The 115,343-nt window shown below is 72.2% G+C and carries 89 protein-coding genes and 1 riboswitch (2 of these 90 running past the window's edge); of the genes, 35 read left to right on the top strand and 54 right to left on the bottom strand.

Features of this window, described 5'->3' with window-relative positions:
- From ilvC to DDW44_RS21620, 5 genes are all read right to left on the bottom strand, one after another.
- Nucleotides 1-593: the 5' portion of a ketol-acid reductoisomerase gene (ilvC, locus tag DDW44_RS21640; RefSeq protein WP_108907431.1), read on the bottom strand. The gene continues 409 nt to the left of window position 1, outside the view; 593 of the gene's 1,002 nt are visible here — the first part of the coding sequence; its start codon is at nucleotides 591-593; its stop codon lies beyond the left edge, outside the window.
- Nucleotides 594-709: 116 nt separating this feature from the next.
- Complete coding sequence (ilvN, locus tag DDW44_RS21635; protein ID WP_017946758.1) at nucleotides 710-1,234, bottom strand: acetolactate synthase small subunit; 525 nt, start codon at nucleotides 1,232-1,234, stop codon at nucleotides 710-712.
- Between the two features lie 23 nt (nucleotides 1,235-1,257).
- The gene (locus DDW44_RS21630; protein ID WP_108907430.1) at nucleotides 1,258-3,144 is read right to left on the bottom strand and encodes an acetolactate synthase large subunit; all 1,887 of its coding nucleotides are present in this window, start codon (nucleotides 3,142-3,144) and stop codon (nucleotides 1,258-1,260) included.
- A gap of 242 nt (nucleotides 3,145-3,386) precedes the next feature.
- On the bottom strand, nucleotides 3,387-6,239 hold the full coding sequence (locus DDW44_RS21625) for a putative bifunctional diguanylate cyclase/phosphodiesterase (RefSeq protein ID WP_108907429.1): 2,853 nt from the start codon (nucleotides 6,237-6,239) through the stop codon (nucleotides 3,387-3,389).
- 399 nt (nucleotides 6,240-6,638) lie between these two features.
- The gene (locus DDW44_RS21620) at nucleotides 6,639-7,589 is read right to left on the bottom strand and encodes a 2-hydroxyacid dehydrogenase (protein WP_199782105.1); all 951 of its coding nucleotides are present in this window, start codon (nucleotides 7,587-7,589) and stop codon (nucleotides 6,639-6,641) included.
- 89 nt (nucleotides 7,590-7,678) lie between these two features.
- Between DDW44_RS21620 and DDW44_RS21615 the strand changes: the two genes are divergently transcribed.
- Nucleotides 7,679-8,680, top strand: a complete 1,002-nt coding sequence (locus DDW44_RS21615) for an aldo/keto reductase (RefSeq protein WP_027735168.1) — start codon at nucleotides 7,679-7,681, stop codon at nucleotides 8,678-8,680.
- 155 nt (nucleotides 8,681-8,835) lie between these two features.
- A complete protein-coding gene (locus DDW44_RS21610) occupies nucleotides 8,836-9,966 on the top strand; it encodes a PQQ-dependent sugar dehydrogenase (protein ID WP_244224222.1) in 1,131 nt (376 codons plus the stop codon).
- A gap of 205 nt (nucleotides 9,967-10,171) precedes the next feature.
- On the opposite strand, the gene DDW44_RS21605 is transcribed toward DDW44_RS21610, so the two are convergent.
- The 3 genes from DDW44_RS21605 to DDW44_RS21595 all read right to left on the bottom strand — a co-directional run bounded on the left by DDW44_RS21605 (nucleotide 10,172) and on the right by DDW44_RS21595 (nucleotide 15,618).
- Entirely contained in the window at nucleotides 10,172-10,735 is a 564-nt protein-coding gene (locus tag DDW44_RS21605; protein WP_108907428.1) for a GNAT family N-acetyltransferase, read from the bottom strand.
- An 87-nt stretch (nucleotides 10,736-10,822) separates the two neighbouring features.
- Nucleotides 10,823-13,294, bottom strand: coding sequence for an MMPL family transporter (locus tag DDW44_RS21600; RefSeq protein ID WP_108907427.1), 2,472 nt, complete (start codon nucleotides 13,292-13,294; stop codon nucleotides 10,823-10,825).
- Between the two features lie 227 nt (nucleotides 13,295-13,521).
- Entirely contained in the window at nucleotides 13,522-15,618 is a 2,097-nt protein-coding gene (locus DDW44_RS21595; protein ID WP_108907426.1) for a phosphocholine-specific phospholipase C, read from the bottom strand.
- Nucleotides 15,619-15,817: 199 nt separating this feature from the next.
- Between DDW44_RS21595 and DDW44_RS21590 the strand changes: the two genes are divergently transcribed.
- Entirely contained in the window at nucleotides 15,818-16,735 is a 918-nt protein-coding gene (locus DDW44_RS21590) for a hypothetical protein (protein ID WP_027735164.1), read from the top strand.
- A gap of 262 nt (nucleotides 16,736-16,997) precedes the next feature.
- Here the strand turns inward: DDW44_RS21590 and gatB are convergent, their stop codons facing one another.
- From gatB to mnmA, 11 genes are all read right to left on the bottom strand, one after another.
- On the bottom strand, nucleotides 16,998-18,512 hold the full coding sequence (gene gatB, locus DDW44_RS21585; protein ID WP_018891298.1) for an Asp-tRNA(Asn)/Glu-tRNA(Gln) amidotransferase subunit GatB: 1,515 nt from the start codon (nucleotides 18,510-18,512) through the stop codon (nucleotides 16,998-17,000).
- 16 nt (nucleotides 18,513-18,528) lie between these two features.
- Nucleotides 18,529-18,768, bottom strand: a complete 240-nt coding sequence (locus tag DDW44_RS21580; RefSeq protein WP_026165109.1) for a hypothetical protein — start codon at nucleotides 18,766-18,768, stop codon at nucleotides 18,529-18,531.
- Nucleotides 18,765-20,264 carry an Asp-tRNA(Asn)/Glu-tRNA(Gln) amidotransferase subunit GatA gene (gene gatA / locus DDW44_RS21575; protein WP_108907425.1) on the bottom strand — a complete coding sequence of 500 codons (1,500 nt, stop codon included), beginning with the start codon at nucleotides 20,262-20,264 and terminating at the stop codon, nucleotides 18,765-18,767. The genes DDW44_RS21580 and gatA overlap by 4 nt, the downstream gene beginning before the upstream one ends.
- Nucleotides 20,265-20,270: 6 nt before the next feature.
- Entirely contained in the window at nucleotides 20,271-20,567 is a 297-nt protein-coding gene (gatC, locus tag DDW44_RS21570; protein WP_017946771.1) for an Asp-tRNA(Asn)/Glu-tRNA(Gln) amidotransferase subunit GatC, read from the bottom strand.
- 361 nt (nucleotides 20,568-20,928) lie between these two features.
- On the bottom strand, nucleotides 20,929-23,055 hold the full coding sequence (locus DDW44_RS21565; protein ID WP_108907424.1) for a putative bifunctional diguanylate cyclase/phosphodiesterase: 2,127 nt from the start codon (nucleotides 23,053-23,055) through the stop codon (nucleotides 20,929-20,931).
- A gap of 239 nt (nucleotides 23,056-23,294) precedes the next feature.
- The gene (gene ligA / locus DDW44_RS21560; RefSeq protein ID WP_017946773.1) at nucleotides 23,295-25,478 is read right to left on the bottom strand and encodes an NAD-dependent DNA ligase LigA; all 2,184 of its coding nucleotides are present in this window, start codon (nucleotides 25,476-25,478) and stop codon (nucleotides 23,295-23,297) included.
- A gap of 35 nt (nucleotides 25,479-25,513) precedes the next feature.
- Complete coding sequence (locus tag DDW44_RS21555) at nucleotides 25,514-26,509, bottom strand: methionine synthase (protein ID WP_108907423.1); 996 nt, start codon at nucleotides 26,507-26,509, stop codon at nucleotides 25,514-25,516.
- Entirely contained in the window at nucleotides 26,506-27,204 is a 699-nt protein-coding gene (locus DDW44_RS21550; protein WP_017946775.1) for an SDR family oxidoreductase, read from the bottom strand. The genes DDW44_RS21555 and DDW44_RS21550 overlap by 4 nt, the downstream gene beginning before the upstream one ends.
- 230 nt (nucleotides 27,205-27,434) lie before the next feature.
- The gene (locus DDW44_RS21545) at nucleotides 27,435-28,259 is read right to left on the bottom strand and encodes an RloB family protein (protein ID WP_146207038.1); all 825 of its coding nucleotides are present in this window, start codon (nucleotides 28,257-28,259) and stop codon (nucleotides 27,435-27,437) included.
- Nucleotides 28,256-29,539, bottom strand: coding sequence for an AAA family ATPase (locus DDW44_RS21540; protein ID WP_108907421.1), 1,284 nt, complete (start codon nucleotides 29,537-29,539; stop codon nucleotides 28,256-28,258). The genes DDW44_RS21545 and DDW44_RS21540 overlap by 4 nt, the downstream gene beginning before the upstream one ends.
- Nucleotides 29,540-29,757: 218 nt before the next feature.
- Complete coding sequence (mnmA, locus tag DDW44_RS21535; protein ID WP_108907420.1) at nucleotides 29,758-30,885, bottom strand: tRNA 2-thiouridine(34) synthase MnmA; 1,128 nt, start codon at nucleotides 30,883-30,885, stop codon at nucleotides 29,758-29,760.
- Between the two features lie 84 nt (nucleotides 30,886-30,969).
- Between mnmA and DDW44_RS21530 the strand changes: the two genes are divergently transcribed.
- The gene (locus DDW44_RS21530) at nucleotides 30,970-31,641 is read left to right on the top strand and encodes an N-acetylmuramoyl-L-alanine amidase (protein WP_018891305.1); all 672 of its coding nucleotides are present in this window, start codon (nucleotides 30,970-30,972) and stop codon (nucleotides 31,639-31,641) included.
- 84 nt (nucleotides 31,642-31,725) lie between these two features.
- Here the strand turns inward: DDW44_RS21530 and DDW44_RS21525 are convergent, their stop codons facing one another.
- From DDW44_RS21525 to DDW44_RS32140, 3 genes are read right to left on the bottom strand one after another with little or no spacing between them, the layout of a single operon-like run.
- Nucleotides 31,726-32,889 (bottom strand): cysteine desulfurase family protein, encoded by a 1,164-nt coding sequence (locus DDW44_RS21525; RefSeq protein ID WP_026281885.1) that lies wholly within the window; start codon nucleotides 32,887-32,889, stop codon nucleotides 31,726-31,728.
- Nucleotides 32,890-32,948: 59 nt separating this feature from the next.
- Entirely contained in the window at nucleotides 32,949-33,221 is a 273-nt protein-coding gene (locus tag DDW44_RS21520) for a DUF4190 domain-containing protein (RefSeq protein ID WP_108907419.1), read from the bottom strand.
- 17 nt (nucleotides 33,222-33,238) lie between these two features.
- A complete protein-coding gene (locus tag DDW44_RS32140; protein WP_167455519.1) occupies nucleotides 33,239-33,397 on the bottom strand; it encodes a hypothetical protein in 159 nt (52 codons plus the stop codon).
- Between the two features lie 136 nt (nucleotides 33,398-33,533).
- On the opposite strand from DDW44_RS32140, the gene DDW44_RS21515 reads away from it, so the two are divergent.
- Nucleotides 33,534-34,199 carry a TetR family transcriptional regulator gene (locus DDW44_RS21515; RefSeq protein ID WP_108907418.1) on the top strand — a complete coding sequence of 222 codons (666 nt, stop codon included), beginning with the start codon at nucleotides 33,534-33,536 and terminating at the stop codon, nucleotides 34,197-34,199.
- A gap of 116 nt (nucleotides 34,200-34,315) precedes the next feature.
- Here the strand turns inward: DDW44_RS21515 and DDW44_RS21510 are convergent, their stop codons facing one another.
- From DDW44_RS21510 to DDW44_RS21460, 11 genes are all read right to left on the bottom strand, one after another.
- Nucleotides 34,316-34,810: a hypothetical protein gene (locus tag DDW44_RS21510; RefSeq protein ID WP_018891310.1), complete on the bottom strand. Its 495-nt coding sequence runs from the start codon at nucleotides 34,808-34,810 to the stop codon at nucleotides 34,316-34,318.
- Nucleotides 34,811-35,164: 354 nt separating this feature from the next.
- The gene (locus DDW44_RS21505) at nucleotides 35,165-36,025 is read right to left on the bottom strand and encodes a thioesterase family protein (RefSeq protein ID WP_167455518.1); all 861 of its coding nucleotides are present in this window, start codon (nucleotides 36,023-36,025) and stop codon (nucleotides 35,165-35,167) included.
- A 25-nt stretch (nucleotides 36,026-36,050) separates the two neighbouring features.
- Complete coding sequence (locus DDW44_RS21500) at nucleotides 36,051-36,737, bottom strand: trimeric intracellular cation channel family protein (protein ID WP_018891312.1); 687 nt, start codon at nucleotides 36,735-36,737, stop codon at nucleotides 36,051-36,053.
- 87 nt (nucleotides 36,738-36,824) lie between these two features.
- Nucleotides 36,825-38,240: an ABC transporter ATP-binding protein gene (locus DDW44_RS21495; protein WP_108907416.1), complete on the bottom strand. Its 1,416-nt coding sequence runs from the start codon at nucleotides 38,238-38,240 to the stop codon at nucleotides 36,825-36,827.
- The gene (locus tag DDW44_RS21490) at nucleotides 38,237-39,340 is read right to left on the bottom strand and encodes an ABC transporter ATP-binding protein (RefSeq protein WP_108907415.1); all 1,104 of its coding nucleotides are present in this window, start codon (nucleotides 39,338-39,340) and stop codon (nucleotides 38,237-38,239) included. Before DDW44_RS21490 ends, DDW44_RS21495 begins: the two co-directional genes overlap by 4 nt.
- 4 nt (nucleotides 39,341-39,344) lie before the next feature.
- Nucleotides 39,345-40,307 (bottom strand): ABC transporter permease, encoded by a 963-nt coding sequence (locus tag DDW44_RS21485; RefSeq protein ID WP_027735150.1) that lies wholly within the window; start codon nucleotides 40,305-40,307, stop codon nucleotides 39,345-39,347.
- Nucleotides 40,307-41,311, bottom strand: a complete 1,005-nt coding sequence (locus tag DDW44_RS21480; RefSeq protein WP_026281886.1) for an ABC transporter permease — start codon at nucleotides 41,309-41,311, stop codon at nucleotides 40,307-40,309. Before DDW44_RS21480 ends, DDW44_RS21485 begins: the two co-directional genes overlap by 1 nt.
- A gap of 105 nt (nucleotides 41,312-41,416) precedes the next feature.
- Nucleotides 41,417-43,087 carry an ABC transporter substrate-binding protein gene (locus tag DDW44_RS21475; protein ID WP_026281887.1) on the bottom strand — a complete coding sequence of 557 codons (1,671 nt, stop codon included), beginning with the start codon at nucleotides 43,085-43,087 and terminating at the stop codon, nucleotides 41,417-41,419.
- 300 nt (nucleotides 43,088-43,387) lie between these two features.
- On the bottom strand, nucleotides 43,388-44,167 hold the full coding sequence (locus DDW44_RS21470) for an enhanced serine sensitivity protein SseB C-terminal domain-containing protein (protein ID WP_108907414.1): 780 nt from the start codon (nucleotides 44,165-44,167) through the stop codon (nucleotides 43,388-43,390).
- Between the two features lie 114 nt (nucleotides 44,168-44,281).
- Nucleotides 44,282-45,055 (bottom strand): enhanced serine sensitivity protein SseB, encoded by a 774-nt coding sequence (locus tag DDW44_RS21465; protein ID WP_108907413.1) that lies wholly within the window; start codon nucleotides 45,053-45,055, stop codon nucleotides 44,282-44,284.
- 128 nt (nucleotides 45,056-45,183) lie between these two features.
- Entirely contained in the window at nucleotides 45,184-45,885 is a 702-nt protein-coding gene (locus tag DDW44_RS21460) for an AAA family ATPase (protein ID WP_017946792.1), read from the bottom strand.
- Nucleotides 45,886-46,016: 131 nt separating this feature from the next.
- Nucleotides 46,017-46,114: riboswitch (glycine riboswitch) on the top strand.
- A gap of 160 nt (nucleotides 46,115-46,274) precedes the next feature.
- Here DDW44_RS21460 and gcvT point away from each other — a divergent pair.
- The 6 genes from gcvT to DDW44_RS21430 all read left to right on the top strand — a co-directional run bounded on the left by gcvT (nucleotide 46,275) and on the right by DDW44_RS21430 (nucleotide 51,785).
- Nucleotides 46,275-47,390, top strand: a complete 1,116-nt coding sequence (gene gcvT / locus DDW44_RS21455; protein ID WP_108907412.1) for a glycine cleavage system aminomethyltransferase GcvT — start codon at nucleotides 46,275-46,277, stop codon at nucleotides 47,388-47,390.
- 55 nt (nucleotides 47,391-47,445) lie between these two features.
- The gene (gene gcvH / locus DDW44_RS21450; protein ID WP_108907411.1) at nucleotides 47,446-47,820 is read left to right on the top strand and encodes a glycine cleavage system protein GcvH; all 375 of its coding nucleotides are present in this window, start codon (nucleotides 47,446-47,448) and stop codon (nucleotides 47,818-47,820) included.
- 27 nt (nucleotides 47,821-47,847) lie between these two features.
- A complete protein-coding gene (gene glyA / locus DDW44_RS21445) occupies nucleotides 47,848-49,107 on the top strand; it encodes a serine hydroxymethyltransferase (protein ID WP_017946795.1) in 1,260 nt (419 codons plus the stop codon).
- A 193-nt stretch (nucleotides 49,108-49,300) separates the two neighbouring features.
- Nucleotides 49,301-50,671, top strand: a complete 1,371-nt coding sequence (locus DDW44_RS21440; RefSeq protein ID WP_017946796.1) for an L-serine ammonia-lyase — start codon at nucleotides 49,301-49,303, stop codon at nucleotides 50,669-50,671.
- Between the two features lie 452 nt (nucleotides 50,672-51,123).
- Nucleotides 51,124-51,396, top strand: coding sequence for a hypothetical protein (locus tag DDW44_RS21435; RefSeq protein ID WP_108907410.1), 273 nt, complete (start codon nucleotides 51,124-51,126; stop codon nucleotides 51,394-51,396).
- Complete coding sequence (locus DDW44_RS21430; RefSeq protein WP_108907409.1) at nucleotides 51,393-51,785, top strand: type II toxin-antitoxin system VapC family toxin; 393 nt, start codon at nucleotides 51,393-51,395, stop codon at nucleotides 51,783-51,785. Before DDW44_RS21435 ends, DDW44_RS21430 begins: the two co-directional genes overlap by 4 nt.
- A 216-nt stretch (nucleotides 51,786-52,001) precedes the next feature.
- Here the strand turns inward: DDW44_RS21430 and DDW44_RS21425 are convergent, their stop codons facing one another.
- The 5 genes from DDW44_RS21425 to DDW44_RS21405 form a co-directional block, all read right to left on the bottom strand.
- Nucleotides 52,002-53,174 carry a YncE family protein gene (locus DDW44_RS21425; protein ID WP_018891335.1) on the bottom strand — a complete coding sequence of 391 codons (1,173 nt, stop codon included), beginning with the start codon at nucleotides 53,172-53,174 and terminating at the stop codon, nucleotides 52,002-52,004.
- A 765-nt stretch (nucleotides 53,175-53,939) separates the two neighbouring features.
- Nucleotides 53,940-54,443 carry an ATP-binding protein gene (locus DDW44_RS21420; RefSeq protein ID WP_108907408.1) on the bottom strand — a complete coding sequence of 168 codons (504 nt, stop codon included), beginning with the start codon at nucleotides 54,441-54,443 and terminating at the stop codon, nucleotides 53,940-53,942.
- A 271-nt stretch (nucleotides 54,444-54,714) separates the two neighbouring features.
- Nucleotides 54,715-55,482: an enoyl-CoA hydratase/isomerase family protein gene (locus DDW44_RS21415; RefSeq protein WP_017946802.1), complete on the bottom strand. Its 768-nt coding sequence runs from the start codon at nucleotides 55,480-55,482 to the stop codon at nucleotides 54,715-54,717.
- Between the two features lie 98 nt (nucleotides 55,483-55,580).
- The gene (locus DDW44_RS21410) at nucleotides 55,581-56,825 is read right to left on the bottom strand and encodes a L,D-transpeptidase (protein ID WP_108907407.1); all 1,245 of its coding nucleotides are present in this window, start codon (nucleotides 56,823-56,825) and stop codon (nucleotides 55,581-55,583) included.
- Nucleotides 56,826-56,998: 173 nt separating this feature from the next.
- On the bottom strand, nucleotides 56,999-58,252 hold the full coding sequence (locus DDW44_RS21405) for a L,D-transpeptidase (RefSeq protein ID WP_108907406.1): 1,254 nt from the start codon (nucleotides 58,250-58,252) through the stop codon (nucleotides 56,999-57,001).
- Between the two features lie 342 nt (nucleotides 58,253-58,594).
- Between DDW44_RS21405 and glgX the strand changes: the two genes are divergently transcribed.
- The 6 genes from glgX (at nucleotide 58,595) to DDW44_RS21370 (ending at nucleotide 71,156) form a co-directional block, all read left to right on the top strand.
- Complete coding sequence (gene glgX / locus DDW44_RS21400) at nucleotides 58,595-60,868, top strand: glycogen debranching protein GlgX (protein ID WP_244224077.1); 2,274 nt, start codon at nucleotides 58,595-58,597, stop codon at nucleotides 60,866-60,868.
- 201 nt (nucleotides 60,869-61,069) lie between these two features.
- Nucleotides 61,070-62,905: an ABC transporter ATP-binding protein gene (locus DDW44_RS21395; RefSeq protein ID WP_108907404.1), complete on the top strand. Its 1,836-nt coding sequence runs from the start codon at nucleotides 61,070-61,072 to the stop codon at nucleotides 62,903-62,905.
- Nucleotides 62,902-64,884, top strand: coding sequence for an ABC transporter ATP-binding protein (locus DDW44_RS21390; RefSeq protein ID WP_108907403.1), 1,983 nt, complete (start codon nucleotides 62,902-62,904; stop codon nucleotides 64,882-64,884). The genes DDW44_RS21395 and DDW44_RS21390 overlap by 4 nt, the downstream gene beginning before the upstream one ends.
- 128 nt (nucleotides 64,885-65,012) lie before the next feature.
- Entirely contained in the window at nucleotides 65,013-66,575 is a 1,563-nt protein-coding gene (locus DDW44_RS21385) for a hypothetical protein (RefSeq protein WP_108907402.1), read from the top strand.
- Nucleotides 66,576-67,236: 661 nt separating this feature from the next.
- Entirely contained in the window at nucleotides 67,237-68,403 is a 1,167-nt protein-coding gene (locus DDW44_RS21375; protein WP_108907401.1) for a YVTN family beta-propeller repeat protein, read from the top strand.
- 725 nt (nucleotides 68,404-69,128) lie between these two features.
- Nucleotides 69,129-71,156: a M4 family metallopeptidase gene (locus tag DDW44_RS21370; RefSeq protein ID WP_108907400.1), complete on the top strand. Its 2,028-nt coding sequence runs from the start codon at nucleotides 69,129-69,131 to the stop codon at nucleotides 71,154-71,156.
- A gap of 178 nt (nucleotides 71,157-71,334) precedes the next feature.
- Here the strand turns inward: DDW44_RS21370 and glgP are convergent, their stop codons facing one another.
- Nucleotides 71,335-73,941 (bottom strand): alpha-glucan family phosphorylase, encoded by a 2,607-nt coding sequence (glgP, locus tag DDW44_RS21365; RefSeq protein ID WP_108907399.1) that lies wholly within the window; start codon nucleotides 73,939-73,941, stop codon nucleotides 71,335-71,337.
- 1,028 nt (nucleotides 73,942-74,969) lie between these two features.
- On the opposite strand from glgP, the gene DDW44_RS21360 reads away from it, so the two are divergent.
- The 4 genes from DDW44_RS21360 to glgB all read left to right on the top strand — a co-directional run bounded on the left by DDW44_RS21360 (nucleotide 74,970) and on the right by glgB (nucleotide 82,655).
- Nucleotides 74,970-76,955 carry an alpha-1,4-glucan--maltose-1-phosphate maltosyltransferase gene (locus DDW44_RS21360; protein ID WP_208648051.1) on the top strand — a complete coding sequence of 662 codons (1,986 nt, stop codon included), beginning with the start codon at nucleotides 74,970-74,972 and terminating at the stop codon, nucleotides 76,953-76,955.
- A complete protein-coding gene (gene treS, locus DDW44_RS21355; RefSeq protein ID WP_108907397.1) occupies nucleotides 76,952-78,727 on the top strand; it encodes a maltose alpha-D-glucosyltransferase in 1,776 nt (591 codons plus the stop codon). The genes DDW44_RS21360 and treS overlap by 4 nt, the downstream gene beginning before the upstream one ends.
- A gap of 225 nt (nucleotides 78,728-78,952) precedes the next feature.
- Nucleotides 78,953-80,365, top strand: coding sequence for a maltokinase N-terminal cap-like domain-containing protein (locus tag DDW44_RS21350; protein WP_018891347.1), 1,413 nt, complete (start codon nucleotides 78,953-78,955; stop codon nucleotides 80,363-80,365).
- Between the two features lie 79 nt (nucleotides 80,366-80,444).
- Complete coding sequence (glgB, locus tag DDW44_RS21345) at nucleotides 80,445-82,655, top strand: 1,4-alpha-glucan branching enzyme (RefSeq protein WP_108907396.1); 2,211 nt, start codon at nucleotides 80,445-80,447, stop codon at nucleotides 82,653-82,655.
- Here glgB and DDW44_RS21340 read toward each other — a convergent pair.
- Nucleotides 82,612-84,942 (bottom strand): UvrD-helicase domain-containing protein, encoded by a 2,331-nt coding sequence (locus DDW44_RS21340; protein WP_108907395.1) that lies wholly within the window; start codon nucleotides 84,940-84,942, stop codon nucleotides 82,612-82,614. The two genes, glgB and DDW44_RS21340, sit on opposite strands and share 44 nt — an antisense overlap.
- 736 nt (nucleotides 84,943-85,678) lie before the next feature.
- Between DDW44_RS21340 and DDW44_RS21330 the strand changes: the two genes are divergently transcribed.
- Nucleotides 85,679-87,139 carry a glycoside hydrolase family 16 protein gene (locus DDW44_RS21330; RefSeq protein ID WP_108907394.1) on the top strand — a complete coding sequence of 487 codons (1,461 nt, stop codon included), beginning with the start codon at nucleotides 85,679-85,681 and terminating at the stop codon, nucleotides 87,137-87,139.
- Nucleotides 87,140-87,301: 162 nt separating this feature from the next.
- On the opposite strand, the gene DDW44_RS21325 is transcribed toward DDW44_RS21330, so the two are convergent.
- Together DDW44_RS21325 and DDW44_RS21315 are read right to left on the bottom strand one after the other, a co-directional pair.
- Entirely contained in the window at nucleotides 87,302-87,622 is a 321-nt protein-coding gene (locus DDW44_RS21325; protein WP_108907393.1) for a GYD domain-containing protein, read from the bottom strand.
- 448 nt (nucleotides 87,623-88,070) lie between these two features.
- Entirely contained in the window at nucleotides 88,071-89,450 is a 1,380-nt protein-coding gene (locus DDW44_RS21315) for a cation:dicarboxylate symporter family transporter (RefSeq protein WP_108907392.1), read from the bottom strand.
- Nucleotides 89,451-89,578: 128 nt separating this feature from the next.
- Between DDW44_RS21315 and DDW44_RS21310 the strand changes: the two genes are divergently transcribed.
- From DDW44_RS21310 to DDW44_RS21295, 4 genes are all read left to right on the top strand, one after another.
- Nucleotides 89,579-91,396: a sensor histidine kinase gene (locus DDW44_RS21310; RefSeq protein WP_108907391.1), complete on the top strand. Its 1,818-nt coding sequence runs from the start codon at nucleotides 89,579-89,581 to the stop codon at nucleotides 91,394-91,396.
- 40 nt (nucleotides 91,397-91,436) lie between these two features.
- Entirely contained in the window at nucleotides 91,437-92,129 is a 693-nt protein-coding gene (locus tag DDW44_RS21305) for a response regulator (protein WP_108908899.1), read from the top strand.
- A 353-nt stretch (nucleotides 92,130-92,482) separates the two neighbouring features.
- The gene (locus tag DDW44_RS21300) at nucleotides 92,483-93,091 is read left to right on the top strand and encodes a helix-turn-helix domain-containing protein (protein WP_106430151.1); all 609 of its coding nucleotides are present in this window, start codon (nucleotides 92,483-92,485) and stop codon (nucleotides 93,089-93,091) included.
- Between the two features lie 179 nt (nucleotides 93,092-93,270).
- Nucleotides 93,271-94,062 carry an HAD family acid phosphatase gene (locus DDW44_RS21295; RefSeq protein WP_108907390.1) on the top strand — a complete coding sequence of 264 codons (792 nt, stop codon included), beginning with the start codon at nucleotides 93,271-93,273 and terminating at the stop codon, nucleotides 94,060-94,062.
- 146 nt (nucleotides 94,063-94,208) lie between these two features.
- On the opposite strand, the gene DDW44_RS21290 is transcribed toward DDW44_RS21295, so the two are convergent.
- Entirely contained in the window at nucleotides 94,209-95,234 is a 1,026-nt protein-coding gene (locus DDW44_RS21290) for an ATP-dependent 6-phosphofructokinase (RefSeq protein ID WP_017946828.1), read from the bottom strand.
- A 299-nt stretch (nucleotides 95,235-95,533) separates the two neighbouring features.
- Between DDW44_RS21290 and pta the strand changes: the two genes are divergently transcribed.
- From pta to pyk, 3 genes are all read left to right on the top strand, one after another.
- Nucleotides 95,534-97,615, top strand: a complete 2,082-nt coding sequence (pta, locus tag DDW44_RS21285) for a phosphate acetyltransferase (RefSeq protein WP_108907389.1) — start codon at nucleotides 95,534-95,536, stop codon at nucleotides 97,613-97,615.
- Complete coding sequence (locus DDW44_RS21280; protein WP_108907388.1) at nucleotides 97,612-98,856, top strand: acetate kinase; 1,245 nt, start codon at nucleotides 97,612-97,614, stop codon at nucleotides 98,854-98,856. Before pta ends, DDW44_RS21280 begins: the two co-directional genes overlap by 4 nt.
- Nucleotides 98,857-98,967: 111 nt before the next feature.
- Nucleotides 98,968-100,401, top strand: a complete 1,434-nt coding sequence (pyk, locus tag DDW44_RS21275; protein ID WP_017946831.1) for a pyruvate kinase — start codon at nucleotides 98,968-98,970, stop codon at nucleotides 100,399-100,401.
- A gap of 281 nt (nucleotides 100,402-100,682) precedes the next feature.
- Here the strand turns inward: pyk and DDW44_RS21270 are convergent, their stop codons facing one another.
- The 4 genes from DDW44_RS21270 to DDW44_RS21250 form a co-directional block, all read right to left on the bottom strand.
- Complete coding sequence (locus DDW44_RS21270; RefSeq protein WP_108907387.1) at nucleotides 100,683-102,014, bottom strand: hypothetical protein; 1,332 nt, start codon at nucleotides 102,012-102,014, stop codon at nucleotides 100,683-100,685.
- On the bottom strand, nucleotides 102,004-102,546 hold the full coding sequence (locus DDW44_RS21265) for a DUF6114 domain-containing protein (RefSeq protein ID WP_108907386.1): 543 nt from the start codon (nucleotides 102,544-102,546) through the stop codon (nucleotides 102,004-102,006). The genes DDW44_RS21270 and DDW44_RS21265 overlap by 11 nt, the downstream gene beginning before the upstream one ends.
- A gap of 98 nt (nucleotides 102,547-102,644) precedes the next feature.
- Nucleotides 102,645-103,274 carry a DUF6230 family protein gene (locus DDW44_RS21260; RefSeq protein WP_108907385.1) on the bottom strand — a complete coding sequence of 210 codons (630 nt, stop codon included), beginning with the start codon at nucleotides 103,272-103,274 and terminating at the stop codon, nucleotides 102,645-102,647.
- 642 nt (nucleotides 103,275-103,916) lie between these two features.
- Entirely contained in the window at nucleotides 103,917-104,891 is a 975-nt protein-coding gene (locus DDW44_RS21250; protein ID WP_208647992.1) for a tetratricopeptide repeat protein, read from the bottom strand.
- A 214-nt stretch (nucleotides 104,892-105,105) separates the two neighbouring features.
- On the opposite strand from DDW44_RS21250, the gene DDW44_RS21245 reads away from it, so the two are divergent.
- A complete protein-coding gene (locus DDW44_RS21245; RefSeq protein ID WP_018891371.1) occupies nucleotides 105,106-105,747 on the top strand; it encodes a TetR/AcrR family transcriptional regulator in 642 nt (213 codons plus the stop codon).
- A gap of 332 nt (nucleotides 105,748-106,079) precedes the next feature.
- On the opposite strand, the gene icmA is transcribed toward DDW44_RS21245, so the two are convergent.
- The 5 genes from icmA to DDW44_RS21220 all read right to left on the bottom strand — a co-directional run bounded on the left by icmA (nucleotide 106,080) and on the right by DDW44_RS21220 (nucleotide 109,677).
- Entirely contained in the window at nucleotides 106,080-107,780 is a 1,701-nt protein-coding gene (gene icmA, locus DDW44_RS21240; RefSeq protein ID WP_108907383.1) for a coenzyme B12-dependent isobutyryl-CoA mutase large subunit, read from the bottom strand.
- A gap of 73 nt (nucleotides 107,781-107,853) precedes the next feature.
- Nucleotides 107,854-108,186 carry a DUF3817 domain-containing protein gene (locus DDW44_RS21235; protein ID WP_027735108.1) on the bottom strand — a complete coding sequence of 111 codons (333 nt, stop codon included), beginning with the start codon at nucleotides 108,184-108,186 and terminating at the stop codon, nucleotides 107,854-107,856.
- Between the two features lie 100 nt (nucleotides 108,187-108,286).
- Nucleotides 108,287-108,796, bottom strand: coding sequence for a MarR family winged helix-turn-helix transcriptional regulator (locus DDW44_RS21230; protein WP_108908898.1), 510 nt, complete (start codon nucleotides 108,794-108,796; stop codon nucleotides 108,287-108,289).
- Nucleotides 108,797-109,042: 246 nt separating this feature from the next.
- Nucleotides 109,043-109,336 (bottom strand): MTH1187 family thiamine-binding protein, encoded by a 294-nt coding sequence (locus DDW44_RS21225; protein ID WP_108907382.1) that lies wholly within the window; start codon nucleotides 109,334-109,336, stop codon nucleotides 109,043-109,045.
- On the bottom strand, nucleotides 109,333-109,677 hold the full coding sequence (locus DDW44_RS21220) for a DUF3817 domain-containing protein (RefSeq protein WP_018891375.1): 345 nt from the start codon (nucleotides 109,675-109,677) through the stop codon (nucleotides 109,333-109,335). Before DDW44_RS21220 ends, DDW44_RS21225 begins: the two co-directional genes overlap by 4 nt.
- A gap of 185 nt (nucleotides 109,678-109,862) precedes the next feature.
- Between DDW44_RS21220 and DDW44_RS21215 the strand changes: the two genes are divergently transcribed.
- The 4 genes from DDW44_RS21215 (at nucleotide 109,863) to DDW44_RS21200 (ending at nucleotide 112,510) form a co-directional block, all read left to right on the top strand.
- Nucleotides 109,863-110,495, top strand: a complete 633-nt coding sequence (locus DDW44_RS21215; RefSeq protein ID WP_026165122.1) for an AIM24 family protein — start codon at nucleotides 109,863-109,865, stop codon at nucleotides 110,493-110,495.
- Complete coding sequence (locus tag DDW44_RS21210; RefSeq protein WP_017946852.1) at nucleotides 110,495-111,145, top strand: AIM24 family protein; 651 nt, start codon at nucleotides 110,495-110,497, stop codon at nucleotides 111,143-111,145. The genes DDW44_RS21215 and DDW44_RS21210 overlap by 1 nt, the downstream gene beginning before the upstream one ends.
- The gene (locus tag DDW44_RS21205) at nucleotides 111,142-111,915 is read left to right on the top strand and encodes an AIM24 family protein (protein WP_170812368.1); all 774 of its coding nucleotides are present in this window, start codon (nucleotides 111,142-111,144) and stop codon (nucleotides 111,913-111,915) included. The genes DDW44_RS21210 and DDW44_RS21205 overlap by 4 nt, the downstream gene beginning before the upstream one ends.
- Before the next feature lie 118 nt (nucleotides 111,916-112,033).
- Entirely contained in the window at nucleotides 112,034-112,510 is a 477-nt protein-coding gene (locus DDW44_RS21200) for a MarR family winged helix-turn-helix transcriptional regulator (RefSeq protein ID WP_027735104.1), read from the top strand.
- A gap of 175 nt (nucleotides 112,511-112,685) precedes the next feature.
- Here DDW44_RS21200 and DDW44_RS21195 read toward each other — a convergent pair whose 3' ends face one another.
- On the bottom strand, nucleotides 112,686-114,026 hold the full coding sequence (locus DDW44_RS21195; protein ID WP_108907381.1) for a sensor histidine kinase: 1,341 nt from the start codon (nucleotides 114,024-114,026) through the stop codon (nucleotides 112,686-112,688).
- The gene (locus DDW44_RS21190) at nucleotides 114,023-114,688 is read right to left on the bottom strand and encodes a response regulator transcription factor (RefSeq protein WP_026165123.1); all 666 of its coding nucleotides are present in this window, start codon (nucleotides 114,686-114,688) and stop codon (nucleotides 114,023-114,025) included. The genes DDW44_RS21195 and DDW44_RS21190 overlap by 4 nt, the downstream gene beginning before the upstream one ends.
- Nucleotides 114,689-114,806: 118 nt before the next feature.
- Between DDW44_RS21190 and DDW44_RS21185 the strand changes: the two genes are divergently transcribed.
- On the top strand, nucleotides 114,807-115,343 hold the 5' portion of the coding sequence (locus tag DDW44_RS21185; RefSeq protein WP_108907380.1) for a PepSY domain-containing protein. The gene runs 129 nt beyond the window's last position; 537 of the gene's 666 nt are visible here — the first part of the coding sequence; the start codon lies at nucleotides 114,807-114,809; its stop codon lies off the right edge, out of view.

The following is a 115,343-nucleotide window of genomic DNA, read 5'->3' as shown; positions in this document are numbered from 1 at the left end:
ACGGCCTGCTCACCGAACAGGTCGGTCTCGGTCTCCTCGGTGAAGGTGGTCTTGATGACGCCGGCACGGGTGCCGCCGATGCCCTTGGCGTACGAGAGCGCCAGCGCGAAGGCGTTGCCGGTCGCGTCCTGCTCGACACCGGCGATGCACGGGACGCCGCGGCCCTCCTCGTACTGGCGGCGCACCAGGTGGCCGGGGCCCTTGGGGGCGACGAGCGCGACGTCCACGCCGGCCGGGGGCTTGATGAAGCCGTACCGGATGTTGAGGCCGTGGCCGAAGAACAGCGCGTCGCCGTCCTTGAGGTTGTCCTTGACGGACTCCTCGTAGACCTGGGCCTGGATCGGGTCCGGGACCAGGATCATGATGACGTCGGCCTCGGCGGCGGCCTCCGACGGCGTCACCACGCGCAGGCCCTGCTCCTCGGCCTTGGCCTTGGACTTGGAGCCCTCGTGCAGACCGACGCGGACGTCCACACCGGAGTCACGCAGCGACAGCGCGTGGGCGTGGCCCTGGCTGCCGTAGCCGATGACCGCGACCTTGCGGCCCTGGATGATGGACAGGTCGGCGTCGTCGTCGTAGAACAGCTCGGCCACTGGGTTTCTCCTTGGGTGTTCCGGTGTTGCGTCCCACCGTACGGCGGGGAGCGGTGAGGGGGTCCGGGGGTCTCGCCATCCGGGCGGCCCGGCCTGGGACGGCCGGGCCGCCCGGCTCAGGCGCTGCGCTCCAGGGCGCGCAGGCTGCGGTCCGTGATGGACCGGGCGCCGCGCCCTATGGCGATCGTGCCGGACTGGACGAGTTCCTTGATGCCGAACTGCTCCAGCATCTTCAGCATGGCCTCCAGCTTGTCACTCGAACCGGTGGCCTCGATCGTGACGGCCTCGGGTGAGACGTCCACGGTCTTGGCGCGGAACAGCTGGACGATCTCGACGATCTGGGAGCGGGTCTCGTTGTCGGCGCGGACCTTGACCAGGACGAGTTCGCGCTGGATCGCGGCGCTGGGCTCCAGCTCGACGATCTTCAGCACGTTGACCAGCTTGTTCAGCTGCTTGGTCACCTGCTCCAGCGGCAGGTCGGCGACGTTGACCACGATGGTGATCCGGGAGATGTCGGGGTGCTCGGTGACTCCGACGGCGAGCGAGTCGATGTTGAAGCCGCGGCGGGAGAAGAGGGCGGCGATCCTGGCGAGGATGCCGGGGGTGTTCTCCACCAGGACGGAGAGCGTGTGCTTGGACATGGTCGTCGTGTCTCTCTCTTCGCTCAGTCGTCTTCGTTGTCGCCGAAGTCGGGGCGGACGCCGCGCGCGGCCATGACCTCGTCGTTGGAGGTGCCGGCGGCGACCATCGGCCACACCATGGCGTCCTCGTGGACGATGAAGTCGATCACGACGGGGCGGTCGTCGATGGCGTTGGCCTCGGCGATCACCTTGTCCAGCTCGGCCGGGTCCTCGCAGCGCAGGGCGACGCAGCCCATGGCCTCGGACAGCTTCACGAAGTCCGGGATGCGGGTGCCCTTGCGGGGGGTCTGGCTCGCGCCGACCTGGGAGCCGATGGTGTGGTGACCGGTCTCGTCCGAGTGCAGGACGGTGCTGGAGTAGCGCTCGTTGTAGAACAGGGTCTGCCACTGGCGGACCATGCCCAGCGCGCCGTTGTTGATGATCGCGACCTTGATCGGGATGCCGTTCAGGGCGCAGGTGACCAGCTCCTGGTTGGTCATCTGGAAGCAGCCGTCGCCGTCGATCGCCCACACGGCGCGGTCCGGCATCCCGGCCTTGGCGCCCATGGCGGCCGGGACGGCGTAGCCCATGGTCCCGGCACCGCCGGAGTTCAGCCAGGTGGCCGGCTTCTCGTAGTCGATGAAGTGCGCGGCCCACATCTGGTGCTGGCCGACGCCGGCCGCGAAGATCGTGTTCTCCGGCGCGAGCCGGCCGATCCGCTGGATGACCTGCTGCGGCGAGAGGCTGCCGTCCTCCGGCAGGTCGTAGCCGAGCGGGTAGGTCTCGCGCCAGCGGTCGAGGTCCTGCCACCAGGCGGTGTAGTCGCCCTTGTTGCCGTCGCTGTACTCCGCCTGGACGGCCTGGACCAGGTCGGCGATGACCTCGCGGGCGTCACCGACGATCGGGACGTCGGCGGCCCGGTTCTTGCCGATCTCCGCCGGGTCGATGTCGGCATGGACGATCTTCGCGAAGGGCGCGAAGCTGTCCAGCTTTCCGGTGACGCGGTCGTCGAAGCGTGCGCCGAGGGCGACGATCAGGTCGGCCTTCTGCAGCGCGGTGACGGCGGTGACCGAACCGTGCATGCCCGGCATCCCCACGTGCAGCGGGTGGCTGTCGGGGAAGGCGCCGAGCGCCATCAGGGTGGTGGTGACGGGCGCGTTGGTGAGCTCCGCGAGGACCTTCAGCTCGGCGGTGGCACGGGCCTTGAGGACGCCGCCGCCGACGTAGAGGACGGGGCGCTTGGCCTGGGTGATCAGCTTGGCGGCCTCGCGGATCTGCTTGGCGTGCGGCTTGGTGACCGGCCGGTAGCCCGGCAGTTCGGTCTGGGGCGGCCAGCTGAACGTGGTCCGCGCCTGGAGGGCGTCCTTGGCGATGTCGACCAGGACCGGGCCGGGGCGGCCGGTGGAGGCGATGTGGAAGGCCTCGGCGATCGTGCGCGGGATGTCCTCGGCCTTGGTGACCAGGAAGTTGTGCTTGGTGATCGGCATGGTGATGCCGACGATGTCCGCCTCCTGGAAGGCGTCCGTGCCGATGGCCTTGCTGGCCACCTGGCCGGTGATCGCGACCAGCGGGACGGAGTCCATGTGCGCGTCGGCGATCGGCGTGACCAGGTTCGTGGCACCCGGGCCGGAGGTGGCCATGCACACGCCGACCTTCCCGGTGGCCTGCGCGTAGCCCGTCGCCGCGTGCCCCGCGCCCTGCTCGTGCCGCACCAGGATGTGGCGCACCCGGGAGGAGTCCATCAGCGGGTCGTACGCCGGGAGGATGGCGCCGCCGGGAATGCCGAACACCGTCTCGGCCCCGACCTCCTCGAGAGAGCGGATGAGGGACTGCGCGCCCGTGACGTGCTCAACGGTGGCGGGGGTGTGCCCGCCGGTGCGGGCCCGCGGCTGCGGATGGTGGGCCCCGGTGGCCTGCTCGGTCATCGGCATTCTCTTCTCGAAGCTGAGGGTTTTAGCGGTTCTCGAAGCTGAGGGTGGTGCGGCGAAGGGTTTTGCGGGGTTTTGGTAGTACCAGTGCAACAAAAAACCCCTCGTGCCGGGAGGCAAGCGAGGGGAGCGCGCCGGTGCGGTCTGCAGAGCCCGTGCAGGGCCGTGCTTCAGCCGACGCGCTGTCCAAGTACGAGAATTCGGGTGCGCATGGCACTGACCCTCTCCCCGGCGCACCATGGCTGTCAAGTGGGTGGGACAGGCGTCTCATTATTTGAGCGCATCGGGGGTCGGCCGACGATCTCGGGGGTGACCGGGGAGCGCCGGGCGGGCAGTGTCCGGCCGGACAGGACCGGCAGATTGGACCCGCCGGGCACCGGGAACTCGCCGCGCGCCAGCACACGGCGGAGCCGGTGCTCGTCGAGAGGCCCGGAGAACGCCATCCCCTGACCGTGGGTGCATCCCATGGCGCGCAGGGCCAGCACCTGCTCCGGCCCGTCCACGCCGTCCGCCACGGACTGCATCCCGAGGTCCCGGGCGATCCGCAGCAGCCCCGCGGTGATCTTGTGCAGTCTGGCCGACTCCACCACTCCCTCGACCAGCCCGCGGTCGAGCTTGAGCACGTCGATCGGCAGTCTGCGCAGGGCGATGATCGCCGCGTATCCGCTGCCGAAACCGTCCAGGGCGATCCGCACGCCGAGTCTGCGCAGCGCCACCAGGCGGTGCTCCAGTTCGTCGAAGGAGATCCGCGGGTCGCTGTCGGCCAGTTCGATCACCAGGGAGCCCGAGGGCAGCCCATGGAGGGTGAGCAGGCTCTCGATGGAGCCGAGCGGCGTGGACCGGTCCAGCAGTCTGCGGGCGGGGATCCGTACCGACACGGGGATGCGGTGACCGAGCCGGACCCGCTCCGCCGCCTGCTCGACGGCCTCCTCCAGCAGCCGGTGCCCGAAGCCGGCGGTCGGGTCGCCGTCCTCGGCGACCCGGCGCAGTTCGTCGGGGGTGAACAGGATGCCCTGGGACGATCTCCAGCGCGCCTGCGCCGCCACGGCCGCGATCCGGCCGTCGGCGAGGCCGACCACGGGCTGGTGGAGCAGGGTGAACTCGCCGTCCCGGAGCGCGGGCCGGGCCCGGGCGGACCGGTCCGCGACCGCGGGGGCCCCGGTCTGCATCTGGGGCGCGTAGAGCTCGACCCGGTCCTTGCCTCCGGCCTTGGCCCGGTACATGGCCAGGTCGGCGTTGCGCAGCAGATCGCCGGCGCTGATGCCGGGCTCGGCGAAGGCGACGCCGATGGACGCGGCGACCCGCAGCTCATGGCCCTCCACCCGGTACGGCTGGGAGAGCATCAGCCGGAGCCGGTCGGCGATCTCCTGCACCTGGCGCTCCCGGGCCCCCTGGTCGCGTGAGCCGTCGCCGAGGATGAGCGCGGCGAACTCGTCACCCCCGAGCCGGGCCGCGGTGTCCCCGGCCCGCACGGACTCCTGGAGGCGGCGGGCGGCCTGGATCAGCAGTTCGTCGCCCGCCTGGTGGCCGTGGCGGTCGTTCACTCCCTTGAAGCCGTCCAGATCGATGAAGAGCACGGCCGTGCCGGCGTCCCCGGCCCGCCGGCCGGAAAGGGCCTGCCGCACCCGTTCGGTGAACAGGGCCCGGTTGGGCAGGTCGGTGAGCGGATCGTGCTCGGCGTTGTGCTGAAGCTGGGCCTGGAGGCGCACCCGTTCGGTGACGTCCCTGCTGTTGAAGATCAGGCCGCCCTGGTGGCGCTTGACCGTGGACTCGACGTTCAGCCACTGGCCGGTACCCGACCTGAAGCGGCACTCGATCCGGGTCGTGGGCTCGTCGGCGGGCGGCGCCGCGAGGAATCTGCGCACCTCGTGGACGACGCGTCCGAGGTCCTCCGGATGGATGAGCGACGACAGCTCGGAGCCGATGAGCTCGTCCGCGTCACGGCCGTAGACACCGGCGGCGGCCGGGCTGACGTAGCGGAGCACGCCGGTCGGGGCGGCAATCATGATCACGTCGCTGGAGCCCTGCACCAGCGAGCGGAAGTGGTTCTCCTTCTGGGCGAGTTCATGCGTCAGGGCGATGTTGTCGAGCAGCATGATGCCCTGCCGCACGACCAGGGCGAGGACGACCGTGCACCCGGTGAAGACCACCACCCGGTCCACCCGGCGGCCCTCGATGACGTTGTACAGGATGCCGAGCGTGCAGACGGCGGCGGCCAGATAGGGGGTCAGGGCGGCGAGCGATCCGGTGATGGGCCGGACCGCCGGACGCGGGCCGCGGACCGGCGCCGGGGGCGGCTCCGGCCGGCGCACCCCCCAGGGCGCGTAGGCGAGCAGCAGCGAGGCGGCGAACCAGCCCGCGTCCAGCAACTGGCCCGAGCGGTAGCTCTCCCGCAGCAGGGGGGAGGTGAACAGCGCGTCGCACAGCACGGTCAGGGCGAGTGCGGCGATCGCGGTGTTGATACCGGACCTGTTGGCGTGCGACCGCCGGAAGTGCAGGGCCAGCACCATGCTGACGAGAACGATGTCGAGCAGCGGGTACGCGAGGGACAGCGCCGCCTCGGACACGCTCTCGCCCTCGAAGTGCGCGGTGTGCGCGAGGGCGAGGCTCCAGGAGAGGGTGAGCAGCGAACCGCCGATGAGCCAGGCGTCCAGCCCCAGGCACACCCAGCCGGCCCGGGTGACGGGCCGTTTGGCGAGGACGAGCAGCCCGACGATGGCGGGCGGGGCGAAGCAGAGGAAGAACAGGTCGGCCGGGGACGGACTGGGCACCGGCCGGCCGAGGACCACCTCGTACCAGCCCCAGACCGCGTTCCCGCAGGCGGCCATGGCGGAGGAGACGGAGAACAGCATCCAGGCCGGCCGGAAGCGGCTGCCCCGCGCACGCGCGTAGAGGAAGCAGGAGACCGCGGCGAGTCCGGCGGCGCAGCTCAGCCCGAAGTCGCCCATGATCAGCGCGAGTTGCCCGGATCCCCAGCCGAACGCCGCGCCGATGGCGTAGCCACCGCTCGCGAGCACCAGCAGGACCTGGGGCAGCAGTCCCGTCCCGCCGTCTTCCCGCACCTGGCGGCGGGCGAGGAGCGCCGCGGGGGCGATCACCGTACGGCTCCTGACGGCGTCTTCATCCGGCTCCGTCCGCGGGGCCGCCCGTTCGGGCCGCCCCGGAAGCGCTTGCGGGGCACGTCCGGCGGGCCGGGGCGGGCCCGAAGAGCCGGCCCCGGCACCGGTCCGTGCGAGGGTGGTCGGCGGCGCTCCCGCCGCGTCGGATGGTTCGTCCACTGGCCGTGCATCGCCCGTCGACCCCCCTCGAAGTCTGGTCGCTCCGCAGCGCCGTTCTCGAACCCGACGCAGCCCCCAAGTCGGGACGATACACCAGAGTCGTCACTCAGGGACATAGGTCGTCTACGCTCCGTGACGGCAAGGCAGTTTGTCGACACTTGTCGGCACTGCGCGCATCCGTACGACTCCGCACGGTGTCCGGGCGTACCAGTGTGGCGTCTACGCGGTCGTGAGGACCACGTTTCGCAGCGGCTCGCCCGCCGCGTACCGGGTCAGCTGCCCGGCCAGCAGCCGCTTGGCGCGCGGCATGAACGCCGAGGTGGAGCCGCCGACATGAGGGCTGATGAGGACGCCGGGGGCGTGCCAGAGCGGGTGCCCGGCGGGCAGCGGCTCGGGGTCGGTGACGTCGAGCGCCGCGGTGATCCGGCCGGACTCGACCTCCTTGAGCAGCGCTTCGGTGTCGACGACCGGTCCGCGCGCCACGTTCACCAGCAGGGCGCCGTCCTTCATCCGGGAGAGGAATCCGGCGCCCGCGAGATGACGCGTCGCCGGCGTGAGCGGCGTGCAGAGGATCACCACGTCGGCTTCCGGGAGCAGAGCGGGCAGATCGGTGAGTGCGTGCACTTGGCCGCGCTCGGTAGTACGGGCGGAGCGCGCGACGCGCGCCACCCGCGCGCATTCAAACGGCACGAGCCGGTCCTCGATGGCCGCGCCGATCGAGCCGTAGCCGACGATGAGCACGGACTTGTCGGCGAGGGCCGGGTAGAAGCCCGCGTGCCACTCCTCCCGGCGCATGCCCTCCACGAAGCGGGGGATGCCGCGCAGGGAGGCGAGGACCAGGGCGAGGGTGAGCTCCGCCGTGCTCGCCTCGTGGACTCCCCTGGCGTTGCACAACCGCACTCCGGACGGCAGGGAGCCGAGGCCCGGCTCGACGTGGTCGATGCCCGCCGAGAGGGTCTGCACGACCCGCAGACGCGTCATGGCGGCGAGCGGACGCACGGCGACCTCCGTGCCCTTCATGTACGGGACGGCGTAGAAGGCGCAGTCCGCGGGGTCCGCGGGGAAGTGCTGTCCGCCGTCCCAGAAGCGGTAGTTCAGCCCCGCCTCCGCCGGAGCGGGGAGCCCTTCGATCTCGTCGGCCGGAATCGGGAGCCACACGTCAGCAGTCATGGTCAGGAGGCTAACCGCCGGAGGCTGGGCGCGGCGGGGCGGGAGCCGGACGTTAGTTTGGGGGGCGGCACGAGGAGGGGTACGGGCAGGTGGACCGCAGGACAATCGGTGCGGCGGCGCTCGGGGTGGGCGCGATCGGCCTCGGATGCATGCCGATGAGCTGGGGGTACACCGGCTCGCAGCAGCGCGGCGACCGGTCGCTCCGGGCGGTGCACGCGGCGCTGGACGCCGGTGTGACGCTGCTCGACACGGCCGACATGTACGGCCCCTTCACCAACGAGCTGCTGCTGGGCAGGGTGCTGAAGGACCGTCGGGCCGACGTCTTCGTCTCGACGAAGGTCGGACTCCTCGTCGGCGACCAGCACATCGTCGCCAACGGCCGGCCCGGGTACGTGCGGCGGGCCTGTGACGCGTCGCTGCGCCGGCTCGGGACCGACGTCATCGACCTGTACCAGCTCCACCGGGCGGACCCGGAGGTCCCCGTGGAGGAGACCTGGGGGGCCATGGCGGAGCTCGTGTCGGCCGGGAAGGTCCGGGCACTGGGACTGTGCGCGGTGGGGGCCCGCGCGTCGCGCAGACCCGGCGCGGGGCGCCACGACGAAACGATCCGGCAGCTGGAGCGGATGCAGCAGGTCTTCCCGGTGAGCGCGGTCCAGGCGGAGCTGTCGGTGTGGTCGCCCGAGGCGCTGGACTCACTGCTGCCCTGGTGCGAGGCGCGGGGTGTGGGCCTCATGGCCGCGATGCCGCTGGGCAGCGGCTTCCTCACCGGCACGCTGACGCCCGGAGAGGGCTTCGAGCCCGACGACCTGCGGGCCCGGCACCCGCGGTTCACCGCGGAGATGATGGCGGCGAACCAGCCGCTGGTGGCGGGGCTGCGCAGGATCGCCGAACGGCACGGCCCCGGCACGACCCCCGCCCAGGTGGCGCTGGCCTGGGTCCTGGGGCAGGGTCGCCATGTCGTACCGGTGCCGGGCGCCAAGCGGGAGCGGTGGGCGGTGGAGAACGCGGCCGCGGCGCGGCTGGAGCTGACGCCGCGGGACGCCGCCGAGATCGCGGCACTGCCGCCCGCCAGGGGATCCTGGGACCAGTAGGTTCGTGAACGACGGCAACCCCGGGCCGGGCCGCGGTGCGGGGGCCGGCGGGCGGGCGGCTCCCGCGGTCCGCGCGCCGCACCGTCGACCCGGCGAAGGGAACCAGGACAGTGCAACGTTCAGTGGTGACGGCCCTGCTGGCAGCTGCCGCGCTGATGCTCTCCACCGGATGCTCGTCCGACGGCGGGGCAGGGGCTTCGGCCGGCCGGGACGGCACTCCCTCCCGCCCGGCGCCACCGTCGGCCACGGCCGGCGGCCCCTCCGTGACGGCACCCCCGGCCAAGGGGTCGGTGAAGGTGGCGGTCACACTCACCCGGGATCTGAAGTCGCCCTGGGGCCTCGCGGCCCTTCCCGGCGGCGACCTGCTGGTGTCGTCACGCGACGAGGGCACGATCACCCGCGTCGACGCCGAGACCGGGAAGCAGACGGTGATCGGCTCGGTGCCGGGCGTGGCCCCGGCCGGCGAGGGCGGGCTGATGGGCCTCGCCGTCTCCCCCGACTTCGCCTCGGACCACCTGGTGTACGCGTACTTCACCACCGCGTCCGACAACCGCATCGCCCGCATGCTGTACGACGAGCGCAAGCCGGCGGGGCAGCAGCTCGGCGCGCCCGACACGATCCTGCGGGGCATCCCCAAGGGCCGTATCCACAACGGCGGGCGGATCGCCTTCGGCCCCGACGGGATGCTGTACGCGGGCACCGGCGAGGCCGGTGAGCCGGGGCTGGCCCAGGACAGGGAGTCCCTCGGCGGCAAGATCCTCCGAATGGCCCCCGACGGCCGCCCCGTCCACGGCAACCCGTCGGCCGACTCCGTGGTCTATTCGTACGGCCACCGCAATGTGCAGGGCCTCGCCTGGGACGCGCAGAAGCGGCTGTGGGCCTCCGAGTTCGGGCAGAACACCTGGGACGAGCTGAACCTCGTCGAGCCGGGGAGGAACTACGGCTGGCCCGACGCCGAGGGCAGGGCCGGGAAGGCCGGACTGGTGGACCCGGTGGCGCAGTGGCGCACGGAGGAGGCGTCACCGAGCGGGATCGCCTACGCCGCGGGGTCCATCTGGATGGCGGGGCTCAGGGGCGAGCGCCTCTGGCGGATCCCGCTCGCCGGCACCGAACCGTCCGCGGCCCCGCAGGCGTTCCTCGAGGGGGAGTACGGCCGGCTGCGCACGGTCCTGCCGGTCGCCGGGAGCGCGGGCGGACGCGACGTCTGGCTGGTCACCAGCGAGACGGACAACAGGGGCACGCCGGGGGCCGGGGACGACAGGATCCTGCGGCTGACGGTCGAGTGACCCCCGGCCCGCCACCCACGGCCGGACGGGTGCCGGGTTCGCCCGGGGGGTGGGTACGGGCGTCGGCTGACCGGGAGCCGTACGGGGGCGCGCACCCACCGGGCGGGGGCTGAGGCACGGGTGCGGGCGGGCCGACTCGCCTTCTCCCCCGCGCCTGCCGCCGCCCTCCCTCGGCTCCCGTGCCGCCCCTCCGCCCCTCGGCTGCTCAGCGGCGCCCGGCCTCGCGGCGCGCCCGCCACTCGGGCGCCAGGACGGACCAGACCTCCATGTCGTGGCGGACCCCCTGCCATGGGAAGCTCTCGCGCAGCACTCCGTCCCGGCTCATCCCGAGCCGCTTCGCCACGGCGATGGACCGGTGGTTGGCGGAGGAGGCGAGCCATTCGACGCGGTGCATCCCGCGCTCCTCGACGGCCCAGTCGACGAGCACCTCGACGGCCCTGCCGACCAGTCCCCGTCCGGCGGCGGCCGGCTCCAGCCAGACGCCGACCTCGCAGGTCTCGTTCGCGGTGTCGAAGACCCGGAAGAGCACCCCGCCGACGAGCGTGCCGTCGAGCCGGACGGCCCAGAGCCGGCCGGTGTCCGCGGCCTGCCTGTCGGCGAAGTCCTGGAGCAGGGCCCGGGCCGACTCGACGTCCGTCACCCTCACCATCAGCGGCACCCAGGGGCGGGCGTACTCCCGGGCGCGTTCGATGTGCTCCAGGAACTCCTGCGCCTGCCAGGGTTCGACGGGCCGCAGCTCGGCGCCGTCGCCCAGGGGTATCGCGAACATCCCGCTCCTCACACCCCGTGACGCGTCATGCGCGCCGGGGCCGCTCCGTGGTCCTCGTCCCGGTCGGCCGGTGGTCTTCGTACCGGTCTACCGCACGAGCGGGCCGTCCTCGCCCACCCGCACTCCGGTGATCCTCGCATGCGCGGCCGGAGGGCTCTCGGGGGTTTCGATGCTGATGCGCGGGAGCCTGCGGTCCAGCCAGCGCGGCAGCCACCAGTTGGCACCGCCCAGCATGTGCATGAGCGCCGGCACCAGCAGGGTGCGCAGGACGAAGGCGTCCAGGGCGACCGCGGCGGCGAGCCCGATGCCGAACATCGCGATGACCCGGTCGCCGCCGAGGACGAACGCGAGGAAGACGGAGATCATGATGATCGCCGCCGAGTTGATCACCCGGCTGGTCTCGGCGAGGCCCACCCGTACGGCACGCCGGTTGTCCCGCGTCTCCAGCCACTCCTCGTACATCCGGCTCACCAGGAACACCTGGTAGTCCATCGAGAGCCCGAAGAGCACCGACACCATGATCACCGGGAGGAAGGGCTCGATCGGCCCCGCGCCCCCGAGTCCCAGCAGCTCGGCGCCCCAGCCCCACTGGAAGACCGCGACGACGACGCCGAACGCGGAGGCGACCGCGGCCACGTTCATCAGCGCGGCCTTGAGCGGTATGCCGACCGAGCGGAACGCGAGCAGCAGCAGCACACAGCCCAGCGCGATGACGACCCCGACGAACGGCGGCAGTTTCCCGACGATCACCTCGGCGAAGTCGTCGTAGCTCGCGGTCACCCCGCCGACGTGGACCTCGAGAGAGGTCCCGCTCCCGGCGGCGGGCAGCACATCGGCGCGCAGCCGGTCGACGAGTTCGCTGGTCCGCTGCGACTGGGGCGCCGAGTCGGGGACCACGACGACCACGGCCGTGTCGGACCGGCTGTTGAACGTCACGGGACTGACGGAGGCGACGCCCTCGGTGGCCCGCAGGGCGGCGGGCAGCTGCTGCATCGCCAGCCGGTCGTCCGCACCGTCGAGGGCGGCGACGAGCGTGAGCGGTCCGTTGGCGCCCGGCCCGAAGCCCTCGGCGATCAGGTCGTACGCCTTGCGGGTGGTGCTGGAAGCGGGGTCGTTGCCCTGGTCGGAGGTACCGAGGTGGAGGGAGAACGCGGGCAGCGCGAGAACGGCCATCACGACGGTGGCGACCAGCCCCAGCGTCTTGGGGCGGCGCTCGACGAAGGCGGACCAGCGTGCGGACAACCCGGTCGGGAGCTCCGGCCGGGGGCCGCGCCGGGCGAGCCGCCTGCGTTCGGGGCGGCTCAGCGCGCGCATCCCGATGAAGGACAGCAACGCGGGCAGCAGGGTCACCGAGGCGGCGACGGTCAGCAGGACGGTCAGGCAGGCGGCGATCGCCACTCCGTTGAGGAAGGAGAGCCCCAGGACCAGCATGCCCAGCAGCGCGATGCAGACGGTGAGACCGGCGAAGACGACCGCGCGGCCCGTCGTCGCCACGGCGTTCTCGGCGGCCTCGGCCACCGGGAGCCCGCGCCGCAGGCCCTTGCGGTGCCGGGTGACGATGAACAGCGCGTAGTCGATCCCGACGCCGAGCCCGATCAACAGCCCGAGCACGGGCGCGAAGTCCGCCACGTCCATGGCATGGCCGAGGAGCACGATGCCCGCGTACGCGGCGCCGACGCTGACGAGCGCGGTGGCGAGGGGCAGCAGGCTGGCCGCCACCGACCCGAAGGCGAGGAAGAGGACCACGGCGGCCACCGCGACTCCGACGACCTCCGCGAGATGCGAGGTGGGCGTCTCGGTGAGCGCGGTGGCGCTGCCGCCGAGTTCGACCTGGAGACCGTCGCCGGCGGCCGCCTTGGCCGTTTCGACGACGGCACGCGCCTGGGCCTCGGGGACGTCCCCGGCCTTCCCCTCGAAGACGACGGTCGCATAGGCCGTACGCCCGTCCTCGCTGATCTGCGCGGCTCCGCCCGTCTCCTCGGAATCCGCGCCGGAGTCCTTCGCGGAGCCCGAGTCCTTCGCGGAGCCCGCCTCGGCGTCCTTCCCAACCGCCTTGTCGGCGCCATTCCCGGAGCCCTTGTCGGCGTCCTTCCTGAAGCCCTTGTCGGAGTCCTTCCCGGTGCCCTTCCCAACCGCCTTGTCGGCGCCCTTCTCGACGCCCTCGTCAGCGCCCTCGTCAGCGCTCTTGCCGACGCCCTTGTCAGCGCCCTTCTCGGACCCGGGCTCCGGGGACTCCCCGTACGGGCCGGTGACCGAGACGACGCCGTCCAGCCGCTCGACCTTCTCCAGCATCGCGGTCATCCGCTGCTCGACGGCGGCCGCCCGGACGCTGCCCCGAGCGCTGTGCCAGACGATGGTGTCCCCGCCGTCGAAGCCGCCCTGAAAGCCGTCCCGGAGGAGGTCGGCGGCCCGCCCCGACTCGGTGCCGGGCACGTCGTAGTCGTTCGAGTACGCAGTACCCGTGAACGCCGCGGCCACCGAGACGCCGCAGAGGGCCGACAGCCAGAGCAGGACGGCGACGAGTCGGTGCCTGATGCACCACCGGGCGATGGCGGACACGGACGAGCTCCCTGGTGGTTCGTGGATCTTCACTGGGAACTGCCCGCAAAGAACACATGACCTGCAGGGCAACACTCTCTCAGGAGAAAGTGATCGTTAGGGCCCCTTCGCCCGGTTCGTGGCCATACTCACAGCGGTGGGGGAATACGGGGCGGGGCCGCCGCCGAACTCCCCTGCCGGACGTACCGTCTGTCCGCGTTCCGCCGCCGTCCCGTCCGCCCGCGAACTCAACCGGAGACGCTGGGCCGCCCGTCCTCGATGTGCCCCATGAGACGACGGCGGAAGCCGCTCCCGTCGTCCGTCGTCACCTCCACGTCGTACCAGCCGTGGGCGTCGGCGGCAGAGTGGACGAGGCTGCGGCTGCGGCCGGGCTTCACCGTGATCTCGCGGGTCCAGTCCCCCAGGTCCTCCTCGTCGGCGTACCCGAGCGGGCGGAGGGTGAAGGTGACGGCACTCTTCCCGCCGTTGCGGAAGGTGAGATGCAGGTCGCGGTCGTGCCGGTCGATCCGCGAGGCGACCTCGGGGCCCGCGTCCGTGGCCGGTCCCTCGAACTCCCGGCGGAAGCCGTTCGGCCCGGTGATGGTGAAGCGGTAGGCGTCCCCGGCGACGGGCACGCTCCACCGCGCCGCGCCCTTCACGTCCCTGTGCTGCGGGACGGGGAACTCACCGGCGTACGGGTAGAGCGCGAAGTGCACGCTCTCCCGCCCGGTGTTGGCGAGCGCGACCGTCACCTCCTCCCCGCCGGCCCTCGCCCAGGCGTCGGGCTGGTACGGCAGCGGACGCGCCGGGCGGGTACCCGGCTCCTGCACGGGCATGCGCTGGACCTTCGGCGGCCGCGGCTGCCACCGGCCCGTGAACGGCGGGATCGGACCCGGCCGCGCCACCTCGGGCAGCCGCCGGCCGTGCCGGAAGTCGAACGCGGAGGTGAGGTCGCCTGCGACGGCGCGCCGCCATGGGGTGATGTTGGGCTCCGCGATCCCCGTCCACTTCTCCAGGAACCGGATCACCGAGGTGTGGTCGAAGGTCTCGGAGCAGACCCAGCCACCGACGGTCCACGGGGAGACCACGAGCAGCGGGACCCGGATGCCGAGGCCGGTGGGCCTGCCCTGCCAGCGCTCGCGGGTGTCGCCGGCGGGCGGGACCGGCGGCGGCACATGGTCGAAGAACCCGTCGTTCTCGTCGTAGTTGATCAGCACGACGGTGTGCCGCCAGACGTCGGGGTGGGAGCCGAGGGCGTCCAGCACCTTGTAGACGAGGGTCGCCGAGGCGATCGGCGAGGAGGAGCCGGGGTGCTCGGAGTCGATCGCGCTCGGCACCAGGTACGAGACCTCCGGGAGTTCCCCGCTCGCCACATCGGCACGGAACCGCTCGGCGAGGCTGCCGGTCTCACCGCGCCGCAGCCCACGTTCGAAGAGCGACCGCTCCGCCGGGTCCAGCGCCGCGACGCCCTCCTCCAGCGCGGCGAGCAGCCGCTCGCGCTCGGCCGGGTCCGCGCTGTCGCGGACCCTCGCGTAGAAGGCCTCCATGTAGGTGAAGCCGCCGGTCCGGGCGAGCGCCTTCCGGGCGATCCGCTTGAAGGTGGTGAAGAACTCGATGTTGTTGTCGGTGAAGTTCTCCCACTCCTGGTACGTCTTCCAGCTGCGGCCCGCCCGCTCCAGCCGCTCCGCGTACGTGGGCCACGGGTAGCCGGGGTGGGTGCCCTCGGCGTACGCGGCGTTCGTCACGGCACGGCTGCCGTCCGCCTCGTAACCGGTCCAGCCGCTCCAGAGGTGGTTGCGGTTGGGGCTCGTCGACGTGTGGATCGAGGAGTGGTAGGCGTCGCAGACGGTGAAGGTGTCGGCCAGCTCGTAGTGCAGGGGGATGTCGCGGCGGTCGTAGTAGGCCATGGTCGCGGCGGTCTTCGCGGGGATCCAGCCGTCCATCCAGCCGTCGCGCCACGCCCGCGCGCCGCCGTCCCAGGAGTGGTCGAGGTCGCCGATGTACTGCAGGTCCTTCGCCTGGGTCTCGGCGGCGCCCCGCACCGGGAACGGCAGCACGGGGCCGCCCAGCCCGGGCTGTTCGAAGACGGAGTTCCCCGAGGGGAGTTCGACGGCGTTGCGGTCGCCGAAGCCGCGCACCCCGCGCAGGGTGCCGAAGTAGTGGTCGAAGGACCGGTTCTCCTGCATCAGGACCACCACGTGCCGGATCGCGCGCAGACCGCCGGCGGGCGGCTCGGCGGCGAGCGCCGCCTGCAGGGAGGGCGGCAGCAGGGACCCGGCCGCGGCGGCGCCGAGTGCGCCCCCGCCGAGTGCGAACAGCCGTCGCCGTGAGATGTCGGTGGCCAAGTGATCCTCCTGAGTCCCTCGTTACCGCCCGGAAGCTAGTGAGGCAGGGTGGCGGAGGAAAGGCCCGTGGACGACCGCGGGATGAACGTCCGAAAGGGCACCCCGACCCGGGAGCCTCCGGGCGGGATCCCGCCAGTGGCCGACGGGCCGTCGGAGCCAATTCGGTGGCGCTGTCGCAGCGGACTGTCACCATGGGCTCATGACCAGTAGGGGGGAATCGCAGACCGTCATCACCACGGCGGCCACCACGGCCACCACGGCCGCCGAGATCGCCCGGCACCTGCACCGGTCGCCCGGGGACCATCTGGGCGGGCCGCCGGTCGCCATCGTGCGCCATCCGCCCGAGGCGACGCGGATGGAGCGGCGTGAGGCGTTCCGGCAGGTCTACGGGCCGATCGTCGCCGCGATCGGGGAGCCGACGCTGTACGGCGGATCCGCTTGGGGTCCCAGTGTCCGCTGGCGTGACGCGGACCGGCTGGTGCTGCTGTCGGGAGACCGGTTCCATGTCACGCTCTCGGTCCACCGGCCGGAGGAGCTGGAGCACGGTGAGCACAGCTGCTTCACCTGGGGCGGCGCCTGGTCGGCCGACGAGCCGCACGACTTCGACCTGCTGCCGTACAGCTGGCAGCTGTATCGCGGCGGGCCGGGCGAGTCGCCCGGGCGGCGCCCGGACCATCGGCTCGCGGGTGACTGGGAGCAGTTGGAGAGCGCCCTGGAGCTGCTGCTCGCCGCTTGGGCGGAGCAGCTTCCGGTGCAGGTACCGGGCGACTGGGCCGGGTTCACGGTGGTGGCCGACCGGGATCCCGGCCGAGATCTCGTCGTCTCGTACAGCCCGGACGAGGGGCTGGGGGTCGCGATAGACGACCGGGACGCGGAGCAGGGACCCGAGCGGGACTGGCTGATGCGGGAATGCGGCTGGCACGGCCACGACCGGGGCTGGTGGCATTCGGCGTTCCCGGAGGCCGCGGAGAGCTCCCCGACCGCGGCGGCGCGGCTGGCCGTCGCGGAACTCCGCTCGCGCGGCGCGAGCGGCCCGCAGGAGCTGTCCGCCCGGGAAGCCGGCGTCGACGGCCGCGGTGAGCTGTGGCTGCCGGGTCTGGGGATACGGACGTACTGAGGTCCACGCCGGGCCCCGGGTCGGGGCATACGCACGCACCGAGACCCACGCCGCGCCCCGGGTCAGGGCATACGCACGCACCGAGACCCACGCCGCGCCCCGGGATACGGACCTGCCGACGCCCGCCCCGGCACCGGCCCGCGGGGATACGGACCTGCCGACGCCCACGCGTACCGCCGCGGAACCCTTCCCGTACCGGAGAAGACGGTGCGGGGTGGGACACCGGCACGGCGTCCCACCCCTCGTGTCGAAGCGCCGGGGATCAGCCCTCGGTCACGCCGAGCTTCTGCAGGATCAGCTCCTTGACCCGGGCCGCGTCGGCCTGGCCGCGCGTGGCCTTCATGACGGCGCCGACCAGCGCGCCGACCGCGGCGACCTTGCCGCCCCGGATCTTGTCGGCGACGGCGGCGTTGCCGGCGATCGCCTCGTCGACGGCCGCGCCCAGCGCGCCCTCGTCGGAGACCACCTTCAGGCCCCGCTTCTCGACGACCGCGTCCGGGTCGCCCTCACCGGCCAGCACGCCCTCGATGACCTGGCGGGCCAGCTTGTCGTTGAGCGAGCCGTCCGCGACCAGTGCGGTCACCCGGGCGACCTGCTCCGGTGTGATCGGCAGCTCCTCGAGCGAGCGGCCGGACTCGTTGGCGTTGCGCGCCAGCTCGCCCATCCACCACTTGCGGGCGGAGACGGGGTCGGCGCCCGCCGCGATGGTGGCCACGATCGGGTCGAGCGCGCCCGCGTTCAGGATCGACTGCATGTCGTGCCCGGACACGCCCCACTCCTCGCGGAGGCGGTTGCGGCGCACCCGCGGCAGCTCGGGCAGCCCGGCGCGGAGCTCCTCGACCCACTCACGGGACGGGGCGACCGGGACGAGGTCGGGCTCCGGGAAGTACCGGTAGTCCTCGGCCTCCTCCTTGACCCGGCCGGACGTCGTGCTGCCGTCGTCCTCGTGGAAGTGACGGGTCTCCTGCACGATCGTGCCGCCGTCGCCCAGCACCGCGGCGTGACGCTGGATCTCGAAGCGGACGGCGCGCTCCACGCTGCGCAGCGAGTTGACGTTCTTGGTCTCGCTCCGGGTGCCGAACGTCTCCGAACCCTTCGGCATCAGCGAGAGGTTCACGTCGCAGCGCATCTGGCCCATCTCCATCCGGGCCTCGGACACGCCGAGGGCCCGGATGAGCTCGCGCAGTTCGGCGACGTACGCCTTGGCGACCTCGGGGGCGCGGTCACCGGCGCCCACGATGGGCTTGGTGACGATCTCGATGAGCGGGATGCCGGCCCGGTTGTAGTCGAGCAGGGAGTGGGACGCGCCGTGGATACGGCCGGTGGCGCCGCCGACGTGCGTCGACTTGCCCGTGTCCTCCTCCATGTGGGCCCGCTCGATCTCCACGCGGAAGATCTCGCCGTCCTCCAGCTGGACGTCCAGATAGCCGTCGAAGGCGATCGGCTCGTCGTACTGCGAGGTCTGGAAGTTCTTCGGCATGTCCGGATAGAAGTAGTTCTTCCGGGCGAAGCGGCACCATTCGGCGATCTCGCAGTGCAGCGCGAGGCCGATCTTGACGGCGGACTCGACGCCGACCGCGTTGACCACCGGCAGCGAGCCGGGCAGGCCCAGGCAGGTGGGGCAGGTCTGCGAGTTGGGCTCGGCGCCCAGCTCGGTCGAGCAGCCGCAGAACATCTTGGTCCTGGTGCCGAGTTCGACATGGACCTCCAGGCCCATGACGGGGTCGTACGACGCGAGTGCGTCCTCGTACGACACCAGGTCAGTCGTGACGGTCACGGTGAAACTTTCCCTCTCAGCCCAGCAGGACGTCGTCGTCGCCCAGGCGCTTCAGCTCCCGGTAGAGGATCGCGAGTCCGGTGACGATGGCGGCGGCGGACACGGCGGCGTCGATCAGCCGGAGCGTGTCGTGCTCCAGGCGGGCCTTCCGGGCCTGCTTGGCGACGCCGATGGCTCCGAACGCGGTGGCGGCCATGGACACGTACGTCCCGGTACGGGACTTCGTGAAGCCCTTGGCCTTCTGCAAGCTACTCACAGTGACGGTGCCTCCTCCAGCAGCGGGTGGCCCCAGCGTGCCACGAACGCCGCCTCGACGGCCGCACCCACCTGGTAGAGCCGTTCGTCCTTCATGGCGGGGGCGATGATCTGCAGACCGACCGGGAGACCGTCCTCCGGCGCCAGGCCGCAGGGCAGCGACATCGCCGCGTTGCCGGCCAGGTTGGTCGGGATGGTGCACAGGTCGGCGAGGTACATCGCCATCGGGTCGTCGGCGCGCTCGCCGATCGGGAAGGCGGTGGTCGGGGTCGTCGGGGAGACGATCACGTCGACCTGCTCGAAGGCCTTCTGGAAGTCCTGTGTGATCAGGGTGCGCACCTTCTGGGCGCTGCCGTAGTACGCGTCGTAGTAGCCGGAGGACAGGGCGTACGTGCCGAGCATGATCCGGCGCTTGACCTCGTCGCCGAAGCCCTCCTCGCGGGTCAGCGAGGTGACGTCCTCCGCCGAGCGGGTGCCGTCGTCGCCGACGCGCAGGCCGTAGCGCAGGCCGTCGAACCGGGCGAGGTTCGAGGAGCACTCGGACGGCGCGATCAGGTAGTAGGCGGAGAGAGCCAGGTCGAAGGAGGGGCAGTCGAGCTCGACGATCTCCGCGCCCAGCTCCTTCAGCAGCTGCACGGACTCGTCGAACCGCTGCACCACGCCGGCCTGGTAGCCCTCGCCGCGGAACTGCTTGACGACACCGACGCGCATGCCCGCGACCGAGCCGTTGCGCGCGGCCTCGACGACCGGCGGGACCGGGGCGTCGATGGAGGTCGAGTCGAGCGGGTCGTGGCCGGCGATGACCTCGTGCAGCAGCGCCGCGTCCAGGACCGTGCGGGCACAGGGACCGCCCTGGTCGAGCGACGAGGAGAAGGCGACCATGCCGTAGCGGGAGACGGCACCGTAGGTGGGCTTCACGCCGACCGTGCCGGTGACGGCGGCGGGCTGGCGGATGGAGCCGCCGGTGTCCGTGCCGATGGCGAGCGGGGCCTCGTACGAGGCGAGTGCGGCGGACGAGCCGCCGCCGGAGCCGCCGGGGATACGCGTCAGGTCCCAGGGGTTGCCGGTCGGGCCGTACGCGCTGTTCTCGGTGGAGGACCCCATGGCGAACTCGTCCATGTTGGTCTTGCCGAGGATGACGACGTCGGCCTCCTTCAGCCTGCGCGTCAGGGTGGCGTCGTACGGCGGGATCCAGCCTTCGAGGATCTTCGAGCCGACCGTGGTCGGGATGCCCTCGGTGGTGAAGATGTCCTTCAGCGCCAGCGGCACACCGGCCAGCGGGCCGAGCTTCTCGCCGCGCTCGCGCTTCTCGTCGACGGCACGGGCCTGGGCGAGGGCGCCGTCACGGTCGATGTGCAGGAACGCGTGGACCTTCTCGTCCACGGACTCGATCCGGGCGAGATGCGCCTCGGTGACCTCGACGGCGGTGAGGTCGCCGGAGGCGATCTTCGCGGCGATCTCCGCCGCGGTGAGCTTGATGATGGGGCTGTCCGTCATCGCTGGTCAGTCCTCCCCGAGGATCTGCGGCACCTTGAAACGCTGCTGCTCCTGTGCCGGGGCGCAGGAGAGCGCCTGCTCGGGGGTGAGCGACGGACGGACCTCGTCCGCGCGCATGACGTTGGTCAGCGGCAGCGGGTGGGAGGTCGGCGGTACGTCTCGGTCGGCGACCTCGGCGACGCGGGCGACCGCGCCGATGATGTCGTCGAGCTGTCCGGCGAAGTGGTCGAGCTCTTCGGCCTTCAGCTCCAGACGCGCCAGCCGGGCGAGGTGGGCGACCTCCTCGCGCGTGATGCCAGGCATGCAGCGATCCTCAGGGGTGAGTGTGATGGTTGTGGCCCAATCCTATGGGCCCGGCCGGGGTGCCCGCGAAACCCTTTGCCGCGGGACCGGGCCGGACCCGCGGCGGCGGCCGGCTCCGGGCGTGCGGCGGGGGCTCCTGCCAGCCGGCCCAGCCCGGCCCGGACCCGAGCGGACGGCGCCACCGTGCCGCCGGACCACGGGGCCACCGGGCACCGGCACCGGGCCCGCCAGGCCGCCGGGTACCGGGCACCGGGCTCACCAGGCCGCCGGGCACCGGGCTCACCAGCTCACCAGCTCACCAGGCCGCCGGGCTCACCGCCCACCCGGCCGGAGGAGCAGCTGCCCGCCTGGCCGCGACCGCTCAGTTCACCAGGCCCGACGGACGGTCCACCTCGGACGGGGCGGCGGGGAGCTCGCCCACCGGGCGGCGCCAGCCGTGCTCGCCCCGGGCCCGCAGCCAGGCCGTGGTCTCCTGCGGCGGCATCGCCGCCGCGACCAGCCAGCCCTGCACCGCGTCGCAGCCCAGGTCGCGCAGCCGCTCCCAGGTCTCGTCGTCCTCCACGCCCTCGGCGACCACGAGCAGTCCGAGGGAGTGGGCGAGGTCGACGGTGCAGCGGACGATCTCCGCGTCCTCGGCGTCGAACGCCAGCCGGGCGACGAACGACCGGTCGATCTTGAGCTCGCTGACCGGCAGCCGGCGCAGATGGACCAGGGAGGAGTAGCCCGTGCCGAAGTCGTCCAGCGACATCTTCACGCCGTGGCCGGTGAGCGCGGCGAGGGTGTCCCCGGCCCGCTGCGGGTCCTCCAGCAGCACATGCTCCGTGATCTCCAGCTGCAGCGCGCCCGCCGGGACGCCGTGCCGGGCGAGCCGTGCCGCGACGGAGCCGGCGAAGCCCGGGGTGTGGACGTCGCGCGGCGACACATTGACGGCGACCGGCACCTCGAGGCCCTGGGAGCGCCACCGGGCGACCTGGCCCAGCGCGGACTCCAGCACGTACTCGGTCAGATGCGGCATCAGCCCGGAGGACTCCGCGATGGCGATGAACTCGTCGGGGGGAACCCGGCCGCGGTCCGGGTGCACCCAGCGCACCAGTGCCTCCAGCCCCGCGACATGGCCGTCGAAGCGGACCTTCGGCTGGTAGTGGAGCTCCACCTCGCCCGCGTCCAGCGCCCGGCGCAGATCGCCGAGCAGTCCGAGCCGGTCCGGGGTGTTCGAGTCGCGCTTGGACTCGTACACCTCGACGCCCGTACGGTCGCGCTTCGCCTGGTACATCGCCACATCCGCCCGCCTGAGCAGCCCTTCGGCGTCCAGGGCGTGGTCGGGGAAGACGGCGAGGCCGGCGCTGGCCTCCAGCACCAGGGTGAGCCCGTCGAGGTCGAGCGGTGAGGACAGCTGGGCCACGAGGTGCCGGGCGACCCGCTGGGCACTGGTGGTCGAGTCGGTCGTGGGCAGCAGCACGGCGAACTCGTCGCCGCCCAGCCGCGCGGCCTCCGCTCCGCGTGGCAGTGCGAGCTTCAGCCGCTCGGCGATCTGGAGCAGCAGCCGGTCACCGGCGAGGTGACCGAGTGTGTCGTTGACCGAGCGGAACCGGTCGAGGTCGATCAGGACGAGAGCCGAGCGCGCCCCGACGCCCTCGGCCTCCTCCAGCGCGGTCCAGGTGCGCTCCAGCAGGCACTGGCGATTGGGGAGTTTGGTGAGCGGGTCGCGCAGCTGCTCCTCGGCGCGGGCACGGGCGATCCACAGCGTGGAGTCGAGGGCGATCAGCGGCACGGCGAACAGCGGCAGCAACACGGGCAGGGTGGCCGCCACGACGCAGATCAGCGGGGCGATGCCGAGCAGGGCGACGGCGACGAGCCCCTGCCGCATCAGGGCGGTGCGGGCGACGGTGGGCAGGCCGCTGCCCTGCGGCGCCAAGGCGTACCAGAGCAGCACCCGGGTGACGGCGATGTACGCGGCCGCGGCGAGCACCACCTCGGGGATCGCGTCCGGTCCCCACTGCAGGGGCTGCCAGGGGTACTCGACGGTCGGTGCCTCGCCGAACGCGGCGAGGACGAGTGCGGCCGCGCCGATGCCCAGGACGTCCACCGCGCCGTGCAGGGCGCCCTGCAGCAGGCGGTGCCGCCGCGCGGTGCCGACCAGCACCACCACGGCGAGGCTGACCATGGCCGCCGGAACCCAGCCGTACAGCAGCAGCACCGCGAGCGTCAGGGCGGCGCCGGAGCCGGTGCCGCCCCACCAGCGGTCGCGCCCGAGGGCGACCAGATGGCCGGCGATGACGGCGGTCAGTGCGGCGAGGGACCAGCCCTCGGTGCCCGAGGGGAAGAGCGCCCGGCCCTCCCGCAGGGCGCCGAAGAGCCCGGTGGCCAGGGTGAGTGCGGCGATGCCCGTGACGACGAGCGGCAGCGTCGACGCGATGCCCGCGACGAACGCGAGCCCCGCGAGACCACGCGGCCGTGAGACCGGGGCGGCGCTCTCGGTCGGTTCCATTCCCGTCCCTCTCACAGCCGGCGGTGCCGATGCCACGTGGTGGCTTCCGTGTCATGCGACCACGGCCGGAACCTCACCACGCGGCCGTGCACGACAGGCGCATACCTCAACAGTAGGCCGCGGCGGGCCCCGACGGGCAGCGCTCTACAGCTCTTGCCCGAATGCGACCCGGCCACCCTTATCCATCTGATATGCGCCGAACGAGTGATCCTGACGGGGAGTCGGTTCGTACAGCCGTGCTACTCCTCGATCGGTGCGGCCGCCTCGCGGGCCGCGTCCGGGCCCTGCTCGAGCAGGACCGCGAAGCCGTCCTCGTCCAGTACGGGCACCTTAAGTTGCATGGCCTTGTCGTACTTCGATCCGGGGTTGTCACCCACAACGACGAATGAGGTCTTCTTCGAAACGGAACCCGTCACTTTCGCTCCCCGGCTCTGGAGCGCGTCTTTTGCGCCATCTCTCGTGTACTTCTCGAGCGTTCCGGTGACGACGACCGTGAGCCCCTCGAGCGGGCGCGGCCCCTCGTCCTCGCCGGAGCCCTCCTCCTCCATCCGGACGCCCGCGGCACGCCACTTGCGGAGGATCTCGCGGTGCCAGTCCTCCTCGAACCACTGCTTCACCGAGGCGGCGATGGTGGGTCCCACTCCCTCGACGGCCGCGAGCTCCTCCTGGGAGGCCTGTTCGATGCGCTCGATCGAACGGAACTCACGGGCCAGTTCCTCGGCGGCGACGGGGCCCACATGGCGGATGGAGAGGCCGGTGAGGATGCGGGCCAGCGGCCGCCGCTTGGCGGCCGCGATGTTCTCCAGCATCGCCAGCGTGTTCTTCTTGGGCTCGCCCTGCTGATTGGCGAAGACGGTGACGATCTTCTCCTCGCCGGTCTTCGGGTCGCGCTTGGGGAGTCCGCTGTCCTGGTCCAGCACATACGCCTTGATGGGCAGCAGCTGCTCGACCGTCAGGTCGAACAGGTCGCCCTCGTCGGCCAGCGGCGGCTCGGCGGGCTCCAGCGGCTTCGTCAGGGCCGCCGCGGCCACATAGCCGAACGCCTCGACGTCCAGGGACTTGCGGCCCGCCAGGTAGAACAGCCGTTCCCGCAACTGGGCGGGGCAGCTACGGGCGTTGGGGCAGCGCAGATCGACGTCGCCCTCCTTCATCGGCCGCAGGGCCGTACCGCACTCCGGGCACTCGGCCGGCATGACGAACTCCCGTTCGCTGCCGTCCCGCAGATCGGCCACCGGGCCGAGGATCTCCGGGATGACGTCACCCGCCTTGCGCAGCACGACGGTGTCACCGATCAGGACGCCCTTGGCCTTCACCACGTCCTGGTTGTGCAGGGTCGCGAACTCGACCTCGGAGCCCGCCACCGTCACCGGCTCCACCTGCGCGTACGGCGTGACCCGGCCGGTACGGCCCACCCCGACGCGGATGTCGACCAGCTTGGTGTTGACCTCCTCCGGCGGGTACTTCCAGGCGATCGCCCAGCGCGGCGCCCGCGACGTCGAGCCCAGCCGGCCCTGGAGCGGGATCTCGTCCAGCTTGACGACCACCCCGTCGATCTCGTGCTCCACGGAGTGCCGGTGCTCGCCGTAGTACGCGATGAACTCCCGCACCTCCTCGAGGGAGTCCACCACCTTGTAGTGCCGGGCGGTCGGCAGGCCCCACTCGTGCAGGAGCTCGTACGCCTCCGACAGCCGGCTGATCTCCAGGCCGTCGCGCGCCCCGATCCCGTGCACCACCATGTGCAGCGGCAGGGTCGCGGTGACCTTGGGGTCCTTCTGCCGCAGCGAACCCGACGCGGAGTTGCGGGGGTTGGCGTAGGGCTGCTCACCGGCCGCGACCCGGCGGGCGTTGAGCTCCTCGAAGGCCTCCATGGGGAAGTAGACCTCGCCCCGGATCTCCACCAGATCGGGCACCCGCTCGCCCCGCAGGCGGACCGGGATGTCCGCGATCGTCCGCACGTTGGGGGTGATGTCCTCGCCGGTGCGGCCGTCGCCCCTGGTCGCGGCCCGGGTGAGCCGGCCCTTCTCGTAGGTGAGGTTGACCGCCAGGCCGTCGACCTTCAGCTCGCACAGGAAGCGGTACGCGGAGGTGCCGACCTCCTTGGCGATCCGGTCCGCCCAGGCCGCCAGCTCCTCCTCGTCGAAGGCGTTGTCGAGGGAGAGCATCCGCTCGCGGTGCTCGACGGCCGTGAACTCCGTCTCGTAGGCGACCGCGACCTGCTGGGTCGGCGAGTCGGGCGTACGCAGCTCCGGATGCTCCTCCTCCAGCGCCTCCAGGGACCGCATCAGCCGGTCGAACTCGGCGTCGCTGATGACCGGCTGGTCCTTCACGTAGTACCGGAAGCGGTGCTCCTCGACCTGCTCGGCCAGCCGGGCATGCTCGTCCCTCGCCTCCGCCGGCACCGGCCCCTGCTGTTCGACAGCCACCGTCACGTCCTCCCGTTACCTCAGCCCTCAGTCCATCACTCAGGGTTGTCCGCGAGCGATCTCGCCGCCCGGACGCAGTGCGCGAGGGCCGCACGGGCGTAGCCGGGCGAAGCACCCGCGAGCCCGCACGACGGGGTGATCACGACGGACTCGGCGAGAGTCCCCGGATTCAGCCCCAGCCTGCGCCACAGCGTCCTGACACCCATGACGCTACTAGCAGGGTCGGACAACGGGCCGTCGGTGGACGGCACGACGCCCGCCAGAAGTCTCGTACCCCCCTCTGCCGCCTCACCGATCGCATCGTCGTCACGCTCGGTGAGCAGTGCGAAATCGAACGAGATCCCGGCTGCACCGGCCCGGCGCAGCAGGGCGAACGGCACGTCCGGAGCGCAGGAGTGCACGGCCACCGGCACCCCGGCGGCGGCGACGACCTCCCGCAGCGCGCTCTCGACGAGCTGCCGGTCCACGGCGCGGTGCGTCCGGTACCCGCTGGCGGTCTTCACCCGGCCGGCCAGCACCGCCGTCAGGGAGGGCTCGTCGAGCTGCAGCACGGGGCGCGCGCCCGGTACCCGGCGCCGCACCTCGGCCAGGTGACCGCGCAGGCCCTCGGCGAGCGAGTCCGCGAGGTCCCGGCAGGCGCCGGGGTCGGCGAGTGCCGCCTCGCCGTTCCTGAGCTCCAGGGCGGCCGCGAGCGTCCACGGCCCGACGGCCTGGACCTTGAGCGGGCCCTGGTAGCCCTGGGCGAACTCCTCCAGCGCGTCCAGGTCCTCGCCGAGCCACGACCTGGCCCGCCGGGTGTCCCGGCCCGGCCGGTCACCGATCCGCCAGCCGCTCGGCTCGACGCGCGCGTACAGCTCCACCAGGAGTCCCGCGGTCCGGCCGATCATGTCGGCGCCGGGGCCGCGGGCGGGCAGCTCGGGCAGGTGGGGGAAGTCCTCGAAGGACCCGGTCACGGTCTTCGCGGCCTCGCGGGCGTCCCCGCCGGGCAGCGAGCCGACTCCGGTGGCGGGGCCCCACACGGCGCCGCTCACCGCCCCGGCCGGACGGTGAGGTCGTGGATGTCGGCGTCGCGCGGCAGGTCGAGGGCCGTGAGGATCGCCGTCGCCACCGACTCGGGGTCGATCCACCGCGACGGGTCGTACTCCTTGCCCTCCTGCCGGTGGACCTTCTCCTGCATGGGGCTCGCGGTCCGGCCGGGGTACACCGAGGTGACCCGGACGCCGTGCTCCTTCTCCTCGTGCCGCAGCGCGTCGGCCAGTGCCTTGAGACCGTGCTTGGAGGCGGCGTAGGCGCCCCACTCGGCGTGGGCGTTGAGCCCGGCACCCGAGTTGACGAAGATCACCGCGCCCCGGGAGACCCGCAGTTGGGGCAGCAGCAGCCGGGTGAGCTCCGCCGGGCTCACCAGGTTCACGTTGAGCTGCGCCAGCCATGTCCTGGGCGTGAGGTCGGCGATCCGGCCCAGGTCCACGACGCCCGCGATGTGCAGCAGCGAGTCGACCCGCTCGGGCAGCGTCTGGTGCGAGAACGCCCAGGAGAGCCGGTCGGGCGTGCCGAGGTCGCCGACGAGGGTGCGGGAGCCGGGGTAGGCCCGGACCAGTTCCCGGGCGCGGCCCGCGTCCCGGGCCAGCAGCACCAGGTCGTCGCCGCGCTCGTGCAGCCGGCGCGCGACGGCCGCGCCGATGCCGGAGCCCGCTCCGGTGATCAGATGGGTAGCCATACCGGCCATGCTCGCATCACCGCACCCGCGCGTTCCTCCCGAGGTGGGGGGCGGGCAGCCCACCGGGTCCCCGGCGAAGAAGACCAGGTCGGTCAGGGGCACCGGCAGGAAGCCCTCGTCGTCCATGCGCTGGAACTGCTGCTCAGCCCGTCGTGGAACCCGCCGTGCAGGGCAGCACCACCGGCTTGGCCGTGAAGTGCGGCTTGGTGCCGACCACCTCGAAACCGTCCGTCCGGGTGCTACGTGCCCTCGGTGCCGACGCCCACACTGGCCAGGAGCCGCCACACATCGCTCGAAGGATCACGCTTGAGCGGATCGCATCCTGGCGCATGTCCTGTGCGGCGGGTCCAGTCCTCGTACGGCTCGGTGCGCGGCGCCGGGATCGGGGTGAGGTCCGCGTGCCTGGCCGAGCACTCTCCGTACGGGCAGAGCGAGACCAGCTTCCGCGCGTTGCGCACGGCTGTCCTCTCCCGGTCGAGGAGTGCCCGGCCTCGCTGCCCGCCGAGGCCTTTGCCCCTGTCACCGGACTGCTGGTCGTACCCCTCGTACCCCTTGGCATCCTTGTGCCCGCGCAGACGTTTGAGGACCTCTCTGCTGAACCCGTTCTCCTGACTGGTGAACTGCTGGAAGTGGAGGAGAAGCCACAGCTCGAAGGAAGGGTGGGAGAGCGCGACCTGAACACCGTTCCTGTGCGCCCTGTGCATGGCCCGCGGGATCTCGCCCTCCCTCGCGTCGCCTGCGTCTCGGTCGAAGAAGGCCCACTTCTCGTCCCCGGGACCTGCCACTGCCAGTACCTGATCGACGACCTGCTCCGGACGGAGCCCGTTGTCGTGGCCCGGATGGCAGAAGTGCAGCCGGAACCGACTGCCGTCGCGCTCGCCGTAGGTGTCGTTGAGTAAGGCGATGTAGTCGCGCTCGGTCTTGGCGCCCTCCGCGGCCACGTAGATCACGCGCCGTGACCGGTCACCGTACGAGGAGACCGGGCGCCGCAGCATGCCCGCGCCGTCGGGGCGGTTGCGGCGCCGTCCGCGGCCTGGGGCGTCGCGCTGTCCTCTGGTGGTCACGCTGTGGCCTTCCGCCCCTCTTCGACCAATGCCAGCTGCCGGGCGACCTCGCCGGTGGTGATGCGCGGGATTCCGCCGTAGTGGCCGTGCAGGTACCGGCGCTCGAGGTTCTCGTCGTTGCGGATCTTTCGGGCGGCGGTGAGCGGGTAGAGCTCGGTCTCTCCGGTGCCGCTCTTCAATGTGATCCACACCTGGTCACGATCGAGCGGCCGTTCGGCGACGGAGGGCCCGAGCAGCGTCGCGTCATGTGTCGTGAAGATGAGCTGCGCCGTTCGCGGATTGGATTCGCGGTCCTGGAAGAGCCGGATGACCTCGGCAGCGAGGAGCGGATGCAGGCTGGAGTCCAGCTCGTCGGCAAGCAGGGTGCCGCCCTGGTCGAGGACGTGGAGGAGCGGGCCGAGGAAGGCGAACCAGGCATGGGTGCCGAGCGATTCCTGTTTCCAGAAGTCGAGCGGCTTGTCCCGACCGTCCGAGGCGCGGTGCAGCAACTGAGGATCACCGGTGTCGGCGTCGACGCTGACATCCGTGATGCCCAGATCGGCGACTCTGAGCAGGGTGACGAAGCGCTTCCGCATGTCGTCGTCGGCGGTGTGCATCAGGAGGTTGCGAGCCCAGCGAGTGCGCGCTTCGACGTCCTGTCCCGCCGTCACGAGCCACAGGTTGTCCCGGAACCAGCGGTGCACTGCGGTCAGCTGCGGATGGTTCATGGCGGCAGCCACCGTGAGGAACAAGGAGTTCGGGCGGGTCAGGGCCACGTAGCTCTCCTTGGGTCCGCGCAGTCCCGAGCCGCGGAAGACGAATTCATCGCCCCCGTCGGCCGGTCGCCCCGCATCCCGGTCGAACCACTCCTGTTTCCGCCCGGACGGATAGGCGTGCAGCCACTCGGCCTCGACCCTTTCGTCCGAGAGTTCGAAGCCGTACGTGTAGCGCACGCGTTTGCCCCGGCTGCCGAGCAACAGGTCGACCTCGAAGAGGCTGGTCTCCTCACGGGCCTCGTCAGCGAGCGTGAACGGTTCCCGGGGCACGCCGCCGTCCTTGTCCCACTCGGCGAAGGACTCGCGCACGGCCTTGCGCATGAACCGCATGGCGGAGAGCAGGTTCGACTTGCCCGAAGCGTTCGCACCGAAGATCCCGACCGCTGGCAGGCAAGACACCTGCTTGCCCTCGGAACGGACACCGGTGTCCCGGCCGGTCCGCTCATTGAGCTCGGTCGCGACGAGCGACAGCTCCTGTTCATCGCGAATCGACCGATGATTGGCCACTCGAAAGCTGAGCAGCACAGCGGACCTCCTTGTGAGGCGGTTCGCGGATCGCCCCTAGCTCAGTTGCGTACGGGTAACCCGTACGAAAGAGCCTATGACGCGGACGAGGCTGGCGCCACTGCCACGTCACCTCGAGTGACAAGCCGGCCCGAAGCGGCCCGGCAGCGGTGCGCGTGTCCCTGCCCTACGACCGGATCCGGCGCCGACGGCACGGCGGCACGGCGCGCTGCGTGGTCTCAGGCCGTGACCGTGCTCGGCCGGCGCGTCGTCGAGGCGATCGTCGCCGAGCCGACCACGCGGGTGCCGTCGTACAGCACGATCGCCTGGCCGGGGGCGACCCCGCGGACGGGTTCGGCGAACGCCACCCGCAGCTCGCCGCCGACCAGCTCGGCCGAGACCTCCGTCTCGCCGCCGTGGGCGCGCAGCTGCGCCGTGTACGTGCCGGGGCCGGAGGGTGCCGTGCCGCACCAGCGGGGCCTGACCGCGGTGAGCGCGGAGACCTCCAGGGCCTCGGCCGGGCCGACGGTGACGGTGTTGTCCACCGGCGAGATGTCCAGGACGTAGCGCGGCTTGCCGTCGGGCGCGGGGTGGCCGATGCGCAGGCCCTTGCGCTGGCCGATGGTGAAGCCGTACGCGCCGTCGTGGGTGCCCAGCTTGGTGCCGGACTCGTCGACGATGTCGCCCTCCGCCCTGCCGAGCCGCTTCGCCAGGAACCCCTGGGTGTCGCCGTCGGCGATGAAGCAGATGTCGTGGCTGTCGGGCTTCTTCGCCACCGCCAGTCCGCGCCGCTCGGCCTCCGCGCGGATCTCGTCCTTGGTGGTGAGGGTGTCGCCCAGCGGGAACATGGCGTGGGCGAGCTGCCGCTCGTCGAGCACGCCGAGCACATAGGACTGGTCCTTGGCCATGTCGCTCGCGCGGTGCAGTTCGCGGCCGCCGTCCTCGCGCTCGACCACGGTCGCGTAGTGGCCCGTGCACACGGCGTCGAAGCCCAGGGCGAGGGCCTTGTCGAGCAGCGCCGCGAACTTGATCTTCTCGTTGCAGCGCAGGCAGGGGTTGGGGGTGCGGCCCGCCTCGTACTCCGCGACGAAGTCCTCCACCACGTCCTCGCGGAACCGCTCGGCGAGGTCCCAGACGTAGAACGGGATGCCGATGACGTCAGCGGCGCGGCGGGCGTCGCGCGAGTCCTCGACGGTGCAGCAGCCGCGCGCGCCGGTGCGGAACGACTGCGGGTTCGCCGAGAGTGCGAGATGCACCCCGGTCACGTCGTGGCCCGCTTCGGCGGCCCGGGCGGCGGCGACGGCGGAGTCCACGCCGCCGGACATGGCGGCGAGGACGCGGAGGGGGCGCTGGCGAGTCTCAGTCATAGCCCTATCAGGGTACGGGGCGCCGGGAACCGAAAGCCCGCGAGTGAGCGTTCGGGAGGTGACGGGGTGCGGAAGAGGGGTGGCATGGGCGGCAGGAAGGCAGAGCGCGGCGTCGGCAGGCGGGCCGTGCTGATCGGCGGTGGGGCAGCCCTCGTCGGGGCGGGTGTGGTGGCCCGGGACGAGCTGGGGCGGCTGTGGTGGCGGCTGCCCGGCACGGAGAAGCCGCGGGTGGAGGGTGAGCTGGACCACGCGGGCGCGGTGTGGACGGCGGCCTCCGGGGCGAACTGGCGGCGGGCCGACCGGCCCGACGACTACACCATCGACCGGGTGGTGATCCATGTCGTCCAGGGCAGCTACCGCACGGCCCTGAAGGTGTTCAAGGACCCCGGCCACGGCGCCGCCACGCACTACGTGGTGGGCGGGGACGGGCGGGTCGCGCAGATGATCCGCGAGCTCGACGTCGCCTTCCACGCGGGGAACCGGGACGTCAACGAGCGGAGCATCGGCATCGAGCACGAGGGCTTCGTCGACCGTCCCGAGGACTTCACGGACGCGATGTACGCCTCGTCGGCCCGGCTGACGGCCGGCATCTGCGCGCGGTACGGGATCCCGGTCGACCGGGAGCACATCATCGGCCATGTCGAGGTGCCGGGGACCGACCACACCGACCCGGGCCCGCACTGGGACTGGGACCGGTACATACCGATGGTGCGGCAGGCGGCGGCCCGGCCGTCGCCGGGGACGACCCGGCTCTAGCGTCGCCCGGGGCGGCGTGGCTCCGGCGTCGCCCGGGGCGGCGTTGTTCCGGCGTCGCCGGTGACGGCGCGCCTCCAGCCGGCTCTAGCTGAGGCCCGCGGCGCGGGCCCGCTCCACGGCGGGCCCGATCGCCCTGGCGACGGCCTCGACGTCCTCCGCGGTGGAGGTGTGGCCGAGGCTGAAGCGGAGCGTGCCGCGGGCCAGGTCCGGGTCGGTGCCGGTGGCGAGGAGGACGTGGCTGGGCTGGGCGACGCCGGCCGTGCAGGCCGAGCCGGTGGAGCACTCGATGCCCTGGGCGTCCAGGAGCAGCAGCAGGGAGTCGCCCTCGCAGCCGGGGAACGTGAAGTGGGCGTTGGCCGGGAGCCGGTCGTCCGGGTCACCGCCGAGGATCGCGTCGGGCACGGCCTCGAGGACGGCCTGGACGAGCCTGTCGCGCAGGGCGCCGATGTCGCGGGCGAAGTCCTCGCGGCGCTCGGCGGCGATCCGGCCGGCGACGGCGAAGGCGGCGACGGCTGGGACGTCCAGCGTCCCGGAGCGCACATGGCGTTCCTGGCCGCCGCCGTGCAGCACGGGCACGGGGGTGTGCTCGCGGCCCAGCAGCAGCGCGCCGATACCGTACGGGCCGCCGATCTTGTGGCCGCTCACGGTCATGGCGGCCAGGCCGGAGGCGGCGAAGCCGACGTCGAGCTGACCGACGGCCTGGACCGCGTCGGAGTGCAGCGGGACACCGAACTCGGCTGCCGTGTCGGCGAGTTCGCGGACCGGCATGACGGTGCCGATCTCGTTGTTGGCCCACATGACGGTGGCCAGCGCCACGTCGGAGGGGTCGCGCCCAAGGGCCTCCCGCAACGCCTCCGGGTGCACCCGGCCGACGGCGTCGACGGGCAGGTACTCGACGTTCGCGCCCTCGTGCTCGGCGAGCCAGTGCACGGCGTCGAGGACGGCATGGTGCTCGACGGGGCTGGCGAGTACCCGGGTGCGGCGCGGGTCGGAGGCTCGCCGGGCCCAGTAGAGGCCCTTGACGGCGAGGTTGTCCGCCTCGGTGCCGCCGGAGGTGAGGACGACCTCGCTGGGGCGCGCCCCGAGCGCCTCGGCGAGGGTCTCACGGGCCTCCTCGACGGTACGGCGGGCCCTGCGGCCCGCTGCGTGCAACGACGAGGCGTTGCCGGTGACGGCGAGCTGGGCGGTCATCGCCTCGACCGCCTCCGGAAGCATCGGAGTGGTCGCGGCGTGGTCGAGGTAAGCCATGGTGGACACGATTCTACGAGCCGCCCGGAGCCCGGCTTCCGCCCCGGGGGCCGGGCGGGTCAGCCGGCCGGACTCCAGACGACCATGCCGTCGCCCACCACGAGCACGGCGAGTACGGCGAGGTCGGCGATGCCGAGCGCCAGCCCCAGGAGGGCCCGTCCGCGCCGGGCGGTGCCGCGCCGCAGCGCGAGGCCGGCGAGGACGACGGCGACGGGCCCGAGCACGATGTTCATCACGAGCAGCCCGACCAGACCGAGGACGAACGACGCGACGGCCATGCCGTCGGCGTCACGCGTACCGGTGAACCGGCGGGCGGGTGCGGCGAGTTGCACGGCGATCCCTCCCCGGATCAGCGGGCGGTCCGGCGTGCGTGGCGCTCCCGCACGGCGAACACGAGCAGCCAGCCGGCGATGACGGCGGCGGCCACGCCGGACAGGGGCAGCGGGACATGGGCCACGGCACCCAGGAGGACGCCCAGTAAGGCGACCGCGGCGACGAGGGCGATCATCTTCCTCGACCTTCCTTTCGCAGGGAAATCGGGAGCCGGCCCGGAGCCGGACCCCCGGGAGATTCAGAGTACGACTGTTCACTGACTACCCGGTCCAGGGTTTCGCACACCAGAGGACGGCGCTTTACTGCTTGCCATGAGTCACAGCGTCGGCGTCCGCCAGGCCCAGAAGTTGAAGACCCGTCAGGCGCTGCTGGACGCCGCCCTGCGACTGCTGGAGCACCAGAGCCTGAGCAGTCTCGGACTGCGCGAGCTGACCCGGGCCGTCGGTGTGGCACCGACGGCGTTCTACCGCCACTTCCCGGATGTGGCCGGGCTCGGCGTGGCCCTGGTCGAGGAGACGCTGGGCAGTCTGCACGGGCTGATCGGGGCGATCCTCGCGGAGACCGGCGACGCCGAGGTGCGGATCGCGCGGACCGTGGAACTCATCGCCCGTCATGTACGGGAGCAGCCCGCCCACTTCCGCTTCATCGCGCGCGAGCGGCACGGCGGCGTCGGGCCGGTGCGCGCGGAGATCGCCGCCCAGTTCGACGCCTTCACCGCGGAGGTGGCGGCGGCGCTCGGGCGCGAGCCGGTGTCGGCGGGCTGGAGCGAGGAGGATCTGCACATGCTGGGCGGCCTGTACGTGGAGCACATGGTGATGACGGCCTCGGCGTTCCTCTCGGCCCGGGAAGCACGCGAGTCCGGCGCCCCCGAGGCACCCGGCGAGGAGCAGGTCGCCCGTACGGCCCGCGACCGCCTCCGGCTGGTGTCGCTCGGCCGTCTGCACTGGGCGGGACGCGACCCCGACCCCGGACACTGACGGCACGGGCCCCGGCGCCCCCGGCCCGGCGCCGCTCCCTGACCCCGACCCGGCGCCGCTCCCTCGGCTCGTCCCCACCCGGGCGCGGGCGGGGCCCGGCGGCGGGCGCGCCCTCCCTACTCGCCCCCGGCGGGACGCCCCTCCCCCGCCATGAAGCGCCATACGAGGCCGTGCCCCAGCACCACCAGCAGGATCAGCAGAACCGCCTCCGCCTGGATCGGTGCGAGACCGATCACACCCGCGATCTCGGGCACGACCCCCACCACCGCGATCAGGACGTAGAACAGCGCCGCCGCCCCCATGATCACGGCCAGTACGGGGGAAGACCCGTCCCTGCGCCCCTGGGCGAGGAGCCGCAGGGTGGACACACAGCCGATCACGGCGAGCAGGGCGAAGCTCGCCCGCCAGACCCCGGGCGTGGACGCGCCGCCGACCTGGGCGAACAGCCCCATCAGCGCCGGCAGCAGGAACGAGAGGTAGACGCCCCCGACGATGCGGCGCAGGGCGGGCCGGCGCAGCCAGTCGTCGTGCCCCTGGACCACGTTCCACCAGAGACCGACGAGCGTGAAGCAGGTGGCCGCGAACAGGGCGTAGAACGTGCTGACATCCATCCGGCCTCCTGCGTCGGGGCGGCCACGCCGTGGCCCGGGTCCGCGCCGGGGTGACCACCACGTGCGCCCGGCACGGGATCCGCGGGACGCGGACCGTCCGGTGACACATCCCGCCCCGGCGTGGGCGAGCGTCCCATGCCGGCGGAGCCGTCCCGGAGCACCGACACTCCCCGGCCACCCGGGCGGGCGCGGGAGCGTGTCATGGCGCCGGCCGGGAGAGACGCTGGCGGTGCGGTGGCGGCGGACGGCGGGAGGACGGCAGGGACGCCGGCCGGATGCGGCCCGGCCGGCGTCCCTGCCCGTGAACCGAGGGATCAGCCGCGTGATCAGCCGTGCAGCCGTGATCAGCCGCGCTCAGCCGCGCGCGAGCGGCGCCTTCGCCAGCTGGCGGGACTGGGCGACGAGACGGCCCGCGCTGTCCCAGACCTCGGCGTCCTCCTCCAGGAAGCCGCCCGCGAGATTGCGGGTGGTGATGGAGACGCGCAGCAGACCCGGTGCCGGGCGGCAGCGGATGTGGGTGGTGAGCTCGACGGTCGGTGTCCAGCCGGTGAGACCCAGGTCGAAGGCGGTCGGCGGGAGCGCGTCGACGGTGAGCAGCAGGGAGAGCGGGTCGGCGTCCCGGCCGTCGGCGAGTCCGAACCAGCCCCGGACCTCGCCCTTGCCCGAGGGCGCCCCGACCGCCCAGCCGACGGTGGCGGGGTCGAGCTTGATGTTCAGCCGCTCGGTGATGGCGGAGGAACCCGGGATCGGCGCCGGACCGTCGGACGGGCCGAGGCAGTCCCGGTAGGCGGGGATGGCCGGGGGCAGGGCGGTCGTCCTGACCTCCCCGGGCAGTGCGTCCAGGTCGCCGTAGGTGGCGAGGACACGGATGCGCTCCACCTCGGTGCCGTCCTCCGCGTACTGGAAGAGGGACGCCTGGCCGGTGGAGAGGGTGCGGCCGGTACGGATCGTCTCGGTGCGGATCACCGCGGGGCCGGGCGCGGAAGGAGTGAGGTAGTGCGCCGAGACCGTGAACGGGTCGGAGTGCGGGAGGGCGTCGCCGAGGGCGCGTCCGAGCAGCGCCAGCAGATAGCCGCCGTTGACGGCGGTGATGATCGTCCAGCCCGCGGAGAGCTCCGCGTCGTAGACGCCGGGTACGCCGGGGTCCCGGAGGGCGACAGCGGTGTCGCGGTCGAACTCGCTGTTGCCGATGGTTGCCTGTGCCACCTGTGCCATGACCGAACCGTACAACAGACAAGTACTAAGCGGTAGCTTTGCCGAAGCCCTCGTTGCCCGGCTCGGTCGCGGTGGACCGGCGGTTCCAGGCACGCGGCGCCCGCCAGTGGAACCGCATCGCGAGCAGGCGCACGGAGAAGGCCGTCAGTGCGGCGACTCCGCTGGTCAGCCCGTTGAGCGCCTCGAAGCGGATGAACAGCGCGACCATGGTGGCACCCACGATCGCGGGAACGGCGTACAGGTCGCGGTCCCAGCGCAGCAGGGAGGGCACCTCGTTCGCGAGGACGTCGCGCAGCACACCGCCGCCGACCGCCGTCGCGAGCCCGAGCGTCGCGGAGGCGGTCAGACCGAGGCCGTACTCGTACGCCTTGGTCGTGCCCGTGACGGCGAACAGCCCCAGACCGGCCGCGTCGAACACGTTGACCGAGCCCTGGATCCGCTCGACCTCGGGATGGAGGAAGAAGACCAGCACCGTCGCCACCAGCGGCATCAGGAAGTAGCCGAGATCCGTGAACGCGGCGGGCGGGACGGCGCCGATGACCAGGTCACGGAAGAGTCCGCCGCCCAGCGCGGTGACCTCGGCGAGCACCGCGATGCCGAAGACGTCGAAGTTCTTCCGCACGGCGAGCAGGGCGCCGGAGATGGCGAAGACGAAGATGCCGGCGAGATCGAGAGCGTGTTGGACGGAGGGGGTGAACAGTTCCTGGAGCACCGGCCAATTGTGCCGCCTCCGGAACGGGAACCCGCCCGGGCCCCGACCAGGACGCGGGCCGGGTGGCCCGCGTCCCGGTGGGTGTCGCTATGTGCTCGCGGGAGCCTCCGAGGTCTTCTCCGACGAGGTCTTCTCCCCCGACGAGGCCTTCTCCCCGGAAGCCGCGTCCTTCCCCGTCCTGCCGCCGGAAGTCACCCCGGAGGCCCCGGCGTCCGACCCGCCACCGGACGGCCCCTGCGCTTCTGCGTCGGCGGACGGCTCCGACGCCTCCCCGGCGCGGGACGGGTTACCGCCACCGGACGCGTTACCGCCGCCCGACGCGTCTCCGCCACCGGACGCGTCGGCCGCCCCGGCGTCCCCGTCCGCCGTCCCGGCCCGGGGCGGCGGCACCGCGCCCCCCGAGCCGTTCTCCGCGCCGTTCTCCGCGCCGTTCTCCGCGTCGGACTCCGCGTCGGCGTCCACGACGCCCTCGCGGACCGCCGGGACGACCTCGCCCGAGGTGCGGGCGATCTCGCCCGACGCGATCTCCGCCGCGAAGTGGCAGGCCACCCGGTGACCGCCGCCGAGGTCCCTCAGTTCGGGGCGCTCCGTGGCGCACCGGGTGTCCTGCTTCCACGGGCAGCGCGTGTGGAAGCGGCAGCCCGCGGGCGGGTTCGCCGGGGACGGCAGGTCGCCCAGCAGCAGAATGCGCTCGCGGCGGTCCTCCACCTCCGGGTCCGGCACCGGTACCGCCGACATCAGCGCCTTGGTGTAGGGGTGCTTGGGCCCCTCGTAGAGCGCGTCGCTCGGAGCCTCCTCCACCAGGGAGCCGAGGTACATGACCCCGATGACGTCGGAGATGTGCCGGACGACGGCGAGGTCGTGGGCGATGACCAGGTACGTCAGGCCCATCGCCTTCTGAAGCTCCTCCAGCAGGTTGACGACCTGCGCCTGGATGGAGACGTCCAGCGCCGAGACCGGCTCGTCGCAGATGATCACGTCCGGTTCGAGCACCAGGGCGCGCGCGATGCCGATGCGCTGGCGCTGGCCGCCGGAGAACTCGTGGGGGTAGCGGGACAGGGCGTTCCCGGGAAGGCCCACCTTCGCCAGGATCTCCTTGATCTTCTCCCGGCGCTCCTCCTGGTTCGCGCCGATACCGTGCGCGGCCATGCCCTCGGACAGGATGGACTCGATGTTCTGCCGGGGGTTCAGGCTGCCCAGCGGGTCCTGGAAGACCATCTGGAGCCGCCGGCGGAACGAGCGCATCTCCCGCTCGGGAAGCTGTGCCACGTCCGTGCCGTCGAGGACGACCCGGCCGTCCGTGACGTCGACGAGCCGCAGCACCGCCCGCCCGAGCGTGGTCTTGCCGCAGCCGGACTCGCCGACGAGCCCGTACGTCTGGCCGGCCTCGACGGACAGCGAGACGCCGTCCACGGCGTAGACGTGCCCGACCGTGCGGTCGAAGAGGATGCCCTTCTTGACGGGGAAGTGGACCTTCACTCCGTCGAGTTCGAGCAGGCTCATGCCGGGACCTCCGTCGTGGCCAGGACCGGGTTGACGCAGCGGGCCTGGTGCCCGGCCTCGCGGGGTTCGGTCAGTTCGGGCGTACCGGTCAGGCAGCCCATCTCGTAACGGTCGCAGCGGGGTGCGAAGGCGCAGCCCTCGGCCCAGGCGATCTGGTCGTTGATGGACCCGCGAATGGGGTGGAGCGGCTCGCCGCGCGGTGCGTCGAGCCTCGGGATGGAACCGAGCAGACCGTGGGTGTACGGGTGGGTCGGGTGCGCGAACAGCTCCCGCCGCCCGGAGGACTCCACGACCTTGCCCGCGTACAGCACATTGACCTGGTCGCAGAGCCCGGCGACGACCCCCAGGTCATGGGTGATCATCAGCAGGGCGGTGCCCTCCTGGTCGACGAGTTCCTTGAGCAGTTCGAGGATCTGCGCCTGGATGGTGACGTCCAGCGCGGTGGTCGGCTCGTCGGCGATGAGCAGCCGGGGCGCGCAGGCCACGGCCATGGCGATCAGCGCCCGCTGCCGCATACCGCCGGAGAGCTGGTGCGGGTACTCCCTCAGCCGCCGGTCCGGGTCGGGGATACCGACCCGGTCCAGCAGGTGCGCGGCCTCCTTGCGGGCGGCCTCGCCCTTCATACCGCGGTGGCGCTTGAGGATCTCGGTCACCTGGACGCCGATCGGGACGACCGGGTTCAGCGAGGACAGCGGGTCCTGGAAGATCATCGCCAGTTTGCTGCCGCGCAGGTCCCGGATCTTGCCGGGGGTCATCGCCAGCAGGTCGGCGCCCTCGAAGTCGGCCCGTCCGCCGAGGGTCACGCCCTTGCGCGGGAGCAGCCCCATCAGGGCGAGCGAGGTCACGGACTTCCCGCAGCCCGACTCGCCGACGAGTCCGACGACCTGGCCCTCGTCCACGGAGAAGGAGACCCCGTTGACGGCTTTGACGGTGTTGTCCTTGACGGCCTCGGCCGTCTGTTCCCCGACGGCCTCGTCGCCGTTGACCGCCGGGACGGCCTCGACGCCTTCGACCGCCTTGGCCGTCTCGACCGCCTTGGCGGCCTTGCGGCCGCGACCGCCGAAGGTGACGGTGAGTTCGTCCACATCGAGCAGTGGCATGACATCAACCTCGCAGCTTCGGGTCGAGGGCTTCGCGCATGGCCTCGCCGAGCAGGGTGAAGCCCAGGGCGGTGACGATGATGGCGACCGCCGGGTACATCGACATCATCGGCGCGTTGTCGAAGAAGCGCTGCGCCTGCGAGAGCATGACGCCCCACTCCGGGACGGCCGGGTCGGGGTTTCCGAGACCGAGGTAGGACAGGGCGGCGGCCTCGATGATCGCGGTGGCGAGACTGAGGGTGGCCTGGACGATCACCGGGCTCAGCGAGTTGGGCATGATCTGGGTGAGCACGATGCGCCGCTTGCGGATGCCGAGGGACCGGGCGGCCAGCACGTAGTCCTTGCCGCCCTGGGCGAGCATCGAACCGCGCAGCAGCCGGGCGAAGATGGGGATCTGCACCACACCGACGGCGATCATCACCGTGGTCAGCGACTGCCCCAGCACCGCGGCGACGGAGACCGCCAGCAGCAGCGACGGCAGCGCCAGCATGATGTCGGTGACCCGCATGACGACGTCGTCCAGGCGCTGTCCCGCGCGCCCGCCGAGAGTGGCCGCCGCGCCCGACACGACGCCCACCAGGGCCCCGAGCACCAGGCCGATCAGCATCGACACCACGCCGACCAGCAGCGTCTGCCGGGCTCCCACGAGCATGCGGGAGAACATGTCGCGGCCCAGGTGGTCCAGGCCGAACAGGTTCTCACCGCGGGCGCCGACGAACCTGCCCTGGTTGGCGAAGACCTCGCCGCGCCAGGTCTGCGCCGTCGGGGCGTACGGGGCGAGCCAGGGGCCCACGATCGCGACCACGACGAACGCGGCGATGACGATCGCGCCGATGATCGCCATCTTGCTGCCGCGCAGCCGGCGGAAGGCCTCCCGCCAGAGGCTGGCGCCGCTGGACGTCTCCTTCTTCGCGGTGAGCTCCGCGAGCCGGTCGATCTTCGATGTCTTGGTGGTAGCCAGGCTCATCAGTGCACCCGCACCCTCGGATCGATGACGCTGTACGCGAGATCCACCAGCAGGTTGATCAGGACGTACACCATCGCGATGAACATGATGAAGCCCACGAGCACCGGGTAGTCACGGGCGTCGATCGCGTCCCGGATGAAGGAGCCGATGCCGCCGAAGGAGAACACCGACTCGGTGAGCACCGCTCCCGAGAGCAGGCTGCCGGTGAGCAGGCCGACCGCGGTGACCACGGGCAGCAGCGCGTTGCGCAGGATGTGGCGGCCCCGGACGGTCCTCCGCTCCAGGCCCTTGGACTCGGCGGTGCGGACGTAGTCCTCGCCGAGGACCTCCAGCACGCTGGCGCGGGTCATGCGCACGATGACGGCGAGCGGGATGGAGGAGAGCGCGAGCGCGGGCAGCACCAGGTGCATGATCGCGTCCCACGAGGCGTCGATCTCACCGGTGAGGACGCCGTCGAGGACGGCGAAGCCGGTGACGCTGGTGGCGTCGACTCCGGTGGTCAGACGGCCGAAGGTCGGGAAGAGACCGAGGTTGACGGCGAAGATGCCCTTGAGGATCAGGGCGAGGAAGAAGACCGGGATGCAGATCCCGACGAGCGACCCGGAGACCGCGGCCACGTCGAGCCAGCCGCCGCGCCTGCGGGCGGCGAGATAGCCGAGCGGAATGCCGACCGCCACGGCGATCAGCATGGCCGCGACGCTCAGTTCGACCGTCGCGGGGAACCGGAGGACGAACTCGTCCCACACCGGCTGCCCCGTCTGGGTGGAGGTGCCGAGGTCGAGTTCGAAGATGCGCTTGAGGAAGCGTCCGTACTGGACGTGGAGAGGCTGGTCGAGTCCGAGCGCCCGGTTGATGCGCGCCACTTCGGCTTCGGTCGCCCGCTCGCCCAGGATCGCTGAGGCGGGTCCGCCGGGCAGTCGGTTCAGCCAGAGGAAGAGCAGAACCGACAGGCCGAGCAGGGTGGGTATCAGCTGTAGCAGCCGTCGTACGACGAGTCGCAACACCCCGCGTGCCCCTTTCTTGCGTGTGTTGTACGAGTGGTACGGGATTGGGATGCGGGTCCGCCCGGCCACGAGTGCTCCGTGGCCGGGCGGACCTGACGCGGTGTGCTACTTGAAGGAGACCTCGGCGAAGTTCTCCTGCGTCAGCGGGGAGACGTTCGGCGGGTTCACGTTCTTGCCGAAGGCGATGGCCGGCGGCGAGGACGAGATCGGGAGCCCCGGCAGGTACTCCATGATCGTCTCATTGGCGTTCTTGTACGCGTCGACGCGCTTGGCGGGGTTCGCCTCCTTCGACGCGGCGTTCACGGCGTCGAAGACCTTCGCCTCGTCGAAGCCCCACTGCTTGTCCTTCTTCGCGAACCAGGTCCCGATGAAGTTGAAGCCGTCGTTGAAGTCACCGGTCCAGCCCAGCATGTGCAGGGAGCAGGAGCCCGCCTCGGTGGCGTCCAGGTAGTCCGGGGCCCACTTCATCGGCTTCGGGGTGATCTTGATACCGGCCTTCTCCAGGTCGGCCTTCATCAGCTCGAAGATGTCCTGCGGGGCGGGCATGTACGGGCGGGTGACCTCGGTCGGGTAGCAGAAGTCGAGCGAGAGGCCCTCCTCCTTGGCCCCGGCCAGCAGCGACTTCGCCTTCGCCGTGTCGAACGGGTACTGCTTCACGTTCTCCGAGAAGCCGTCGACGGTGTCCGGCATGAACTGGGTCGCGACCTTGCCGCCCTCGGGGAGCTGGGTCTTGACAATGTTCTCCCGGTCGATGGCGTGCGCGATCGCCTGACGCACCTCGGGCTTCTTCAGCGCCGGGTTCTTCCCCTGGGTCATGCCGAGGTAGAAGAGGTTGAAGACGTCACGGGTCGGCACCGTGAAGCCGGCGCTCTCCAGGGTCTTGATGTCGGCGGGAGCGACCAGGTCGTAGCCGTGGATGTCACCGGCCTGCAGCGCCTGACGCCGGCCGTCCTCGGTGCTGATCGTACGGAAGACCAGGTTCTTCACCTTGGCCTTGTCACCCCAGTAGTCGTCGAAGCGTTCGAGGGTGACTTCCTTGTTGCCCTTGTTCCACTTCGCGATCCGGTACGGGCCGGTGCCGGCGACCGTGCCGGCCTCCTGGCTGTACTTGGGGTAGGTGATCGCGTCGCCCTTGGAGGTCGCCTGCTGCTTCTTGTACTCCTCGAGCGACTTCGGGGAGTGGATCGCGAGGGCCTGGAGGGAGAAACCACCGGGCAGGTTCGCCGAGGGCTCGTTGACCTCGATGACCGCCGTGTTGTCGTCCTTCGCGGTGCAGGACTTGTAGTTCGCCTTCGGAGCCTCGGGGTCCTCGTTCTTGGCGAACCCGCCCATGATCTTCCGCCAGTAGTACGACACGGCGTCCAGCTGGTACGTGCCCGTCCAGTTGAACCAGTGGTCGTAGTTGGCGCACACCGCGGCGGCGTTGAACGCCTCACCGTCGTGGAACTTCACGCCCTGGCGCAGGTTGAACGTCCAGACCGTGCCCTCGGGGTTGCTGGACCACTTCTCCGCGAGACCTCCGACCAGCTCGCTGCCGCCGGACTCGTGCTCCAGCAGCGCCTCGAAGGCCTGACGGGTGACACGGAAGGTCTCGCCGTCGCTGGCGAGGGCCGGGTCCAGGGAGCCCGGGTCACCCGGTGCGCCGAAGACAAAGGTGTCCTTGTCGCCGCCCTTGTCGCCGTCCTTGCCGCGCTCACTCGCACAGCCGGTGGCGACGAGGCCGACCGCGACGGCCGCTGTGATCACTTTGACGGCTCTGGACTTGAATATTGGCATGGTCCACCCCTGGAATCCGCCTGTGGAGGAGGTCTTGACCGGCCGAACACTACAGACGAGTCCCGAACGGGAGAACAGTCCGCATAGCGGTGATGCACAGTCGAGACCCGGACAGTCGCCAAAACGGCTCGATCCGGGACATCGGGCCTCACCCCGTCGACTTCCCGGGCCCCCGGCGCCGTTGGCCCGGTGCGCGGTGCGGCCCCGGACGGGCCGTCAGGGCGCTCGCCTGGGCCGAGGGGGCTCGCCGGGCCGAAGGGGCTCAGCGGGGGCCGAAGGGGCTCGCCTGGCCGAAGGGGCTCAGCGGGACTGGGCGGGCGGGTAGCCGTAGCCGGGCTGCCGGGGAGGACCGGCGTGGGCCTCCCGGTCGTAGAACGGTCGGGTGCTGGCCCTCAGCCACATGGCGACCGGGTCGTAGTCGTCGGACATCGCGACGGTGGACACCGGAAGACCGTCCGGGACGGCGGCGATCGACTGCTGCATCATGGCGCGCACGGACTCGACGGACTGCCGGCCCGTGTCGTAGAGATCGAGGCCGATGGCCAGGTACGGAGCGCCCAGCGACGGCTGCACCCAGGCCCTGCGCAGCGACCGGACGACCGGGGTGCGGTGTGCGTTCTGTGTGAGCAGCGCGTAGAACTGGGGGATCTCGATGGCCGGTTCCGTCAGCCGCAGGGGCCCGGCGGGCATCCGGTCGAGGCCGGTGGCGATCCGGCGCAGATCGGGCCAGGGGATGCCGACGCCCCCACCCGGCGCGTGCGGGTTGAGCCAGATGCCCCAGCGGTCGGGGAAGAGGGCACGGGCCACGTCGGCGCCGGCGACCACCTCGTGGGCCCTGGTCCAGCCGGACGCGGAGAGCTCCTCGGCCGAGGTGACGCAGGGCGCGTACCCGAGGCCGTCCACCTCCATGTTGCCGTACTGGGCGTCGGGAGAACCGGCCTGGCCGTGCCAGAGCAGCATCCACACCCGGCCGTCGGCGAGGGCCTGGAGCAGCGCCTCGTACGCGTCGTAGCGCCCGGGCGTCACCTGGCGCAGCATGTGCTCGACCTGCCCGGCCGCCGCGGTGCCTGACGCACTCACTCTGGGTCCCGCCCCTCTTCGATCCGCCGTTCCCTCGCGCCGCCCTGGGCACGCGAGTGCGGCAACCCCGTCATCAAACCAGCTTATGCGGCCGTACCGACACCAACGTGACCTCTACGCGTACTGCCGGGTGTAGAAGGGCCGGACCCTGGTGAGCATCCAGTCGCCGACGGGGTCCTGGGCGATGTCGAGCAGCACCAGGTTGACCGGCCACTTCACGGCGACCCGGCCGAGGGCACGGCCGAGGGCGTCCATCGGGGCGGCACGGTCGGGGTCGTCGAAGGCGGAGAGCTGGACGCCGACGAACAGCACCGGCGGGCCGCCCTCGATGCTGGCCAGGATCCTGCGGGCGGTCTGGACGACCCGGGTCGACTCGAACTCCCCGGCCGCGGCGGCGAGGAAGTCGACCGGCTCCTCCTGCCAGTCCGGCTCGAAGAGCCTGACCCGGCCGCCGCTCGCCGCGCCCCCTCGCTCGTGGCTCCCGGCAGCGGAGGTGCCGCCCAGCGGCCCGGAGCCCATCCGGCACAGCTCGGCCACGGCGGGCGGCGGCAGCGGCACGCCGACGGCGCCGCCGGGGTTCACGGCGATGCCGAGCTGCGGGGGCAGCCCCCGGGCGAACTCGACGGCGGGCGCGACGGTGCCGGACATGTGGTCGCCCGCTCCGAGGCGGAACTGCTCCTGGGAGCTGAAGACGGGGACGTAGGGGATGCCGTCCATCTCGACCGTGGGCAGGTCGAGGCTGGCGCTGTCGGGGCCGCCGCCGTTGGGCAGCGGCACCCACACGGAGCTGCGCCCCAGCACCTCCACGAGCCGCCCCCCGGCCGAGGGGTTCCCGACCGATGCGGCCAGCACCTCTTCGAGCTCATTGGCGGGCCATGTCGTGTCCACTGCGATCCCTGCTTCCCCCGCCGACCCGGACAGGCCGGCCGCGACGTCCTGCGCAGCAGGGTAGCGGCCGCGGCGGGGGTGGCGCGGGCCCGGACCCACCATGCGGCCGCGCGCTCTCCGGCCCGTCGTCAGGGCTGCTCGGCGAAGCCGATCCGGGTCAGCGCGGAGGCCGCGGCGCGGTCGAGCAGGGTCGCGGAGGCGCAGCCCGCGGGGAGGTGGCCGCGCTCGACGGCCCGGAGGATGCGGGAGACCGCTCGGCGGTGGCGCGCGAAGGCGTAGCCGGAGACGCCGCGGCCGCGCTCCCGCTGGCCCGCGCGGGCGGTCTCGGGTGTGACGTCCAGCAGGAGCAGATGGAGCTCGCAGCCCCGCCTGCGTGCCTCGCGGGCCAGCCAGCGGCGGACCCACGACTGGGTACCGCAGTCGTGCACGATCACGCTCTCCCCGGAGCGCAGCGCCCGCCGCAGCCCCGCGTAGTGGGCGAGGCGCACGAGCGGGCGGTAGACGGCGTACGGCACGGCGCGGGGCATCCGCCGGTCCCAGCGGTCCCGGGTGTCCTGGGAGTCGATCCCGCCGCCCTCGGCCGCCCGCCGGATGAGCGTGGACTTGCCGCTGCCGGGCAGCCCGGAGATCACGACCAGGTCGCCGCGGCGGAAGGCCAGGGCGCGCGGGCCGTGCCCCTGCCGTTCCCGCAGGTCGCGTACGAGGGGCGGGGCCGTGGTGAGGCCGATCGGCAGGCCGCGCCCGGCGGCCCCGGCGGCTCGCGCGGGGAATCGGGGCCGTGCGGGCACCCCTGCGGTCGCCGGATACGCACCGGGCTGCTGCAACGTCATCAGCTCACTCTCCCCCTGTCGGGTCTCCAGACCCTGCCCAAGAAGCCTAAAGAAAAGGTAATGGCCACCAAGTGATTTGCCGACGCGAGCACCCGTGCAATGATGTCCGCGCAAACTGCATACCGGCCGCTTGAATCCGCGCGGGAGAGTCCCGGCCACTCTGTGGGCCGGGCGCCGAAGGAGCAAGTCCCTCCCTTGAATCTCTCAGGCCCCGTACCGCGCGCGACGAGGCAGATCTGAAAAGCGGACCGCAGCTCCTGCGGTTCCACCCAAGGTGCAAGTCACGCCCTCCGCGTACGTCGGCTACGTGTGGTCGTGACGAACCTCTCAGGTTTCGATGACAGATGGGGAGGATCGTCCTCGCCAGTCATGCCCTGGGAGCCCCATCCATGAGCAACGCCCCCCGTCTCACCGCCCTCGACGCCCTGCATCGCTCGCTGGGCGCGACCATGACCGATTTTGCGGGCTGGGACATGCCGCTGCGGTATACGAGCGAGCGCGACGAGCACCACGCCGTCCGGACGAAGGCCGGTCTCTTCGACCTCTCCCACATGGGCGAGATCAGCGTCACCGGGCCGCAGGCCGCCGCGCTGCTGGACTACGCGCTGGTCGGCAACATCGGCGGCGTCGCCACCGGCCGCGCCCGCTACACGATGATCTGCCGGGAGGACGGCGGCATCCTCGACGACCTGATCGTCTACCGCCTCGGCGACACGGAGTACATGGTCGTCGCCAACGCCTCCAACGCGCAGACCGTCCTCGACGCCCTCACGGAGCGTGCCGAGGGCTTCGACGCCGCCGTACGCGACGACCGTGACGCATATGCGCTCATCGCCGTACAGGGCCCCGCGTCACCGGGCATCCTCGGCTCGCTCACCGACGCCGACCTGGACGGACTGAAGTACTACGCCGGCCTCCCCGGCACCGTCGCCGGCGTCCCGGCGCTGATCGCCCGCACCGGCTACACCGGCGAGGACGGATTCGAACTGTTCGTCGAGCCCCGGCACGCGGAGACGCTGTGGCAGGCGCTGACCGAGGCCGGCGCCCCGGCCGGGCTGGTGCCCTGCGGCCTGTCCTGCCGCGACACGCTGCGCCTGGAGGCGGGCATGCCGCTGTACGGGCACGAGCTGACCACGTCGCTCACCCCCTTCGACGCCGGTCTCGGCCGGGTCGTGAAGTTCGAGAAGGAGGGCGACTTCGTCGGCCGCAAGGCCCTGGAGGCCGCCGCGGAGCGTGCCGCCACGAACCCGCCCCGCAAGCTGGTCGGCCTGGTCGCCCAGGGCCGCCGGGTGCCGCGGGCCGGGATGTCCGTGGTCGCCGGTGGCGAGGCCGTCGGCGAGGTGACCTCCGGCGCCCCTTCGCCGACCCTGGGCAAGCCGCTCGCCATGGCCTACGTGGACGCCGCGCACGCCGCGCCCGGCACCGAGGGCGTCGGCGTCGACATCCGCGGTACCCATGAGCCGTACGAAGTCGTGGCGCTCCCCTTCTACAAGCGCCAGAAGTAGCCACTCCGGCATCCCCCATCAGCAGCACGTCCCCGCGTACAGGAGAATTCAGGTCATGAGCAACCCCCAGCAGCTGCGGTACAGCAAGGAGCACGAGTGGCTGTCGGCCGCCGAGGACGGCGTCTCGACGGTCGGCATCACGGAGCACGCGGCGAACGCCCTGGGCGACGTCGTGTACGTCCAGCTCCCGGAGGTCGGCGACACGGTGACCGCGGGCGAGACCTGCGGCGAGCTGGAGTCGACCAAGTCGGTCAGCGATCTGTACTCCCCGGTGACGGGTGAGGTCGTCGAGGCCAACCAGGACGTCGTGGACGACCCGTCGCTGGTGAACTCCGCCCCCTTCGAGCGCGGCTGGCTGTTCAAGGTGCGGGTCGCACAGGAGCCGGAGGACCTGCTCTCCGCCGCCGAGTACACCGACTTCGCCAGCTGAGCAGGACCCGACCCTAGGGATAGCAAGATGTCGCTTCTCAACACCCCTCTCCACGAGCTCGACCCGGATGTCGCCGCCGCCGTCGACGCCGAGCTCCACCGCCAGCAGTCCACCCTGGAAATGATCGCGTCGGAGAACTTCGCCCCGGTCGCGGTCATGGAGGCGCAGGGCTCCGTCCTGACCAACAAGTACGCCGAGGGCTACCCCGGCCGCCGCTACTACGGCGGCTGCGAGCACGTCGACGTGGTCGAGCAGATCGCCATCGACCGCATCAAGGAGCTGTTCGGCGCCGAGCACGCGAACGTGCAGCCGCACTCGGGCGCCCAGGCCAACGCGGCGGCGATGTTCGCCCTGCTGAAGCCGGGCGACACGATCATGGGCCTGAACCTCGCGCACGGCGGGCACCTGACCCACGGCATGAAGATCAACTTCTCCGGCAAGCTCTACAACGTGGTCGCCTACCACGTCGACGACGCCACCGGCCAGGTCGACATGGCCGAGGTGGAGCGGCTCGCCAAGGAGTCCAAGCCGAGGCTGATCGTCGCCGGCTGGTCGGCGTACCCGCGTCAGCTGGACTTCGCCGCGTTCCGCCGGATCGCGGACGAGGTCGGCGCGTACCTGATGGTCGACATGGCCCACTTCGCGGGCCTGGTGGCCGCCGGGCTGCACCCGAACCCGGTGCCGCACGCCCATGTCGTGACCACGACCACCCACAAGACGCTCGGCGGGCCGCGCGGCGGAGTGATCCTCTGCACCGCCGAGCTCGCCAAGAAGATCAACTCCGCGGTCTTCCCCGGCCAGCAGGGCGGCCCGCTGGAGCATGTGATCGCCGCCAAGGCGGTCTCCTTCAAGGTCGCGGCCTCGGAGGAGTTCAAGGAGCGCCAGCAGCGCACCCTGGACGGCGCGAAGATCATCGCCGAGCGCCTGGTCCAGGACGACGTCAGGCAGGCCGGGGTCTCCGTGCTGTCCGGCGGCACGGACGTGCACCTGGTGCTGGTGGACCTGCGGCACTCGGAGCTGGACGGCCAGCAGGCCGAGGACCGGCTCCACGAGGTCGGCATCACCGTCAACCGCAACGCCGTCCCGAACGACCCGCGCCCCCCGATGGTCACCTCCGGCCTGCGGATCGGTACCCCGGCGCTCGCCACCCGCGGCTTCCAGGCCGAGGACTTCCGCGAGGTCGCCGACGTCATCGCCGAGGTGCTCAAGCCCTCGTACGATGCGCAGGCCCTCAAGGGACGCGTCTCGGCACTCGCCGCGAAGCACCCCCTTTACCCTGGTCTGTAAGCAGACCTGAGCGCGACCGGCGGGGCACCGCGCACACCGGACGGTGCGTGCGGTGCCCCGCACCGTGCACCCGGCGCGCACCCCCGCGCCTCCCTGCCCCGGCCCCACGGCCGGGGGTCCGGCCCGCGGCGCAGCCGCACTGGGACACCGCGTCCCCCGGGAAAGCACAGCCATCCCACAAGGAGTACCACCCGTGGCCATCTCGGTCTTCGACCTGTTCTCGATCGGCATCGGGCCGTCCAGCTCCCACACCGTCGGCCCGATGAGGGCGGCGGGCATGTTCGCCCGCCGGCTCAAGAACGAGGGCGTGCTGGCCCACACCGCGGCGATACGCGCGGAGCTGTACGGCTCCCTCGGTGCGACCGGGCACGGCCACGGCACCCCCAAGGCCGTCCTGCTGGGCCTGGAGGGCAGCTCGCCCCGCACGGTCGACGTCGAGACCGCCGACGACGAGGTCGAGCGGATCAAGAGCGACCGGCGGATCAGGCTCCTCGGCGCGCACGAGATCGCCTTCGACTTCGACCGGGACCTGGTCCTGCACCGCCGCAAGGCGCTCCCGTACCACGCGAACGGCATGACCCTGTGGGCGTACGACGCCGAGGGCGGCACGCTGCTGGAGAAGACGTACTACTCGGTGGGCGGCGGCTTCGTCGTCGACGAGGACGCGGTGGCCGGGGAGAACCCGATCGTGCCGGACGACACCGTGCTGAAGTACCCCTTCCGCACCGGCGACGAGCTGCTTCGGCTGTCCCGCGAGACGGGACTGTCGATCTCCTCGCTGATGATGGAGAACGAGAAGGCCTGGCGGACCGAGGACGAGATCCGCGACGGGCTGCTGGACATCTGGCGGGTCATGCAGGCCTGCGTCTCGCGCGGCATGTCCCGCGAGGGCATCCTCCCGGGCGGGCTCAAGGTCCGCCGCCGCGCCGCCAACACAGCGCGCAAGCTGCGCTCCGAGGGCGACCCGCAGGCGCTGGCGATGGAGTGGATCACGCTCTACGCGATGGCCGTCAACGAGGAGAACGCGGCGGGCGGCCGTGTCGTGACCGCCCCCACGAACGGCGCGGCGGGCATCATCCCGGCGGTCCTCCACTACTACATGAACTTCGTGCCGGGAGCCGACGAGGAAGGCGTGATCCGCTTCCTGCTCGCGGCCGGCGCGATCGGCATGCTCTTCAAGGAGAACGCCTCGATCTCGGGCGCCGAGGTCGGCTGCCAGGGCGAGGTCGGCTCGGCCTGCTCGATGGCGGCGGGCGCGCTCGCCGAGGTGATGGGCGGCTCCCCGGAACAGGTCGAGAACGCCGCCGAGATCGGCATGGAGCACAACCTGGGCCTCACCTGCGACCCGGTCGGCGGGCTCGTCCAGATCCCATGCATCGAGCGCAACGGCATGGCCGCGGTGAAGGCCGTCACCGCCGCGCGGATGGCGCTGCGCGGCGACGGCAGCCACAAGGTCTCCCTCGACAAGGTCATCAAGACCATGAAGGACACCGGCGCGGACATGTCGGTGAAGTACAAGGAGACGGCGCGCGGCGGGCTGGCGGTCAACATCATCGAGTGCTGAGGCAAGGCCCTGACCAGTGCGTTCGTGTCTTTCAGCGCTGTCGGGGCCTTCTCCGCGCACGCGGTGGAAAGGTCCCTGGGACTCCCTGGGACGGACGTGAGAGTCCCTGGGAAACTGTTCGCCGATCGACGTCTGACCTGGGGTACATCCCACCTGCTCGACGACGGCCCCCTCCCCCAGCGCCCTTCGATCGGCTCTGCGGTGACGATCAGCCAAGGGCTGTCCCGCAATCACCGGCGCATCAGCGCGCGGCGTCAGATGGGGTGCATCGCAAGGCGGAGGGTCGTCCTCATACTGGGCGTATTCGGGCGATCCGACAACACAGCGAGGTGCCGCAGCTGTCGTCGTGCGCCCGCTGGGGATGGCGGGACAGCCCTTGGGCGATGTCTGCACGAAGGATCGGGCATGGTTAGCGACCCCCTCAATAACAAGAGTGTTGTTAAAGTAGATCCATGGCCACCTCCTCCGCTCCCGGCGAAGGCCCCGTCCGTCCGGTCTCCGTCTCCCTCCATGAAGGCACCATCGCCGCGCTCAAGGCACGTACCGGCAAGCGTGGCATGTCCGCGTACGTCGAAGCCCTCATCCAGCGCCAGCTGGAGCGGGACCGGCTGCGCGAACTCATCGAGGACGCCGAAGCCGAACACGGCCCGGTGGACCAGGCAGCGGTCGAGACCAAGCGAGCCGTCCTGCGCGGTGACACGGCCAGCTCGGCGGACGCCGCGTGAGCGGGACGCTCGTCCTGGACTGCGAGGGGCTGTCCAAACTCGTACGACACTCCCCTGAACTCACCGAGTGGCTGACTGCGGCCGAGGCCGAGGACATCCGCGTGGTCACCAGCTCCGTCACGCTGGTCGAAGCACGCGATCCCAAGGTCAACCAGGCCCGCTTCGACTACGCCGTTTCCCGCGTGAACATCGTGCCGCCCACCGAAGCCATCGCCCGCCACGCCAGCAAACTCCTGGCCGCTGCCAGCCTGCACGGCCACAAGTACGCCCTCGACGCCATCGTGACCGCCACCGCACTCGCCTCGCCCGCCCCCGTGACCGTCCTGACGTCGGACCCCGAGGACCTCCTCATGCTGTGCGGCCCCGGCATCCGCATCGTCAAGGTGTGACCGCGAGGCCGCGGCTCAACGGAACGCGGGTATCCCTGCGTGTGGAGCGCGCCGCGCACAGCCCGCAGCCGGTCTTCGTCCCATCCTCCGGCCCACGGCCCCGACGGTAGCGCGCCACCGAGGACGTACGACGCCGGGACCCAGACGTTCCAGCGGGCGGGGTACCGGCCGGTGGCCGGGCGGCCGGCGCGGACGGGCCGCCGTACCCGCGCCGGGTCAGCGGAAGACGCCCGTATGCCCCAGGGAGTAGCGGCCGGGCTGGGGGTAGACGGCGAGGCCGTGCGGACCGCTGCCGACGGGGATGCGGGCGAGTTGCTCCCCGGTCGCGGTGTCGATCGCGTACACCTCGGAGTGGTAGCGGCCCGACAGCCACAGCACCCTTCCGTCCGCGGAGACGCCGCCCATGTCCGGGGAGCCGCCGTTCGGCAGCCGCCACTTCTTCGTCAGCCGGTCCTGGGCGAAGTCGAAGACCGAGACCGATCCCTCGCCCCGGTTGGTGACGTACATCTCGCGGGAGTCGCGGCTGACGTACAGGCCGTGGCAGCCCTTGCCGGTGGGCAGCAGGTTCGGTGTGGTGAACCGGTCGCCGTCGAGCACCCACATGCCGTCGGCGACCATGTCGGCGATGTAGAAGGTCCTGCCGTCCGGCGAGAGTTTCACGTCCTGCGGCATGGCGCCGCGGAACGGCAGCTTCTGCTGGCCGACGACCTCCATGCTCTCCGTGTCGACCTTGAGCAGCTCGCCGGAGAACTCGCAGGAGACGATGAAGTAGCGGCCGTCCGCGGAGAAGTCCGCGTGGTTGACGCCGTAGCAGGTGACCGGCGTGGTCTTGAGCGTGCGCATGGTGTGCGGGTCGCGGAAGACCAGTTCCCGGTCCAGGGAGGCCATGACGACGGCGTAGCGGCCGTTGGGCGTGAAGTAGAGGTTGTACGGGTCGTGGACCTCCACCGGCCGGCCGGCCGTGCCGGTGGCCGGGTCGATGGGGGTGAGGGTGTGGCCCCGGTTGTTGTTCACCCACAGGGTCTTCAGATCCCAGGAGGGGACGACGTGCTGCGGCTGGACGCCCACCGGGATGGTCTCGACGACCTTGTAGGTGGCCGGGTCGATCACCGAGACGGTGTTGGAGCCGGTGTTGGGCACATAGACCCGCGACGGGAAGTCCCGCACCACGGGTGAGAGCCTGCCGGGGCGGTCGGCGGCGTAGACGTCCCTGGGGTCGAGGAGCGGCGGCATTCCGGGCAGCCCCACCGGTACGCCGTCCTCCCGCGCCCGGACGGGCGGGGCCGCCACGGTCCCCTCCTTCTCCGCGGGCGCGTCGCAGCCCGCTCCGAGGGCCGCGAGCAGGAAGGCCGCGAGGAGCGGCAGGGATCGCTGGGTGGGATGCGGCATGGGCGGCGGCTCCGTGGTCGGCACCGGCGGCACCGCGGGCGGTCCGGGTGCCCGTGCGGCGGGTGCGATGCGGACGAAAGGTAGCGAGGGGCATGGCCGAGGGCCGCCGTCCGACACACACGGGGAGAGCTCCGGTCCGAAGATTCACCCATCTGGCCCCATACCCATTCATCGTTTGCCAGACAGGGGGTCGAATTCACCTTTGATTCAATGTTGCATTGCCGGGCTGTGCATAGAAAGACCGAAATGCACCATTGATGGATGGCCGAATGTCTGCCATAGTCGGTCGCGCGACCCCCATCGACCCGGGCCAGGTCGTCCAGAAGAGCGGCAGCGCGGATACACCCCACCCCGTCCGCGCCCGCACACACGAAGCCCCCTCGGCGCCTCGACGGCGAAGGGGGCTTTCGTGCGTGCACGGCCCGTGCCGCACACGCACCCGGTCCGCGCCGCAGGGATTCACGGCTCGCGCAGCGCACGTTCAAGGCCGCACCGCGCACGCTCACGGCCCGCGCAGCGCACGTTCAAGGCCGCACCGCGCACGCACCCGGCCCGCACCGCGCACGCACCCGGCCCGCACCGCGCACGCTCACGGCCACGCGGCGCACGCACCCGGCCCGTGCTACGTACGCTCACGACCCACGGCGCATGCGCTCCCCGTCCGCATCCCGCACGGGGCGGGCCGCCGCGCTTCACGCACCCCGGGCCCGCCCTCTCGCCCCGGGGGCCACGCGGACCCCGCCCCGGGCACCGCGGGGGCCCGGCTCAGCGGTCGTCCGTCCGCATCTCGAACCAGGTGGTCTTGCCGCGCGGCAGCAGATCGACACCCCACCGGTCGGACAGCTTGTCGACCAGGAAGAGGCCCCGGCCGCTGGTGTCGAGCTCGCGGACCGGCATGAGACAGGGCAGCCCCCGCGAGGGATCGCGCACCTCGATGCGGATCCAGCCGCGCCGGCGGAGCATCCGGAGTCCGAACACCCGGGCCCCGGTGTGCCGCACCGCGTTGCCCACCAGCTCGGAGACCAGCAGGATCGCGTGCTCGGCGGTCTGCGGGGAGAGTGCCCACTGGCGGAGCGCCACGCACTGCGTCAGCCGGCGTGCGACGGCCGCGGATTCGGGTCGTGAGGGGAGTTCGACCTCCCCCTCGGAGGGATCGCCGAACAGCTCGACCGCCTCGAGCGCCCGCTCGTCGTCGACGGCCGGCGCCCACCGCGCGGCGGTCGCGCTGCCGCGCGCCCGTGGTTGCTCCACACCTTCCAGCCCCGCCATGCCCCCATCATGGCCGCCCGGAGGCGCCCCCGTGACCGTTCCGGAGGATTCGGCACCCCGGGGAGCGGAGCCCGGGGGTGCCGAATTGACATATGCCACTGGCACTCAGAGGCCCTCATACCGCGACTCACCTGCGATGACGCAGCGCTTACGCGTGATCGCCAAGAGCAGCGGGCGACGGCGCTCACGGTCTCTTCAAGGTTCGACTAAGCCAGGCGCCATGTTGACGAAACCGGCGCCGGTGTCCAATTCCCTGCCCTCTCGGGCCGGTTCACAGGAACTTGGCCTTCCCCGGGCCCTCCTCGACGAAGCTCCGCATCCCGCGCTCGCGGTCCTCGGTCGCGAACAGACCCGCGAACCAGTTCCGTTCGATCGCGAGTCCGGTGTCGATGTCCGTCTCGAGCCCGGCGTCCACGGACTCCTTGGCCGCCCGCAGCGCCAGCGCCGGCCCCTGGGCCAGCTTCGCGGCCCAGGCGTGCGCCTGCCCGTGGACCTCGGCGGCCGGTACGACGCGGTCGACCAGCCCGATGGCCAGCGCCTCGTCCGCCTTCACATGGCGGCCGGTGAAGATGAGGTCCTTGGCCCTGGACGGGCCCACCAGCCGGGCCAGCCGCTGGGTGCCGCCGGCGCCGGGGATCAGGCCGAGCAGGATCTCCGGCTGGCCCAGCCTGGCGTTGTCCGCCGCGATCCGGTAGTCGGCGCAGAGCGCCAGCTCGCAGCCGCCGCCCAGGGCGTAGCCGGTCACGGCCGCGACGACGGGCTTGGGGATGCGCGCGACGGCGGTGAAGGAGTCCTGCAGGGCCTTCGACCGCTTCACCATCGCGGCGTGGTCCATCACCTGCATCTCCTTGATGTCCGCTCCGGCCGCGAACACCTTCTCCCCGCCGTAGAGGATCACGGCGCGCACGTCGTCCCGGTCGGTCGCCTCGGCGGCCAGTTCGCGCAGCCGGTCCTGGGTCGCGATGTCCAGGGCGTTCATCGGGGGGCGGTCCAGGCGGATGGTGCCGACGCCTTCGGAGACTTCGAGAGTGACTGTCATACGGGGAGGTTAGCCCTCGTTCACTCCGAGGGGCCCGGTGCCGTCCGGGTTCCGCCGGCCGGCACGGCACCGGGCCCCTCGTCCCTACCGTCGCGGGACTATCCGATCCACTCCGCCCAGGGCATGTTCCAGCCGTTCAGGCCGTTGTCGGGGGCGATCTGCTTGTCCTTGGAGTTCTTCACGACCACCACGTCGCCGATGATCGAGTTGTTGAACATCCACGCGGCCGGGGTACCGCTGTCGTAGGCGCCTCGCACATCGCGCAGACCGACGCAGCCGTGGCTGACGTTCGCCGAGCCGAAGGTGCCGCGGGAGGCCCAGTAGTTGCCGTGCATGAAGGTGCCGGACGTCGACAGGCGCATGGCGTGCGGGACGTCCTTGATGTCGTACTCGCCGCCGAAGCCCACGGTGGCGCCGTTCATCCGCGTCACCTTGTACTTCTCGCTGATGACCATCTGGCCGTTGTACGTCGTGGTCGACGGGGCGCCCGCGGTGATCGGGATGGTCTTGATCAGTTCGCCGTCGCGCACCACCTTCATGGTGTGGGCCTTGGCGTCGACGGTGGAGACCTGGCTGCGGCCGATGGTGAAGGAGACCGTCTTGGCCTGCTTGCCGTACACGCCGGGCCGGCCCTCGACACCGTCCAGGTTGAGCCGGACCGTCACCTTGGTACCCGCGGCCCAGTACTTCTCGGGGCGGAAGTCCAGGCGGTCGTTGCCGAACCAGTGCCCCTCGATCGGCACCGACGGCTCGGCGGTGACCTTGATGGCCTTCTCGACGGCCTCGGGGTCGGTGATGCCGCGGGTGAAGTTGATGGAGACGGGCATGCCGACGCCGACCGTGGAGCCGTTCTCGGGGGTGTAGTGGCCGATGAAGGTGTTCTTGGGGACGAGCGTGGTGAAGGTCGTGTCCTTCGCGGACTCGCGGCCCTCGGCGTCCTCGGCCACGGCGTGCACCCGGTACTTGGTGGCCGACGCGAGGTGCTGCAGCGGCTCCCAGCTCGCACCGCCCGCCGCGATCCTCCCCTCGACCGCGTTGCCCTTGTCGTCCTTGACGGCGACCTCGGTCAGCCTGCCCCGGTCGGCCGTCACCTTGAGCGTGCCGCTGGTGGCGACCGCCTTCGCCCCGTCCTTGGGCGCGACGGTCACGACCGCCTGCGACGCCGCCGTGCCGACCTTGCCGGCGTCCTCGGCTTTCTTGCCGGCGCCGGCCGGGCGGTCGGAGCCGCCGCCGCAGGCGGACACCAGCAGCAGCAGCGCACCCATGGCGAGGGCCGGCAGCGCGGTGCGCCCGCGTCGCCGGCCCGTCCTGACCGCTGCCCCCGATATCGGCTGCCCGTTCACGATGAGTTGTCTCCCCTCGCACGGCCCGGCCCCGCCGGGGCCCGCACCCCCACGCGCTCGAACGGCGCGCACTGCGACAGATAATCACACCGCAGGTCGCCGCGGCTTCTCACCGATGTCACCGTTCAGTCGCAAATCTGCCCGGTGGGGGCGCCGCCCATGCGGCGGGGCGCTCAGCGCAGCGCGGAGCCGGCCTTCCACGCCTCCCAGCCCATGTTCCAGCCGCTCAGCCCGTTCCACGGGTCGACCGTGCGGTCCGGGGAGTTGACCACTTCCACCACGTCGCCGACGAGCGTCCGGTCGAAGAACCAGCCCGCCGGGGAGTCCTGGCTGCCGCCCTTCTCGTCGCGCAGCCCGATGCAGCCGTGGCTGACGTTCCGCGCGCCGAAGACGGCCGGGTCGGCCCAGTAGTTGCCGTGCAGGAAGGTGCCGGACGTGGTGAGCCGCATCGCGTGCGGAACGTCCTTGATGTCGTACTCGCTCTTGCCGTCGTCGTCGGTGAAACCGACGGTGGCCCCGTTCATGCGGGTGACGTCGTGCATCTCGCTGACGACCATCCTGCCGTTGTACGTCCGGGTCTTCTTCCCGCCGGTGGTGACCGGCAGCGTCGTCAGCAGCCTGCCGTCGCGGCGCACCTCCATGGTCTGCTCGCGGGCGTCGACCACGGAGACCTGGGACCGGCCCACGGTGAAGCGGACGGTCTTGCGCTGGACTCCGTACACCCCGGCCGCCCCCTCGACGTCGCGCAGGGCCATGTCGACGGTGACCTTGGTGCCCGGCTTCCAGTACTCGCGCGGGCGGAAGTCGAGGCGCTCCGCGTCGAACCAGTGGCCCACGACCTCCACCGGCGGGACGGAGGTGACGCGGATGGCCCGCTCGACGGCCGCACGGTTCCTGATGCCGCGGTTGAAGTCGAACGAGATGATCATTCCGACGCCCACCGTGGAGCGGTTCTCCGGGGTGAAGTAGCCGATGAACCGGTGGTCGGGGACGACGGTGGTGAAGGTCGTGTGCCGCGCCGAGCGGCGGCCGTGGACATCCAGCGCCACCGCGTCGACGCTGTACTTGGCCGCCAGCGCGAGCCGGGTGCCCGGCTTCGGGCGCCAGGTCAGGCCGTTCGGGGAGACGGCGCCCGGGACCTCGGCCGGCTGCGCGTCCTCGATCCGGGTGACCTTGACCCGCTCCAGCCGCCCGCCCGCCAGCGCCACTTCGAGCCTGCCGTCCGCGGGCACCGCCGTGGCCCCGTCGGCCGGGGTGATCCGGATGGTGTCGCCGGGCGCCCGGGGTTTGTCGCCTTCGGCGGCCGGACCGCCGGCACTCCCGGCACTCCCGGCTTCGCCGGTGCAGCCGGCCACGCCGGCGAGCAGTACCGTCCACAGCGCGGCGACGGCCAGCGTGGCCCTCGTCCGCCTCACCGCGTTGCTCACAGAGTCCACCTCGTGGGATCGCAGAGACACAGCACGTCCCGCCCAACGACGGCCACCCTCCCGGGGAAACGTCGGCGCCGGTCATGCGGGGGGCGGGGCGTGCCGGGGGCAGGGCGTGCCGAAGGGCGGGGCGGGGAAGCGGGTCATGCCGGGAGCGGGCCATGCCGGGGGCAGGGTGTGCCGGGAGCGGGCCATGTTGAAGGCGGGCCATGCCGGGAGCGGGTCATGTTGGGAGCGGCGCGGCGTCGGGCAGAGATGGTGGGAGGACCGCACGCGGGGAGCCACGGCCGGGACGCCGGGGCGGGAGCCGCGCGGGCCCGACGAGCCGCGGGAGGCCGACAGGTGTCGAGCGCAGCCGAGCAGGAGGCGGTACGGGAAGGGGAGCGGCCTCTTCCCGCCGTGGGGCCGCGCCCGGCCCCGCACGGGCGGCCGAGGAGGGCGGACGGCTCCGGACCCCCGGTCTGGCCGGGGGCGCCGACACCGCTGGGGGCCCGGTTCCGGGTCGGTCCCGACGGGGTCGCCGGCACCAACTTCGCCCTGTGGGCGGGCGGCGCCGAGGCCGTGGAGCTCTGCCTCTTCGGCGAGTCGGGCGCGGAGGTCCGGCTGCCGCTGACCGAGCTCACCCACGAGATCTGGCACGGTTTCGTGCCGGGCGTCGGGCCCGGCCAGCGCTACGGCTTCCGCGTGCACGGCCGCTGGGACCCGTGGACCGGGGCGCGCTGGAACCCGGCGAAGCTGCTGCTCGACCCGTACGCCCGGGCGGTCGACGGCGAGTACGCGCTGCCGCCGGAGGTGTACGGGCACGTCCGCGACTGGCCGCACCAGCATGTCGCGGACACCGTGCGCGACGACCGGGACTCGGCCCCGTACGTCCCCAAGGGCGTGGTCGTGCACGACGACGCGCCGGACGACGAGTGGGCGGACGACCGGCGGCCCAAGACCCCCTGGGCGGACTCCGTCATCTACGAACTGCATGTGCGCGGCTTCACCCGGCTGCACCCCGGCATCCCCCCGGAGCTGCGCGGCACCTACGCGGGCCTGGCGCACCCGGCGGCGATCGGCCACCTCGTACGGCTCGGGGTGACGGCGGTCGAACTGCTCCCGGTCCACCAGTTCGCGCACGAGGACCACCTGCTGCGGCGGGGCCTCAGGAACTACTGGGGCTACAACTCGATCGGCTATTTCGCGCCGCACGCCGGCTACAGCGCGTCCGGGACGGCGGGGCAGCAGGTCGGCGAGTTCAAGCGGATGGTGCGCGCCCTGCACCAGGCCGGCATAGAGGTCGTCCTGGACGTGGTCTACAACCACACCGCGGAGGCCGGGGAGCTGGGGCCGACGCTGAGCCTGAAGGGCATCGACAACCGCGGCTACTACCGCCTCCGGCACGGCGACGCCCGCCGCTACGCCGACTACACCGGCTGCGGCAACACGCTGCACGTGGTCCAGCCGCAGGTGCTGCGGCTCATCACCGACTCGCTGCGCTACTGGGTCACGGAGATGGGTGTCGACGGATTCCGCTTCGACCTGGCGGCGGCCCTCGCCCGCTCGATGCACGACGTCGACATGCTGTCCCCGTTCCTCGCCGTGATCGCCCAGGACCCGGTGCTGCGCCGGGTGAAACTGATCGCCGAACCGTGGGACGTCGGCAGCGGCGGCTACCAGGTGGGCGCGTTCCCCCCGCTGTGGACGGAGTGGAACGACCGCTACCGGGACGCGGTGCGGGACTTCTGGCGGGGTGCGCTGCCCGATCTGCGGGACCTGGGCTACCGGGTGTCCGGTTCCAGCGACCTGTACGCCTGGGGCGGCCGGCGCCCGTACGCCTCGGTCAACTTCGTCACCGCCCACGACGGCTTCACCCTGCGCGACCTGGTCAGCTACGAGCGCAAGCACAACGAGGCGAACGGCGAGGGCAACCGGGACGGCACCGACGACAACCGCGCCTGGAACTGCGGCGCGGAGGGCGAGACCGACGACCCCGAGGTCAACGCCCTGCGGTGGCGGCAGGTCCGCAATCTGCTCACCACCCTGCTGCTGTCCACCGGCGTCCCGATGCTGGTGGCGGGCGACGAGATGGGCCGTACGCAGGGCGGCAACAACAACGCCTACTGCCAGGACAACGAGACCGGCTGGCTCGACTGGTCGCTTCCGGAGCAGCCGGGGCCGGACGGGCTGCTGGCCCTCACCTCCCGGCTGCTGGCGCTGCGCGGCGCGCACCCGGTGCTGCGGCGCCGGGCGTTCTTCTCCGGCCGGCCGCAGACCGCCGACGGGCTGCGCGATCTGGCCTGGTTCACGCCGCACGGCGCGGAGATGACCGAGCAGGACTGGTACGCGCCGTCCTCCACGCTGGCGCTGTTCCTGTCGGGCCGGGACATCCCGGGCCGGGACGCCCGGGGGGCCCAGGTCACCGACGACAGCTTTCTGACGATCCTGCACGCGGCCGGCCGGCCGACGGCCTTCCGGCTGCCGGGGCCGCCGTGGGCGGCGGAGTACGAACTGGTCGTGGACACCTCGCTGGAGGAGCAGTCGGCGGCGCCGGGGACGGTGCACCGGGGCGGGGAGCGGATGACGGTGCCCGCGCGTTCGGTGCTGCTGTTGCGGGTGCGCGACGCGGGCTGAGCCGCCGTGGGGCGGCGGGGAACGGCGGGCGGCGGGGAACCGCAGGGGGAGTCGGCGGGAGGCGCGGCGGCGGACGGGAGGGCGCGGCGTCAGGGCCGGACCGGGGCGGAGGAGTCGGACCGCGGGGGCGCGAGGGCAGGACCCCCGGGGCGGGAGAAACTCGGTGGGCCATGTCAGTGGTGAACCGTAGGCTCGCTCCTGATGTCCACCACAGCTGAAGCCACCCGGCCCGACCGGTCCGCCGTCCGCTCCCTGCTGCGGCTCTGGCCGTACGTACGCCCGGTCAGAGCCCGGTTGTTCACCGCGGCGGTCGTCGCGATCGTCGCCTCCTGCCTGAGCCTCGTCATCCCGCTGGTCCTGAAGTGGATGGTGGACGGGCCGGTCGCCGACCGGGACGTGGGCGGGGTGTGGCTGGGGGCCCTGTACCTGCTGCTGCTCGGTGTCGCGGAGGCGCTGCTGTTCGGCTTCCGGCGCTGGCTGGTGGCCCGTCCGCTGGCCGGGGTGGAGGCGGCGATGCGGGCGGATCTCTTCCGGCACCTCCAGCGGCTGCCCGTGGCGTTCCACGACCGGTGGGCGTCGGGGCAACTGCTGTCGCGCGGGACGACGGATCTGATGCTGGTACGGCTGTTCCTGGCGTTCCCGCTGACGTTCCTGCTCGTCAACGGGGTGACGATCGTCGTCGGCGCGGGGATCATGCTGGCCCAGCAGTGGACGCTCGGACTGGTGCTGCTGGCCCCGGTCGCGCCGCTGGTGTTCGTCATCGCCCGGTTCGAGGCGCGCTACTCGTCGGTGGCGCGGACCGCGCAGGACCAGGTGGGCGATCTCACCACCGTCGTCGAGGAGAGCGTCCTCGGCATCCGCGTCATCAAGGGCTTCGGGCGCCACCGCAGCCAGGCGGCGGCCTTCCGTGCGCTGTCCGGGCGGCTGCGCGGGACCGAGCTGGTCAAGGCCCGGCTGCTGGCGGGGATCTTCGGCGTCATCATGACCGTCCCCGAGCTGGCCATCGGCGCCGCGCTGGTGCTCGGCACGATGCAGGTCGCGGACGGCACCCTGTCGGCCGGCACGCTGGTCGCCTTCCTCTCGACGGCGCTCGCGCTGCGCTGGCCGGTGGACGCGATGGGCTTCCTGCTCGCGATGAGCCAGGAGGCGGCGACGGCGACGGACCGCTACTTCGACGTCCTGGACGCGGAGGTGGAGGCGGAGACGGAGGTGGAACGGGAGGGGAAGCACGGGGCCGGGGACGGGCCCGTGGAATGGACGGGGCCCGTGGAATCGACGGGGCTCGTGGAGGGCGGGCTCCGGTTCGAGGGCGTCCGCTTCCGCTATCCCGACGCCTCCGAGGACGGAGAACCGGTGCTGAAGGACATCGACCTGCACATCCGGCCCGGGGAGACCATGGCTCTCGTCGGCGCCACGGGCAGCGGAAAGACGACGCTGACCGCGCTCGTACCGCGGCTGTACGAGGTGACCGCCGGGCGCATCACGCTGGACGGGCGGGACATCGCCGCCATGCCGCGCGAGGAGCTGCGGACCCTGGTGTCGATGGCCTTCGAGGAGCCGACGCTCTTCTCGGCCAGTGTCGGGGAGAACGTGCGGATGGGCGCCGAGCACGCCGATGACGAGGAGGTGGTGCGGGCGCTGGACGTGGCCCAGGCGCGTTTCGTGGACGCGCTGCCGCAGGGATGTGCCACCCAGGTCGGCGAGCAGGGCCTCAGCCTCTCGGGCGGCCAGCGGCAGCGGCTCGCCCTCGCCCGCGCCGTCGTGGGCAGGCCGCGGTTCCTCGTACTCGACGACCCGCTGTCGGCACTCGACGTGCACACGGAGGCCCTTGTGGAGGCAGCGCTGCGCCGGGTCCTCCGGGACACCACCGCCCTGGTGGTGGCGCACCGGCCGTCCACGGTGCTGCTCGCCGACCGGGTGGCGCTGCTGTCCGGGGGCCGGGTCGCGGCCGTCGGCACCCACCACGAACTGCTGCGGGACAACGCCGAGTACGCCTGGCTGATGTCGGGCGCTCATGCCGAGGAGCGAGAGCGATGACGTCATCGACGGCCACGACGCCGCAGCCGGACGGCGGGGACGCCTCGGCCGGGGCCGTCCCGGAGTCCCCCGGGGCACCGGGCCCGCACGGCACGGCCACCGGCGGAACCGCCGCGGGCGGGACGGGCCCTGACGGGACGGCAGCGAAGGCAAAGGCCCCTGACGGGACGGGCCTGGACACCGGTGGCGACGCCTTCGACCGGGACGCCCTGCCCGCGCCCGACGGCGCCACCGGCGCACTGCTGAGGTCGCTGCTGGCCCCCCTCCGTGGCCGGGTACTCGTCGCCGCGGTCCTGCTGCTGCTCCAGCAGGCCGCTGCCCAGGCCGGACCGCTGCTCGTCGCGTTCGCCATCGACCGCGGGGTGCCCGCCTTGCGCGACGGCGACCACGGGCCCCTGGTCGTGGTGGGCGCCGGGTACGCGGTGTGCGCTGTCGGGTCCGGTGCGTTCCAGTACGCCTTCATCCGCGCGTCGGCCCGGGTCAACCAGGACGCGCTGCTCGATCTGCGGGGCCGGATCTTCCGGCACGCCCAGGCACTGAGTCTGGACTTCCACGAGCGCTACACCTCGGGCCGGATCATCTCCCGCTCCACCACCGACGTCGAGTCGCTGCGCGAACTGCTCAGCGAGGGACTGCAGGAACTCCTCGCCGTGGCCCTGTCGTTCGTCTACATCTCGGCGATGCTGCTCTGGCTCGACCTCGGCATCGGCGGCCTCGCCGTGCTCAGCTTCGTCCCGCTGTACCTGCTGGTGCAGCTCTACCGGCGGCGCGCCGCGATGGTCTTCTCCGAGCGGTCCACCGCCATCGCCTCCGTCATCGTGAAGTTCGCGGAGACGATGAACGGCATCCGGCCGGTGCGCGCCTTCCGCCGCGAGCGGGCGAACGACGAGCACTTCCGCGCGCTGAACGCCAGGCACGCCCGCAGCAACGGGGACGCGCTGCTGGAGATGGCCCGCTATGTCGTGGGGTCCCGGCTGGTGGCCAACACAGCGGTGGCGGGAATCGTGCTGTGGGGCGCGTACCGGGTGACCGAGGGGACGCTGGCGCTGGGCGTGCTGGCGGCCTCGGTGCTCTATCTGCGGCGGCTGTACGACCCGATCGACCGGCTCGGCATGTTCCTCAACTCCTACGAGTCGGCCGCCGCGTCGCTGCAGAAGATCGCGGGCCTGCTCGCCCAGACGCCGTCCGTACCGGAGCCGGCCCGCCCGGTGGGGCTGCCGGAGCGCGCCGGTGCCACCGGTCCGGGCCGGGAGGTGGTCTTCGAGGACGTGCGCTTCGCGTACCGCACCGGCGGAGAGGTGCTGCCGCGCTTCCATCTGACGATCCCCGCAGGCCAGACCGTCGCCGTCGTCGGCTCGACCGGCGCGGGCAAGTCCACGCTGGCGAAGCTGCTGGCCCGGTTCTACGACCCGGCGGACGGGCGGGTCCTGCTCGACGGGACCGATCTGCGCGACCTTCCGGTGCCCGAGCTGCGGCGCGGGGTGGTGATGGTGACCCAGGAGGCCTTCCTGTTCTCCGGCACGGTCGCCGAGAACATCGCCATCGGCCGGCCGGAGGCGACGCGTGCGGAGATCGAGCGGGCCGCGAAGGCCATCGGGGCGCACGACTTCATCTGCGGCCTGCCGGAGGGCTACGACACGGATGTGCGCAAGCGCGGGGGAAGGATCTCCGCGGGCCAGCGCCAGCTCGTCGCCTTCGCCCGGGCGCTGCTGGCCGACCCGGCGGTGCTGATCCTGGACGAGGCCACCAGCTCGCTCGACGTCCCCGGCGAGCGCGCGGTGCAGCGGGCCATGGACACGGTGCTGCGCGGGCGTACCGCCATCGTCATCGCGCACCGGCTGTCGACGGTGGAGATCGCCGACCGGGTCCTGGTGATGGAAGGCGGCCGCATCGTCGAGGACGGCAGCCCGGCCGCCCTCGTCGACGGCGCGGGGCGTTTCGCGGGGCTGCACCGGGCCTGGCGGGAGAGCCTGGTCTGACGGCGGGGCGGCGGCGGGATGCGCCGGCGAACCGGGCTTCACGCCGTGTCACGACGGCAGCCTGCGGGCGGGAAGACTGCCGCACACCGCACAAGCCGGAGAAGCCCGGCCGAGGCACGATCCCGGGCATGACCGACACCAGGGAAGTGATCTGCCGCCCCCACCCGAGCCGCGGCCTGTGGTTCGTCCTCGGGCTCGGGGCGGCCGGGGCGATCCTGGCCGCGCTGCGCATGGCGTACCGGGGCGGGCTTCCGGACCCGTGGGCGTGCGGGGGCCTGCTTGCCGCGTCGGTGGGGTTCGGGTGCCTCTACCGGGCCACCGCGCAGGTGAGCGCCGATGTGTACGGCCTGCACTCCCGGACGCTGCTGCGCCGCTGGAGCCGGCCCTGGCACGACGTCGCCGACCTGCGCGTGTACATGCAGTACAGCCGAGACGGCTACGACTTCCGTCGCGTCAGCGTGCTGCTGCGCGACGGCCGCACGCGGCGCCTGCCGCTGCCGTGGAGCACTGCCGTCCACCACCGCCCGGACTTCGACGCGCAGCTGGACGCGCTCCGCGCGCTGCACCGCCGGTACGGAGCCCCGCAGTCCAGCCACGTCCCCGTCATCTCGTACCGTGCCGCCGGGCGCGGCTCGGCCGGGTGGCTGGTCCTGTGCGTGCTGCTGCTCGCGGGCGCGGGCCTGGCCGCGTGGTCCGTGCCGAGCGCCGGGGCGGAGCAGAGGGCGTGGCGGTCGGCCGTCCCGTGCACCACCGAGACCGCGGAGCACGGCGATTGCCTGACCACCCTGCCGGCCGTGATCGCGCGGACCGAGGTCGGGACCGTGAAGGGACGCAGCCGGCTGTACTTCGCCGACGGCCGGCCGCTGGAGCGGCTCTCGATCTCGCGGGAAGGAGTCCAGGGATTCCAGCCCGGCGACAGCGTCGAACTGACCTTGTGGCGCGGCCAGGTGAGGGAGGTCACCGGAGAACGGCACGTGTGGCGCGAGCACTTCACCGGCGCCGGGGACGTGGCCGTCATGGCGGCCGCGTGCGCCCTCGCCGCGGGCTGTCCCGGCGCCCGGGTGCTGCTGCGGCTGCGCGGGCGCCGGCTGCCCGACGACGAGGTCCTTCCGTCGGCCGGTCCGTTCACGGGTGCGCTCGCCGGTACGGCCCTGTGGCTGCTGCCGCTCTGCTACCTCCACCCCACGACCCTGCTCACCTCTCCCGTGGCGATCACCTGGGCGGCCGCGGGCTCGCTCGCCACGCTGGGGCTCCTCGCCTGGGCCTGGCGCGCCACCCGGGTCCGTACGCCCGGGGAAGCCACGGCGGGAGCGGCGGAAGCCGCCCAAGAGCCCTCCGGGGAGGTGTTCCTGGCCGCCAGCTTCCTGGAGCACACCGACTACAACCCGCACGGCTCCGGCACCCATATCGTCCTCGGCGACGGCCCGCCCGCGGTGACGCCCCACCCCGGCCCGGACCGGTTCGCGGCGAAACGGATCCCGGTGGAGCGGCTCACCGTCAAGGACGTGCGGCGCGCCCGGGGCGGTGACGGCGACGGTGTCCCCAGAAGCTGGCACGTCGCCGAAGTCGACGACGCGGGCAGGCCGGTCCGCCTCGCGGCCGCCCCGGCCGATCTGATCCGCATCATCCGCATCATCCGCGAGCTGGGCGGTGCGGGGAACCACCGCGACACCGTGAAGTCCGGGCGATGACCGCCTCTGGCCGCTGACGACGGCGACGGCGACGGCGAGCGCCGTCGAGGGGGTTCCCGGCTCCGCGGGTGCGCCGGCTGTGGGGCCGGTCACCGCCGCCGTGCGGGCCGTGCGGGGCCGTGCAGGAGTGTGCAGGAGCGTGCAGGAGCAGGTCTCCGTAGGGCCGGTGAAGCCCGATGGGCGGAATCGGGGTTCACCGCGGCCGTGGACGTCCCCCTCGCGACTCGCTGTCACCGAGCCGCGCGCGGATTCCCGCCGATCGCCCACCACGCACCGGCACGGTCACCGCTCGGCGTCCCCGGACTTCGACGCTTCGGCGGGAACCAGGATTCGCCGGACCGGACCCCGGGGCGTGCCCCGGGTGGGCGGCAGCGGTGCGCGCGTCCCGTCCGTGACTCCGCCCGTCAGGCGATTTCCCGCGGCTTCGCGCGTGCCCCTCGCCTCGGCCGGCAGGCAAGGGCTTAGCTTCGGGCGCGGCGGCCGTCGCCGCGTTCCGGTTCCGGGGCCGGCTCCGGGACGGGGTCCGGGACCGGCTCCGCGGCCCGGGCAGGGGCCCGGTAGCAAGTCCGGCACCGGGCCCCGGGCCAGGTCCCGGCTCCGGCTCCGGCTCCGGCTCCGGTGCCCATGAGGGTCCGTCAGCCGATGCTCTCGGGAGGTTCGCATGTCCGGTCCCGTACCGCGCGCGCTGGTGGCCTCGGTGCTGGCGGGCCTGCTGGTGTACGTCCAGCCGGCCGGCGCTCACAAGACGGCCCGGACGACCGGGACGACCGCCGCACCGCCCGTCCCGGCGGGACCCTCAGTCCCCGCCCCGCTCCCCGTCCCCGGCCCGCTCTCCGTCCCGGGCGGACCCGGGGCCCGGGCCCTCGCCTATGTGGCCGAACTCCACTCGGACTCGGTGTCCGTCGTGGACACCCGCACCAACCGGGTCGTCGGCACCGTGCCCGTCGGGGACGGGCCGGATAGCACCGCTGTCACCCCGGACGGCTCGACGGTCTATGTCACCGACTCGGGTGCGGACACGGTGTCGGTGATCGACGCCCACCGGGGCGAGGTCGTCGCCACCGTGCCCGTCGGCGACGAACCGAGCAGGGTGGCCGTCTCCCCCGACGGCCGCCGCGTCTATGTCGCCAACGTCGCGTCCGACGACGTCTCCGTCATCGACGCCCGCCGCAACCGGGTCGTCGCCACCATCGAGGTCGGCGACGCCCCTCTGGGCCTCGCGTTCCTGCCCGACGGCTCGCGCCTCTACGTCGCGAACGCCGGCTCCGACGAGGTGTGGGTGATCGGCCCACGCCGCCACCGGGTCCTCGGCACCGTCCCCGTCGGGGAAGGACCGACCACCCTGGCGGTCACCCCGGACGGCTCCCGGGTGTACGTCTCCAACCTCACCTCCGGCGATGTGTCGGTCGTCGACACCCGCCGGGACGAGGTCGTCGCCACCGTCGAGGTGGGCGACGGACCCGCCGGGGTGGCCGTGCTCCCCGACGGCCGCCGTGTGTACGTCGCCAACACGGTCGGCGACGACGTGTCGGTGATCGACACCTGCCGGAACGAGGTGACCGCCACCGTGCCGGTCGGCGAAGAGCCCAACGGGATCGCCGTGACCCCCGACGGTTCACGGGTGTACGTCACCGAGTTCGCGGACGACGAGGTCTCGGTGATCGGCACCCGCCGCGACCGGGTCGTCGCCACCGTCGAGGTCGGCGCCGGGCCGACCGGGGTGGCGATCACCCCGGCGGAGAGCGGGAGACCCGGATGGAGTGCGCGGAGGCCACCGTTCGGGGGCGAGCCCGGCGGATGTCCTCGCCCGGTCGGTCCGCGTCCGTAGGCGGACAGCGTCCGTGGACGACCGCGTTCGTAGGCGATCCGTGTCCGTGGACGGACCGCGTTCGTAGGCGATCCGCGTCCGTGGACGGACCGCGTTCGTAGGCGATCCGCGTCCGTGGGCGGACCGCTACGGCGCTGCGGCGCTACGGCCGTTGCCCGGCGCTTCGTCCCGACGAGGCCGCTCTGGGGGCGTACCGCGGGTTCCGGTCCCGCCCCGGCCCGTCGTGGACGGTGTTCGACCGTGGAGCTGACACCTTTTCAGACAATCCCCGGAACGGTTCACGCCGTCGTCCGGCGCATCCGGCAGGGCCGGGGCCCGCCGGGCGGTTCGGCGGCGCGCGGCGCTCCGCCGGGCGCCGCGCGGCGCCCGCCCGACGGGAACGCGCCACGCCGGGGCGCCGGCGTGACGGGCGGCGCGTACCATCTGCACTCCACGGTTCCGCAGGCGGCCCCAGAACCGGATGTCTTCAGTCCGAATCCCGCCGAAGCCGCCGTACTCCGCCCGCCAGGGCCGTAGGACGGCGCCGGCGGAGCCCGCGGCGAAACGTCCGCTTAACGAACACGGCCTCTCACTCAACGAACGCGATCCGGCCATTCTCTTGACGCGCCCCTGACAGAAACCGTTAACCCCTGCGACGCTTCCACCGAGCCACGCACTACATGCTCCTCGGTTCTGCCGGGCGGCCCACCCAGCCGCCTTCGACCCCCCTCGCAGAAGGAGTTCGCGTGAGACCCACGCCCAGCCGTCGCGCGTCCGCGACCGGCGCTCTGCTCGCAGTCGCAGCCCTCCTGGCCGTCGGAGTCCAGTCCGGCTCCGCCGCCGCGGCACCCGACGCCGCCCCCGCAGCCCCGGCACAGCAGTCCGCCTCCGGGGCCGACCCCGGCGCGCTGCCCGCGAAGCTCTCCCCCGCCCAGCGGGCGGAGCTGCTCCGCGAGGCCAACGCCACCAAGGCGGCGACCGCGGCCGAACTCGGCCTCGGCGCCCAGGAGAAGCTCGTGGTGCGCGACGTCGTCCAGGACCGGGACGGCACCACGCACACCCGCTACGAGCGCACCTACGCGGGCCTGCCGGTGCTCGGCGGCGACCTGGTCGTCGCCGAGACGAAGGCGGGACGGACCGAGTTCGTCGGCAAGGCGTCGACGGCGGCGCTGAAGAACGTCGACACCAGTGCCGACGTCGCCCCGGCCACCGCCGAGCAGCAGGCCGTGGCGGCCGCCCGCGCGGAGGGCTCGAAGGACACCACCGCCGACCGGGCCCCGCGCAAGGTGGTCTGGATGGCCCAGGGGCAGCCGACGCTGGCGTACGAGACCGTCGTGGGCGGTCTGCAGCACGACGGCACCCCCAACGAACTGCACGTCGTCACCGACGCCACCACCGGCGCGAAGCTGTACGAGTGGCAGGCGGTCCACCAGGGCACGGGCAACACGATGTACAGCGGCCAGGTGACCCTGGGCACCGCTCCGTCGTACACCCTGACCGACACCACCCGCGGCAACCACAAGACCAACAACCTCAACCGCGGCACGTCCGGCAGCGGCACGCTGTTCTCCGGAACGGACGACGTCTGGGGCGACGGCACCCCGCAGAACCTCGAGACCGCCGGCGCCGACGCGCACTACGGCGCGGCGCTGACCTGGGACTACTTCAAGGACGTGCACGGCCGTTCCGGAATCCGGGGCGACGGCGTCGGCGCGTACTCCCGGGTCCACTACGGCAACAACTACATCAACGCGTTCTGGCAGGACAGCTGCTTCTGCATGACCTACGGCGACGGCGCCGGCAACGCCAAGCCGCTGACGTCGATCGACGTGGCCGCGCACGAGATGACGCACGGCATCACCTCCAACACCGCCAAGCTGATCTACAGCGGCGAGTCCGGCGGCCTCAACGAGGCGACGTCCGACATCTTCGCCGCCGCCGTCGAGTTCCACGCCGCCAACACCCAGGACAAGGGCGACTACCTGGTCGGCGAGAAGATCGACATCAACGGCAACGGCACCCCGCTGCGCTACATGGACAAGCCCAGCAAGGACGGCAAGTCCAAGGACGCCTGGTACTCGGGCATCGGCAGCATCGACGTGCACTACTCCTCCGGCCCGGCGAACCACTGGTACTACCTGCTCTCCGAGGGCAGCGGGGCGAAGACCATCAACGGCGTGAACTACGACTCGCCGACCTCCGACGGCCTGCCGGTCACCGGCATCGGCCGCGACAAGGCGTCGCTGATCTGGTTCAAGGCGCTCACCACGAAGTTCACCTCGACGACCAACTACGCGGCCGCCCGCACCGGCACGCTCGCGGTCGCGACGGAGCTGTACGGCGCGAACAGCGCCGAGGTCAAGGCCGTGACCGACGCCTGGGCCGGCATCAACGTCGGATCCCGGCCCGGCGGCGAGCCCGGCCCCGGCAAGGTCTTCGAGAACACCGGCGACGTGAACATCCCCGACCTCGGCACGGCCAGCTCCCCCGTCGCGGTCACCGGCATCGCCGGAAACGCCCCGTCGAACCTCGCGGTCGACGTCGACATCCGGCACACCTGGCGCGGTGACCTGGTCATCGACCTGGTGGCCCCGGACGGTACGGCCTACCGCCTGAAGAACTCCAGCGGCAGCGACTCCGCCGACAACGTGATCGCGACCTACACCGTGAACGCCTCCAGCGAGGTGGCCAACGGCACCTGGAACCTGCGGGTCCAGGACGTCGCCCGCTACGACACCGGCTACATCAGCAACGTCAAGCTGACGTTCCCGTAGGCACCCGGGCGGGTCGCCCGCCCTCGGCACCGCCCCGGCCGCCCGGGGGAGCCCCCGCTCCCCCGGGCGGTCCCGCGCGACCCGCACGGCCCGCACGCCCCGCCGTGCGACCCGTACAAGCCCCGCACACCCACGCTCCCCGCCGCGCGGCCGCACGGCCCGCATGCCCCGCACGAGTTCAGCGCATCAGCACCCCCGCCCCCTCGCCCGTCGCCCCCGTCGGCCACGCCACCAGACCGAGGTCCGCCCCGTGCGGCAGCAGCGGGTGCGCCGGCAGCACCCGGACCGTGTAGCCGAACGGGCCGGTGCGGTCGAGGGCCAGCGGCCCCTCGTAGACCAGCCGGCCGGCGGTGTCGGGGCCGCTCGCGACCGGTTTCAGCGGGAAGGTCCGGGGCTCGGCGATCGAGTCGTCCGGGTCGACCCGGCCCGCCACGGCCTGCACCTCCACGTCCTCGGGCCGCAGCAGGCCGAGGGTGACGCACACCCGCAGGGCCAGCGTCGAGCCCAGCTCCGCCGCGCCCGTGCCCTCGGAGTCGTCCGCGCCCGCGCCCACCTCCGCGCCCGCCTCGACGTGGTCGACCGAGACGGCGGGCCAGGCCGCGCGCACCCGGGCCTTCCAGGCGGCCAGCTCGCCGGCCGCGCCGGTGTCCAGGGCGAGAACCCGGTGGGCCCGGGCGGCCGGGGCGTAGAGCCGGTCCACGTACTCGCGGACCATCCGGTCGGCCAGCACCTTCGGCCCCAGCGCGGTCAGCGTGCGCCGGACCATCTCGGTCCAGCGGGCGGGCACCCCGTCCGCGCCCCGGTCGTAGAACAGCGGCGCGATACGCTCCTCGACCAGTCCGTACAGCGCGGCGGCCTCCAGATCGTCGCGGCGGTCCTGTTCGCGGGCGGCGGTGCCGTCGGCCGTGGGCACGGCCCAGCCGAAGTCCGGCTCGTACCACTCGTCCCACCAGCCGTCGAGCACGGACAGGTTGAGGCCGCCGTTGAGTGCGGCCTTCATCCCGCTGGTGCCGCACGCCTCCAGGGGGCGGAGGGGGTTGTTCAGCCACACGTCGCAACCCGGCAGCAGCTTCCGCGCCATCGCCATGCCGTAGTCGGGCAGGAAGACGATCCGGTGCCGTACCCGCGGGTCGTCCGCGAACCGCACGAGTTCCTGGACCAGCCGCTTGCCGCCGTCGTCGGCGGGGTGCGCCTTGCCCGCGACGACGATCTGGACCGGGCGCCGCGGGTGGAGCAGCAGCTCCGTGAGCCGTTCCCGGTCGCGCAGCATCAGGGTGAGCCGCTTGTACGCGGGGACCCGGCGGGCGAACCCGACGGTGAGCACGTCCGGGTCCAGCACCCCGTCGATCCAGCCCAGCTCCGTCGACCCGGCGCCGCGCCGGCGCCAGGAGGCGTACAGCCGCTCGCGGACCTCCTGCACCAGCCGCTCCCGCAGGACCCGGCGGAGCTCCCAGAGGTCGGCGGCCGGTGCCGCCGCGATGTCCTCCCCGAGGGCGAGCACCTCGGGCGCCACCCAGGTCGCGGCGTGCACCCCGTTGGTGACCGAGGTGATCGGCACCTCCGGCGTGTCGAAGCCCGGCCACAGACCGCGGAACATCTCACGGCTCACCGCGCCGTGCAGCGTGGAGACCCCGTTGGCGCGCTGGGCGAGGCGCAGCCCCATGACCGCCATGTTGAACACCCGGGGCTCGCCGCCGGGGTAGCTCTCGGTGCCCAGCCTCAGCACCCGTTCCGCGTCGATGCCGGGCAGTTCGCCGTCCGCACCGAAGTGACGGGCCACCAGCTCGCGGTCGAAGCGGTCGATGCCTGCCGGAACGGGGGTGTGGGTGGTGAACACCGTTCCGGCCCGGACCGCCTCCAGGGCGGCGTCGAAGTCGAGGCCGTACGGCAGCAGCTCGCGGATCCGTTCCAGCCCCTGGAAGCCGGCGTGGCCCTCGTTGGTGTGGAAGACCTCGGGCTCCGGGTGCCCGGTGAGCCTGCAGTACGCGCGGACCGCGCGGACCCCGCCGATGCCGAGCAGGGCCTCCTGGAGCAGCCGGTGCTCGCTGCCGCCGCCGTACAGCCGGTCGGTGACGTCGCGCTCCCCGGGGGCGTTCTCCTCCACGTCCGAGTCCAGCAGCAGCAGCGGTACCCGGCCGACCTCGGCCTGCCAGATCCGGGCCCGCAGGGTGCGTCCGCCCGGCAGGCCGAGGGACACCTGGGCGGGGCTGCCGTCGGGCTCCCGGAGCAGGGTCAGCGGAAGCTCGTCGGGGTCGAGGACGGGATAGTGCTCCTGCTGCCAGCCGTCGCGGGACAGCGACTGCCGGAAGTAGCCGTGCCGGTACAGCAGTCCGACGCCGATCAGCGGGACCCCCAGGTCGCTGGCGGCCTTCAGATGGTCGCCGGCGAGTATGCCCAGGCCGCCCGAGTACTGGGGCAGCGCGGCGGTGATGCCGAACTCGGGTGAGAAGTAGGCGACGGCCGCGGGCAGCGGCACCCCGTCACCGGACTGCTCCTGGTACCAGCGCCGCCCGCGCAGATAGGCGTCCAGATCGCGGGCGGACTCCGAGACGCGGAACAGGAACTCCGGGTCGGTGGCGAGTTCGGCGAGCCGGCCCGCGGTCACCGATCCGAGCAGCCGCACCGGGTCGCCGCCGGCCGCCCGCCAGCCGGCGGGGTCCGCGCAGCGGAACAGCTCCCGCGTCGGCGCGTGCCAGGACCACCGGAGGTTGCGGGCCAGCTCGCTGAGCGGGGCGAGGGGCTCGGGGAGGACGGGGCGGACGGTGAATCGACGAATGGCCTTCACGGGTCCCACCTTCGAGACAGAGGTTCATCCGGGGACGCACGACGCTGTGCGCCCGTCCGACTCCTCGACCGTAGTGGCGCGCCGCCCGGCTCAACCACGGCGCGAGGAGGGCGCATAGAGCCGTGCCACCATCGGCCGATCCCGGCCGTGCCGCGTTCCGCGCCGCGAGCGGGGTTCGTACGGCTCGGGGCGGCCGGTCGCGTCCGCCCCGCAGCGGTGCCCCCCGGGGCGCGGTGCCGATACGCCCCGGCGCCGGTGCCGGTGCCGCGGCGGCCGGGCCGCCCGCGTCCGGCGCCCCCTCACCACCGGGCCGGGCCCGGGCGGGCGGGGCGGGGCCACCGCCACCGGCGCGCCGGGCCGGGCCGGGCCGGGCCAGGCCGAAAACCTGACCTGACCGGGCCGGGCCCGCGGTCTGCCGGACCTGGTTCGCGCAGGGAGCTGCCCAGGTGAGGGGGCACGCGTCACCGGACGCCGGAAAGCGGAGCCTTCGCTCCGGATGAAGATTCACGGTGACCGTCCCGTGGAGGGCGGCACGGCCTATTCACCGTCTTTCGGCAAACACCGGCCGACGCGCCCCGCGATCGTTCCGGCGAACCCCGGCGATTGGCCGGAAAGAACCCTGGCGATCGGATTTGTATTACCAATCAGGAATTAGCGAACTCAACACGGTAAGAAGACGACTGAAGTTGACTTCACATGTTCATGGTGGTCGCCTCCCGCACCGGGTGAACGGTTCCGGAAGGGCCCGGGAACGGCCTCCGGACGGCCTCGGCCTTGTGCGCCGACCTACGCCCTAGTAGGTAACGGTCCACCGGATTGCCGACCCGAAGCGCGTGGGAAGGCTCCCCCGGTACGCCCGGAGCGCACTCGCGACCCTTCCATTCGAGTGAACGCGGACAGGAGCGGCCATGCCCGCAGCCCGCCAGCCGTCAACGGAGCAGCTACAAAGAACACCCGCCCCCAGTGAAGTGGGAGCGTCCGTTCGACCCGCCGAGCCCGCACAGCCCCCAGGTGATGCCGTGAAAACGCTGATTGGCCGCATTCCCGTGCTGGACGTACGCCCCCTCGTCGACTGCGGCCGAAGGCCCGCGAAATCGGTGGTCGGTGAAACGTTCCGGATCAGCGCCACCGTGTTCCGCGAAGGACACGACGCGGTGGCCGCCAATGTCGTCCTGCGGGACCCCGCGGGCCGCCAGGGCCCCTGGACGCCGATGCGGGAACTCGCACCCGGCACCGACCGCTGGGGCGCGGAGGTCACACCGGACGCCGAGGGCCGGTGGACCTACAGCGTCGAGGCGTGGAGCGATCCGCTGGCCACCTGGCGGCACCACGCCGGCATCAAGATCCCCGCCGGGATCGACACCGCCCTGGTCCTCGACGAGGGCGCGCAGCTCTACGAGCGTGCCGCCGCGGGCGTCCCCAAGAAGGCGGGCCGGGAGGCCGTGCTCGCCGCGGCCGACGCCCTGCGCGACAAGGACCGGCCGGACCGCGAGCGGCTGGAGGCGGCGCTCGCCCCGGACGCGCTCGCCGCGCTGGAGCGCCATCCGCTGCGCGAACTGGTCACCGCCTCACCCCTGTTGCCGCTCCAGGTGGAGCGGACCCGCGCGCTGTTCGGCTCCTGGTACGAGTTCTTCCCGCGCTCCGAGGGCGCCCGGACCGAGGGCGGAAGGCCCGTCTCCGGCACCTTCCGCACGGCGGCGCAGCGACTGCCCGCCATCGCCGCGATGGGCTTCGACGTGGTGTACCTCCCGCCGGTCCACCCCATCGGCAGCACCTTCCGGAAGGGCCCGAACAACGCGCTCGACGCCGGACCGCACGACGTCGGAGTGCCCTGGGCGATCGGCTCGCCCGAGGGCGGCCACGACGCCGTCCACCCGGACCTCGGCACCCTCGAGGACTTCGACGCGTTCGTGCGGTGCGCCCGGGACCTGCGGATGGAGGTCGCCCTCGACTTCGCCCTGCAGTGCTCCCCCGACCACCCGTGGGTGACCGAGCACCCCGAGTGGTTCCACCACCGGGCGGACGGCAGCATCGCCTACGCGGAGAACCCGCCGAAGAAGTACCAGGACATCTACCCGATCGCCTTCGACCGCGACATGCCGGGGATCGTCGCCGAGACCCTGCGGGTGCTGCGCCACTGGATGGCGCACGGGGTGCGGATCTTCCGCGTCGACAACCCGCACACCAAGCCGGTGGCGTTCTGGGAGAAGGTCATCGGCGCGGTCAACCGGACCGACCCGGACGTCGTCTTCCTCGCGGAGGCGTTCACCCGCCCGGCGATGATGCACACCCTCGCCGCGGTCGGCTTCCAGCAGTCGTACACCTACTTCACCTGGCGCACCACCAAGCAGGAGCTGACCGGGTACCTGACGGAGCTGTCGGGCGAGGCGGCCGCCTGGATGCGGCCCAACTTCTTCGTGAACACCCCGGACATCCTGCACGCCTACCTCCAGGAGGGCGGTCGGCCGGCGTTCGAGGTGCGCGCCGTGCTCGCCGCCACCCTGTCCCCCAGCTGGGGCGTGTACGCGGGGTACGAGCTGTGCGAGAACACCCCGCTGCGGCCCGGAAGCGAGGAGTACCTGGACTCGGAGAAGTACCAACTGCGGCCGCGCGACTGGGAGTCGGCGGAGCGCGAGGGGCGCAGCATCGCGCCGCTGATCACCGCGCTGAACCGGATCCGGCGGCGCCACCCGGCGCTGCAGCAGCTCCGGAACCTCCGCTTCCATCACACCGACAACGACTCCGTGATCGCCTACAGCAAGCGAACGGGTTCGAACACCGTTCTGGTGGTCGTCAATCTCGACCCCCACCACACCCAGGAGACGACGGTCTCGTTTGACATGCCGGAGCTCGGCCTCGACTGGCACGAGACCGTACCGGTGCGCGACGAGCTCACCGGCGAGACCTATCACTGGGGCAGGGCCAGCTATGTGCGCCTCGAGCCGGGCGTCACGCCTGCGCACATCGCCGTCCTGCGACCGTCCCCGCCGATCGGAGGGTCACCCACATCATGATCGTCAACGAGCCCGTCCCCGACACCTTCGAGGACACCCCCGCCAAGGACCGGGACCCCGACTGGTTCAAACGCGCCGTGTTCTACGAGGTGCTGGTGCGCACCTTCCAGGACAGCAACGGCGACGGCATCGGCGACCTCAGGGGGCTCACCGCCAAGCTGGACTATCTGCAGTGGCTGGGCGTGGACTGCCTGTGGCTGCCGCCGTTCTTCAAGTCCCCTCTCCGCGACGGGGGTTACGACGTCGCCGACTACACCTCGGTGCTGCCGGAGTTCGGCGACCTCGCCGACTTCGTCGAGTTCGTGGACGCCGCGCACCAGCGCGGGATGCGGGTCATCATCGACTTCGTCATGAACCACACCAGCGACCAGCACCCGTGGTTCCAGGAGTCCCGGAGCAACCCGGACGGCCCCTACGGCGACTACTACGTCTGGGCCGACGACGACAAGCAGTTCCAGGACGCCCGGATCATCTTCGTCGACACGGAGACCTCCAACTGGACCTTCGACCCGGTCCGCAAGCAGTACTACTGGCACCGCTTCTTCTCCCACCAGCCGGACCTCAACTACGAGAACCCGGCGGTGCAGGAGGAGATCATCTCCGCTCTGCGCTTCTGGCTGGACCTGGGCATCGACGGCTTCCGGCTGGACGCCGTGCCGTACCTGTACCAGGAGGAGGGCACCAACTGCGAGAACCTCCCGGCCACCCACTCCTTCCTCAAGCGGGTCCGCAAGGAGATCGACGCCCACTACCCGGACACGGTGCTGCTGGCCGAGGCGAACCAGTGGCCCGAGGACGTGGTCGACTACTTCGGCGACTACCCGTCGGGCGGCGACGAGTGCCACATGGCCTTCCACTTCCCGGTGATGCCGCGCATCTTCATGGCCGTGCGGCGGGAGTCCCGGTACCCGGTCTCCGAGATCCTGGCAAAGACCCCGCAGATCCCGAAGAACTGCCAGTGGGGCATCTTCCTGCGCAACCACGACGAGCTGACCCTGGAGATGGTCACCGACGAGGAGCGCGACTACATGTACGCGGAGTACGCCAAGGACCCGCGGATGCGCGCCAACATCGGCATCCGCCGCCGGCTGGCCCCGCTGCTCGACAACGACCGGAACCAGATCGAGCTGTTCACCGCCCTGCTGCTGTCCCTGCCCGGCTCCCCGATCCTCTACTACGGGGACGAGATCGGGATGGGCGACAACATCTGGCTGGGCGACCGGGACGCGGTGCGCACGCCGATGCAGTGGACCCCGGACCGCAACGCGGGCTTCTCGTCCTGCGATCCCGGCCGGCTCTACCTGCCGACCATCATGGACCCGGTCTACGGCTACCAGGTCGCCAACGTCGAGGCCTCCATGGCGTCGCCCTCGTCGCTGCTGCACTGGACCCGCCGGATGATCGAGATCAGGAAGCAGAACCGCGCCTTCGGCCTCGGCACCTTCACCGAACTCCCTTCGTCGAACCCGGCCGTGCTGGCGTATCTGCGCGAGGCGCCCGCGACCGGGGACGGCTCGGACGACCTGGTGCTGTGCGTGAACAACTTCTCGCGCTTCGCCCAGCCGACCGAGCTGGACCTGCGCCGGTACAACGGCCGCCATCCGGTGGAGCTGATCGGCGGGGTGCGCTTCCCGGCGATCGGCGAGTGGCCGTACCTGCTGACGCTGGCCGGGCACGGCTTCTACTGGTTCCGGCTGCACCGGGAGCCGGTGGCCACGGAGAGCTCGGCGCGCGGGCCCGGGCGCCGGGCCCGGACGCGCAAGGGCGGCTGATTCCGGCACATGCCATGTCGTGTGCGGGGCGGTTGGACCGCCCCGCGCGGGGCACGCTCCCCCTCATATCGGTACCCGGTCCGAGTCCGTACGGACCATCCTCCGCCGACACTCCCCCTGCCTGCGGCGGGGGGACCCCCACGCACAGCCCGGACAGCTATTATTTGCCGCAATCCGGGACACTCTTCGCAACCTGTGGTGTGCCCGGGGAAAGGACGCGATGCCATGTCGGAGGCTGCATCCACCCGGACCCCCGTCGCCCTGCTGCCTTCGCTCTCGCCCCTGCTGCGCGAGTGGCTGCCCAGGCAGCGGTGGTTCGCGGGAAAGGGGCGCCCGGTCACCGGCTTCGCGCTGGTGGCCGCGGTCGAACTGCTGCCGGTCGACGCGGCCGGCCCCGGACTGCTCCATCTGCTGCTGCGCGTCAGGCAGCCCGGCCAGGCCCTGAACCCCAGGACCACCGCCGGGCGGGCACCGTCCGCACGGTGCGACCCGGGGGCGGGCGGCGACTGCTACCAGCTGCTGCTGGGCGTGCGCACCGCGGTCCCCCCGTATCTCGCCCCGGCGCTGATCGGCCGCGTGGCCGAGGGGCCGCTCGCCGGACGGACCGTCTACGAGGGACTGCACGACCCCCGGCTGGCGGGGCTGCTGCTGGAGCGGCTGCGCACACCCGGCCGGTTCGGCCCGCTGCGCTTCGACCGGGCCGCTCCCGTCCCGGGCGGGCTGCGCGCCCGGGTGCTCGACGCCGAGCAGTCCAACTCCTCGCTGGTATATGGGGATTCACTGATCCTCAAGATCTTCCGCCGGGTGTACCCGGGCATCAACCCCGATCTGGAACTGCCCCTCGCGCTCGCCCGCGCCGGCTGCGACCGGGTGCCCGCGCCCGTCGCCTGGTTCGAGTCGGACACCCCCGAGCCCTGCACCCTCGGCGTCCTCCAGCCCTTCCTCCGCGGCTCCCAGGACGGCTGGCAGCTCGCGCTCAAGGCGCTCGCCGGCGGCGACGACTTCATCGGCGAGGCGCAGGCCCTGGGCCGGGCCACGGCCGAGGTGCACACCGCGCTCGCCGCAGCGCTGCCCACCGTCTCGCTGAGCCGGTCCCAGACCGAGCACCTGGCGACGGCGATGAACGAGCGGCTGGACGCGGCACTGCGGGCGGTGCCCGCGCTGCTGCCGTACGTCCGCGGGCTGCGCGCCGCCTTCGACGCCATCGCCGGCGCGACCTTCGACGGCGACGGCAGGGCCCAGCGCATCCACGGCGACCTGCACCTCGGCCAGACCCTGCGCACACCCGACGGGGGCTGGTCGGTCATCGACTTCGAGGGGGAGCCGGCCCGCCCGCTCGACGAACGCCGCCGGGTGCAGCCCCCGGTGCGCGACATCGCCGGGATACTGCGCTCCTTCGACTACGCGGCCCGCTCGCACCGCCCCTGGAACCCGGCCTGGGCGGCGCGCTGCCGGGCCGCGTACTGCGAGGGCTACGCCGACGCCTCGGGCTCCGACCCGCGCGCCGAGGCGGAGCTGCTGCGCGCCTACGAGACCGACAAGGCCGTGTACGAGGTCGTGTACGAAGCCCGCCACCGGCCGGACTGGCTGCCGGTCCCCATGTCCGCCATCCAGCGCCTGGCCGGCCCCGCGGGCTGACGCCCGCAACCGCCCCGCACCGCCCCTGCCCCTGCCCCTGCCCCCGATCTTCCCCCTGAGTACAAGGAGGCCGTCCCCCGTGACTCCCCGCAACGGCGTACGCCCCGCCGCACCGCTCGACGAATCCGACCGGGAACGGCTGCTCGGCGGCACGCACCACGATCCGCACTCCCTCCTGGGGGCGCACCTGGGGCGCGGCGGGGTGGCCTTCCGGGTGCTGCGGCCGTACGCGGAGTCGGTGACGGTCCAGGCCAAGGGCCTGCGCGCCGAACTGCACGACGACGGCGACGGCTTCTTCTCGGCGCTGCTCCCGCTGCGCAGGATCCCCGAGTACACCCTCCAGGTCGCGTACGAGGAGGCCACCCTGGAGCTCGCGGACCCGTACCGCTTCCTCCCCGCCATCGGCGAGCTCGATCTGCATCTGATCGGCGAGGGGCGCCACGAGGAGCTGTGGCACGCCCTCGGCGCCCGGCCCATGACGCACCAGGGCGTCACGGGCACCCGCTTCACGGTCTGGGCGCCCAACGCCCGCGGGGTCAGGGTCGTCGGGGACTTCAACCACTGGGACGGCACGGCCTGCGCCATGCGCTCGCTGGGCTCCTCCGGGGTGTGGGAGCTGTTCCTGCCCGGCGTCGGCGAGGGCGCGCTGTACAAGTTCGAGATCACCCGCCCCGACGGCTCCCGCACACTCCGGGCGGATCCGATGGCGCGCCGGACCGAGGTGCCGCCCGCGACGGCGTCCGTCGTCGCCGAGTCCCACCACGTGTGGCACGACGAGGCGTGGATGGCGAGGCGCGGCACCCGCCCGGTCCACGAGGCCCCGTTCTCCGTCTACGAGGTGCATCTGCCGTCCTGGCGACCGGGCCTGACGTACCGCCAACTGGCCGAGCAGCTCCCCGCCTACGTCAAGGACCTCGGCTTCACCCATGTCGAGCTGATGCCGGTGGCCGAGCACCCCTTCGGCGGCTCGTGGGGCTACCAGGTCACCGGCTTCTACGCGCCGACGGCCCGGATGGGCACCCCGGACGACTTCCGCCACCTGGTCGACGCGCTGCACCGCGCCGGGATCGGGGTGATCATGGACTGGGTCCCTGCGCACTTCCCCCGGGACGACTGGGCGCTCGCCGAGTTCGACGGACGCCCGCTGTACGAGCACTCCGACCCGGCCCGTGCGGCCCACCCCGACTGGGGCACCCTGGAGTTCGACTACGGGCGCAAGGAGGTCCGCAACTTCCTGGTCGCCAACGCCGTGTACTGGTGCGAGGAGTTCCACATCGACGGGCTCCGGGTCGACGCGGTCGCCTCGATGCTGTACCTCGACTACTCCCGCGAGCACGGCGAATGGAGCCCCAACGAGCACGGCGGCCGGGAGAACCTCGACGCCGTCTCCTTCCTCCAGGAGATGAACGCCACCGTCTACCGGCGTTGCCCCGGCGTGGTGACCATCGCCGAGGAGTCCACCGCCTGGGACGGCGTGACCCGGGCGACCCACCATGTGGGCCCGGCGGGCTTCGGCGGGCTCGGCTTCGGCCTGAAGTGGAACATGGGCTGGATGCACGACTCGCTCGGCTACGTCGAGCACGAGCCGGTGCACCGCAGGTTCCACCACAACGAGATGACCTTCTCGATGGTGTACGCGTACAGCGAGAACTACGTGCTGCCGATCTCCCACGACGAGGTCGTGCACGGCAAGCGCGCCCTGGTGTCGAAGATGCCCGGGGACTGGTGGCAGCAGCGCGCCAACCACCGGGCGTACCTCGGCTTCATGTGGGCCCACCCGGGCAAGCAACTGCTCTTCATGGGGCAGGAGTTCGCCCAGGGCGCCGAGTGGTCCGAGGGCCACGGCCCGGACTGGTGGCTGCTCGACCCCTCCTACTCGGCCGAGGCCGACCACCGCGGGGTGCGGGACCTGGTGCGCGACCTGAACCGGGTCTACGCGGCCACTCCGGCGCTGTGGCAGCGGGACACCGTCCCCGAGGGCTTCTCCTGGGTGGACGGCGGGGCCGCCGACGACAACGTCTTCGCGTTCCTGCGTATCGACGCCGACGGCGCCCCGCTGCTGGCGGTCTCCCACTTCTCACCGGTGGTGCGGCACGAGTACCGGCTCGGTGTGCCGCCCTCCGTGCCCGCCTGGTCCGAGGTGCTGAACACGGACGCGGCGCGGTACGGCGGCGGGGACGTCCGCAACGACGACCCGGTGAAGCCCGAGTCCGTCACCGCCCACGGCCACCGCACCAGCGTGCAGCTCACCCTGCCGCCGCTGGCGACGGTGTGGCTGAGGCCGGCGTGACGACCCCGAGCCGCTGGGTGGCCCTGGTCAGCGCCACATAGAGGTCGTTGGGCGGCATCCGCTCGGGCGCGACCACCAGCACCGTGTCGAACTCCAGGCCCTTGGCCTGGCGCGGGTCGAGCAGCACCACGGGCCGGGAGAGGTCGAGCGGCCCGTCGCCGCCGAGGCCGGTGAGCGCGCCGTGCAGCTCGCGCGGCGCGATGACGGCGAGCCGGCCCTCCTCCGGGACCTCGGCGGCGGCGAGGTCCGCCACGTCGGCCAGGTCCGCGGTGCGCTCGAAGGGGGCGGTGCCGGTGGACCGGATGGAGCGGGGCGGGGTGAAGTGCGGGTCGGTGCGCCGGCGCCGCTCTGCGGCGTAGTCCATGATCTCCGCGGGCGTACGGTAGTTGACCCCGAGCCGCGCCAGCCGCCAGCGGTCCTCGACGTAGGGGGCGAGGATCCGCTGCCAGAAGTCCACGCCCTCCCCCTCGGACCCCGGCGCGGACGGCGCCGCCGGGTCCCCGGCCTGCGCGGGACCGCCGGTCTGCCCCGGGTCGTCTGCCTGCGCCGGGTCGCCGGTCCGCGCCGGGTCGCCGGTCCGCGCCGGGTCGCCGGTCTGCGCCGGGTCGCCGACGAGCGTCATCGAGCGGGTCGGGCAGCGGCGCATCAGCAGCCGCCAGGCCATGGCCGACAGCTCCTGCGCCTCGTCGACGATGATGTGCCCGAAGGCCCAGGTCCGGTCGGCGGCGGCGCGCTCGGCGGCGCTGCGGTGGTCCGCCTCCTCCTGGCGCTCGGCCATGCGTTCGGCGTCGATGACGTCGTGGGCGGCCAGCACCTCGGAGGCGTCGGCGTCGACGTCCTCCTTGTCCTCGAACTCGTAGGTGCGGGAGGCGTACGAGACGTCCAGCACGCCCTGGGCGTAGGCGATCCGGCGGGACCGCTCGGCCTCGGCGGCGGCCCGGGCGGCGGAGTCGTCCGCGCCGAGGAGTTCCGCCGCCTCGTCGAGCAGGGGCACGTCGGCCGGCGTCCACGGCCCACCGGAGCGCCTGATCAGGTCGGCGTCGGCGTCATCGAGGTGCGTGGGGTCCGCGAGGTAGCCGGCGAGGAACTCCTGCGGGTCGAGCGGCGGCCACAGCGACGCGATGGCGGAGTGCACCTCGGCGCTGGCGGCGACGGCCTTGCCGAGCTGGGCGATGTCGTCGGGGCCGAGGAAGTTGGGGCCGCCGTACGGGTCCTCGCCGATGCGGTCGGCGAGCTGGGTGGTGAGGTCGTCGATGACGCGGAAGGCGAAGTACGGCCGGGCGAGATTGTGCGGCAGCCCGGTCTCACGGGCCTTGTGCCGCGCCTCCACGGCGATGTCCCAGTCGAGGACCAGCTCGCCGTCGTCGTGCGCGATGACGATCGGCTCCCCCTTCTCGGGCACCCGCTGCCGGTCCCGTACGGCCTCGGCGAGCACGGCCGCCATCTCCGGGCGGCCCTTCACCGCCGCGGCGGCGGGGCCCTCGGTGCCGGTGGCGTGGATACCGGGGTAGAGCTCACCGACGGTCGACAGCAGCACCCCGGTCTCGCCCAGCGAGGGCAGCACCTCGCCGATGTAGCCGAGGAACGCCGGGTTGGGCCCGACGATCAGCACCGCCCGCTTGGCGAGCTGCTCCCGGTGGGCGTACAGCAGGTACGCGGCGCGGTGCAGCGCCACGGCCGTCTTGCCGGTGCCGGGACCTCCCTCGACGACCAGGACCCCGTGCTGCGGGGCGCGGATGATGCGGTCCTGCTCGGCCTGGATCGTGGAGACGATGTCCGCCATCCGGCCGGTGCGGGCGCTGTTGAGGGCGGCGAGGAGCACCTCGTCGGCGTCGTGCGACTCGTGACCGGTGCGGGTCGGGTCACGGAGATCCATGATCTCGTCGTGCAGCGCGGTGACGGTGCGGCCCTCGGTGGTGATGTGCCGGCGCCGGCGCAGCCCCATCGGTTCGTATCCCGTCGCGAGATAGAACGGGCGCGCGACGGGCGCCCGCCAGTCGATCAGCAGCGGAGTGCGCTCGGCGTCGTCGGCGCGCAATCCGAGTCGCCCGATGTGATGCGTCACTCCGTCGCGCCGGTCGACGCGCCCGAAACAGAGTCCGGAGTCGGCGGCGTTCAAAGCGGCGAGTGAGGCGGACCGCTCCGCCACCTCGATATCGCGCTCCATCCGCGCCTGCCGACCGGTGCCGACCTGCGCCATCGTGGCACGCACAGCGGCCTCGGCCTCCCCGCGCAGCTGATCGAGCCGCTCATGGGCGAGCGAGACGAATTGCTGTTCCTGCCGCATTTCCTCGGTTGACAATTCAGCTCCTGACGCGCTAGAGTACGTTTATTAGAGCGTTTTGCATTTCCGGTTCCGCTCCAATACGGAACTATTCAATATACGCGAGGAAATACCCGGGCCGTCACTGCGGACCGGGTTTTTTGTCGGCCGGGACGACGTGGCCGCCGGCGGAGGGCCCGGCCGCCCGCACCTCGACCTGCCCGCTGCTGAGCCCGGGCACCTCCTTCGTCAGGCCGGCGAACCGCTCCGCGATGCGCGGCGCGCCCAGGATCTTCCCGTCGGCCTCCGCGCCGGGGCCGCGATCCCCCGCAGAGGCTGCTGCCGGATCACTCGGCGCCGCGGTGCGCCCGGCGCGCGGCGAAGAGGCGTCAGGCCGGGCCGAAGCCGACGATCACGCGCTCGGACGTTCCGCGGCCGTCCCGCCCTCGACGCCGGGCACACCGGCAACGCGGCGCCGCCGCGCGCCGCGTCAACCGGCTCACGCAGGGGCGCGGGCCCGGTCACCCGAGCCGGCAAGCCCACCGTCGCCTGCCAGGCCGCATTCCACCCCGCCGCCATGAGTTGCCCCGCCGGGCGGGACGCGGCGTCCGGCACCGGATACGGCAGCCCTTCCCCCAAGTGGCTTGTGCATTCAGGAAGTCAACGCACGCAAGGCATTGACGCCGACCGTGCGTCCATCTACAAAACCTGAGAGCGCTCTCAACCAGTTCCGGCACCACCCCCTCACCGGAGGTCGTCCTTGACCACGAGCCGCGTCAGCAGACTCTCCCGTACCCCGATCGTCACCGTCCTCACGGCCTTCGCCGTCGCCCTCACCGGACTCCTGGCCCTCGGTCCCGCGAGCCCGGCCAGCGGCGCCGTACCCCCCGCACCCGGCTGGAATTTGCAGTGGAGCGACGACTTCAACGGCCCCGACCGCTCCCTGCCGTCCTCCGCCGACTGGCAGATCGACACCGGCCACGGCTATCCGGGCGGCCCCGCCAACTGGGGCACCGGCGAGATCCAGAACTACACCGACAGCCCGGACAACCTCAGCCTCGACGGCAGCGGCAATCTGCGCATCACCCCGCTGCGCGACGGCGCCGGCAACTGGACGTCCGCCCGGATCGAGACCCGCCGGGCCGACTTCAAGGCCCCGGCCGGCGGCACCCTGCGCATCGAGGGCCGGATCCGGATGCCCGACGTCACCGGTGACGCGGCGCTCGGCTACTGGCCCGCGTTCTGGGCGCTCGGCGCACCGTACCGGGGCAACTACTGGAACTGGCCCGGTATCGGCGAGTTCGACATCATGGAGAACGTCAACGGACTCAACTCCGTCTGGGGCGTGCTCCACTGCGGGGTGAACCCCGGCGGGCCGTGCAACGAGACCAGCGGCCTCGGCGCCAGCCGCACCTGCCCCGGCGCGAGCTGCCAGTCGGCGTTCCACACCTACCGCTTCGAGTGGGACCGCTCCACCTCGCCCAACACCCTGCGCTGGTACGTGGACGACCAGCTCTACCACACCGTCGACCAGAGCCAGATGGACGCCGGCACCTGGGCCGACATGACCGAGCACGCGGGCTACTTCATCCTCCTCAACGTCGCCGTCGGCGGCGCCTTCCCGGACGCCCTGGCGGGGAAGACCCCGACCGCCGCGACCGTTCCCGGTCACCCGATGCTGGTCGACTACGTCGCCGTGTGGACCCGCGGCGGCGGCACGACCCCGCCGCCCACCGACCCGCCGCCGTCCGGCTCCTCGCAGCTGTACCTGCGCGGCGGTGGCGCCGCCGGGGACGCGGCCGGTTCCGGGTCCTCCGTCAGGCTCGCGTCCGCGGGCGGCGCGAACCACGACGGCACCCCGCACAGCCCGCAGGTGTTCACCTCCGGGCCGGTCACCCGCGCGTACAACGGCGGTACGACGCAGTTCGATCTCTTCGTGGACGCCGGTACGACCGTCGCCAACGGCCAGCAGGTGCGGGTGAGTTACGACCGCACCGGCGACGGGACATGGGACCGCACCGAGACGTACCACTACTTCGCCACCGATCCCGTCCCGGGCTACGAGCACTACACCCAGGCGCGCGGCCTGCGGTCCGCCACCGGCACACACGGCGATCTGAGGAACGGCAAGGTGCGGATCGAGGTGTGGAACGCCATCGGCAACGGCGCCAGCACCCTGGGCATCGGCAACCAGTCCTTCGTCCGCATCCCCTTCGGCTGAGCGGAGGAGGCCGCACCGATCCGCGGAGGGTGAGTCGCGGAAGGCGGCGCGGTCCGGCACGGTGCCGCCGCCGCGGTGCACGGGCGTGCCGCCGGACCGCGCCGCCACGGTGCACGGCATGTGCCGCCGGATCCCGGCGGCACGTCCGTGCGCCGGGGAGGATCAGGCTCCGGGTGCGCGGAACTCGACCGGCTTCCGCGCGGCCGCGTCGATGTCCTCGGGGCTGAGCAGGAGCACGGCCCGGGACCGGACCGCCCCCGTGGCGCGGACCTTCATGGAGGTGGCGGCCATCGAGACGGCGTCGGGCATGTCCACCACGCAGTACAGGTCGTCCTCGCCGAACGCGAAGTACATCCACTCCAGGCTGCCGCCGCAGGAACGGAGGACCTGCTCCACGGCCTCCCGGCGGCCCGTGCCGCCCTCGGCGAGCAGCCCCTCGGTGCCCTGTGCGGTGTAGCTGGCCTGGACCAGGTATTTGGGCATCTTGTCTCTCCCGTCGGATCACCCTCGGGTCCACCGTCCGATACCGGCCGGGTTCCGGCCAGCCGGAGGGGGCCGCGCGGGGTGCCGGGGCCGCAGGGCCGGCACGAGGCCGGTCCCTGCCGGCCGGCTGCCCGGTCGGCCGCGTCCGCGCCGCCGGTCCGGCCGGCCGACGGGCCGGGGGCGCTCAGGCCGCACACGGGCCGATCCGGGGAACCGCCGCCCGCGCCCATGCCTGCACGGTGCCGCTTTGCAGCGTCAGTGCGGCCTTCCAGGGGCCGCCGGGCAGGCGCGGTTCGAGGGGCACGGTGACCGTGCCTCCGGTACGGGGCGAGGGTGGTGCCGGAGCGGCGTGGAAAGGGCCCGGGCCCAGGTAGCGGGCACAGGGCCGAGCCCAGGTGCAAGGCCCAGGGCGTGACCGTGCCCCGGGCCTGCACCCACGGCCTCCTGCTCAGACCGTGACGGCCGGCTGCCTGCGGTCCTCGTCCCGCCGCTCCGGCGCCTCGGCGGAGTCCGGGGCCGGGGCCGGGGCGTGGTCGTCGACAAAGGTCTCCTCGTCGAACGGGAGGCGTCCCGCGAGCACCTCGGCGGCGCGCTTACTGTCGATCTCCTTCGTCCAGGTGCCGACCAGCACCGTGGCGACGGCGTTGCCCGCGAAGTTGGTGAGGGCGCGCGCCTCGCTCATGAAGCGGTCGATGCCCACGATCAGGCCGACACCGTCGACCAGGGCGGGCTTGTGCGACTGGAGGCCGCCCGCGAGGGTCGCGAGGCCCGCGCCGGTGACGCCCGCGGCGCCCTTGGAGGCGATGATCATGAAGATCAGCAGCGAGATCTGCTCGCCGACCGAGAGCGGGGTCCCCATCGCCTCGGCGACGAACAGCGAGCCCATCGTCAGATAGATCGCGGTGCCGTCCAGGTTGAAGGAGTAGCCGGTCGGGACGGTGATGCCGACGACGGGCTTCGAGACGCCCAGGTGCTCCATCTTCGCGATGAGCCGCGGCAGCGCCGACTCGGACGAGGAGGTGGAGAGGATCAGCAGGAACTCACGGCCCAGGTAGCGCAGCAGCGAGAAGAGGTTCACTCCGGCGACGACCCGCAGCAGCAGACCGAGGACGACGACCACGAACAGCGCACAGGTGACATAGAAGCCGATCATGATGACCGCGAGCGACTTCAGGGCGTCGACACCGGTCTCGCCGACCACGGCGGCGATCGCGCCGAAGGCGCCCACCGGGGCCGCCCACATGATCATCGCGAGGATGCGGAACACGAGCTTCTGGATGTGCCCGACACCGCGCAGGATCGGCTCCCCGGCGGGGCCCATGGCCTGCAGGGCGAACCCCGCGAGCAGCGCCACGAGCAGGGTCTGCAGCACCTCGCCCTCGGTGAAGGCGGAGACCAGGGTGGTCGGGATGACCCCGAGGAGGAAGTCCACGGTGCCCGCGCTCGCGCCCTCGGCCTGCTTGCCGCCCGCCGCCCTGGCCGCGTCCGTCAGTTGCAGTCCGTGGCCCGGGTCGAGCAGGTTGCCCACCACCAGGCCGATGGCCAGCGCGACCGTCGACATCACCAGGAAGTACCCGAGGGCCAGACCTCCGACGGCACCGACCTTGGCGGCCTTGCGGACCGAACCGACGCCGAGCACGATCGTGCAGAAGATGATCGGGGAGATCATCATTTTGATCAGGTTCACGAACCCCGTGCCGATCGGCTTGAGTTCGACGGCGACGCCGGGGGCGGCGAAGCCCACGATGACGCCGAGCACGACGGCACCGATGACGGCGAGATACAGATAGTGGGTGCGGTCCCGCCTTGCGGCTGCTGGGGTTGCCACGGGGATTCCTCCTCGGCCTGATGTGCGTCCACGTCCCGGTGGACGCCCGTGACTATTCAGCACCCTGTGACCCCGGTCACCGTTGCGTACGTTTCGTTCACACGAAACCGGCCAGGCAGACTTGGGCCATGCGCACACCCCGCCCACGGAGCCTCGCCGGCCAGCTCTTCGCGATGCAGGTCGTGCTGGTCGCCGCGATCGTCGGCGGCTTCGCGCTCTTCTCGTACGTCATGGACCGCACCCAGGCCGAGGAGACCGCGCGCCGCCAGACGACGGCGACGGCGACGGCGGTGGCGGACCACCCGTCGGTGGTGACGGCCGTCCGGTCCGCCGACCCGACGGCACTGCTGCAGCCGTACACCGAGCGGCTGCGGCAGGACGCGGGGGTCGACTTCGTGGTGGTCATGACGCCGGACGGCAGACGATGGACCCACCCCGAACCGGGGCAGATAGGACATGTCTATCTGGGTCATATCGACGAGGCGCGGAAGGGACGCACGGTCTCGGAGACCTACACGGGGACGCTCGGACCGTCGGTGCGGACGGTCGCCCCGGTCCGGGACGGCTCCGGGCGGACCGTCGCGCTGGTCAGCGCGGGCATCACCATCGACAAGATCAGTGAGCAGCTCGGCAGGCAGGTCACCGCCCTGCTGGGGATGGCGGGCGCGGCCCTCGCGCTCGGCGGCCTCGGGACGTACCTGGTCAACGCCCGGCTGCGGCGGCACACCCACGGGATGAACGCGGCGGAGCTGAGCCGTATGCACGACTACCACGAGGCCACACTGCACGCGGTGCGCGAGGGGCTGCTGATGCTCGACGGGCAACGGCGCATCGCCCTGATCAACGACGGGGCACGGGAGCTGCTGGGGCTCGGCCCGGACGCGGTGGGCCGCGGCGCCGGCGAACTGGGCCTGCCGCCCGGGCTGACGGGGGCCCTGCTGGGGAGCGAACCCCGGGTCGACGAACTGCACCTCACGGCCGACCGGGTGCTGGTCGTCTCCACCCAGCCGGTGGTCGGCGGCGAGCGCCGCGGCACGGTGGTGACCCTGCGGGACCACACCGAACTCCAGTCGCTGACCGGTGAGCTGGACTCCGAGCGCGGATTCACCCAGGCGCTGCGCGCCCAGGCCCACGAGGCGGCCAACCGGCTGCACACCGTGGTCTCGCTCATCGAACTGGGCCGGGTGGACGAGGCGGTCGAGTTCGCCACCGCCGAGCTCGAACTGGCGCAGGTCCTCACGGACCGGGTGGTGACGGCGGTCGGCGAACCGGTCCTGGCGGCCCTGCTCCTCGGCAAGGCGGCGCAGGCCAACGAGAGCGGCGTCGAACTGGTCCTCACCGAGGACAGCCGCATCGACGACGGCGTCCTCCCGCCCTGGCTGCCGGCCCGGGACCTGGTCACCGTCCTCGGCAACCTGATCGACAACGCGGTCGAGGCGTCCTCCGCGCCACGGCCGTCGCGGACGCCGGGCGCACCATCCGGCACCGCGGCCGAGCCCTCGCCAGGCGCCGTCGCACCGTCCGGCACCGGGTCCGGCACCGGAGGCGCGACCGGAGCCGGGGGCGGGGCCGAAGCCGGGGCCGAAGCCGGGGCCGAAGCCGGGGCCGGAGCCGCGACCGGAGCCGGGGGCGGGGCCGGGGCCGCGACCGCCGCGCACGTCCGTGCCGCGGTGGCACGCCCGCGCGTCGAGGTCACCGCCCGCGCGGACCGGGACGAGCTGGTGCTGCGCGTCAGGGACACGGGACCGGGGTTCGGACCCGGCGACGCGGAGGCCGTGTTCACACGGGGCTGGTCGACCAGGGGACCCGGGCGGGGTCTGGGGCTCGCACTGGTGCGGCAGGCCGCACACCGGGGCGGGGGCACGGTCGAGGCGGCCCGAAGCCCCTACGGCGGTGCGGAGTTCACCGTACGGCTGCCCCTGCGGACCTCGGAGGCCGGCACATGAACGGACGCCGTTGCGGCAGACGCGGGACGGAGCCGGCGAGATGACCACCGCTCCCGCCCGGATCAGGGTGCTCGTCGTGGAGGACGATCCCGTGGCCGCCGACGCTCACGCGCTGTACGTGGGCCGCGTACCCGGCTTCACCGTGGCCGGGATCGCGCACTCGCGGGCCGAGGCGTACCGGGCGCTGGAGCGCACACCCGTGGAGCTGATCCTGCTCGACCTCTATCTGCCGGACGGCCACGGACTGCACCTGCTGCGCGCCCTGCGGGCCGCGGGGCACTCGGCCGACGTGATCGCCGTAACCTCCGCCCGTGATCTGTCCGTGGTCCGTGAGGGGGTGTCCCTGGGAGTCGTCCAGTACGTCCTGAAGCCGTTCACCTTCGCCACGCTGCGCGACCGCCTGGACCGGTACGCCGAGTTCCGCGCCACCGCGGGCGAGGCCGCCGGGCAGGACGAGGTGGACCGCGCCCTGGCGACCCTGCGCACCCCGGGGCCCGCCGCGCTCCCCAAGGGCCTCAGCGCACCGACCCTGGAGGCGGTCACCCGCATCCTGCGGGACGCGGACGGCGGGCTCACCGCGGCCGAGGCCGGTGCCGCGGTGGGGATCTCCCGCATCACGGCACGCCGCTATCTGGAGCATCTCGTCACCGAGGGGCGGGCGGCGCGCAGCCCGCGGTACGGTCAGGTCGGCCGGCCCGAGCTGCAGTACCGCTGGATCCGCTCCGGCCGCTGACCGGCACCCGCCACCCCGCACCGACGGGCCGGGGCGGCGAGGCGGCCGCGCGGGCGGGGCGGGGCGGGGTCGCGGGCGGGGCGGGGTCGCCTCCTGGACCCGGGAGGGTGATCGACGCGGTCGACTACCCGTTGGTACGCTGCGGCTCGCCCCGACGCGCGTGGCGGACCGCCCGCCCCCACCGTCGGAACGGCAGAGCGCCGCCCCGGCCTCCCGCTGGACCTTCCTACGAGATCACACCTTGTGCAAACGCACCGTAGGCGGCGGTGACTCTCCGCTCCTACGGTGTGCGCGTGTACTCCACCCCGCCTTTCAACGCTCCTGCCGCCCGCCGTCTGCGCGAGGCCCTGGGGATGGCGCCGGGCCATGTCGCCTACGGACTCCAGGCCCAGTACGGACTCCCGGTCACCCCGGACACCGTGGTCGCCTGGGAACGGGGACTCCAGGCGCCGGAGTCCCGGGAACTGACCGCGCTCGCCGGAGTGCTGTGGTGCTCGCCCGGCGAGCTGCTCGGCACCCCCCAGAGCCTGCGCGAGTACCGGATCGCCCGCGCGCTGGGCCCCGACGAACTGGCCCGCCGGGTGGGCATGGACCCGTCCACGTACCAGCGCATGGAGAACGCCGACCGCTGGCGCGGAAACGAGCGGCAGACCGCCGCGCTCGCCGAGGCGCTGTCCCTGACGCCACGCGAGCTGCTGACCGCGACCGGCCGCGGGGAGGAGCTGGCGGAGCTGCTGCGCAGCGCGGCGACCACCCGCTGGCAGGCGTACGTACGCCCGGTGGCGAAGCTGCTGCCGCTTCCCCGGCGACGGCTCGACGACGCCCTGCAGCGGCTGCACGCGGACTACCACGCGCGGATGGCGGCCACCTCCAGCTGGGGCGCCTCGGCCGGCTCGGGGGAGTCGGGCAGGGACTTCCTCGACCGGATCGCGGACCACTTCTGGGCGGTCGTCTCCGATTAGCGCGGCAGGTGCGGCACCGGCGTCCACGGGCCCGGATCCCCCTTGCGCCACTGCGTGGTTACCAGGGGGTAGATGGAACGCTCCATTCCGTCCATGGTTGAACGCGAACATGCCAAGGCGTTCTCGGCGCTCCCCGGCCGACGGGCGTCCACCGGACCTCCCTCAGGAGCGAACCCCCCATGCATGTACGCAGATGGACCACCCGCGCCGCGGTGACGGCCGGCGCACTGGCCCTCACCGCCACCATGACGGCCACGGCCTCGGCCGGCACCGTGAGCACCCCGCCGGCGGCCTCGCCCGCGACATCCGCAGCCGCCTCCCCCGCGGCCTCCCCGGCGACCGTGGCCTCGGCCTCGACCACGGCCTCCACCTCAACCACGGCCTCGATCACGAGCACGACCACGGCCACGGCCTCGACCGCGGGGACCACGCACGCGCCGAGGACGACCGACCTCACCGCCGCCGGGCTGGCGGGCATCGACTACGCCACCTGGCAGCGGGACGTCACGGCGGCCCTCGCCACCGCCCGCCCCTACGTCGAGCAGCGCACGGCCGGCGCCTCCGGCGAGCGGCTGGCGATGGTGCTGGACATCGACAACACCTCGCTGGAGACGGACTTCCACTACTTCTGGGAGTACCCGACGCCCGCGGTCGCGCAGGTCCTGGATCTCGTCCGCTACGCCGACTCACGCGGAGTGGACATCTTCTTCGTCACCGCCCGTCCGGACATCATCGGGTCGCTGACCTCGTACAACCTCAAGAAGGCCGGCTTCCCGGTCGACGGACTGTACGTGCGCAGCCTGCCGGACCTCTTCGACGAGGTCAGCGCGTACAAGACCGGCAAGCGCAAGGAGATCGAGGCCAAGGGCTACACGATCATCGCCAACGTCGGCAACCGGCCCAGCGACCTGTCCGGCGGCCACGCCGAGCGGACGTTCAAGCTGCCCGACTACGGCGGCAAGCTGTCCTGACCGGAGCCGCGCCGCCCGCGCGGGTACCGTCCGCCCGCCGGCCCGGGCCGTCCCGCGGCCCGGGCCCCGCGCGCGGGTACGTCCGTCCCCCGGCCCGGGGTACCCGCGACCCGGCCGGCGGACGGGCCGCACCCCCGCCGGACGGTTCAGAACACCGACTCGGCCTCGTGGACCCGGTCCTCCGGCACGGTCTTCAGCCTGGTCACCGCCTCCGCGAGCGGCACCGTGACCACCTCGGTGCCGCGCAGCGCGGTCATCCGCCCGAACTCGCCGCGGTGCACGGCCTCCACCGCGTGCCAGCCGAAGCGGTTGGCCAGGACCCGGTCGTAGGCGGTGGGCGTTCCGCCGCGCTGCACATGGCCCAGGATGACCGGGCGGGCCTCCTTGCCCATCCGCCGCTCCAGCTCGGCCGCCAGCCGGGTGCCGATGCCGGTGAACCGCTCGTGCCCGTACTGGTCGATCTCGCCCTTCTTGTACTCCATGGAGCCCTCGACCGGGTGCGCGCCCTCGGCGACGCAGATGACCGCGAACTTCTTGCCCCGGGCGAAACGCTCCTCGACCATCTTCACCAGGTCCTCGACCTGGAAGGGACGCTCGGGCAGGCAGATCCCGTGTGCGCCGCCGGCCATGCCGGACTCGAGCGCGATCCAGCCGGCGTGCCGTCCCATGACCTCGACGACCATGACCCGCTGGTGGGACTCCGCCGTCGTCTTGAGCCGGTCGATGGCCTCGGTGGCCACCATCACGGCGGTGTCGAAGCCGAAGGTGCGGTCCGTGGAGGAGATGTCGTTGTCGATGGTCTTCGGTACGCCGACGACGGGCATTCCGGCGTCCGAGAGCATCCGCGCGGCGGTCAGCGTGCCCTCGCCGCCCACCGGGATGAGGGCGTCCAGTCCGTACTTGCGCGCCAACTCCGCACTGCTCTCGGCGGCTTCGCACAGCCGGGAGCGCTCCAGCCGGGCCGAGCCGAGGATCGTGCCGCCGCGGGCGAGGATGCCGCTCACGGCGTTGAGATCGAGGGTGCGGTAGTGGCCTTCGAGCAGGCCCTTGAACCCGTCCTCGAATCCGATGACTTCGTCCCCGTAACCGGTCAGCGCACGGTGCACGACCGACCGGATCACCGCGTTGAGGCCGGGACAGTCGCCCCCCGCGGTCAGAATTCCGATGCGCATGGTGCCGTGTCTCCTGCTCGCTCGTGGGACCAGTGAGCCTCGTTTCGATTCTCACACGCAGGGCCGGGTCCACGCCGGTCCGGCGGTCCCGGACGGCTCGCGACCCGGCGGGCACGTAACCCAGCCGCAGAGGTATTGTCAAGGGGATATTGCCACCCTATCGGGTTTTCTTGGGCCCTCGGTCGCGTCCGGCATCTCGTGCTCGGCCGCGGCCCGGCAGGACCCGAGCGGGACCCAGCAGCACCCGAGCAGGACCCAGCAGCAACCCAGCAGCAACCCAGCAGGACAGGAGAGCACGCGTGACGCGCAGCGTGTACGTGACCGGGATCGACCGCGGGGACGGCCGCCAGGTGGTGGACCTGGGAGTCATGGAGCTCCTGACCCGCCAGGTGGACCGCGTGGGGGTGTTCCGGCCCCTTGTCCACGACGGTCCCGATCGCCTGTTCGACCTGCTGCGGGTGCGCTACCGGCTCTCCCAGGACCCGGCGACCGCGTACGGCATGGAGTACCACGAGGCGGCGGCGCTGCAGGCCGAGAAGGGCACCGACGAGCTGGTGTCCCGGCTGGTCGACCGGTTCCACGAGGTGGCCCGCGACTACGAGGTCGTCCTCGTGCTCGGGACCGACTTCCGCGCCACCCAACTCCCCGACGAGCTGGCCCTCAACGCCCGGCTGGCCAACGAGTTCGGCGCGTCGGTGATCGCCGTCGTCGGCGGCAAGGGCCAGCCGGCCGAGGCCGTACGGGCCGAGGCGCGCAACGCCCACCGCGCCTACGAGGTGCTGGGCTGCGACGTCCTCGCGATGATCGTGAACCGGGCGGCGGCCGAGGACCGCGACGCGATCGCCGAGCGCCTCACCGCCCGGCTCCCCGTCCCCTGCTACGTCCTGCCCGACGAGCCGGCGCTGGCCGCGCCCACGGTCGCCCAGGTCAGCCAGGCCCTGGGGGCCACCGTGCTGCTCGGGGACGACTCCGGGCTGGCCCGTGACGCGCTCGACTTCGTCTTCGGTGGCGCGATGCTGCCGAACGTGCTGAACGCCCTGAAGCCGGGCTGCATGCTGGTCACCCCCGGGGACCGCGCCGACCTGGTGATCGGCGCGCTGGCCGCCCACTCTGCGGGCACCCCGCCCATCGCCGGTCTGCTGCTGACCCTCGACGAACGCCCGGGCGACTCGATCCTCACGCTGGCGTCCCGCCTCGCGCCGGGGACCCCGGTCATCTCCGTGCCGGGCGGCTCCTGGCCCACCGCGGCCGAACTCTTCTCGCTGGAAGGCAAGTTGAACGCGGCCACCCCGCGCAAGGCCGAGACGGCACTCGGCCTCTTCGAGCGCCATGTCGACACCGCGGGCCTGCTGGCGCGTCTGGAGGTCGCCCGCACCGGACGGGTCACCCCCATGATGTTCGAGCACGACCTGCTGGAGCAGGCGCGGGCCGACCGCCGCCGGGTGGTGCTGCCGGAGGGCACCGAGGAGCGGGTGCTGCGCGCCGCGGACGTGCTGGTGCGGCGCGACGTCTGCGACCTGACGCTGCTCGGCGACACCGACGTGATCCGCAAGAGGGCCGCCGACCTCGGCATCGACCTGGGCGGCGTCCAGCTGATCGACCCCGCCACCTCGGAGCTGCGGCCGCGCTTCGCCGAGCTGTACGCGCAGCTGCGCGCCCACAAGGGCGCCACGGTGGAGCTGGCCTACGACGTCGTCTCGGACGTCAACTACTTCGGCACGCTGATGGTGCAGGAGGGTCTGGCCGACGGCATGGTGTCGGGCTCGGTCCACTCCACGGCCGCCACGATCCGCCCCTCCTTCGAGATCATCAAGACCAGGCCGGGGGCGTCGATCGTCTCGTCCGTGTTCTTCATGTGCCTGGCCGACCGGGTGCTGGTGTACGGCGACTGCGCGGTCAACCCGGACCCGGACGCCGAGCAGCTCGCGGACATCGCGGTGCAGTCGGCGGCGACGGCCTCCCGGTTCGGCGTCGAGCCGCGGATCGCGATGCTGTCGTACTCCACCGGCACGTCCGGCTCCGGCGCGGACGTGGACAAGGTGCGCGAGGCGACCAAGCTGGTGCGCGAGCGGCACCCCGAGCTCCGGATCGAGGGCCCGATCCAGTACGACGCGGCGGTCGAGCCCTCGGTCGCCGCGACCAAGCTGCCGGACTCCGAGGTCGCGGGCCGGGCCACCGTCCTGATCTTCCCCGACCTCAACACCGGCAACAACACCTACAAGGCCGTGCAGCGTTCGGCCGGCGCGGTCGCCGTGGGCCCGGTGCTCCAGGGTCTGCGCAAGCCGGTCAACGACCTCTCGCGCGGCGCACTCGTCAGCGACATCGTCAACACGGTCGCGATCACCGCGATCCAGTCCCAGGGTCAGGAGTCCACCGCATGACCGGTCCCGCCACCGCCACCCGTGTACTGGTCCTCAACTCCGGCTCCTCGTCGGTGAAGTACCAGCTCATCGACATGGAGGACGGCACCCGCCTCGCCGTCGGACTCGTCGAGCGGATCGGGGAGGAGACCTCCCGGGTGGTGCACACCCCGCTGACCGGCGACGCCGGAAGGCGGGAGCGCACCGGCCCGGTCCCGGACCACGCCGCCGCGCTGAAGGCCGTCGCCGACGAGCTGGCGCACGACGGACTGGGCCTGGACTCCCCCGAGCTGGCGGCGATCGGGCACCGGGTGGTGCACGGCGGGATGCGGTTCTCCGCCCCGACCGTGATCACCGACGAGGTCCTGGCGGAGATCGAGCGCCTGGTCCCGGTGGCGCCGCTGCACAACCCGGCCAACATCACCGGCATCCGCACGGCCCGGGCGCTCCGCCCCGACCTGCCCCAGGTCGCGGTGTTCGACACCGCGTTCCACACGACCATGCCGGAGTACGCGGCGCGCTACGCGATCGACGTGGCGACCGCTGACGCGCACCGGATCCGGCGCTACGGCTTCCACGGCACCTCCCACGCGTATGTGTCGCGCAAGGCCGCCGAGCTCCTGGGCAAGGCCCCGGAGGAGGTGAACGTGATCGTGCTGCACCTGGGCAACGGGGCGTCGGCGTCCGCGGTCCGGGGCGGGCGCTGCGTGGACACGTCGATGGGACTGACCCCCTTGGAGGGGCTCGTCATGGGTACCCGCTCCGGTGACATCGACCCGGCGGTCACGTTCCACCTCAAGCGGGTGGCGGGGATGTCCGAGGACGACGTCGACGCGCTGCTCAACAAGAGGAGCGGACTGGTCGGCCTCTGCGGCGACAACGACATGCGGGAGATTCGGCGGCGGATCGACGAGGGGGACGAGCGCGCCCGGCTCGCCTTCGACATCTACGTCCACCGGCTGAAGAAGTACATCGGCGCGTACTACGCGGTGCTCGGACGGGTGGACGCGGTGGTGTTCACGGCTGGGGTCGGCGAGAACTCCGCCCCGGTGCGGGAGGCTGCCGTCGCCGGCCTGGAGGAGCTGGGGCTCGTGGTGGACGCGGACCTGAACGCCGTACGGTCGGACGAGCCGCGCGTGGTCTCGCCCGACTACGCGCGGGTGACGGTCGCCGTGGTGCCGACCGACGAGGAACTGGAGATCGCCGGGCAGACATTCGCGCTGGTCGCCGCGGACCGCCGGGGCGGCGACCCGGAGGCCTGAGAGAGGTGCGGCAGCGATGTGAGGAAGCAACGACTGAGCGACCCGGCGCCCATTTGTACATTCCACCAGACGGAATATTCCGCGTAGAAACAAACCGATAGGATCCGCCCTATGCGCCGTTCCAAAATCGTCTGCACGCTGGGCCCCGCCGTCGACTCCTATGAGCAGCTGAAAGCGCTCATCGAGGCCGGCATGAACGTGGCCCGTTTCAACATGAGCCACGGGACCCAGGCAGAGCACCAGGAGCGGTACGACCGCCTCCGCCGCGCGGCGGCGGAGACCGGCCGCGCCGTGGGCGTGCTCGCCGACCTCCAGGGCCCGAAGATCCGTCTGGAGACCTTCGCCGAGGGACCGGTCGAGCTGGTCCGCGGTGACGAGTTCACGATCACCACCGAGGACGTCCCGGGCGACAAGTCGATCTGCGGCACGACCTACAAGGGGCTGCCCGGCGACGTCTCCAAGGGCGACCAGATCCTGATCAACGACGGCAACGTCGAGCTGCGCGCGGTCGAGGTCGAGGGGCCGCGGGTGAAGACGGTCGTCATCGAGGGCGGCGTCATCTCCGACCACAAGGGCATCAACCTGCCCGGCGCGGCCGTGAACGTCCCCGCCCTGTCCGAGAAGGACGTCGAGGACCTGCGTTTCGCGCTGCGCATGGGCTGCGACCTGGTCGCGCTCTCCTTCGTGCGGAACGCCGACGACGTCAAGGACGTCCACAAGGTGATGGACGAGGAGGGCCGCCGGGTCCCCGTCATCGCCAAGGTGGAGAAGCCGCAGGCCGTGGAGAACATGGCGGACGTCGTCATGGCCTTCGACGGCGTGATGGTGGCGCGCGGCGACCTGGCCGTCGAGTACCCCCTGGAGCGGGTCCCGATGGTGCAGAAGCGGCTGATCGAGCTGTGCCGGCGCAACGCCAAGCCGGTGATCGTCGCCACCCAGATGATGGAGTCGATGATCACCAACTCCCGCCCGACCCGCGCCGAGGCCTCCGACGTCGCCAACGCCATCCTGGACGGCGCCGACGCGGTCATGCTCTCGGCCGAGTCCTCGGTGGGCGCGTACCCGATCGAGACCGTCAAGACCATGTCCAAGATTGTCAGCGCGGCGGAGGAGGAGCTCCTCTCCAAGGGCCTGCAGCCCCTGGTCCCCGGCAAGAAGCCGCGCACCCAGGGCGGTTCGGTGGCCCGCGCCGCCGCCGAGATCGCCGACTTCCTCGGCGGCAAGGCCCTGGTCGCCTTCACCAAGTCCGGCGACACCGCGCGCCGCCTCTCCCGCTACCGCGCGGAGCAGCCGATCCTGGCCTTCACCACGGACGAGTCCACCCGCAACCAGCTCACCCTGAGCTGGGGCGTCGAGCCCTTCATCGCCCCGTTCGTGGAGACCACGGACGCGATGGTCGACCTCGTGGACGCCGCACTGCTGAAGCTCCAGCGCTACAGCGAGGGCGACACCATGATCATCACTGCGGGCTCCCCTCCGGGCGTCCCCGGCACCACGAACATGGTCCGGGTGCACCACCTGGGCGGCGACAAGCACCCGGCCTGACCGGGCCCGACCACTCACGCCTGTGGGCCGCACTCCCGCGAGGGGGCGCGGCCCACAGGCGTCGGGGTCCGGGCCGGCCGGCGTAGCCCGGCCCTTCTTCACGAAGCGGGTCTCGTCCACGATCAGCGCACCGTCGTCGGGCCGAGGTGATCGACGTCGTAGGCGTCACGCCGGTGGTCCCGCACCGTGTCGGCGGGCTGCTGAACGGCTGCGGGCCGCGCCCCCGCGAGGGCGCGGCCCGCAGCCTTCTTCCGCGGCTCCCGGAAGAATCGGGTGGCGTTCTAGTCGGTGATGTAGTTGTGCAGGCCCGGCACGGTCAGTGTGCCGCCGAACTGGCCGGCCTGGGTCACCTTCACGTCGGTGAACATGGCGAACGGGACGTTCAGCGGCGGTGGGGTCTTCGGGCTGAACGTGACGGGGATGATGCCGAAGAGGTTGCCCTTCAGCTCCTCCGTGTACATGGTCACCGTGCCGTTGCGGATGGTGGAGGTTGAGCCGCGCTGCGCCTGGACGTGGGTGGTGGTGCCGTTGGGACCCTGCACCAGCTGGTGGAGGTCCTTGATGTCCACGCCCGACGCGGTGAACTTCAGCACCTTCTTGATCTTGCCGCTGCCGGTCCGCACCTCGACGATGCCCTTGTAGTCGAGCCCCGTCAGGGTGAGCCGGGAGCTCTGCAGCACCCACGGCTCGTCGGGGAGCGCCGGGATGCCGGGCTCCGCCTTGGCGTTGGCGAGTGCCTCCGGGTCGGCGGTCGGGCACGGGAAGCGGGGCTTGCCGTCGGCGCCCTCGGGGATGTCCTCGTCCTCGACCGGGTCGAGACCCTTGACCTTGTCGTCCAGTTCCTCCACCTCGGCGCCGGCCTGCTCGGCGGCGTCCCTGATGGCTTCCTTGGTCCTGTCCACGGCCTCGTCGGCCGCGTCCGCCACATCCTCGACCAGGTCGGCGGGCTTCTCGGACAGCTCGTCCAAGGGCTTCGAGGCGGCGCCTTCGGCCGACTTCGACGGCTCCTCGGGCGCCTTCGGCTGCTCCTCGGCGGACGCGGTGGTCTCGCTCGCCGCCGGGGTGGTCTCCCGCTCCTCGTCGGGGCCGTCGAGGAGGTCCTTGACGGCGTCGCCGACGCCCAGCGGGTCGAGCGGGTTCCGGGTCTCGGACTCGCTCGGGGTGGGTGCCGGGGACGGGTCGCCCTGCGCGGGCGGGTCGTCGGTGCGGCCGGGCGCGGAGGCGGAAGGGCTCCCGCCGGGCTCCGGCTCATCGGTCCGCTCGTCGGCGGAACCGCTCGGGGACGGCTCGGGCTTGTCCGTCTCCTGCTCGGACGGCTGCTCCGACTGAGAGGCGGACGGCGACGCCTCCGGCTCCTCCGGTTCGTCCGAGCGGGTCACGCACGGGCCGGGGGCGAACGGGAACTCCTGCTTGTCGTCGGCCAGCGCCAGCTTCGGCGTCAGGCCCATGCCCACGAAGACCGCGGTCGGCATGGCGGCGATGGCCATCGCCTTGCCGGCGGGTATCTGGAGCTTCGTGAGCAGTCTCTTCCGGGGGGCGGCGTGGCGCGGTCCTCCGGGCTTCCGCCCGCCGGGACCGAGGCCCGCCTCCGCCTCCGTCTGATCACCCCGCACTGTTCCTCCCCCCGTCCACATGGACACCGGTCTTCTGCGTGATGGTGCCGTCGCCCACCTGCGGACCCGGTACCAGCGGCACGTCCCGGCCGTCCGCCGGCGCGGACGGGCCCGGTGCCTCCTCCGTCTCGCCCTTGCCCGGTGCCCAGGCGATCGACAGGGCGCCTCCGATCAGGGCGAGCAGGAAGCCGATGAGGAAGCCGCCGACGTTGGACACCGGGAGGGAGACCAGGGCCAGCAGGATCGAGGCGACACCGGCGAACACCCGGACGATGTGGTGGAACCACATGGTCAGGCCCAGCGTCACCAGAAGTACGCCGATGATCAGCGAGCCCGCACCCGCCGTCGTGGCCATGGCCAGCGTCATATGGCCGATCTTGAGGCTTGCGTAAGGGAAGTAGGCGATCGGAATGCCGCCGAGGATGGTCAACAGTCCGGCCCAGAAAGGCCGCTGACCGCGCCAGTCGCGGAAACGCCGCTTGATGACTCGGAGAAAGTGCTCGTTCTGCTGCCCCGGGGACTCGGCGCTCATGGAAAACAGCTCCCTGGAACCGGTGTTGCTCGAAGAAAGTGGGGAGGATCGGGCGGACGGACCCGCCTGCCGGCGTTCCCGTCCGCCCTGGCGAGTGCTTAGTAGCACTCCTTGACGCCCTTGTGCAGCTTCATGCTGAGACCGCTCAGCTTGAAGGTGCCGGCGGTGGTCGCCCACGCCGTCTGCTTGACCTTGGTCAGGTGGGCCTCCTCGGCACGCTGGGCGAATCCGAAGGGGTTCGCCTGCGTGCCCGGCTGGATGCCCGGCTTGTTGTTCTTGTCGCCGGCGGCGACGCCGATGTCGATGTTCTTGAACGTGGCGTTCGCCTCGAGCGAGGCCACGTCCAGGTACAGGTTCTCCGCCTCGACCGGCGTGCCCTTGCCACCGGCACGCAGCTCGAGGCTGACGTTGCCGAAGATCGGGACGTCAGGGGTGACGACCGACTGGCACATGTTGGTGATCGTTGCGGACCCGAAGGCCGACACCGCGACGGGGTGAGCCGTCTTGTTGCCCTTGAGGTCGGTGCCCTGGGCGAGGCTTCCGTACTGCAGGAAGTCCTTGCCGTCCAGCGCGTCCGCCGTCACCTTGAAGCTCTGGCCGGAGACGCTGAACGACGCCGCCAGCGCACCCTGGGCCAGGCCCACACCGATCGCGGCCGTCGCGGCCACGGACGGCACCATGACGACGGCGAACCGCTTCCATCTGGTCCCACCACGAACCTGGGACATAAGTTTCCTCCTTCTCGGACGTACATCTCCGGCGCGGACCCTCAAGTCCGCCCTGGGATGGGAGAAGTGCTACGTCCTCGGGAAGGAGAGCGCCTGTGCCTCTGGCGCGAGCCGCGTCCATATCACCGGCGATCACCCCCGAGCGACAACCACTGGCCACGCCTTCGCGCGACCTCGTCGGACAGGCCCTGCCGGCGAGGCAGGAACCCCCCTGTCCGCGGCCGGCGCCTCTGCCGCCGGCCGGCCCGGTGGGGACCCAGGACCGCGGTACGCGGCTGGCTGCCGGGCGGGATGCGGTGATGGACCGAGCGTGGCCGATCGTGGTGCATTACGCGCCGGGGCACAAGGGGGTTCGTTACTCGCTAGTAACGGACCGATAACCACACCACGACGGGATGCCGCCGTCCGGCCACACAGGGTGCCCCGGCAGGGCTCGCCAGACGGGGAGGTTCACGCCGAAAAGAGGACAGAACAATGCCCCTGATTTACTGCGAGTAACAGCGGCCGCGCTTTACCAATTTTCGGTAAAGCAGGGCCGATGTCGTCACTGTTCCGCCGACTTGGTCCGCGCCTCCGGCGGGGCGGCCGCCCCGCCGGAGGCGCGTCACGGAACCCGGATGCCGCAACCCGGTCCCGGCACCGTCAGAAGAGGACCCTCGCCAGTGCCGTGCGCGCCGCCGTCACCCGCGGGTCGTCCGGGCCGATCACCTCGAACAGCTCCAGCAGCCGCAGCCGCGCGGCGTCGCGGTCCTCGCCCGCGGTCCTGCGCACCGCCTCGACCAGCCGGCCGAACGCGTCCTGCACATGGCCGCCGGCGAGGTCCAGATCCGCCGCGGCGATCTGCGAGCGCACGTCGTCGGGGCGGTCGGCGGCGTCCTGACGCACCTTCTGCGGGTCCATCTCGCGTACCCGGGACAGCAGTTCCGCCTGCGCGAGGCCGAGCTTGGCCTCGGAGTTGCCCGGGTCGTCGGAGAGGACGTTCTTGTACGCCTGGATGGCGCCGCCGAGGTCGCCCGCGTCCAGGGCGTCGACCGCCGCCTCGAGCGCCGCGTCGTACGGGCCGGCTACGGGGGCGGGGGCGGAGGCGGCCGCCGGTTCGCCGGCGTCCGCGTCGACGGTCAGCCCGGTGAGGCCGAAACGCTGCTCACTGACCTGGATCAACTGGTCGAGGGTCTCGCGGATCTGGGGCTCCGGTGCCAGCCCCTGGAAGAGCGGCAGCGCCTGGCCGGCGACCACCGCGAACACGGCCGGGATTCCCTGGATCCCGAACTGCTGCATCAGCATCTGGTTGGCTTCGACGTCGACCTTGGCGAGCACGAAACGGCCGTTGTACTCCAGGGCCAGCCGCTCCAGCACCGGGCTCAGCTGCTTGCAGGGCTCGCACCACTCGGCCCAGAAGTCGAGGACGACCGGGACCTCGGCGGAACGCTGGAGGACGTCGCGCTCGAAGCCCGCCTCGTCGACATCGATCACCAGGGCGGACGGGGGCACCGCACCGCCGCCGCCCTGCCGGGCGGCCTCCGCGCGCGTCTGCTCGGCCTTGGCCTTGGCCTCACCGGCCGCCTTCACCGCGGCGAGGTCGACGACGCCACTCATGGACATGTTCCTAGGCTGCATGAGTACATCCTCCCCCCTCCGCGCGCGCGAGTGAAAAATCGGAGCGCCGGGCCCGTGCACCGGTCGTGCGCACGGCCCCGCGCGCCTGCGCCGGGTCCCCACCCGGCGCCAGCGGCTGTCGCTTTCGCTACGAGTCGTAGCGTAACTCGTCCGATACGGAGCCGGGGCTGTTCCTCCGGTGAAGTGGCTCACAGCAATCCGCCTACTGGCCGGTATGGTCCCCTCCATGTGCAGTCACCGTCGTCGGGCCGCGGCCCGTACCGGCCGCCCCCGCAGCACCGAGGCGGACGCGGCCATCCTCGACGCCACCAGGGCGGCGCTGGTGGAACTGGGCTGGTCGCGGCTGACGCTCGGCGACGTGGCGGCCCGGGCCGGGGTGGCGAAGACGACGGTCTACCGGCGCTGGGCGGGCAAGAGCGAGCTGGTCGTGGACGCGGTCGCGGAGCTCTTCGACGAGCTGGAACTGCCCGACCGGGGCAGCCTGGCCGCGGACATCGAGGGCGTGGTGCTGCAGTTCGCCGCACTGCTGGAACGGCCCGAGGCCAGGACCGCGCTGATGGCCGTCGTGGCGGAGTCGACGACCGACGTTCCGCTGCGCGAGCGGATCAGGGTCTCGATCGTGGACCGGCAGAAGCGACTGGTCCTGGAGGGCCGCGCCCGGGCCCAGGCACGCGGAGAGCTGCCCGAGGAGCCCGACCCGGTCGCGGCCGCCCGCGCGGCCGACCTGATCTTCGATGTGATCGCGGGCTCTGTCGTGCACCGCGCGCTGGTGAGCTGCGAGCCCGTCGACCGGGACTGGGTCGGCCGCTTCACCGCGGTCCTGCTCGGCGGGCTCGGGGCGGCGGCGGAGTCCTGACGCGACCGCGCCACGGGCGGTTCGGAGTGGCTGCCGGTCGCCGGCGGTCGGGGCGGCCACACACGGCCGCCGGTCGGGGCGGCCACACACGGCCGGTGGTGCGGCCGGCCGTCGACTGCCCGCCTGACCGCCCGGCGCCGACCGCCCGGCTCGACCCCACGCCGTCTGTCGAGCCGGAAGTGGTGCGCCGGGAGGCAGGTCACCGTTCCGCCCACGCGGCGAGAGCCGGCGGCGGAGCGCGGGGCCCCGGCCGTCACACCCCGGCCGTCACACCGCTGGCGACATCGCGGGCGGCATGACGGCCGGGTCGTGACCCGTCGCGCGGGTACGCCTCAGAAACCGGCGGGCTCGGTGTACGTGCCCCACTCGTCCCGCAGCGCGTTGCAGATCTCGCCGAGCGTGGCCTCGGCGCGGACCGCCTCGAGCATCGGCTCGATCATGTTCGAGCCGTCGCGGGCGGCATCCAGCATCCTCTCCAGCGACGCCTTGACGCGGGCGTCGTCGCGGCGCTCCTTGCGGTCGCCGAGGATGCGCACCTGCTCCCGCTCGACCTCGTGGCTGACGCGGAGGATCTCCAGATCGCCGGTGACCGAGCCGTGGTGCACGTTGACACCGACGACCCGCTTGTCGCCCTTCTCCAGCGACTGCTGGTAGCGGAAGGCCGACTCGGCGATCTCGCCGGTGAACCAGCCGTCCTCGATACCGCGCAGGATGCCGGAGGTGACGGGCCCGATGGGGTGCCTGCCGTCCGGTTGGGCGCGCAGTCCGCGCTCCTTGATCCGGTCGAAGATCTTCTCGGCGTCGGCCTCGATGCGGTCGGTGAGCTGCTCCACGTACCAGGCGCCGCCGAGCGGGTCCGCCACGTTGGCGACGCCGGTCTCCTCCATCAGCACCTGCTGCGTACGCAGGGCGATCTCGGCGGCCTGCTCCGACGGCAGCGCCAGCGTCTCGTCCAGGGCGTTGGTGTGCAGCGAGTTGGTGCCGCCGAGGACGGCCGCGAGGGCTTCGACGGCCGTGCGCACCACGTTGTTGTACGGCTGCTGCGCGGTCAGCGAGACACCGGCGGTCTGGGTGTGGAACCGCAGCCACTGCGCCTTGTCGGTCCGCGCCCCGTAGACCTCCTTCATCCAGCGGGCCCAGATGCGGCGGGCCGCGCGGAACTTGGCGATCTCCTCGAAGAAGTCCAGGTGCGCGTCGAAGAAGAAGGAGAGGCCGGGCGCGAACACGTCCACGTCCAGCCCCCGGCTGATGCCGAGCTCGACGTACCCGAATCCGTCGGCCAGCGTGTACGCGAGCTCCTGCGCGGCCGTCGCGCCCGCCTCGCGGATGTGGTAGCCGGAGACGGACAGCGGCTTGTACGCCGGGATGTCCCGGGCGCAGTACTCCATCAGGTCGCCGATGAGGCGCAGATGGGGCTCCGGCTCGAACAGCCACTCCTTCTGGGCGATGTACTCCTTGAAGATGTCGGTCTGGAGCGTGCCGTTGAGGACGCCCGGGTCGACGCCCTGCCGCTCGGCGGCGACGAGGTACATGCAGAAGACGGGGACGGCGGGACCGCTGATCGTCATCGATGTGGTGACGTCGCCGAGCGGGATGTCCTTGAAGAGGATGTCCATGTCGGCGGCGGAGTCGATGGCGACTCCGCAGTGGCCGACCTCGCCGAGGGAGCGGGGGTCGTCGGAGTCGCGGCCCATCAGCGTCGGCATGTCGAACGCCACGCTGAGCCCGCCGCCGCCGGCGGCCAGGATCATCTTGTACCGCTCGTTGGTCTGCTCGGCGTTGCCGAAGCCGGCGAACTGGCGGATGGTCCAGGTGCGGCCCCGGTAGCCCGTCGGGTACAGACCGCGCGTGAACGGGTACTCGCCCGGCCATCCGATCCGCTCGAAGCCGTCGTAGGTGTCGCCGGGCCGTGGCCCGTAGACCGGCTCGACCGGATCACCGGAGAGGGTGGTGAAGTCGGCGTTCCGCTTCTTCGCGGAGTCATAGCGGGCCTGCCAGCGGCGGCGGCCCTCCTCGATGGCGTCAGCGTCCATACCGTCGAATTTACTAGGACGTCCAAGTAAATGTCGATGGCAGACCGCCGTACGCGTGCGTACGGCGGAGTGACTACGCCTTGGCGACCGCCGGCTCCGGCTCGTTGACCAGCGGCGCCACCGAACGTGTGACGGTGCGCTCGACGAAGAAGGCGACGAACGGGATCGTCCCGGAGAGCAGCACCCACAGCAGCCGGCCGAACGGCCACTTCGCCTTGGAGCCGAGGTCGAAGGCGAAGATCAGGTAGATGATGTAGAGGATGCCGTGCGCCTGGGAGACGGCGAAGGTGATGTCCTCACCCGTACCGAACCCGTACTTGAACACCATGCAGGTGCACAGCACCAGCAGCATCACGGCGGTGACGTAGGCCATCACCCGGTAACGGGTCAGGACGCTCTTCTTCATGGCGCCGAGCGTAACGGTCCGCTTTGGGCGATCTTCCGGCGGGTCGGCCCCTCCGGCGACCGGACCCCCGCGCCCCTCCGCGGAAGCGGGTCAGCCTTGGTCAGCATTCGTCGAAGTCGTGCGCGGCGACCCTGAGCGGCCGCAGCAGCGCGAAGATCTCCGCGCACTCCTCGGCGTCGTAGGCGCCGAGCCCGAAGTCCATCTCCATCAGGTCGCGGGTGGCCGCCTCGACGACCTCGCGCCCCTTGTCGGTGATGGAGGCCAGCGTGCCGCGGCCGTCGTTGGGGTTGGGACGCTTGGCGACCAGGCCGGACCGCACCAGGCGGTCCACGGTGTTGGTGACGGAGGTCGGGTGGACCATCAGCCGCTCGCCGATCTTGGACATCGGCAGTTCTCCGGCCTTGGAGAAGGTGAGCAGCACCAGCGCCTCGTACCGCGCGAAGGTGAGCCCGTACGGCTTGACCACGGCGTCCACCTCGGCGAGCAGGATCTGGTGCGCCCGCATGATCGAGGTGATGGCGGCCATCGAGGGCACGGGGCCCCAGCGCTGCTGCCAGAGCTCGTCGGCTCGGGCGATGGGGTCGAAGGGAAGGCTGAGCGGCTTCGGCACGGCACCGACCTTACCCACTGGTCATATGCTGGTCAGCCCCGTCTCGAACTTCGGTCCTCCCCCGGGCCGGACCCCGGGCGCCCCGGGGCGCGGAGACCGGCCGGGCGGAGGCCGCGCGGCATTCAGACAGGCGTCGGGCAGGAGTCCGAGCCAGGCACGGGCCAGGCACGGGCCAGGCAGGAGCCAGAAGCCAGTCAGGAGCCAGTCAGGAGTCCGAGCCGGGCAGCAGTCTGGAGTCAGGCGGCCTCAGGGGGAGAGATGACGCTCCACGGTCTCGACCTTGCTCGTCAGGCCGTCCGTGACACCGGGCCTGATGTCGGCCTTGAGGACGAGGGAGACGCGCGGGGCGCGCGCCTCGACCGCGGCCACCGCGCGCCTGACCACGTCCATGACCTCGTCCCACTCGCCCTCGACCGAGGTGAACATCGCGTCCGTGCGGTTCGGCAGACCGGACTCGCGGACGACGCGGACGGCGTCGGCGACGTACTCGCCGACGTCCTCGCCCACGCCGAGCGGCGTGACGGAGAAGGCGACGATCACGCGTTCACCGTGCCCTCGCGGCGGGCGCGGGAGGCGATGACCGCGTCCTCGGCGGCGCGCTTGAGCTTGCGGTCGGCGTAGAAGCCGCCGAACGGCAGCACCGACAGGGCGAAGTAGACCGCGGCGGTCTTGACGTCCCACTTGGCGCGGTTCCAGGCGTCCAGCCAGAAGATCACGTACAGGACGAAGAGGGCGCCGTGGATCGCGCCCATGACCGGGACCGCGTTGAACTCCGTCGTGCGCTTGAGCACCGAGCAGACGAGCAGCAGCAGGAAGGACACGGCCTCCGGTGCGGAGACGAGCCGGAGGCGGTGGAGGGCGGAGGCGGTCTTGATGTCCACGGGAGGCACCTTCAGGGGCTTCGGAGGGGGGATGTTCTTGTGAACGGACGCACAAGCGTAGCCATTCTGGCATCGCGCCCTTCCCACCCCTCGCCCGGGTGGCCTCGGGGTCGGGTCAGGGTCGGGTTCATTCCAGGGGGCCTGTCCGAATCCACGCCCCGCCCAGTACCTTCACCCCCGTGGCAATGTTCCGACTGCAAGGCAGCAAAGTGCTCGCCGTCGACATGACCGGGGACTCCGTCAAGGCGAAGAACGGGTCCATGGTCGCGTACGACGGCCGGATGGACTTCAAGAAACTGACCGGCGGCGGCGAGGGCCTGCGCGGCATGGTGACCCGCCGCCTCACCGGCGAGCAGATGGCCCTGATGGAGGTGAAGGGCCAGGGCACCTGCTACTTCGCCGATCGCGCCTCCGAGATCAACCTCGTCTCCCTGCACGGCGACAAGCTGTACGTCGAGTCCAGCAACCTCCTCTGCACGGACGGCGGGCTGCGCACCGGCACCAGCTTCACCGGACTGCGCGGCGGCGCGACCGGCAACGGCCTGTTCACCACGACCGTGGAGGGCACCGGCCAGGCCGCGATCATGTCGGACGGTCCCGCCGTGGTGCTGCGGGTGACGCCCCAGTACCCGCTCTCCGTGGACCCGGGGGCCTATGTCGCACACCAGGGCAATCTCCAGCAGCAGTTCCAGTCCGGGGTCACGTTCCGGACGCTGCTGGGCGAGGGCGGCGGCGAGGCCTTCCAGATCCGGTTCGAGGGCGACGGGCTCGTCTATGTGCAGCCCAGTGAGCGGAACACCGTGGGAGGGGACGTCTGATGCCGTTCCGCGAGGTCAACTCGAAGATGGTCGAGGCGACGGTGGTCCCCGGCCAGAAGATGTACAGCCAGCGCGGCGCGATGCTCGCCTACCGGGGCGACGTCTCGTTCACCCCGAACATCACGGGAGGCCAGGGCGGGCTGATGTCGATGATCGGCCGCCGGGTCACCAACGAGGCGGCTCCGCTGATGACGGTGGAGGGGTCCGGCACGGTCATGTTCGGCCACGGCGGCCACCACATCCAGGTCATCGGCCTCACCGGCGACACCCTGTACGTCGAGGCCGACCGGCTGCTCGCCTTCGACGGCACGCTGCAGCAGGGCACCATGTTCATGGGCTCGCAGGGCGGCGTGATGGGGATGGTGCGCGGGCAGGTCACCGGCCAGGGCCTGTTCACCACCACCCTGAAGGGCCACGGCTCGGTCGCGGTCATGGCGCACGGCGGGGTGATCGAACTGCCGATCACGCCCGGCCGGCCGGTCCATGTCGACCCCCAGGCGTACGTCGCGCACCACGGCGACGTACGGAACAAGCTCTCCACGGCGCTGGGCTGGCGCGACATGGTGGGGCGCGGCTCGGGCGAGGCGTTCCAGCTGGAGCTGAGCGGCAGTGGTGCGGTGTACGTCCAGGCGTCGGAGGAGAAGCTGTGAGCACGCCGGTGGTCCATGACCCGATGTCGCTGCCGAGCGACGACAACGTCAATTCGTACACCTTCTGCGTGGAGCTCAAGGGCTCCCAGTGGTTCCTGCAGAAGGGGAAGATGATCGCCTACTACGGGCGGATCGACTTCAACGGGATCGGCCACGGCCGGCTGGACCGGCTGATGCGCACCAGTTTCCACTCGCCGCTGCACGCGAGCGACTGGGTGGTCGCCGAGGGCAGCGGCAAGATGCTGCTCGCCGACCGGGCCTTCGACGTCAACTCGTTCGACCTCGACGACGGCAATCTGACGATCCGCGCCGGGAACCTCCTGGCGTACCAGCCCTCGCTGGCGCTGAAGCAGTCGATCGTGCCGGGCTTCCTCACGCTGATCGGCACGGGCAAGTTCGTCGCCGCGTCGAACGGGCCCGTGGTCTTCATGGAGCCGCCTATCCGGGTGGACCCGCAGGCGCTGGTGGGCTGGGCGGACTGCCCCTCTCCGTGCCACCACTACGACCACGGGTACATGAGCGGGGTGATGGGCGGCCTGCGGCAGCTTTCCGGGATCGGCGGGGCCTCCGGCGAGGAGCACCAGTTCGAGTTCGTGGGCGCGGGCACGGTGCTGCTGCAGTCGACCGAGACGCTGATGCCGGAGGTGGCGACGGGTGCGGTCCCGCACGCGGACGGGGTGCCCGGCGGTGGTCACGGCCCTGGTCAACACGGCACCGCCCCGCGTCTCCCCGGTCAGCTGGGGGACCTCCAGCGTCGCTTCGGGTTGTGAGCGGTAGGCTGCGGAGTGTGACGTCGAACGTCTGCACCCTTCACGGGGGACTCGGGGTGCCGGATGTCACCGTCCCCGATTTCGTCCGGATTTCAACTTCTTAGGGTAGCATCCACATATGGAGACCGAGACGGCCACACGCTGGCTGACCGATACGGAGCAGTGCGCCTGGCGCACCTATCTGGACGTCAACAGGTTGCTGACGTACCAGATGGAGAAGGATCTGCAACCGTTCGGCCTGACCAACAACGACTACGAGATCCTCGTCAACCTCTCGGAGTCCCCCGAGCGGCGGATGAGGATGAGCGACCTGGCGGCGGCCACGCTGCAGTCCAAGAGCCGGCTGTCCCACCAGATCACCCGCATGGAGAACGCGGGCCTGGTGCGCCGGGAGAACTGCGAGTCCGACCGCCGCGGGCTGTACGCGGTGCTCACCGACCAGGGCATGGAGACCATGCAGAAGGTCGCGCCGCACCACGTCGAGTCCGTGCGCCAGCACTTCATCGACCTGCTGTCCCCGGAGGCGCTGGCCGACCTCCACGAGTCCCTGAAGCCCGTGGCGGAGCACCTGCGCGGCCGCCGCGGCAGGGTCTGACGGTGCCCGCACGCGCCGCCGGCTCCGGCGCCGGCCGCTGACGCCGACGCGCGGGCCCGCGGACCGCGCCGCGCCGTGCCGTGCCGTGCCGTCCGAGCACGTGCCCTGGGGGAATGGGCACGGGCGAGGCCGGGGCGGTGCGGGGACGGCCGCACCGCCCCGGCCCGCCGCCGGGTCAGGGCGCCAGGGGCAGACGGAGCACGAAGAGAGCACCGCCGCCGGCCGCCGCCGAGACCGTCAGCGTGCCGCCGTGGCGCCGGGCCACGTCCCGGGCGATCGCGAGCCCGAGACCCGCGCCGCCCGCATCCCGGGTACGGGCGTCGTCGAGGCGGACGAAGCGTTCGAAGACCCGCTCACGCTCCTGCTCCGGCACCCCCGGACCGTCGTCCGCCACGGTGAGCACCGCGTCGCGGCCCTCGCGCCGGACCGTCACGGCCACCGTGCGGCGCGCATGCCGCTGCGCGTTGTCCAGCAGATTGCCGAGGGCCCGGGCCAGCTGCCCGGGCGACCCCGCCACCGCCACCGGCTCCCCGGCCTCCACGGCCACCGGCAGACGGTCCGCGGCGCCGCGCAGCGCGACCTGCTCGCGGACCGTCTCCGCAAGGTCCAGCCGGGTCCGGCCGGGCCTCTCCCCCGCGTCCAGCCGCGCCAGCAGCAGCAGATCGGCGGCCAGTTGCTGCAGGCGCACGGTGTCGGCGACCGCACCGGCCACGTCCAGCAGACCGGGGTGCGCGGCGCCCACCTCCAACTGGGTGCGCAGGGACGCGATGGGGCTGCGCAGCTCGTGCGAGGCGTCCGCGACGAAACGCCGCTGCCGCTCGACCGAGGCCTCCAGCGAGGCGAGGGTCTCGTTGGTCGTCCGGGCCAGCCGGGCGATCTCGTCACGCGAGTCCGGCTCGGGTACGCGCCGGGAGAGATCCTCGGACGCGGTGATCGCCGCCATCTCGCTGCGGACGGCCTCCACGGGGCGCAGCGCACGTCGCGTCACCAGCCAGGTCACCCCGGCCACGACGGCCAGCAGCGCGGGCAACCCGATCAGCATGGCGTCCCGGACCGTGTCGACCGCCCGGTGCACGGCGGCCAGCGACGCTCCGGCGGTGACGGTGACGCTCCCGCCGTGGCTGCCGTCCGCCCGTACCGCCGCGAAGCGGTAGTCCGCCGTCTCCCCGTCGACCGTGGCGGTGCCGTTTCCGAAGCGCGGCCGGTTCCCGTCGCCGTCCGGGGCGTCGGGCGTCCCGGTCATCGCCTCCAGGTCCTCGCTCGCCGCGCGCTCCCGGCCGTCCCCGGCGGTCACCCGCACCGGATGGTCCTCGCCGTCCGGCAGGTCCAGACCGTCGTAGGGCACACCGAGGTCGAGCTGGGTGGCGACGTTCCGGGCGGTGGCCTCGGCCTGCAGCCCGGCCTGGTCGGTCAGACTGGCCCGCAGCACGAACAGCACGGTCAGCCCGGCACCGATCAGGGCCACCGCGACGACGAGCGTGGCCCCCAGCGCCGCCCTGGCCCGTACCGAACTCACCGGTCCGCCAGCCGGTAGCCGGCGCCGCGCACCGTCTGGATCGCCGAGGCGCCCAGCTTGCGGCGCAGCGAGCTGATGTAGACCTCGACGATGTTCGGATCGCCGTCGTAGGCGAAGTCCCAGACGTGCTCGAGGATCTCCGGTTTGCCGACGACTTCGCCGGGGCGCAGGGCGAGCTGCTCCAGGACCGCGAACTCCTTGGCGGTGAGGGCGATCTCGTCGTCGCCCCGGTGCACGCGCCGGGCGGCCGTGTCGACGGTGATGTCCCCGGCCCGCAGCACCGGCAGGGCGCTGCCGGCGCGCCCGCGGCGGCGCAGCAGCGCCTTGATCCGGGCGACGAGGACGACGTACGAGAACGGCTTGGTCAGATAGTCGTCGGCGCCGGTGTCCAGCCCCTCGGCCTCGTCGTACTCGCCGTCCTTCGCGGTCAGCATCAGGATCGGGACGGCGTTCCCGGCGGCGCGGAGGGCGGCGCAGACGCGGTAGCCGTTCATGCCCGGCAGCATGACGTCGAGGAGGACCAGGTCGTACGGGCACTCGCCGGCGCGGTGCAGCGCCTCCAGGCCGTCGTGGACCACGTCGACGGCGTAGCCCTCGGCGGAGAGCCCGGCGGCGAGGGACCACGCGAGCCGCTTCTCGTCCTCCACGATCAACAGCCTCATGGGCAACAGCGTCGCAAACGGAACCTGAAGGCGCCTTCAGGTGCCTTCAGGCGGGCTTCAGCGTTACCCGGGCAGGGTGGATCCCGTCATCACGTCCCGTCACCGGAAGGCACGACTCATGAGGCGACGCACACTGGCCATCGCGACCCTCACCGCGGCGCTCCTCGCCGGAGGAGGCACCGCCGGCGCGTTCGCCGCACAGGACGGGGACGGGGACCGTGGTGAACCGCCACAGTCGAAGATCACCATTTCCCAGGCGATCGGCACGGCCCTGGACACGGCACCGGGGACCGTCACCGGCGCCGGCCTGGACGACGCCGAGTGGGAGGTCGACATCCACGGCGAGGACGGCGACCGCCACGACGTGACCGTCGACGCGGCCACCGGGAAGGTCGTCTCGACCGAGAGCTCGGACGGCGACGATCACGCGCCGTCGGCGCGGGACGCGAAGGACGCGCCGGTCACGGCCGCCCGCGCGGCCGAGGCCGCCGAGTCCGCCGTCCTCGGCACCGTGACCTCGGTCCAGCTCGACCACTCCGACGATCCGGGCGGCGCCGTCGTGTGGGAGGCCGAGGTCCGGGGGCTGGACGGCCGGGAGCACGAGCTGACCGTGGACGCGAAGACCGCGAAGGTCTCGACGGAGGCGCGGGAGGCC

The organism is Streptomyces tirandamycinicus, from assembly GCF_003097515.1.
Taxonomy (GTDB): domain Bacteria; phylum Actinomycetota; class Actinomycetes; order Streptomycetales; family Streptomycetaceae; genus Streptomyces; species Streptomyces tirandamycinicus.
Note: the sequence above shows the minus strand (reverse complement) of the source record. Positions and strands in the feature narration are given on the sequence as shown.

What these genes read in the sequence shown, in the direction of transcription:
- DDW44_RS21340 (WP_108907395.1), bottom strand. Translation starts at nt 84,942, where the DNA reads ATGCGGCAGGAACAGCAATTCGTCTCGCTCGCCCATGAGCGGCTCGAT.
- DDW44_RS21415 (WP_017946802.1), bottom strand. Translation starts at nt 55,482, where the DNA reads ATGACAGTCACTCTCGAAGTCTCCGAAGGCGTCGGCACCATCCGCCTG.
- DDW44_RS21350 (WP_018891347.1), top strand. Translation starts at nt 78,953, where the DNA reads ATGTCGGAGGCTGCATCCACCCGGACCCCCGTCGCCCTGCTGCCTTCG.
- ilvN (WP_017946758.1), bottom strand. Translation starts at nt 1,234, where the DNA reads ATGTCCAAGCACACGCTCTCCGTCCTGGTGGAGAACACCCCCGGCATC.
- DDW44_RS21530 (WP_018891305.1), top strand. Translation starts at nt 30,970, where the DNA reads ATGGGCGGCAGGAAGGCAGAGCGCGGCGTCGGCAGGCGGGCCGTGCTG.
- DDW44_RS21505 (WP_167455518.1), bottom strand. Translation starts at nt 36,025, where the DNA reads ATGGCACAGGTGGCACAGGCAACCATCGGCAACAGCGAGTTCGACCGC.
- gatC (WP_017946771.1), bottom strand. Translation starts at nt 20,567, where the DNA reads ATGCCTGGCATCACGCGCGAGGAGGTCGCCCACCTCGCCCGGCTGGCG.
- DDW44_RS21385 (WP_108907402.1), top strand. Translation starts at nt 65,013, where the DNA reads ATGACCGACACCAGGGAAGTGATCTGCCGCCCCCACCCGAGCCGCGGC.
- DDW44_RS21265 (WP_108907386.1), bottom strand. Translation starts at nt 102,546, where the DNA reads ATGAGCGCCGAGTCCCCGGGGCAGCAGAACGAGCACTTTCTCCGAGTC.
- DDW44_RS21395 (WP_108907404.1), top strand. Translation starts at nt 61,070, where the DNA reads ATGTCCACCACAGCTGAAGCCACCCGGCCCGACCGGTCCGCCGTCCGC.
- mnmA (WP_108907420.1), bottom strand. Translation starts at nt 30,885, where the DNA reads ATGACTGAGACTCGCCAGCGCCCCCTCCGCGTCCTCGCCGCCATGTCC.
- DDW44_RS21245 (WP_018891371.1), top strand. Translation starts at nt 105,106, where the DNA reads ATGGTCCCCTCCATGTGCAGTCACCGTCGTCGGGCCGCGGCCCGTACC.
- DDW44_RS21475 (WP_026281887.1), bottom strand. Translation starts at nt 43,087, where the DNA reads ATGCCAATATTCAAGTCCAGAGCCGTCAAAGTGATCACAGCGGCCGTC.
- DDW44_RS21630 (WP_108907430.1), bottom strand. Translation starts at nt 3,144, where the DNA reads ATGCCGATGACCGAGCAGGCCACCGGGGCCCACCATCCGCAGCCGCGG.
- glyA (WP_017946795.1), top strand. Translation starts at nt 47,848, where the DNA reads ATGTCGCTTCTCAACACCCCTCTCCACGAGCTCGACCCGGATGTCGCC.
- DDW44_RS21420 (WP_108907408.1), bottom strand. Translation starts at nt 54,443, where the DNA reads ATGGCGGGGCTGGAAGGTGTGGAGCAACCACGGGCGCGCGGCAGCGCG.
- DDW44_RS21620 (WP_199782105.1), bottom strand. Translation starts at nt 7,589, where the DNA reads ATGACTGCTGACGTGTGGCTCCCGATTCCGGCCGACGAGATCGAAGGG.
- icmA (WP_108907383.1), bottom strand. Translation starts at nt 107,780, where the DNA reads ATGGACGCTGACGCCATCGAGGAGGGCCGCCGCCGCTGGCAGGCCCGC.
- DDW44_RS32140 (WP_167455519.1), bottom strand. Translation starts at nt 33,397, where the DNA reads ATGATCGCCCTCGTCGCCGCGGTCGCCTTACTGGGCGTCCTCCTGGGT.
- DDW44_RS21305 (WP_108908899.1), top strand. Translation starts at nt 91,437, where the DNA reads ATGACCACCGCTCCCGCCCGGATCAGGGTGCTCGTCGTGGAGGACGAT.
- DDW44_RS21200 (WP_027735104.1), top strand. Translation starts at nt 112,034, where the DNA reads ATGGAGACCGAGACGGCCACACGCTGGCTGACCGATACGGAGCAGTGC.
- DDW44_RS21310 (WP_108907391.1), top strand. Translation starts at nt 89,579, where the DNA reads ATGCGCACACCCCGCCCACGGAGCCTCGCCGGCCAGCTCTTCGCGATG.
- DDW44_RS21605 (WP_108907428.1), bottom strand. Translation starts at nt 10,735, where the DNA reads ATGTTCGCGATACCCCTGGGCGACGGCGCCGAGCTGCGGCCCGTCGAA.
- treS (WP_108907397.1), top strand. Translation starts at nt 76,952, where the DNA reads ATGATCGTCAACGAGCCCGTCCCCGACACCTTCGAGGACACCCCCGCC.
- DDW44_RS21390 (WP_108907403.1), top strand. Translation starts at nt 62,902, where the DNA reads ATGACGTCATCGACGGCCACGACGCCGCAGCCGGACGGCGGGGACGCC.
- DDW44_RS21485 (WP_027735150.1), bottom strand. Translation starts at nt 40,307, where the DNA reads ATGAGCCTGGCTACCACCAAGACATCGAAGATCGACCGGCTCGCGGAG.
- DDW44_RS21460 (WP_017946792.1), bottom strand. Translation starts at nt 45,885, where the DNA reads ATGACGTTGCAGCAGCCCGGTGCGTATCCGGCGACCGCAGGGGTGCCC.
- DDW44_RS21295 (WP_108907390.1), top strand. Translation starts at nt 93,271, where the DNA reads ATGCATGTACGCAGATGGACCACCCGCGCCGCGGTGACGGCCGGCGCA.
- DDW44_RS21495 (WP_108907416.1), bottom strand. Translation starts at nt 38,240, where the DNA reads ATGAGCCTGCTCGAACTCGACGGAGTGAAGGTCCACTTCCCCGTCAAG.
- DDW44_RS21300 (WP_106430151.1), top strand. Translation starts at nt 92,483, where the DNA reads ATGGCGCCGGGCCATGTCGCCTACGGACTCCAGGCCCAGTACGGACTC.
- pyk (WP_017946831.1), top strand. Translation starts at nt 98,968, where the DNA reads ATGCGCCGTTCCAAAATCGTCTGCACGCTGGGCCCCGCCGTCGACTCC.
- DDW44_RS21510 (WP_018891310.1), bottom strand. Translation starts at nt 34,810, where the DNA reads ATGGATGTCAGCACGTTCTACGCCCTGTTCGCGGCCACCTGCTTCACG.
- DDW44_RS21210 (WP_017946852.1), top strand. Translation starts at nt 110,495, where the DNA reads ATGCCGTTCCGCGAGGTCAACTCGAAGATGGTCGAGGCGACGGTGGTC.
- gatA (WP_108907425.1), bottom strand. Translation starts at nt 20,264, where the DNA reads ATGACGGACAGCCCCATCATCAAGCTCACCGCGGCGGAGATCGCCGCG.
- DDW44_RS21235 (WP_027735108.1), bottom strand. Translation starts at nt 108,186, where the DNA reads ATGAAGAAGAGCGTCCTGACCCGTTACCGGGTGATGGCCTACGTCACC.
- gcvH (WP_108907411.1), top strand. Translation starts at nt 47,446, where the DNA reads ATGAGCAACCCCCAGCAGCTGCGGTACAGCAAGGAGCACGAGTGGCTG.
- DDW44_RS21550 (WP_017946775.1), bottom strand. Translation starts at nt 27,204, where the DNA reads ATGGCCGGTATGGCTACCCATCTGATCACCGGAGCGGGCTCCGGCATC.
- DDW44_RS21425 (WP_018891335.1), bottom strand. Translation starts at nt 53,174, where the DNA reads ATGCCGCATCCCACCCAGCGATCCCTGCCGCTCCTCGCGGCCTTCCTG.
- DDW44_RS21525 (WP_026281885.1), bottom strand. Translation starts at nt 32,889, where the DNA reads ATGGCTTACCTCGACCACGCCGCGACCACTCCGATGCTTCCGGAGGCG.
- DDW44_RS21215 (WP_026165122.1), top strand. Translation starts at nt 109,863, where the DNA reads ATGTTCCGACTGCAAGGCAGCAAAGTGCTCGCCGTCGACATGACCGGG.
- gcvT (WP_108907412.1), top strand. Translation starts at nt 46,275, where the DNA reads ATGAGCAACGCCCCCCGTCTCACCGCCCTCGACGCCCTGCATCGCTCG.
- DDW44_RS21280 (WP_108907388.1), top strand. Translation starts at nt 97,612, where the DNA reads ATGACCGGTCCCGCCACCGCCACCCGTGTACTGGTCCTCAACTCCGGC.
- DDW44_RS21325 (WP_108907393.1), bottom strand. Translation starts at nt 87,622, where the DNA reads ATGCCCAAATACCTGGTCCAGGCCAGCTACACCGCACAGGGCACCGAG.
- DDW44_RS21260 (WP_108907385.1), bottom strand. Translation starts at nt 103,274, where the DNA reads ATGTCCCAGGTTCGTGGTGGGACCAGATGGAAGCGGTTCGCCGTCGTC.
- DDW44_RS21610 (WP_244224222.1), top strand. Translation starts at nt 8,836, where the DNA reads ATGCTCTCCACCGGATGCTCGTCCGACGGCGGGGCAGGGGCTTCGGCC.
- DDW44_RS21190 (WP_026165123.1), bottom strand. Translation starts at nt 114,688, where the DNA reads ATGAGGCTGTTGATCGTGGAGGACGAGAAGCGGCTCGCGTGGTCCCTC.
- DDW44_RS21290 (WP_017946828.1), bottom strand. Translation starts at nt 95,234, where the DNA reads ATGCGCATCGGAATTCTGACCGCGGGGGGCGACTGTCCCGGCCTCAAC.
- DDW44_RS21590 (WP_027735164.1), top strand. Translation starts at nt 15,818, where the DNA reads ATGACCAGTAGGGGGGAATCGCAGACCGTCATCACCACGGCGGCCACC.
- DDW44_RS21250 (WP_208647992.1), bottom strand. Translation starts at nt 104,891, where the DNA reads ATGCAGCCTAGGAACATGTCCATGAGTGGCGTCGTCGACCTCGCCGCG.
- DDW44_RS21375 (WP_108907401.1), top strand. Translation starts at nt 67,237, where the DNA reads ATGTCCGGTCCCGTACCGCGCGCGCTGGTGGCCTCGGTGCTGGCGGGC.
- DDW44_RS21435 (WP_108907410.1), top strand. Translation starts at nt 51,124, where the DNA reads ATGGCCACCTCCTCCGCTCCCGGCGAAGGCCCCGTCCGTCCGGTCTCC.
- DDW44_RS21515 (WP_108907418.1), top strand. Translation starts at nt 33,534, where the DNA reads ATGAGTCACAGCGTCGGCGTCCGCCAGGCCCAGAAGTTGAAGACCCGT.
- DDW44_RS21565 (WP_108907424.1), bottom strand. Translation starts at nt 23,055, where the DNA reads ATGGAACCGACCGAGAGCGCCGCCCCGGTCTCACGGCCGCGTGGTCTC.
- DDW44_RS21490 (WP_108907415.1), bottom strand. Translation starts at nt 39,340, where the DNA reads ATGCCACTGCTCGATGTGGACGAACTCACCGTCACCTTCGGCGGTCGC.